General features: G+C 54.9%; 105 protein-coding genes and 8 pseudogenes (1 of these 113 only partly in view). 44 read left to right on the top strand and 69 right to left on the bottom strand.

Annotated features, from left to right (window positions below; genetic code table 11):
* The 4 genes from MELB17_RS08160 to amt all read left to right on the top strand — a co-directional run.
* A protein-coding gene (locus MELB17_RS08160) for a TRAP transporter large permease (RefSeq protein ID WP_007349709.1) crosses the window boundary here: on the top strand, positions 1–154 show its end. It extends 1,124 nt beyond the left edge of the window; only the last 154 of its 1,278 coding nucleotides appear in the window; its start codon lies beyond the left edge, outside the window; it ends in the stop codon at positions 152–154.
* A gap of 199 nt (positions 155–353) precedes the next feature.
* Entirely contained in the window at positions 354–920 is a 567-nt protein-coding gene (locus MELB17_RS08165) for a M15 family metallopeptidase (protein ID WP_264673222.1), read from the top strand.
* Between the two features lie 175 nt (positions 921–1,095).
* Positions 1,096–1,671, top strand: a complete 576-nt coding sequence (locus MELB17_RS08170) for a demethoxyubiquinone hydroxylase family protein (protein WP_007349711.1) — start codon at positions 1,096–1,098, stop codon at positions 1,669–1,671.
* Between the two features lie 293 nt (positions 1,672–1,964).
* Positions 1,965–5,366 (top strand): ammonium transporter, encoded by a 3,402-nt coding sequence (amt, locus tag MELB17_RS08175; RefSeq protein WP_007349712.1) that lies wholly within the window; start codon positions 1,965–1,967, stop codon positions 5,364–5,366.
* Positions 5,367–5,404: 38 nt separating this feature from the next.
* On the opposite strand, the gene MELB17_RS08180 is transcribed toward amt, so the two are convergent.
* The 4 genes from MELB17_RS08180 to MELB17_RS08195 all read right to left on the bottom strand — a co-directional run bounded on the left by MELB17_RS08180 (position 5,405) and on the right by MELB17_RS08195 (position 8,923).
* A complete protein-coding gene (locus MELB17_RS08180; protein WP_007349713.1) occupies positions 5,405–6,034 on the bottom strand; it encodes a nucleotidyltransferase family protein in 630 nt (209 codons plus the stop codon).
* Positions 6,018–6,980, bottom strand: a complete 963-nt coding sequence (locus MELB17_RS08185) for an XdhC family protein (RefSeq protein ID WP_007349714.1) — start codon at positions 6,978–6,980, stop codon at positions 6,018–6,020. Before MELB17_RS08185 ends, MELB17_RS08180 begins: the two co-directional genes overlap by 17 nt.
* A gap of 73 nt (positions 6,981–7,053) precedes the next feature.
* Complete coding sequence (locus MELB17_RS08190) at positions 7,054–7,719, bottom strand: DUF2238 domain-containing protein (RefSeq protein ID WP_007349715.1); 666 nt, start codon at positions 7,717–7,719, stop codon at positions 7,054–7,056.
* Positions 7,720–7,759: 40 nt separating this feature from the next.
* Positions 7,760–8,923 (bottom strand): ADP-ribosylglycohydrolase family protein, encoded by a 1,164-nt coding sequence (locus MELB17_RS08195; RefSeq protein ID WP_007349716.1) that lies wholly within the window; start codon positions 8,921–8,923, stop codon positions 7,760–7,762.
* Positions 8,924–9,076: 153 nt separating this feature from the next.
* On the opposite strand from MELB17_RS08195, the gene MELB17_RS08200 reads away from it, so the two are divergent.
* The gene (locus tag MELB17_RS08200; RefSeq protein ID WP_036184042.1) at positions 9,077–9,718 is read left to right on the top strand and encodes a DUF938 domain-containing protein; all 642 of its coding nucleotides are present in this window, start codon (positions 9,077–9,079) and stop codon (positions 9,716–9,718) included.
* Positions 9,719–10,255: 537 nt separating this feature from the next.
* Positions 10,256–10,639, top strand: coding sequence for a nucleoside diphosphate kinase regulator (gene rnk / locus MELB17_RS08205; protein WP_007349718.1), 384 nt, complete (start codon positions 10,256–10,258; stop codon positions 10,637–10,639).
* A 41-nt stretch (positions 10,640–10,680) separates the two neighbouring features.
* Here the strand turns inward: rnk and MELB17_RS08210 are convergent, their stop codons facing one another.
* Positions 10,681–11,562 (bottom strand): LysR substrate-binding domain-containing protein, encoded by an 882-nt coding sequence (locus MELB17_RS08210; protein WP_083796365.1) that lies wholly within the window; start codon positions 11,560–11,562, stop codon positions 10,681–10,683.
* 116 nt (positions 11,563–11,678) lie between these two features.
* Here MELB17_RS08210 and MELB17_RS08215 point away from each other — a divergent pair, with 116 nt between their 5' ends.
* Positions 11,679–12,761, top strand: coding sequence for a YeiH family protein (locus MELB17_RS08215; protein ID WP_007349720.1), 1,083 nt, complete (start codon positions 11,679–11,681; stop codon positions 12,759–12,761).
* A 17-nt stretch (positions 12,762–12,778) separates the two neighbouring features.
* On the opposite strand, the gene MELB17_RS08220 is transcribed toward MELB17_RS08215, so the two are convergent.
* Positions 12,779–14,401 (bottom strand): methyl-accepting chemotaxis protein, encoded by a 1,623-nt coding sequence (locus MELB17_RS08220; RefSeq protein WP_007349721.1) that lies wholly within the window; start codon positions 14,399–14,401, stop codon positions 12,779–12,781.
* Between the two features lie 273 nt (positions 14,402–14,674).
* On the opposite strand from MELB17_RS08220, the gene MELB17_RS08225 reads away from it, so the two are divergent.
* A complete protein-coding gene (locus MELB17_RS08225; RefSeq protein ID WP_007349722.1) occupies positions 14,675–15,328 on the top strand; it encodes a hypothetical protein in 654 nt (217 codons plus the stop codon).
* Positions 15,329–15,340: 12 nt separating this feature from the next.
* On the opposite strand, the gene MELB17_RS08230 is transcribed toward MELB17_RS08225, so the two are convergent.
* Positions 15,341–15,961: an L-threonylcarbamoyladenylate synthase gene (locus MELB17_RS08230; RefSeq protein WP_007349723.1), complete on the bottom strand. Its 621-nt coding sequence runs from the start codon at positions 15,959–15,961 to the stop codon at positions 15,341–15,343.
* Positions 15,958–16,308, bottom strand: coding sequence for a BolA family protein (locus MELB17_RS08235; RefSeq protein ID WP_007349724.1), 351 nt, complete (start codon positions 16,306–16,308; stop codon positions 15,958–15,960). The genes MELB17_RS08230 and MELB17_RS08235 overlap by 4 nt, the downstream gene beginning before the upstream one ends.
* Before the next feature lie 193 nt (positions 16,309–16,501).
* On the opposite strand from MELB17_RS08235, the gene MELB17_RS08245 reads away from it, so the two are divergent.
* The 3 genes from MELB17_RS08245 (at position 16,502) to MELB17_RS08255 (ending at position 20,659) form a co-directional block, all read left to right on the top strand.
* Positions 16,502–18,688, top strand: coding sequence for a DNA topoisomerase 3 (locus tag MELB17_RS08245; protein WP_007349726.1), 2,187 nt, complete (start codon positions 16,502–16,504; stop codon positions 18,686–18,688).
* A gap of 116 nt (positions 18,689–18,804) precedes the next feature.
* A complete protein-coding gene (locus MELB17_RS08250; RefSeq protein ID WP_007349727.1) occupies positions 18,805–19,029 on the top strand; it encodes a response regulator transcription factor in 225 nt (74 codons plus the stop codon).
* Positions 19,022–20,659, top strand: a complete 1,638-nt coding sequence (locus MELB17_RS08255) for a FecR domain-containing protein (RefSeq protein WP_227498840.1) — start codon at positions 19,022–19,024, stop codon at positions 20,657–20,659. Before MELB17_RS08250 ends, MELB17_RS08255 begins: the two co-directional genes overlap by 8 nt.
* 126 nt (positions 20,660–20,785) lie before the next feature.
* On the opposite strand, the gene MELB17_RS25490 is transcribed toward MELB17_RS08255, so the two are convergent.
* Together MELB17_RS25490 and MELB17_RS08265 are read right to left on the bottom strand one after the other, a co-directional pair.
* Positions 20,786–21,250, bottom strand: coding sequence for a fibronectin type III domain-containing protein (locus MELB17_RS25490; protein ID WP_007349729.1), 465 nt, complete (start codon positions 21,248–21,250; stop codon positions 20,786–20,788).
* Positions 21,251–21,396: 146 nt separating this feature from the next.
* Entirely contained in the window at positions 21,397–21,687 is a 291-nt protein-coding gene (locus tag MELB17_RS08265) for a DUF6482 family protein (RefSeq protein WP_007349730.1), read from the bottom strand.
* On the opposite strand from MELB17_RS08265, the gene MELB17_RS25495 reads away from it, so the two are divergent.
* Positions 21,686–22,240 carry a hypothetical protein gene (locus tag MELB17_RS25495; RefSeq protein ID WP_007349731.1) on the top strand — a complete coding sequence of 185 codons (555 nt, stop codon included), beginning with the start codon at positions 21,686–21,688 and terminating at the stop codon, positions 22,238–22,240. The two genes, MELB17_RS08265 and MELB17_RS25495, sit on opposite strands and share 2 nt — an antisense overlap.
* A 29-nt stretch (positions 22,241–22,269) precedes the next feature.
* On the opposite strand, the gene MELB17_RS08275 is transcribed toward MELB17_RS25495, so the two are convergent.
* From MELB17_RS08275 to pedF, 14 genes are all read right to left on the bottom strand, one after another.
* The gene (locus MELB17_RS08275; RefSeq protein WP_036184049.1) at positions 22,270–23,019 is read right to left on the bottom strand and encodes a CLCA_X family protein; all 750 of its coding nucleotides are present in this window, start codon (positions 23,017–23,019) and stop codon (positions 22,270–22,272) included.
* A 55-nt stretch (positions 23,020–23,074) separates the two neighbouring features.
* A complete protein-coding gene (locus MELB17_RS08280; RefSeq protein ID WP_036184052.1) occupies positions 23,075–24,058 on the bottom strand; it encodes an IS1595-like element ISMrsp3 family transposase in 984 nt (327 codons plus the stop codon).
* A gap of 232 nt (positions 24,059–24,290) precedes the next feature.
* Positions 24,291–26,039: an ATP-binding protein gene (locus tag MELB17_RS08285; RefSeq protein WP_007349735.1), complete on the bottom strand. Its 1,749-nt coding sequence runs from the start codon at positions 26,037–26,039 to the stop codon at positions 24,291–24,293.
* Positions 26,023–27,186, bottom strand: coding sequence for an alcohol dehydrogenase-like regulatory protein ErcA (gene ercA / locus MELB17_RS08290; protein WP_036184055.1), 1,164 nt, complete (start codon positions 27,184–27,186; stop codon positions 26,023–26,025). Before ercA ends, MELB17_RS08285 begins: the two co-directional genes overlap by 17 nt.
* A gap of 49 nt (positions 27,187–27,235) precedes the next feature.
* Positions 27,236–29,041, bottom strand: a complete 1,806-nt coding sequence (locus tag MELB17_RS08295; RefSeq protein WP_007349737.1) for a prolyl oligopeptidase family serine peptidase — start codon at positions 29,039–29,041, stop codon at positions 27,236–27,238.
* Between the two features lie 70 nt (positions 29,042–29,111).
* Positions 29,112–30,269, bottom strand: coding sequence for a pyrroloquinoline quinone biosynthesis protein PqqE (gene pqqE, locus MELB17_RS08300; RefSeq protein ID WP_007349738.1), 1,158 nt, complete (start codon positions 30,267–30,269; stop codon positions 29,112–29,114).
* On the bottom strand, positions 30,266–30,559 hold the full coding sequence (pqqD, locus tag MELB17_RS08305; RefSeq protein ID WP_007349739.1) for a pyrroloquinoline quinone biosynthesis peptide chaperone PqqD: 294 nt from the start codon (positions 30,557–30,559) through the stop codon (positions 30,266–30,268). Before pqqD ends, pqqE begins: the two co-directional genes overlap by 4 nt.
* Positions 30,559–31,314, bottom strand: coding sequence for a pyrroloquinoline-quinone synthase PqqC (gene pqqC, locus MELB17_RS08310; protein WP_007349740.1), 756 nt, complete (start codon positions 31,312–31,314; stop codon positions 30,559–30,561). Before pqqC ends, pqqD begins: the two co-directional genes overlap by 1 nt.
* Positions 31,311–32,246: a pyrroloquinoline quinone biosynthesis protein PqqB gene (gene pqqB, locus MELB17_RS08315; protein ID WP_007349741.1), complete on the bottom strand. Its 936-nt coding sequence runs from the start codon at positions 32,244–32,246 to the stop codon at positions 31,311–31,313. Before pqqB ends, pqqC begins: the two co-directional genes overlap by 4 nt.
* A 56-nt stretch (positions 32,247–32,302) precedes the next feature.
* Positions 32,303–32,374 (bottom strand): pyrroloquinoline quinone precursor peptide PqqA, encoded by a 72-nt coding sequence (gene pqqA, locus MELB17_RS23660; protein WP_007153157.1) that lies wholly within the window; start codon positions 32,372–32,374, stop codon positions 32,303–32,305.
* A 305-nt stretch (positions 32,375–32,679) separates the two neighbouring features.
* The gene (locus MELB17_RS08320; protein ID WP_007349742.1) at positions 32,680–34,200 is read right to left on the bottom strand and encodes an aldehyde dehydrogenase family protein; all 1,521 of its coding nucleotides are present in this window, start codon (positions 34,198–34,200) and stop codon (positions 32,680–32,682) included.
* Positions 34,201–34,392: 192 nt separating this feature from the next.
* A complete protein-coding gene (locus MELB17_RS08325; RefSeq protein ID WP_007349743.1) occupies positions 34,393–36,168 on the bottom strand; it encodes a PQQ-dependent methanol/ethanol family dehydrogenase in 1,776 nt (591 codons plus the stop codon).
* A gap of 209 nt (positions 36,169–36,377) precedes the next feature.
* Complete coding sequence (locus tag MELB17_RS08330; protein WP_036184158.1) at positions 36,378–37,334, bottom strand: substrate-binding periplasmic protein; 957 nt, start codon at positions 37,332–37,334, stop codon at positions 36,378–36,380.
* A 78-nt stretch (positions 37,335–37,412) separates the two neighbouring features.
* The gene (gene pedF, locus MELB17_RS08335) at positions 37,413–37,841 is read right to left on the bottom strand and encodes a cytochrome c-550 PedF (protein ID WP_007349745.1); all 429 of its coding nucleotides are present in this window, start codon (positions 37,839–37,841) and stop codon (positions 37,413–37,415) included.
* Between the two features lie 312 nt (positions 37,842–38,153).
* Here pedF and MELB17_RS08340 point away from each other — a divergent pair, with 312 nt between their 5' ends.
* The 5 genes from MELB17_RS08340 (at position 38,154) to MELB17_RS08360 (ending at position 42,858) form a co-directional block, all read left to right on the top strand.
* Entirely contained in the window at positions 38,154–39,329 is a 1,176-nt protein-coding gene (locus MELB17_RS08340; protein ID WP_007349746.1) for an ABC transporter substrate-binding protein, read from the top strand.
* Between the two features lie 42 nt (positions 39,330–39,371).
* Positions 39,372–40,346: a YVTN family beta-propeller repeat protein gene (locus MELB17_RS08345; protein ID WP_007349747.1), complete on the top strand. Its 975-nt coding sequence runs from the start codon at positions 39,372–39,374 to the stop codon at positions 40,344–40,346.
* Positions 40,343–41,068, top strand: coding sequence for an ATP-binding cassette domain-containing protein (locus MELB17_RS08350; RefSeq protein ID WP_007349748.1), 726 nt, complete (start codon positions 40,343–40,345; stop codon positions 41,066–41,068). The genes MELB17_RS08345 and MELB17_RS08350 overlap by 4 nt, the downstream gene beginning before the upstream one ends.
* Entirely contained in the window at positions 41,065–41,868 is an 804-nt protein-coding gene (locus MELB17_RS08355; protein ID WP_007349749.1) for an ABC transporter permease, read from the top strand. Before MELB17_RS08350 ends, MELB17_RS08355 begins: the two co-directional genes overlap by 4 nt.
* Positions 41,869–42,180: 312 nt before the next feature.
* Positions 42,181–42,858, top strand: a complete 678-nt coding sequence (locus MELB17_RS08360) for a response regulator (protein ID WP_036184174.1) — start codon at positions 42,181–42,183, stop codon at positions 42,856–42,858.
* Positions 42,859–42,915: 57 nt separating this feature from the next.
* Here MELB17_RS08360 and MELB17_RS08365 read toward each other — a convergent pair whose 3' ends face one another.
* From MELB17_RS08365 to MELB17_RS08375, 3 genes and pseudogenes are all read right to left on the bottom strand, one after another.
* Positions 42,916–45,117, bottom strand: a complete 2,202-nt coding sequence (locus MELB17_RS08365; RefSeq protein WP_050774917.1) for a NahK/ErcS family hybrid sensor histidine kinase/response regulator — start codon at positions 45,115–45,117, stop codon at positions 42,916–42,918.
* On the bottom strand, positions 45,101–46,264 hold the full coding sequence (gene nosP, locus MELB17_RS08370; RefSeq protein ID WP_036184177.1) for a nitric oxide-sensing protein NosP: 1,164 nt from the start codon (positions 46,262–46,264) through the stop codon (positions 45,101–45,103). The genes MELB17_RS08365 and nosP overlap by 17 nt, the downstream gene beginning before the upstream one ends.
* A 244-nt stretch (positions 46,265–46,508) precedes the next feature.
* A pseudogene (locus MELB17_RS08375) lies at positions 46,509–46,805 on the bottom strand (porin); the annotation flags it as partial.
* Positions 46,806–46,908: 103 nt separating this feature from the next.
* Here MELB17_RS08375 and MELB17_RS08380 point away from each other — a divergent pair.
* Positions 46,909–47,997 (top strand): IS630 family transposase, encoded by a 1,089-nt coding sequence (locus tag MELB17_RS08380; protein WP_036184071.1) that lies wholly within the window; start codon positions 46,909–46,911, stop codon positions 47,995–47,997.
* Here the strand turns inward: MELB17_RS08380 and MELB17_RS08385 are convergent.
* From MELB17_RS08385 to MELB17_RS26105, 5 genes and pseudogenes are all read right to left on the bottom strand, one after another.
* Entirely contained in the window at positions 47,994–48,602 is a 609-nt protein-coding gene (locus MELB17_RS08385) for an ABC transporter permease (RefSeq protein ID WP_007349755.1), read from the bottom strand. The genes MELB17_RS08380 and MELB17_RS08385 overlap by 4 nt on opposite strands.
* Before the next feature lie 172 nt (positions 48,603–48,774).
* Positions 48,775–49,716, bottom strand: coding sequence for a sugar ABC transporter substrate-binding protein (locus MELB17_RS08390; RefSeq protein ID WP_007349756.1), 942 nt, complete (start codon positions 49,714–49,716; stop codon positions 48,775–48,777).
* A 251-nt stretch (positions 49,717–49,967) separates the two neighbouring features.
* Positions 49,968–50,291: pseudogene (locus MELB17_RS26095) on the bottom strand (3-oxoadipyl-CoA thiolase); the annotation flags it as partial.
* A gap of 30 nt (positions 50,292–50,321) precedes the next feature.
* Positions 50,322–50,444: pseudogene (locus tag MELB17_RS26100) on the bottom strand (CoA-transferase); the annotation flags it as partial.
* Positions 50,427–50,832 (bottom strand): annotated as a pseudogene (locus MELB17_RS26105) (CoA transferase subunit A); the annotation flags it as partial. The pseudogenes MELB17_RS26105 and MELB17_RS26100, both read right to left, overlap by 18 nt.
* Before the next feature lie 275 nt (positions 50,833–51,107).
* Here MELB17_RS26105 and MELB17_RS08400 point away from each other — a divergent pair.
* Positions 51,108–51,899: an IclR family transcriptional regulator C-terminal domain-containing protein gene (locus MELB17_RS08400; protein ID WP_007349758.1), complete on the top strand. Its 792-nt coding sequence runs from the start codon at positions 51,108–51,110 to the stop codon at positions 51,897–51,899.
* A gap of 76 nt (positions 51,900–51,975) precedes the next feature.
* On the opposite strand, the gene MELB17_RS08405 is transcribed toward MELB17_RS08400, so the two are convergent.
* Together MELB17_RS08405 and MELB17_RS08410 are read right to left on the bottom strand one after the other, a co-directional pair.
* Positions 51,976–52,980 (bottom strand): glutathione S-transferase family protein, encoded by a 1,005-nt coding sequence (locus tag MELB17_RS08405; protein ID WP_007349759.1) that lies wholly within the window; start codon positions 52,978–52,980, stop codon positions 51,976–51,978.
* An 84-nt stretch (positions 52,981–53,064) separates the two neighbouring features.
* On the bottom strand, positions 53,065–53,970 hold the full coding sequence (locus MELB17_RS08410; protein WP_036184074.1) for a LysR family transcriptional regulator: 906 nt from the start codon (positions 53,968–53,970) through the stop codon (positions 53,065–53,067).
* Positions 53,971–54,065: 95 nt separating this feature from the next.
* On the opposite strand from MELB17_RS08410, the gene MELB17_RS25000 reads away from it, so the two are divergent.
* From MELB17_RS25000 to MELB17_RS08425, 4 genes are all read left to right on the top strand, one after another.
* Positions 54,066–54,512: a pirin family protein gene (locus MELB17_RS25000; protein WP_198136462.1), complete on the top strand. Its 447-nt coding sequence runs from the start codon at positions 54,066–54,068 to the stop codon at positions 54,510–54,512.
* The gene (locus MELB17_RS25005; protein WP_198136463.1) at positions 54,484–54,897 is read left to right on the top strand and encodes a pirin-like C-terminal cupin domain-containing protein; all 414 of its coding nucleotides are present in this window, start codon (positions 54,484–54,486) and stop codon (positions 54,895–54,897) included. The genes MELB17_RS25000 and MELB17_RS25005 overlap by 29 nt, the downstream gene beginning before the upstream one ends.
* A 61-nt stretch (positions 54,898–54,958) precedes the next feature.
* Positions 54,959–56,260 (top strand): hypothetical protein, encoded by a 1,302-nt coding sequence (locus tag MELB17_RS08420; protein ID WP_007349763.1) that lies wholly within the window; start codon positions 54,959–54,961, stop codon positions 56,258–56,260.
* 117 nt (positions 56,261–56,377) lie between these two features.
* On the top strand, positions 56,378–57,391 hold the full coding sequence (locus MELB17_RS08425) for a hypothetical protein (protein ID WP_007349764.1): 1,014 nt from the start codon (positions 56,378–56,380) through the stop codon (positions 57,389–57,391).
* A 159-nt stretch (positions 57,392–57,550) separates the two neighbouring features.
* Here the strand turns inward: MELB17_RS08425 and MELB17_RS08430 are convergent, their stop codons facing one another.
* Both MELB17_RS08430 and MELB17_RS08435 read right to left on the bottom strand, forming a co-directional pair.
* On the bottom strand, positions 57,551–58,147 hold the full coding sequence (locus MELB17_RS08430; protein ID WP_007349765.1) for a CBS domain-containing protein: 597 nt from the start codon (positions 58,145–58,147) through the stop codon (positions 57,551–57,553).
* Between the two features lie 84 nt (positions 58,148–58,231).
* Positions 58,232–58,564 carry a hypothetical protein gene (locus MELB17_RS08435; protein ID WP_036184077.1) on the bottom strand — a complete coding sequence of 111 codons (333 nt, stop codon included), beginning with the start codon at positions 58,562–58,564 and terminating at the stop codon, positions 58,232–58,234.
* 355 nt (positions 58,565–58,919) lie between these two features.
* Between MELB17_RS08435 and MELB17_RS08440 the strand changes: the two genes are divergently transcribed.
* A complete protein-coding gene (locus tag MELB17_RS08440) occupies positions 58,920–60,377 on the top strand; it encodes an IS66-like element ISMrsp4 family transposase (RefSeq protein ID WP_007349766.1) in 1,458 nt (485 codons plus the stop codon).
* Between the two features lie 271 nt (positions 60,378–60,648).
* Positions 60,649–62,766, top strand: coding sequence for a NosR/NirI family protein (locus tag MELB17_RS08445; protein ID WP_007349767.1), 2,118 nt, complete (start codon positions 60,649–60,651; stop codon positions 62,764–62,766).
* 70 nt (positions 62,767–62,836) lie between these two features.
* On the opposite strand, the gene MELB17_RS08450 is transcribed toward MELB17_RS08445, so the two are convergent.
* Complete coding sequence (locus MELB17_RS08450) at positions 62,837–63,388, bottom strand: cysteine hydrolase family protein (protein ID WP_007349768.1); 552 nt, start codon at positions 63,386–63,388, stop codon at positions 62,837–62,839.
* A 93-nt stretch (positions 63,389–63,481) separates the two neighbouring features.
* Between MELB17_RS08450 and MELB17_RS08455 the strand changes: the two genes are divergently transcribed.
* Positions 63,482–64,474, top strand: coding sequence for a GlxA family transcriptional regulator (locus MELB17_RS08455; protein WP_007349769.1), 993 nt, complete (start codon positions 63,482–63,484; stop codon positions 64,472–64,474).
* A gap of 61 nt (positions 64,475–64,535) precedes the next feature.
* On the opposite strand, the gene MELB17_RS08460 is transcribed toward MELB17_RS08455, so the two are convergent.
* The 3 genes from MELB17_RS08460 to MELB17_RS08470 are packed head-to-tail and all read right to left on the bottom strand — an operon-like array spanning position 64,536 to position 68,118.
* Positions 64,536–66,554, bottom strand: coding sequence for a TRAP transporter permease (locus tag MELB17_RS08460; RefSeq protein WP_007349770.1), 2,019 nt, complete (start codon positions 66,552–66,554; stop codon positions 64,536–64,538).
* A gap of 26 nt (positions 66,555–66,580) precedes the next feature.
* A complete protein-coding gene (locus tag MELB17_RS08465; protein WP_007349771.1) occupies positions 66,581–67,138 on the bottom strand; it encodes a DUF1850 domain-containing protein in 558 nt (185 codons plus the stop codon).
* Between the two features lie 20 nt (positions 67,139–67,158).
* Positions 67,159–68,118: a TAXI family TRAP transporter solute-binding subunit gene (locus MELB17_RS08470; RefSeq protein WP_007349772.1), complete on the bottom strand. Its 960-nt coding sequence runs from the start codon at positions 68,116–68,118 to the stop codon at positions 67,159–67,161.
* 377 nt (positions 68,119–68,495) lie between these two features.
* Here MELB17_RS08470 and MELB17_RS08475 point away from each other — a divergent pair, with 377 nt between their 5' ends.
* Positions 68,496–69,752 carry a glycerophosphodiester phosphodiesterase family protein gene (locus MELB17_RS08475; protein WP_007349774.1) on the top strand — a complete coding sequence of 419 codons (1,257 nt, stop codon included), beginning with the start codon at positions 68,496–68,498 and terminating at the stop codon, positions 69,750–69,752.
* A 629-nt stretch (positions 69,753–70,381) separates the two neighbouring features.
* Here MELB17_RS08475 and MELB17_RS08485 read toward each other — a convergent pair.
* Complete coding sequence (locus MELB17_RS08485; protein WP_007349776.1) at positions 70,382–71,344, bottom strand: ABC transporter substrate-binding protein; 963 nt, start codon at positions 71,342–71,344, stop codon at positions 70,382–70,384.
* A gap of 560 nt (positions 71,345–71,904) precedes the next feature.
* Here MELB17_RS08485 and MELB17_RS08490 point away from each other — a divergent pair.
* From MELB17_RS08490 to istB, 4 genes are all read left to right on the top strand, one after another.
* Positions 71,905–72,237 (top strand): helix-turn-helix domain-containing protein, encoded by a 333-nt coding sequence (locus tag MELB17_RS08490; protein WP_036184081.1) that lies wholly within the window; start codon positions 71,905–71,907, stop codon positions 72,235–72,237.
* Entirely contained in the window at positions 72,234–73,568 is a 1,335-nt protein-coding gene (locus MELB17_RS08495) for a HipA domain-containing protein (protein ID WP_007349778.1), read from the top strand. Before MELB17_RS08490 ends, MELB17_RS08495 begins: the two co-directional genes overlap by 4 nt.
* A 309-nt stretch (positions 73,569–73,877) precedes the next feature.
* Positions 73,878–75,398 carry an IS21 family transposase gene (gene istA, locus MELB17_RS08500; RefSeq protein WP_007349779.1) on the top strand — a complete coding sequence of 507 codons (1,521 nt, stop codon included), beginning with the start codon at positions 73,878–73,880 and terminating at the stop codon, positions 75,396–75,398.
* 11 nt (positions 75,399–75,409) lie between these two features.
* Positions 75,410–76,165, top strand: a complete 756-nt coding sequence (gene istB, locus MELB17_RS08505; protein ID WP_007349780.1) for an IS21-like element helper ATPase IstB — start codon at positions 75,410–75,412, stop codon at positions 76,163–76,165.
* Here the strand turns inward: istB and tnpA (MELB17_RS26430) are convergent.
* Positions 76,090–76,431, bottom strand: a complete 342-nt coding sequence (gene tnpA / locus MELB17_RS26430) for an IS66 family insertion sequence element accessory protein TnpA (protein ID WP_413540276.1) — start codon at positions 76,429–76,431, stop codon at positions 76,090–76,092. The genes istB and tnpA (MELB17_RS26430) overlap by 76 nt on opposite strands.
* Positions 76,432–76,537: 106 nt before the next feature.
* Between tnpA (MELB17_RS26430) and MELB17_RS08510 the strand changes: the two genes are divergently transcribed.
* Positions 76,538–76,999, top strand: coding sequence for a LysR substrate-binding domain-containing protein (locus MELB17_RS08510; protein WP_050774912.1), 462 nt, complete (start codon positions 76,538–76,540; stop codon positions 76,997–76,999).
* A gap of 521 nt (positions 77,000–77,520) precedes the next feature.
* Here MELB17_RS08510 and MELB17_RS08515 read toward each other — a convergent pair.
* The 11 genes and pseudogenes from MELB17_RS08515 to uraH all read right to left on the bottom strand — a co-directional run bounded on the left by MELB17_RS08515 (position 77,521) and on the right by uraH (position 86,080).
* Positions 77,521–78,525, bottom strand: coding sequence for an adenosine deaminase (locus MELB17_RS08515; RefSeq protein WP_036184192.1), 1,005 nt, complete (start codon positions 78,523–78,525; stop codon positions 77,521–77,523).
* Between the two features lie 75 nt (positions 78,526–78,600).
* Complete coding sequence (locus MELB17_RS08520; RefSeq protein WP_007349783.1) at positions 78,601–79,350, bottom strand: GntR family transcriptional regulator; 750 nt, start codon at positions 79,348–79,350, stop codon at positions 78,601–78,603.
* Between the two features lie 150 nt (positions 79,351–79,500).
* On the bottom strand, positions 79,501–80,019 hold the full coding sequence (locus tag MELB17_RS08525; RefSeq protein ID WP_227498841.1) for an MOFRL family protein: 519 nt from the start codon (positions 80,017–80,019) through the stop codon (positions 79,501–79,503).
* Positions 80,020–80,139: 120 nt separating this feature from the next.
* Positions 80,140–80,184 (bottom strand): annotated as a pseudogene (locus MELB17_RS26320) (hypothetical protein); the annotation flags it as partial.
* Between the two features lie 23 nt (positions 80,185–80,207).
* A pseudogene (locus MELB17_RS08530) lies at positions 80,208–80,693 on the bottom strand (thiamine pyrophosphate-binding protein); the annotation flags it as partial.
* 161 nt (positions 80,694–80,854) lie between these two features.
* Positions 80,855–81,340, bottom strand: coding sequence for an ureidoglycolate lyase (locus MELB17_RS08535; protein WP_007349786.1), 486 nt, complete (start codon positions 81,338–81,340; stop codon positions 80,855–80,857).
* A gap of 18 nt (positions 81,341–81,358) precedes the next feature.
* Positions 81,359–82,210, bottom strand: a complete 852-nt coding sequence (locus tag MELB17_RS08540) for a bifunctional allantoicase/(S)-ureidoglycine aminohydrolase (protein ID WP_007349787.1) — start codon at positions 82,208–82,210, stop codon at positions 81,359–81,361.
* Positions 82,210–83,178, bottom strand: a complete 969-nt coding sequence (gene puuE, locus MELB17_RS08545) for an allantoinase PuuE (protein WP_007349788.1) — start codon at positions 83,176–83,178, stop codon at positions 82,210–82,212. Before puuE ends, MELB17_RS08540 begins: the two co-directional genes overlap by 1 nt.
* A gap of 421 nt (positions 83,179–83,599) precedes the next feature.
* A complete protein-coding gene (locus MELB17_RS08555; RefSeq protein WP_007349790.1) occupies positions 83,600–84,349 on the bottom strand; it encodes a GntR family transcriptional regulator in 750 nt (249 codons plus the stop codon).
* Positions 84,350–84,451: 102 nt separating this feature from the next.
* Complete coding sequence (locus MELB17_RS08560; protein ID WP_007349791.1) at positions 84,452–85,672, bottom strand: urate hydroxylase PuuD; 1,221 nt, start codon at positions 85,670–85,672, stop codon at positions 84,452–84,454.
* Positions 85,673–85,726: 54 nt separating this feature from the next.
* Positions 85,727–86,080 carry a hydroxyisourate hydrolase gene (gene uraH, locus MELB17_RS08565; RefSeq protein ID WP_007349792.1) on the bottom strand — a complete coding sequence of 118 codons (354 nt, stop codon included), beginning with the start codon at positions 86,078–86,080 and terminating at the stop codon, positions 85,727–85,729.
* 160 nt (positions 86,081–86,240) lie between these two features.
* On the opposite strand from uraH, the gene uraD reads away from it, so the two are divergent.
* Positions 86,241–86,771 (top strand): 2-oxo-4-hydroxy-4-carboxy-5-ureidoimidazoline decarboxylase, encoded by a 531-nt coding sequence (uraD, locus tag MELB17_RS08570; protein ID WP_264673223.1) that lies wholly within the window; start codon positions 86,241–86,243, stop codon positions 86,769–86,771.
* A gap of 248 nt (positions 86,772–87,019) precedes the next feature.
* Here uraD and MELB17_RS08575 read toward each other — a convergent pair whose 3' ends face one another.
* From MELB17_RS08575 to MELB17_RS08590, 4 genes are all read right to left on the bottom strand, one after another.
* Entirely contained in the window at positions 87,020–87,796 is a 777-nt protein-coding gene (locus tag MELB17_RS08575; protein ID WP_007349794.1) for an outer membrane protein OmpK, read from the bottom strand.
* A 75-nt stretch (positions 87,797–87,871) separates the two neighbouring features.
* Positions 87,872–89,215, bottom strand: a complete 1,344-nt coding sequence (locus MELB17_RS08580) for an NCS2 family permease (RefSeq protein WP_036184198.1) — start codon at positions 89,213–89,215, stop codon at positions 87,872–87,874.
* 347 nt (positions 89,216–89,562) lie between these two features.
* Positions 89,563–90,864: a guanine deaminase gene (gene guaD, locus MELB17_RS08585; RefSeq protein ID WP_007349796.1), complete on the bottom strand. Its 1,302-nt coding sequence runs from the start codon at positions 90,862–90,864 to the stop codon at positions 89,563–89,565.
* A 211-nt stretch (positions 90,865–91,075) separates the two neighbouring features.
* Positions 91,076–91,762 (bottom strand): TetR/AcrR family transcriptional regulator, encoded by a 687-nt coding sequence (locus MELB17_RS08590; RefSeq protein ID WP_007349797.1) that lies wholly within the window; start codon positions 91,760–91,762, stop codon positions 91,076–91,078.
* Positions 91,763–92,178: 416 nt separating this feature from the next.
* Here MELB17_RS08590 and xdhA point away from each other — a divergent pair, with 416 nt between their 5' ends.
* The 8 genes and pseudogenes from xdhA (at position 92,179) to MELB17_RS08630 (ending at position 101,863) form a co-directional block, all read left to right on the top strand.
* On the top strand, positions 92,179–93,738 hold the full coding sequence (gene xdhA / locus MELB17_RS08595; RefSeq protein ID WP_007349798.1) for a xanthine dehydrogenase small subunit: 1,560 nt from the start codon (positions 92,179–92,181) through the stop codon (positions 93,736–93,738).
* Positions 93,731–96,121: a xanthine dehydrogenase molybdopterin binding subunit gene (gene xdhB, locus MELB17_RS08600; protein ID WP_007349799.1), complete on the top strand. Its 2,391-nt coding sequence runs from the start codon at positions 93,731–93,733 to the stop codon at positions 96,119–96,121. The genes xdhA and xdhB overlap by 8 nt, the downstream gene beginning before the upstream one ends.
* Entirely contained in the window at positions 96,106–97,020 is a 915-nt protein-coding gene (gene xdhC, locus MELB17_RS08605) for a xanthine dehydrogenase accessory protein XdhC (RefSeq protein WP_007349800.1), read from the top strand. The genes xdhB and xdhC overlap by 16 nt, the downstream gene beginning before the upstream one ends.
* A 373-nt stretch (positions 97,021–97,393) precedes the next feature.
* Positions 97,394–98,749, top strand: coding sequence for an 8-oxoguanine deaminase (locus MELB17_RS08610; RefSeq protein WP_007349801.1), 1,356 nt, complete (start codon positions 97,394–97,396; stop codon positions 98,747–98,749).
* Positions 98,750–98,852: 103 nt separating this feature from the next.
* Positions 98,853–100,184, top strand: a complete 1,332-nt coding sequence (locus MELB17_RS08615; RefSeq protein ID WP_007349802.1) for a uracil-xanthine permease family protein — start codon at positions 98,853–98,855, stop codon at positions 100,182–100,184.
* A gap of 78 nt (positions 100,185–100,262) precedes the next feature.
* Positions 100,263–100,525, top strand: a pseudogene (locus MELB17_RS08620) (heme-binding protein).
* Between the two features lie 41 nt (positions 100,526–100,566).
* Complete coding sequence (locus MELB17_RS08625) at positions 100,567–100,827, top strand: hypothetical protein (RefSeq protein ID WP_007349805.1); 261 nt, start codon at positions 100,567–100,569, stop codon at positions 100,825–100,827.
* A gap of 106 nt (positions 100,828–100,933) precedes the next feature.
* Positions 100,934–101,863, top strand: a complete 930-nt coding sequence (locus MELB17_RS08630) for a DMT family transporter (RefSeq protein ID WP_007349806.1) — start codon at positions 100,934–100,936, stop codon at positions 101,861–101,863.
* A 174-nt stretch (positions 101,864–102,037) separates the two neighbouring features.
* Here the strand turns inward: MELB17_RS08630 and MELB17_RS08635 are convergent, their stop codons facing one another.
* Positions 102,038–102,643, bottom strand: a complete 606-nt coding sequence (locus MELB17_RS08635; RefSeq protein ID WP_007349807.1) for an Arm DNA-binding domain-containing protein — start codon at positions 102,641–102,643, stop codon at positions 102,038–102,040.
* A 229-nt stretch (positions 102,644–102,872) separates the two neighbouring features.
* Here MELB17_RS08635 and tnpA (MELB17_RS26435) point away from each other — a divergent pair.
* Positions 102,873–103,007: pseudogene (gene tnpA / locus MELB17_RS26435) on the top strand (IS66 family insertion sequence element accessory protein TnpA); the annotation flags it as partial.
* Here tnpA (MELB17_RS26435) and MELB17_RS26440 read toward each other — a convergent pair.
* Positions 102,966–103,112 (bottom strand): hypothetical protein, encoded by a 147-nt coding sequence (locus MELB17_RS26440; protein ID WP_413540278.1) that lies wholly within the window; start codon positions 103,110–103,112, stop codon positions 102,966–102,968. The pseudogene tnpA (MELB17_RS26435) and the gene MELB17_RS26440 sit on opposite strands and share 42 nt — an antisense overlap.
* A 121-nt stretch (positions 103,113–103,233) precedes the next feature.
* Here MELB17_RS26440 and MELB17_RS08645 point away from each other — a divergent pair, with 121 nt between their 5' ends.
* Positions 103,234–103,596: a flagellar motor protein MotB gene (locus MELB17_RS08645; protein WP_227498850.1), complete on the top strand. Its 363-nt coding sequence runs from the start codon at positions 103,234–103,236 to the stop codon at positions 103,594–103,596.
* A 30-nt stretch (positions 103,597–103,626) separates the two neighbouring features.
* Here the strand turns inward: MELB17_RS08645 and MELB17_RS08650 are convergent, their stop codons facing one another.
* The 9 genes from MELB17_RS08650 to MELB17_RS08690 form a co-directional block, all read right to left on the bottom strand.
* On the bottom strand, positions 103,627–104,319 hold the full coding sequence (locus tag MELB17_RS08650) for a glutathione S-transferase family protein (RefSeq protein ID WP_007349810.1): 693 nt from the start codon (positions 104,317–104,319) through the stop codon (positions 103,627–103,629).
* A 361-nt stretch (positions 104,320–104,680) separates the two neighbouring features.
* The gene (locus MELB17_RS08655; RefSeq protein WP_157133265.1) at positions 104,681–105,496 is read right to left on the bottom strand and encodes a 2-keto-4-pentenoate hydratase; all 816 of its coding nucleotides are present in this window, start codon (positions 105,494–105,496) and stop codon (positions 104,681–104,683) included.
* Positions 105,445–106,875 carry a dihydropyrimidinase gene (gene hydA, locus MELB17_RS08660; RefSeq protein WP_007349812.1) on the bottom strand — a complete coding sequence of 477 codons (1,431 nt, stop codon included), beginning with the start codon at positions 106,873–106,875 and terminating at the stop codon, positions 105,445–105,447. The genes MELB17_RS08655 and hydA overlap by 52 nt, the downstream gene beginning before the upstream one ends.
* A gap of 93 nt (positions 106,876–106,968) precedes the next feature.
* Positions 106,969–107,376 (bottom strand): gamma-glutamylcyclotransferase, encoded by a 408-nt coding sequence (locus MELB17_RS08665; protein WP_007349813.1) that lies wholly within the window; start codon positions 107,374–107,376, stop codon positions 106,969–106,971.
* 77 nt (positions 107,377–107,453) lie between these two features.
* Complete coding sequence (locus MELB17_RS08670) at positions 107,454–108,824, bottom strand: cytosine permease (RefSeq protein ID WP_007349814.1); 1,371 nt, start codon at positions 108,822–108,824, stop codon at positions 107,454–107,456.
* Positions 108,825–108,897: 73 nt separating this feature from the next.
* Complete coding sequence (locus tag MELB17_RS08675) at positions 108,898–110,199, bottom strand: TRAP transporter large permease (RefSeq protein ID WP_007349815.1); 1,302 nt, start codon at positions 110,197–110,199, stop codon at positions 108,898–108,900.
* Positions 110,196–110,810, bottom strand: a complete 615-nt coding sequence (locus MELB17_RS08680; RefSeq protein WP_007349816.1) for a TRAP transporter small permease subunit — start codon at positions 110,808–110,810, stop codon at positions 110,196–110,198. Before MELB17_RS08680 ends, MELB17_RS08675 begins: the two co-directional genes overlap by 4 nt.
* 51 nt (positions 110,811–110,861) lie before the next feature.
* Positions 110,862–111,860 carry a TRAP transporter substrate-binding protein gene (locus MELB17_RS08685; protein ID WP_007349817.1) on the bottom strand — a complete coding sequence of 333 codons (999 nt, stop codon included), beginning with the start codon at positions 111,858–111,860 and terminating at the stop codon, positions 110,862–110,864.
* Between the two features lie 153 nt (positions 111,861–112,013).
* On the bottom strand, positions 112,014–112,751 hold the full coding sequence (locus MELB17_RS08690) for an aspartate/glutamate racemase family protein (RefSeq protein ID WP_007349818.1): 738 nt from the start codon (positions 112,749–112,751) through the stop codon (positions 112,014–112,016).
* A gap of 192 nt (positions 112,752–112,943) precedes the next feature.
* Between MELB17_RS08690 and MELB17_RS08695 the strand changes: the two genes are divergently transcribed.
* The gene (locus MELB17_RS08695) at positions 112,944–113,654 is read left to right on the top strand and encodes a GntR family transcriptional regulator (protein WP_007349819.1); all 711 of its coding nucleotides are present in this window, start codon (positions 112,944–112,946) and stop codon (positions 113,652–113,654) included.
* A gap of 526 nt (positions 113,655–114,180) precedes the next feature.
* Here the strand turns inward: MELB17_RS08695 and MELB17_RS08700 are convergent.
* Positions 114,181–115,269, bottom strand: coding sequence for an ADP-ribosylglycohydrolase family protein (locus MELB17_RS08700; RefSeq protein WP_007349820.1), 1,089 nt, complete (start codon positions 115,267–115,269; stop codon positions 114,181–114,183).
* Positions 115,270–115,343: the final 74 nt, after the last annotated feature.

Below are 115,343 nucleotides of genomic sequence, written 5' to 3' on the forward strand. Positions count from 1 at the left end.
CGCCTGCGTTTTCGTGGCCGCGGCCGTTAGTCGGCTTGAGATCGTCTCACTGTTCAAAACCATTTGGCCCTTTGTGCTAACGGCTATTGCGGTACTTATTCTACTAATCCTTTTTCCACCGCTAACGCTGTGGCTCCCTACCCTATTTGGATAAGACAATGCCTTTAAATACACTATTGAATGCCTTGCCACCTATACCCACTCTCCCAGCCCCGTGCTGGGAACAGCTACGCTGCGCACCTATTAGAGACAACGGTGAGCGCCTGGTACCGATGAGCCTCGCGCCGGCACCAGTCAATGTGTTTCCCGCCTACGCTCGGATGGGCATTCCTGGTGCAGTACAGGAGTGTTTTGTGCGTGAAGGTGTCTATCGGGCTTTGCTAGCCGCAGCGCGCAGCTTACCCAACGGTATCGGTATAATCGTGCTGGACGGTTGGCGCCCGTGGCAGGTACAGCAGTATTTATTCGATACCCTGCATGAAGCGATTCAGCACCAACAACCTGGCCTCAGCGAAGCAGCTCTGCTTGAACGAACAAGAGAGTTCGTCTCAGTACCAAGCCGCGATCCTTTAGCTCCCAGCCCTCACCTCACCGGCGGCGCCGTCGATGTCACGCTTTGCGATGCCGATGGTTTGCCTTTAGACATGGGCACTTTGTTTGACGAGGCACTGCCAGCCTCCCACAGCGACTATTTCGAGCACCTAAAAACACTGACGCCGCAGCAACAAAAAGCGCGAGATCATCGCCGCTTGCTTTACCACTCCATGCATCAGCACGGCTTCACCAACCTACCCAGCGAGTGGTGGCATTACGATTTCGGCGATCAACTATGGGCGTATTATGGAGCCCATGACCACGCCTGTTACGGCCCAGCCGAGCTGGACACCATTAAAAATCGCTGGAGTAAACAGCTAGGATAATTGTGTAACGAACACCAGCCTAGTGTAGTTATGAAGTGGTTCAATGATCTCGGACATCAACCAAAACGGCAATATTGCCGCCCATCGCCCAAGTATAAGCGCCTCAATCAAAGTAGAGTCATCGCCCGGCAAGCTTCGTTCGTAATCTCCTGGACATCAACAAAACGACACACTCATGCCCCCATTACTGATTGATCAGAAGCATAAGGATAATCTTGCGAGAACGGGCGTAAGCCGGCAGTTCCAGCAAGAGCTGAGGTGCAGTCACGCAGGCGAAACCGGTGCGGTGTGGATATATCGTGGCATCCTGGCCGCACGGCCGACCGGAGCTCTGCTGGAGTTTGCAAGGGAACATCTGCAAACCGAGCAGCAGCACTTGGGTATGTTCGATGACCTCAGTGTTTGTTACCGCCGCAGTTTGATGTTGCCACTGTGGCGATTGGCAGGATTTCTGACTGGATTTCTGCCTTCTTTAGTCAGCAAAAACGCTGTCTTTGCCACCATCGAAGCCGTCGAAACCTTTGTTGACTTGCATTACCAGGCCCAAATCCAATCACTCAACTCTTGCGTTCATCGCGAGGTCGAGCGGGCGATACTGGATCTGTTTGAAACCTGCCGCCTGGATGAGGTGGCACACAGAGATGACGCAGCCCAAAGGCGTACCGGGAAACCGACAGCCAGCATGAGCCTTTGGACGACCATGGTGGGCGGGGGCTCCCGAAGTGCCGTCAGTTTGGCGCGATTCCTTTAGATAAGAGGTCACCGGTTGGGGCTGGATAAACACTTCACCGAGTGCCCGGGATGAGTTGACCAGTACAATTCCGGCACTCCCCTCCCGCCTCATAGCAAAAAAGATCAGTGCTCGGCCGCTTGCGCCATAACAGGGCTCCCTCGCCATCACCGCCTCAAAAGAAGGCAAGTTTCTTTAACCCTTGTCTGTTTCAGTGAACCGAAACCTGTGTTCAAGAGACTTCTGTCGTTCAGGCTCAAATATTGCCTACTACCTTGAGGCGAACTCAAGGAGCGCAGTATGAGTAACGGGCTATGAGCGAAAAAGAAGCCATCGATGTGCTCTGGCTAATTCTGGCCGGCATTCTCGTACTTACCATGCAAGCAGGTTTTCTGTGCCTGGAGTCGGGCCTGACCCGCAGCAAAAATGCCATTAACGTAGCGCTGAAAAACGCCTTTGATCTGCTGGTGGTGATGGCGGTTTACTGGTTCATCGGCTTTAACCTGATGTTCGGGGAGCACAGTGCCTGGGCCCTGGACTGGCGCTGGGTCGCAACCGACTTCAGTCAGCTGGACTTCTGGGATGCGGGCTTTTTCTTTTTCCAGATGACCTTCTGCGCCACCGCCGCCACCATCGTGTCCGGGGCCATTGCTGAGCGCAGCCGCTTTATTACCTATGTTCTGGTCACCATTCTGATTGCCGGCGTAATCTACCCGGTAGTGGGACACTGGAGCTGGAGCGGCATATTCAATGGCAGTAATGGCTGGCTCCAGCAAAAGGGCTTTGTGGATTTTGCCGGCAGCAGTGTCGTGCATGGGGTCGGTGGCTGGGTGGCCTTGGCGGCGGTGATCGTCATCGGCCCGCGCCAGGGGCGTTTCAAAGACGGCCAGGTCCGAGAGATTTCCGGCAGTAACCTGCCCATGGCTATGCTGGGCCTGATGTTCTTTATTATCGGCTGGCTAGGCTTTAACGGTGGGAGTGTGCTGGCGTTTGATGCCCGGGTACCCGGCATCATGGTTAATACCCTGATGGCCGCGGCGACAGGCGGCATGGTCGCTTTGTTGATCAGCTATTGCTTGTCTGGCCGCCACCGGGTGACGACCATGACGATCAACGGCACCCTGGCCGGACTGGTCGCCATCACCGCTGGAGTGCACAGCGTTTCAACCCTGGCGGCCATGGTGATTGGCGCCCTGGGCTGTCTTTGCATGCTGGCAGCGGAACAGTTGTTACTCAAATTTGAACTGGATGACCCTGTTGGCGCCGTCCCGGTACATCTGGTGGCGGGTATCTGGGGAACGTTGGCGGTGGCGTTTTTTGGCCGAGCGGAACAGCTGCAAACCGGCTTATCCTTCAGCGGACAGCTCCAGGCACAGCTCTTTGGCATTGTGGCCATCGGCTTGTTCAGCTTTTCTCTGGCCCTTGTGTTTCTGTGGCTGCTCAAGCAACTGATGCCTCTCAGGGTCAGTGCAGAAGGGGAACGAGACGGGCTTAACGTATCTGAACATGGGGCCCGAACCGAGTTGGTAGACCTGTTACAGGCTATGGCTGGGCAGGAGAAAAGCGGCGACCTGCAGCATAAGGTTCACGCTGAGCCTTTCACCGAAGTCGGGCTGATCGCAGCCCAGTACAATCGGGTGATGGCCAGGCTGAACCAGGTGATCACCCGCACTCGCCTGATTGTGCGCGACATCCGCGATGGGGTGATCACCTTCAACAGCAAAGGAATTATTTCCAGTGTTAATCCCGGCGCGGAGCACCTGTTTGCGCGCTCCCGGGCGCAACTGATAGGCCAATCCACGGCATTATTGTTGCACAGAAACAATAGCGCCCTGTATACCCATGCCAACCCGGAACAGGTTTTTCCGCGCTTGGCCGCCAGCGAAAATGTCGGTCCCCATGAACTCATCGCGCGGGGGGCCGATGATCAGCCCTTCTACATTGAAGTCACTACGGCCGCCAGCCCCACCGAAGCGGGCGTACAATACAGCGCAGTTATCCGGGATATCAGTGAGCGCAAGCGCATTGAGGAGCAGTTGCACCGCCACTCGGAGCTGGCTCAGGTGACCCTTGAAGCGATTACTGAGGGCGTCATTACCTTTGATGCACAAATGCACACGGTCTATTTGAATCCCATTGCCGCCGCGCTGACCGGCTGGTCCTCCCAACAGGCGTTTGGTAAACCCGCCGAGCACATATTGTGTTTAAAGAGTATCGAAGGGGACAACATGGCGGTATTGCCCCTGTTTCAGCAACAGAAAAAGCAATGCCTGCAGTTGATTAAAAAAGGCGGCAAGTTTTCTGATATTGAACTGACTCCGGCCCCCTTGCACAACCATGCAGGTGAGCCGGTGGGGTGGGTTGTGGTGATGCAGGATGTCACAAACAGTAAACTGTTGCAGCAGCAACTGAGTTTTCAGGCGATACATGACCCCCTCACCGGGCTGATCAACCGGCGCGAGTTTGAACGTTCTCTGCAGAGCCTGATTCAGGATGTCGAGCACAATGCCAGTGAGCATCTGCTGTGTTATCTGGACTTGGACCAGTTCAAGATCGTCAACGACACCTGCGGACACCAGGCCGGTGACGAATTATTGAAACAACTGGCCAACACCCTCAAACCCCTACTGCGCCAAAGTGACATCCTGGCACGCTTGGGCGGCGACGAGTTCGGTGTATTGCTCAGTCACTGTCCTTTAAACCAGGGCCAAGAGATTGCAGAACAACTGCGCGAAGCGGTCTGTGGATTTCATTTTTCCTGGGACGGTCAAGTGTTCGCCGTGGGTGTCAGTATCGGCATAGTGCACCTAACCCAACCCTGCGGTGATCTGGGTATCATGCTGAGCAAAGCGGATACCGCCTGTTATCTGGCGAAAAACCTGGGGCGTAACCGGGTGCACCTGCACCTGCCCGACAGCAGCGAAGTCAAACTACAGACCGATCAAGTGCAGTGGGTTAACCGCATTCGACAAGCCCTCAATGAAGATCACTTCCGTCTGTTTTGCCAGCCTATCATGGCGTTGGATCAGGCGGATGCTGACCCGACCCACTATGAGATTCTGTTGCGGCTTAAGGATGCGCGGGGGCACATGGTGCCGCCCGGCGCGTTTCTGCCTTCAGCGGAGCGGTTTAACCTGATGCCACAGATAGACCTCTGGGTCATCCGTAACACCTTAGCCTGGATGGGCGGTCAGTTGCGTGGCAGTCATCTTGACCTGCACTGTGCGATCAACCTGTCCGGGGCCTCCATCGGCCATCCCGAGTGTCTGCAAACCATTCGCGAGCAGCTGACCAAACACCGGGTGCCAGCCCACCGGGTCTGTTTTGAGATCACGGAAACAACCGCCATGGCGGACCTGAAAAAGGCCCAGGATTTTATCGGCGAGCTTAGAACTCTGGGCTGCAAGTTTGCCCTGGATGATTTTGGCAGTGGCCTGTCATCCTTCGGGTATTTGAGGCATCTGTCGGTAGATTACCTCAAAATTGACGGCATTTTTATCCGTGAGTTGGCGCAGAGCCCTATCGACCGGGCGATAGTGGACTCCATCAATACCATCGGGCACATTATGGGCTTAAAGACCGTTGCCGAATTTGTGGAGGATGGCGCCACCCATGAGATATTGCACCAACTGGGAGTCGATTATGCCCAAGGCTACCATCTGGGCCGGCCACAACCGCTGGAAAGCCTGGGGAATGCGCATGTAATGCCCCGTTAAGCGTGGCGACCTAAAAACTATCTCACCGACAGGTCTCATCACAAGCCTATTTTTTGAAGGTCGCCGGGGTAATCAATATCCAGGGTCACTCCAGGATCATCAACGTCAACCCAGATGCAGTGGTGGATATGATGTTTAAACAACTCCCGCGCCCCGCCCTCTCCTTTGACCTGTCGCAACTCTGACCAAAAATTGCGGCCAAAAATAACCGGGTGCCCTACCTGGCTTTTATACCGTGGGCGGACAATGTTTTCTGCTGTCGCCAAAGCGATTAATCTCTGACATGTTGCGGGTGATAACCAAGGCATATCGCCGAGAAAAATGGCTGCCGCAAGGCCATGAGCGTTTTGAAGCATCTGAAAAGCATCGGCAAGGCTACTACCCAAGCCACAATTGGATTGAGGAGCTCTTAGGATCTGCACTTTTTGTAAGTACGTCGGAGATAACAACGCCTTCGGGTCATCTTCTGCCTTCAGTACCACATAAGTATGCGAAAAATTAGGGAGCACGGCAGACAGGGTTTGGCCTAACAAAGTCTCGCCATCCGCGAAAGGTGTCAGGCGTTTATCAGAACCAAAACGTTGTGAACGGCCTGCGGCCAGCACGATGGCAATCACATCTCCATTGGCTGCATCTACAGGCATCTCCATGTTATCTATCTCGGCCATAATAAATTCGGACAATGTCGGCCATCACGGCCAGCGCGATCTCGGCGGGTGTTTTACTGCCAATATTCAACCCTATCGGCATGTGAATACGGGATACATCCTGCTCGCTAAGACCTCCCGAGCGGCGCAGTCGCTGAGCCCGGGTTGCAGACGTTTTCTCAGAGCCCATAACCCCGATGTAGAAAGCAGGCGTTTTTACCGCATCAATCATCGCCAAGTCGTCAATGCGGGGATCATGGGATAAAGCCACAATAGCCGTGTCGGCATGACAGCCTTGCCGCGCAAGGTATACAGACGCTAACACCGGCTGAATATTCACACCTGGAACATCAAAAGTGGACAACACATCTTCCCTAGGGTCACAAACAACAACTTCAAAACCCAGTGTTTTGGCAAAATCCGCGCACGCTACCGATACCGGCGAAATACCCGCAATCACCAGTCGGCGCACCGGGCCGATTCTGACTCGCACAATGGCTCCCGACCTTTCTACTCGAGGGCCTTCACCGGTGTCCGGCAGAAGGCTGATTTCTGACGTTTCCAGGTTGATTATTCGTAGGCAGCGCTGCTGCCCTAGCAACGATTGCTGCAATTGATACAACTGTTGCTGGTGTTCTTCGGAAGGCGGAAAACGCTCAACCAGCACCTCAAGTACCCCGCCGCAAGGCAGCTTTAAACGCTCTTTGTTTGCCTCATTATAACCATAACGAATAACCTCGTTGGCAGAGGAAAACCTCCCAAATTGCAGCTGATCTAGAAAGTCTTCCTCGACACAGCCGCCAGAAAGCGACCCGACATGCCGACCATCTTGACGGGCCACCAGCAAGGCTCCTGGAGCACGAGGTGATGAGCCATAGGTCGCCAATACGGTGCACAGCCAAACAGTGCTCCCTGATTTACTCCAGTTAAAAGCATGATCAATAACGTCAAGATCAAGATACTGCATGATTACCCCCCGTTTTCCCGGTTCAACTGCGCCGTTTCGGCTTTGCTGTGCAGGTGCTTTTCAAACACGGATGCTACTCATCCCGATTGAACATGCTCGGGTTCCCTTTTACAAAATCCTGTATCCAGCGCTCCAGAAACGATTCGTTCTTGCCGGTTCTGACATACCGATAGCCCAAAATCGAGATAACCAGCGCACCCAGAGTATCTACGATCAGGTCCCACATGGTGTCGGTCAGGCCTGAGGGGTCGCCCAGCATGGGTTTTTGCATGTTCATACCAAATAAAGTGTCCATGGCAAATTCAAAGATTTCCCACAAGGCGCCGATGGCCACGGCGAACAGAAAAGCAAAAAAAGCGACAAAACCGGGGCGCATGTGCAGATTAATGTCTTCGACTTCGTTCATTACGTGCACCAGCAAAAAACCGACAATGCCCAGCAAGAAGCCGGAGCTGGTGTGCAGGGCAATATCCCACCACCAATAACGGGTGTAATAACCGCGCACCTCCCCTAAAAAAAGCGCCGCAAACACAAACAGGATGGCAAGAAGCACAAATTCAGGTGGTATGAAAACACGAAAAAAACGACTAATGAGCAGTGGCGCCAGCGTAATCAGCAAAATGCCAATGGTAAGTACCATCGCAAGCCACTGTTGCTGCCAGATGGCGACCAGTATTTCGGCTACCAGAATAATCTGGAGAAAAAATGTCAGGCGCCGGTGAATCAGTCGCTGTTGCATGCAAGGCCTTGAAGATTATGGTTTGGTAACCGCGACCAGATCAATTCTCGGCCACTAGTTGCAGAATTTCCTGATCAATTGCTTTTGCATCTACCAAGTGCGAAAACCACACTTGCTCGCTTTGGCCACGCAACAAACTCAGGAGAACGCCCAGCACAGCCCCACGATGAACATTGTCGCCACCCACGTGGGTATTGGCCAGCAATGCTTGTTGTGGTTGATCGCGGTAGCGGCATAAGAAGTACAACAACGCGGGCCAGGAATCGGAAATATAGCACGCGGGGGATAGCATGCGGCCCACCACGTCGGAATCTGGGGCCTGCTTTTCAATCGCGGCCAATAGTGCTTTGCGCGTGCGAGCCGGAACAGATTGCAGCAGTTCCTCATTGGTGGGCTGCTCACCGTCGGGCCGAAGCAACAGTTGCGCTATCAGGCTTACGTAAGCATCACAGACCAACGCCAACTCGTCGCTGGGGTGGGTTAGAAACAAATGCTCTCGACACTGCGCTTGTACTTGTTCTAATGGAAGGCCGTTTAACAGGCTTTGCAGCGCCAGCGGCGCAATTGTGACCAAGCCGCCGACAGAGGCTGTGTCGTGAGTTACCGCTCCACATTTGCGCGGTGGCAAGCCCTGAGCGTAGTTGTGAAAAAAGCCACGATGGTAAGACTCAGCGTAAGTGTCCGGATGTTGTGGCGCATCGGCTGTCATGAAGTCGATGTAGCGAGCGGCAAAATCGTCCACGCTGTATGCACTACCCTGCGTTTTACCGCCATTCTCTGAGCCACTTTCCACACCGTCTGCATCGCCACGGTTCTGTTCAGCCTCTGACAAGGTGCGCATCAGTAGTCTGGCACAGTGGGCGTTCAGGGTATTGTCGCCCGCGGCCATTCCCACATGGTAGTGCACGTTCGCGCGATCCCAGTGTTGGCGGCGGCCTTTCAGTATGACGTCGCCAACCACATCTGGCGCCGCCTTGGCCGCGGCTTTGCGGCCACCCTGAGCGGTAGAATGCAGAGACATAATAGACGACGGATGCCATTCTGGCGGCGCATCAAAAGCGCCAACGCCGTTTGGAAACGCGGCGAAAATATCGCCCACCCGGTAATACCAGTGCACAGGCATAGCTAAGGCGTCAGCCACAAATAAATTCTGAAGTGCGGCGCGAGCGCGCTCTTGCATCAGAGAAAGCTGGGGTGAGGTCATAAAATCGGGTTCCTTCAGTTAAGTGCCATTGCGGTGAAAAAGATAAGTGGCATTGTTGTAGAGTGCGCATAGTGCTTTTACGCCCTTCGCCCTGCGATGTATCTTTACACATTGGTCAAATCGTTTTATTCCCAACGCTCACAAGGACACGCCATGCATCCGGAGAAGCCATTTTCGCAAGCTTGCGAAAACAACAAGGGGCCAATACTCGACGCACTGCGACGAGTTTTCACAACGCCAACCACGGTCTTGGAAATTGGTACTGGGACAGGGCAACACGCAGTGCACTTCGCCACTAACCTGCCCCATCTTTACTGGCAAACCAGTGACCACCCCAATCATTACCAACTGTGCCAGCCCTGGCTGATCGATGCCAGGCTGCCCAATATTGGAGACCCCATTGCTTTGAATGTGAGCCAAGAGCCTTGGCCGGTGATGGAGTTCAGCGGTGTATTTTCAGCTAACACCGCCCACATCATGGCCTGGCACGAAGTAGAAGCGATGTTTGCGGGCGTGGGCAGAGGCCTGGCGGATTCAGCCGTATTGGAGAACGAAGAGCGCGGGCAATTCTGTCTTTACGGCCCGTTCAAATACAACGGCGATTTTACCAGCGCCAGCAATCAAAATTTTGACCAGCACCTTCGAAGCCACGCGGCGCACATGGGCATTCGCAATATTGAGAACCTGATCGAACTGGCACAAAACCACGGTATGGTTCTGGCGCAAGACCACACCATGCCCGCCAACAATCAGCTGCTGGTGTGGCGCACAACCACTAAACCAGAAGCACTTTAAAGCCAATCAAAATGAGCACAACGCCCCCAGAAACTCGGCTTTACTTTCCAGCCAGGTTCCACAGCGTGCTCTCCCAAGGAGACACCTATTGCGCTGAATACGAGCGTGGTTCCGCCAATCAGCAGCAACGGCGACGGCGCTCATGCTAAGCGCCAGCGCTAGAATAATGAGTTCGATCATAATGTAGACATCTGAATTATTTCGCTGTGCTTTGGAGTCGAACGATAAACTACCGATTTTTCCCGCAAAAACCAGTCATAGATTCAACAATGGAAGGCTTGTGGAAGTTGGCAAAAGGTTATAGATTGAGTGGAAGCTTTTACAGGCCAAATTCTCACTGTATTCCCGCGTAAAAGGCCCTGTTGGGAGCAATTTCCTTCTAAAGTTGAACTATTTATACTTTCGCATCTTCCGCCAGGCTGACGTGCAAAGTGACTTTTTCGCATTTCTTACTGTTCGCTGAACCCGCTCTTTTAACGCCAGGTTCGGCGTTTTATCTCTGCATTGCTTTATACTTTTTATTCTCTGGAGATTACGATGTCCGAATTGCCAGCGATTCTGGTTGCTGAAGAAGATTTTAACCGCCTGTCTAGCATGATTGAAAAACAGGGTAACTTAGAAACCGCTGCGGCGCTGGATGAAGAGCTCAGCCGTTCAACTCTAGTGCCGCTGGCAGATATACCCGACACAGTAGTTACCATGAATACAGCTGTACGTTTTCAAGACGAAGACAGCAAAAAAGAGCACCAGTTAACCCTGGTCTACCCCCACGAAATGGGCGACGGCGAAGGTAAAATATCCATTCTGGCCCCGGCTGGCTCGGCGCTGCTGGGTTTGAGCGTGGGCGAATCCATCAAATGGCCAGTACGTGGTCGCAAAAACCTGCACCTGAAGATCATTTCGGTCCAGCGCCAAAAATAAGTTTGCCCCGCGCCTTAGTAACCGGCGCCCCCACTTATCACCTAGGCTTTGTTGTGCAAAATGTCAGCAAACGCCTGGGCCGATGGCGACAAGGGACGGTCACGGAATCGTAATTCATACAGTGACCGGCTCAACTGTTCAGCGCCGGGTAGCGCCACTTCCTGTAACCGTTCTAACTCCAGCAATTCGCTGATGACCACCCTGGGCAAAAGCGCAAAACCCATACCGTTGGTAACGCAGCGAGCAATACCCTCGTTTGACGCTATCTGCAAGGTGGTTTTCGGTATAATTCCCAGACTTGCAAGTAGGCGGTCGCAAACCGAGCGCGTTCCAGACCCCTCTTCCCGTTGAACCCAGCAGCCACTGTTCAGTCGCTCCAAAACACCTTCGCCTTGTGCCCACTCAGTGCCGGCCACCAGCAATAAGCCTTCATCACGCCAATGGCGACTTTCAATCCGTGGGTCTTCCACATCCCCTTCAACGATCGCCAGGTCCAACTGACAATCCAATAGCCATTCGCTGATTACCCGGGTGTTTGCCACACGCACCTTCACTCTGATGTGCGGATACCGGCGCGCAAATTCGGCAATCGCCGCCGGCAGCCAATAACCGGCTACGGTGGTGCTAGCGCCCAGTGTCAAGTTGCCAATATGCGCACCTACCCGGGCTTCTATGTCATCCACGGCGGCTTTTTCCAACGCAAAAATACCGCGAGCGTGATCAAATACCGCGCTACCACCGGCGGTCAGCTGAACTTTCTGACTATGCTGGCTTTTGCGCGACTGAATACGGTCGACCAGCGTCAGCCCCAGCTGGCTTTCCAGCTCACGCACGCCCTGAGATACCGCAGGCTGACTAATATGCAAAACAGTAGCCGCGCCGGAAAAACTGCCTTCCTGCACCACCGTATAAAAAATCCTCATTAGATGCAGATTTAACACTATAACCTCAGCTTATAATCGTTTAATAAGAGCATATTCGATCAAGTCATAACGTGGGCGTAAGGTAGCGCCATCTCAACCCTATTCGGAGAACGCAGGTGAATACTGCAGAGCAACAAACAGCAACAGCAGACACAGCAGACACAAAAGGTACAATAACAGAACCCCCCCAAAAGCAGATTGTGCCGGGCCTTGCGCTAGTAGCTACGCTGGCTGGCGCCGCGTTTTTTCTGGCCCAACAATCTTGGTTTCAGAGTATGAGCATGGGCCCGCTTACGCTGGCTATTGTTCTCGGCATTGTGGCGGGCAATACGGTTCTGCGCAATCAACCCGCTATTCTGGCCGATGGCATATTTTTGGCAAAGGGCTTGCTGCTAAGGCTTGGCATTATTCTTTACGGCTTTGGCATCACTTTTCAGCAAATCAGCGCGGTTGGCGTTAACGGTGTGTTATTAGACGCCACAATGATTGCCTCTACCTTTGCGCTGGCGCAACTGATTGGCCGGCGCTGGATGAAGATGAAAAAAGAAACGACCATTTTAATCGGCGCAGGCGCTTCCATTTGTGGTGCGGCGGCGGTTTTGGCGACCGAGCCCGTTGTTAAAGGCAGAAGCGATCAGGTATCTGTCGCCGTCGCAACGGTGGTGATTTTTGGCACCATCAGCATGTTTCTTTACCCATTGATGTATCCGCTATTGGGTATGACAGAACACCAGTATGGTATTTACGTGGGCTCTACCATTCATGAGGTTGCGCAGGTGGTTGCTGCGGGCCAGGCAATCAGCACTGAAGCGGCTAACAGCGCCATCATTGAAAAAATGGTGCGGGTAATGATGCTGGCGCCGTTCCTGCTTATTCTGGCCAACGTACGCCGGCCAAGTCGCAGTACAAACGCCGGCGATGGCAAAGAGGAACGGCAGAAGCTAGTCATTCCCTGGTTTGCGGTTCTGTTCCTGGTGGCAGCTGCGGTTAACTCTGTGATTGCCCTGCCCACCATGGCCACCAACGCCATTCGCCATATCGACCTGTTCCTGCTATCCATAGCGATGACCGCACTGGGCTTGAGCACACAGGTATCTGCAATACGACGTGCGGGACTGCGCCCACTGATACTGGCCGGCTGTCTGTTTGCCTTTCTGACAGTTGGCGGCTATATCTTAAACCGTTTGCTGATCGGCTAAGCCATCTCTGACCGGGGCTAAATAGCCTCTGGCGCAAGCTTGAACTGGTCAATTGTCTGGCGAAGATTTTCGGCCATTACCAGCAATTCAGCCGCTATTTGCGCGGTTTGCTGGGCTTCCAATGTCGTTTGCTCGGCGGAACGACTAATTTCAATCACGTTCTGATTGATGAGATCAGACACGTTGCTTTGTTCGTTAGCTGCGCTTTCCATTCCTTGGTTCAGGCTGGTAATTTCGCGGGTAGCCTCGGCGATGATTTTCAGCTCGGCCTGTACCTTCAAAATGGCATCTACCTGCTGGCTGGCGCGGTCTGACGCACCGCGCATGGTCAACAAACAACCCGCAACTTCTTCTTTCAGGCCGTTTATCGTGCCGCGAATATCAGCCGTAGACACCTGGGTCCGCGACGCAAGAGCCCGCACTTCATCGGCAACCACAGAAAATCCACGGCCGGCTTCGCCAGCTCGCGCTGCTTCAATGGCCGCGTTCAACGCCAGCAGATTGGTTTGATCAGCGATATTGGAAATGGTCTCCAGCATCGTCGTCATTTTCGCGGTGCGCTGGTTCAAAGCTTCAATACGCTGGGCACCGTTTTGCACCTCGGCATTTAATGCCTCAATGCCGCCAACCGCACTTTGCGCAAGCTCCTCGCCCAGCCCGGCTGCTTCGGCCGTAGCCGCCGATTTTTGCGTGGTGGTAATGGCGCTTTCCCGCACCTGCAGCGCTGATGCCGCCATTTCCGTGGTCGCACTGGCCACCTGGTCGGTGTTGTCACGCTGGCTCAACACCTCCCGTTCGCTGGCGCCGGCCTTGCTGGCAATATCACGCGCGGCTTGCTCAACATGCTCGGCACTCACCATAACCTGGTTCATGCTGTCTCGTATTTTACTAATCATGCGGTTGAACGCGTTGGACACCAAGCCAATTTCATCGTTACGCACCACATCCAGCTCAAGAGTCAGATCCGAGTTACGGGATATTTCATCCATGCGGTCACGCAAACGGCGCAAGCGCGAAAACACCAAGTGCCCCAACACCCATGCAGTGATTGCAAATACCCCCAACAAGAGAACCGCCTGAGTGCCCGCACTGGTCAGCAACTGCGCCTGCAACCGTGCATCGGTCTCAGCCACGGAATATTCGATACGGATAGCACCCAGCACATCCCCTGCCTCAGCCTGGTGGCACCCCAGGCAATTCACACCCTGATAATCTGCCATCGCAATCACCGGCTCAATCAGGGTGTAAACCCGGCCGCTTTCATTGCTTGAATAATGCTCTATGCGCTCACCCGCCAGCGCTTTCTCGTCAAGCGGGCCGCGCGTTTGTTCTGCGATGTTACCGCTGCCAAAAACCCGGTTCAGGTGATCGCTGCGCACCACTCGCACGTTCAGCACGTCTTCCGGCGCCATCGTCTTCTCACGCAGAATTTCACGATTGTGCATGGTGCCCGTCACCATCATGGTGTTGAGCGCATCAAAATAAGACTTCGCCAAGCCGTCTACATATTTGTGGCTGAATTCCTCCACGTGTTCACGCTGGGACTGTGCGCTAAAAAATACGGTGAACGCGAGCACCAGTGAAAACGCCGTCGCAAGTGCTAAAAGAAGCATAAAGCGAATGGAATATTGTTTTTTCATAGTTAACCTGGCTTGTAGATGGCTTTGACGACAACGGGAATTCAAGCCGCAAAACGGGGGGCACGAATCAGGAACTTCAACCGACGCTGCTTGTTTAGGGTGACGGCCAAAAGACGGCGAACTTTACCGCAAAACTCCCTGGTGTTCATTGGATCCAAGTCAATTTAACGTGCGATCACGTCAACCGCGAGCTGGCCCGCTACTTGCTTAAGTGATTACAGTGGCTACAAACCTCGTACGCCAAACTCGACACTGCTGTTGGAGGGCATCGCCATGTCACTACTGTCTACCCTGCTTCGTGCCGGCAGCGAACTACACACGGCGCTGGAAAAACGTCCACCTGCTCGGCCAGTTGGCACTGGCAGCCGTGCTCAGGGCAAAACAGAGCCAACTGCGCAACCCGGGGCAGACCGGTTCACACCTTCCGAAAGCAAAGAAGACGACTCGACTCGCAAGGTAAGCAAGCTCGCGATTACAGATTACAAAAAAAGCGTCGGGCAAGATCTTGCCTTTATCAGAGAAACACTGCGGCACAAACTTGCCGAGTACAACATGCCCCCGGCAACGGCGGTTCACATCAAAAATGACAAGCAGGGGAACATCGCGGTAGAAGGCAAAGGCCAGAACCCGGCGTTTGCACGCATTGCCGGGGACTTGAACGTAAACACCGCGTTTCAGGATGCGTTCCGGCGCATGAGTGTGAACGAACCCACGCTGCACTTTATGGACAACGCTCTGAAATTGGGAAAGGCCTACGGCGTGAACAACTCGCTACTGAACACACTGGTCAGCGAGAACCAGCAGTTCAACGGCCTGCAAGATCTGGTACACCGTTACGACTCGCTGCGCCGCAGCGCTGGAGCCGTGTCAGTGGTCCCTGCCAACACAGCCCGGGATTACGCGTTGAGCTTCAACGCTCGGGCCTGATGTGGAATAAACTTACTCAAACGGCGACGGGTCGCCCTTGCCTACCCGTGTCACTACCGGACTGCCACTGGTAAAATTAACCACTGTGGTGGCTTCCATACCGCAGAAACCACCGTCAATAATCAAATCCAACTCGTGTTCGAGCGCATCGCGAATGTCTTCCGGATCGGTCATTGGCTCGGTTTCGCCGGGCAGTATCAGCGTGCTGCTCATGATGGGTTCGCCGAACTCCCCCAAAAGTGCATGCACAACCGCGTTGTCAGGAACACGGACGCCAATAGTGCGGCGCTTGGGGTGCAACAAACGCCGTGGCACCTCACTGGTGGCGTCCAGAATGAAGGTGTAAGCACCGGGCGTGTAGGTTTTCAGCATTCGGTAGGTGGTGTTGTCGACCTTGGCGTAAGTGCCAATGTCTGACAAATCCCTGCAAACCAAGGTGAAGTTGTGCTTGTCGTCCAGCTTGCGAATGCGTTTTATTCGATCAGAAGCAGATTTGTCACCCAAATGGCAGCCTAACGCATAGCCCGAGTCGGTCGGGTACGCAATAACGCCGCCTTTGCGAAGAATATCCACCGCCTGATTAATAAGGCGCTTTTGCGGATTATCCGGATGAATCTGAAAAAACTGACTCATGAATCAGCCCTCTTGTTGAAGCTTGCCCCAGGGTCGTTTTTTGAGCCGCCCAGGCAGTTTGGGGAATCGGGTGTAGATTGATTTTGCGCAGCCCATTCCTCAGGCGTGAAAGGATGCATAGCCAGCGCATGCACACCAGCGGCCAGCTCTGCAGCCAGCACTTGATAGATCGCCTGGTGGCGCTTCACCTTTGATTGCCCCACAAATGCCGGTGATACCAGGGTCACCTTGAAATGGGTTTCCGAATTGGGCGGCACGTTGTGCTTGTGACTTTCGTTCTCGATCATCATCACCTGGGCATCAAAAGCCTGGCGCAACTTAGCCTCGATTGTTTTCTGCACGTCCATCACTCACTCACTCTTCGTTGCTTGTATATCAACAGTCTACTATATATCAATCGCTAAACCCGACAACCTTGACAGCGTTGCGGCGAACCGCCACATTCGCAGCGAACACGGGTAGCGGGCTACTCTTAAATTCAATCTTAAATTCAATCTTAAATTCGCACTCCACGTCAGTTTTAAGCCAAACGGGAACACCATGCACCTTTATATCGCCGAAAAACCCAGCCTTGGCCGCGCCATCGCCGCTGCCCTGCCCCAGCCCCAACAAAAAGGCCAGGGCTGGATTCGCTGCGGCAGTGGCAGCAGTGCGGTTACGGTCAGCTGGTGTATCGGCCATTTGCTGGAGCCCGCCGAACCCGCCAGCTATAACCCGGCCTGGAAAAACTGGCGCGCCGACCAGCTGCCGATGTTCCCGGAACAGTGGCAGCTTACTCCGAAAACCGGCGTTGCCGCCCAGCTTAAAGTACTGCAATCGCTGATTCGCAAAGCCAGCGAAATTACCCACGCCGGCGACCCGGACCGGGAAGGCCAGTTGCTGGTAGACGAGGTGATTCGCTATGTGGGCACGGATGCACCCGTAAGGCGCCTGCTGATTAACGATTTAACCCCGGCTGCGGTAGCAAAAGCACTCAAACAGACCCGCGATAACCGTGACTTCCTTCGGCTGTCGGATTCGGCCCTGGCACGCCAGCGCGCAGACTGGCTCTACGGCTTGAACCTGACCCGTTTTTATACTCTGCTCTATCAAACAAAAGGCCAACAACAAGGCCAGCAGGGCGTTTACTCCGTTGGCCGGGTGCAAACCCCGGTACTGGGCTTGGTGGTTAAGCGCGACCAGCACATTGAACAGTTTCAGCCCCAGGACTTTTTCCCGCTGGAAGCCCGTTTTCACAGCATGGAAGAAGACTCTGACACCCGCACTTTTAGCGCGCGCTGGGTGCCAGGTGAAGATTACCAGCACCTGCTGGACAGCGAAAACCGCTTGCTGGACCGCAGCGCGGCGGAACAGGTCGCCGCCGCGGTTGAAGGGAGGCCAGGCAAAATCTGCGAATCCCGCTTTCGTGACCGCTCAGAGCCGCCACCACTGCCCCTGTCGCTTTCGGCGTTGCAAATCGAAGCCGGTCGATTGTTCCGCATGGCCGCCAAAGAAGTGCTGGATACCGCGCAAAGCCTGTACGAACGCCACCAGCTCATTACCTACCCACGGTCTGACAGCCGTTACCTACCGCTGGAACATTACAATCAACGCCAGCAGGTTATAAGCGCTGTCGGCAAGGTCGATATCGACCTTGCCGAAGCCTGCAACACAGCCGATTTGCAACGAAAAACCGCAGCCTGGAATGACAAAAAAGTGGACGCCCACCACGCCATTATTCCCACTAGCCGGAGTAGCGCGGGTGGTGCGCTATCTGGAAAAGAAGCCCAGATCTACAATTTGATCAGCCGCTACTACTTGATGCAATTTGCAGCAGATGCCATCCATCGCGAGGGCAAATTGGGAGTACGGTTAGGCGACCACCTGTTCCGCACCTCAGAAACCGCTGTTTTACAGCCCGGCTGGAAAGCGCTTGAACTTAAATTGCGCGACGCCAAAGCAAAATCAGAAAAACCCGCACTGCCTCGGCGGGGCACCGGCGATCCGGTGCTATGCGACGGCACTCAGGTGTTGCAGCAACAAACCCAGCCCGCCAAACACTTTACTGACGCGACGCTGCTAGCAGCAATGACCAACATCGCGCGCTTTGTGGACGACCCGGAACTGCGAAAAACGCTGCGCGAAACGGATGGACTGGGCACCGAAGCTACCCGCGCTGCTATTCTGGAAACCCTGTTCAAACGCGACTACCTGTTTCGCGATGGCCGCCACATCCGCGCCAGCGATAAGGGTAAAACCTTGATAAACGCGCTGCCAGACTCTGTCAGCAAACCTGACCGCACCGCCGTTTGGGAAGCCACATTGGAAGCTATTCAGCGCGGCGAAGCGCAGCCGCAACAGTTTCTGGATTCCCTGAAACAAGAAATTCAGGGATTTGTTGGTTGCCCGGCACCCCTAGCTCCTGACGCGGCCGAGGTAGCAACCAACCCGGATGCCCCGCATTGCCCCAAGTGCCGCGCCGGCATGGTTGAGCGCAAGGGCAAATTCGGTGCCTTTTACGCCTGCAGCCGCTACCCGGGTTGCAAAGGCACCCGCCCGTTGGAAGACCACAGCCCGGAAGATGGTAGCAGCCAAAAACCGGTTCCCTGCCCATTCTGTTTTTCGCCCCTGGTCAGGCGCAAAAGTAAAAAAGGTTGGTTTTGGGGCTGCAGTTCTTTCCCTGCCTGCCGTCAAACAGTGAACGATGTAAACGGACAACCCGACCTGCCGGCAAAAACGGTTATATAATGAAATGGAACCCGATGCCGGATTTTGCGACACTGATGTAGAGTTCACGAGCGTTTGAACAAATAAAGCCGGACAACCCACGCGGAACAGCCACTTACTTGTTGCAGGAGAGCCAGATGCGCATTGCGCTGCTTGAGGGTGAGCCGGAGCAATCTCAGCATTTAAAGGGCATTATTTGCGGACGCTGTCAGAGTTGCGACGCTTCTGAAACAGGTCAGGATTTTCTGGGTGCTGCACTGCACAACAATAACGATTTACTGGTGCTGAACTGTCAGATTTCGGGCATGTCCGGCCTGTCGCGTCGCAGCCAGCAAGCGCAAGTGATGGCGGCCCATGACTGATAAAACGCTGCATAGCAGTATTCTAATAGTACGTATTTTACCACTGCTCTTAGTTGCGCTACTTTCCAACACATATGTACAAGCCCACTTGCCACTTGCGATGGGCTCGGGTGTGCCCGCAAACAGCTCGGGTACGGCACTCGCTGAATGGGTTTACACCCTGCAAAAAGGCGACAGCGTTCAGCAGCTGGCCAGGCAGTTACTGGCCCCACCCCACAACGCCCAGCAACTGCTAGAACACAACAGCCTGAAAAATGCCCTGCTGCCGGTGACAGGCGAGCAGGTGCGCATCCCTATGGACTGGCTCAAACGCCAGCCCCAGCCCGCCCGCGCAACCTCTGTATCGGGCCTGGTGCAACTGCTAACCAGCAACGGCCAGCGCCGGCCACTGACCGTAAACACACTGATTCGCGCTGGTGACGAGTTACTGTCCGGTTCCGGTAGCACCACTGTCATCCTGGCCGAAGGCTCTGAAATCCGCCTGTCACCAAATTCTAGACTGGCGTTTAACCGCATGACCCAGTTTGGCAAGCCAGGCATGATTGATACCCGCTTGCGGCTGAATCGAGGCGAGGTTTTTACCAGCGTAAAGGAAGTGGTCAGCGGTGGCAGCCGTTTCGAAATCGAAACTCCCTCGGCAACGGTCGCGGTGGATGGCACTCAGTTTGCGATTCAGGCAAACGACGGGGGCACGGGCTTGCAGGTTATCAATGGCGAAGTTAATTTTGGCCAACAGGGGCGTTCCGTAGAAGTGCCCGCGGGTTATGGTGCTCACGTTGCCGCACCGCCCGGCGGCGATGTTCGCCTGCACAAACTTGCACCGCCACCCATCGTTACCAGCCTGCCGGCCATTCTGCGTAAGCTGCCCGCAGAACTACAATGGCAAAGCCTTGCGAAAACTCACAAGCTGGATATTTTTGATACTGGCAGCGGGCGATGGGTAGACAGTCGCACACTGGCTGGTGACCGTTTTGACATAAGCCGGCTGAACAATGGGCGTTATGAAATTCAGCTCGCAGCATTAGACTACCAGGGCATAAAGGGTTTGCCTGCGGTTGTGCCATTCAGCGTTGACCTTCAAGCCCGCGCCGCCAAATTGTTAGAACCTGTCGACGGCACGACCACCACCAATCAGCCCGAATTTAGCTGGGACCTAAACGGCGACAGCGAAATTGCCCAAATTCAGATCTCAGCCACGCCGCAGTTCGAAAACCTGGTAGCAACCAGCGAGTGGGGACAACAAAGCAAAGCACAGCTATCGCAACGACTGCCTCCCGGCCAGTATTACTGGCGGGTTAAAACCGAAGCCGGCGGCGACTCCACTGCCACCAGCAACGTCCACAACCTGATTATTGACGGCAGTTTGCCACCGGTGAAAATTATCTCGGTAAACTACTTGGATCAACAGGTGCGAATATTCTGGGAATCGGTGGAAACAGCCAGCAAATATCGTATGCAGCTGTCTGCAGACCCTGATTTTTATCCGATCATCAAGGAAGCAGATATACCGGGAACTACGGCAGGCTTGCGCCTGATTCCCGGAAAGCGATATTTTGTGCGCCTAAAGGCACTCTCTGACGGGCCACTGGCCAGCCGCTGGGGTCCGGCAAGGGAGATATATATCGATTAACTGTTGAGTAGGCAATAGTGCAGGAAGCGTGACCCGGGACTGGCTAAAAATCACAACAATGATCTGTCTATGCTCCGTGAATCGAGCAACAACCTTCCATTGCCTTGAATATAAGGCAGTGACCTGTTAACCGGGGATATTCTTGCTAACAACAACTGAAGGTGAGCTCAGCAGCCCATTGTCATCTCTCGCTTGAATGGTGAAATACCAGGTACCAGCAGACAGATTTTCAATGGTGTAAGACATGTCGATTAGACCCGCCGCGCCGTCAAAAACTGCTGAGCGATTGAGGTTTTCGGCGCTGGTGCCGTAACGAATTTCGTAGCTGGCCAAGTCTTGACCGCTTAAAGCATCGCCATTTACTCGTGTTGCAGGCGCCCTCCAACTCAAAGTCGCCTGATTGGCGGTCGAATTTACTGTGCTACGCGCCGTGCTATCTTCTGTAATATTTGCCGTGGCAACCACCGCACTTGGCTTCGCTACGCCAGCAGTACCCGACTCATCTCCATCACCACCACAGCCCGTCAACAAAATCAGCATTCCACCAAAAACCACGCCGAAGTAAAGTACACTGCTGATCCACTTTTCCACTTTATGCACCGCTTTGCCGTCATTCAGTTACATTATAAAAAAAGTAGTGAACCTATGATGTTAGCCAGTCCTCAAAAAACACGGCCAAATCGCCATGCTTATTGACTGTAGCCAAATTGAGCCAAAGAAGCGACAAAGGCAATTTGCTAAAACTGAACCCGCATAGGCTCGGAACTGGAGTCCGGCATACCGATCATTTCGTCAGTTCCAGTTGGCGGAATCAAGTCAAAATCCGCCACAATAAAACCACGCATTACTTCACGTGCTGCGCAAGCACCCGAAAACAACCTCACTTTACCCTGATCATTCACCAGAATGTAGCCTGAGCCCCCAATATAAAAGCGGACCATGTAATATCGACCCTCCATGGACACAATCTCTGCCAGGCTGATGGGTTCGTGCTTGCGGGATTTCAGTTCGCCAAGGGTCATGTGCATGGACGTTGTTCTCGCATTGGGTGAATTAGGATTTACGCCAGCTTGTGAATTGCAGATCATTCGGCAGGTTGATAATGGTGTTACGATGGTGATCTGGGCAGTCGGTTACGCATCCGTTTGTCGTATACATCTCGATAAAAGGGTGTGCACTATCGTTAGTTGCATTCTCAAAAATCCACTCCTGGAATGCAAAATGTTCGTGATTAATCGCCTATCCGCAATAATTCCGATGACACCCGACGCTAGATCCGATGTTTGGAAATTGAGCTGCATGCTCCTGGATGCTGGGCCTGTCGCACTATCAACCATAAATTTGCGTATTGGCATGCTGGCGACGCACGCTCCCTCAAATCCAAAAATGATTTTGGAAAACCGCCGCATGGTCACCGAAAAACTCGCTGTGCTCTGGGACACAGGGCTAGAGGTGCAAATGGCGTGGTTAGATATGCTATCCGGCGGCCACACGCCTTGGTGGACAACCAGCTTGCGCATTCTTGAACCCCTTCATAAACGTGCTATCGATAACTCAAAACGCCTTTCTTCCGAAAGCTGATGCAGGCTCAACTAGAGCGGTTACCGCTCTCATTGAGCTTGGGCCTGCTCCCGATATAACGCTCTACCCAAGGCCTGGAAGTAGTTTTCAAACGCTTCGTTGATCGCCTCTCTGTGCTGGCCCCTTGGGTACAGCCCAGTCTTTGCCTCATCCGAATAAACAGTGCCACTTACCAGAAAACGATTGCTGGGCCTGCTGTCTTCAACAAAAGCTTCAAAAGCCCGTGCGCAGAGCTCCTCCGGCCGAGCGTAATACAGCACCTTCAGTTTCTTGTCTGCTTGTTGCGAGCACTTAAACTGATCACTGGGTTCAGTGCCGCTCTCGTTCAGTAAAATGGTGCGAAAGCAGTGTTCCAACCGGTTGTTTAATGGATGTTGTTTCTGTTTTTTGCTGTCAAGCCACGCGCCAGACGCAAAGCCATGCTTAACCGGGTCGTGGAAGGCCTTGTTGCCCATATAGTGATCGAAAGCATGAAACCACTCATGGGCCAGGCTACCCGCGCCGGCATTTTTGGCCAGCGCCAGTTGTCGTGTCGCCGGAATATAGTGTGCAGCCACACCAGGGCGCCCACCAATGCCGTACTGGAGGCTAAGCGTGCTCCGTAACGAAATCAGCAGCTCTGGACTCTTGAGGATTGTCATCAAATCGCACAGCGCCTGGTAGAAGCGGACTGCCGCAAAATCACGCTCTTCTGGCGTAACCCAGCGACCCACTTCAATACTGCGAAAATCAAACTGGCGTCTGATCGTGACGAACGATGTCGCGGTGGCGGTCATCATGATTTTCACCGATTACTGTTTATTTATACGGGGTATCCCTTTAGCTCCACAGACTTCAATTTCCAGATTTTCCTCGCCGTGCCACCACCTTTTGGTAGGTGACCGGCTTTGTCACAACTGCTTGCTGGAGCAAGCGATAAAACAGTAAGCCTCTTGATTTGGATTTACGGCGATTAAACCGAAATACATATTCATCAAGATAATTATCCAACTGTCCTGGCTGGACTGCGCCATGGTGTGTGCCCATCATCCAGCGTTGCAAGAGTGATGCCACACGGTGAACGCCTGGCATTGATTCATGGGCTGGAGTGGCTGAACCAAGATGAACCGTTTGTCGGTGCTCATATCCACTCTCCGTGAGCAGGCGGTAAGCAGGTGAGCCATCGCTATGGATGAGCGATCCTGGACGAATGAAGGCTTTGATGAAGGGCATCAGGTTATCGTTGTCACCACGCTCAATCCGTTGAATCCGTATTCTTCCAAATCCCTTGGGTTGCAGTATCTCCACTGCTATGGCGACCAACACCTTGGTGGTGTTGCTTTTACGTCCCACCGCACTAATCGGGTTGGCTCGGTCGGTGAGTGCAAGATAGGTTTCATCGACCTCAACCTCTCCATGGAGCAACTCTCTGTCTGTGCGTACCATTGCTCGGCGCAGCCTGTGCAGCATGGTCCACGCTGTCTCATAGCTGCCAAGGCCAAGTACACGCTGCAACCCCAATGCGCTGACGCCATGCTTTTGGTTGGTGATGTACCAAATGGCGGCAAACCAGACGCGAAGCTCTGTGCGCGTTTTATCAAAAATGGTACCCGCTGTTACCGTTGCTTGATGTCTGCATGCTGGACAGATCAATCTGCCGCGACTGCGTCGATGAACTTGCGATATTACCCCACACTTCGGGCAAACCAGTCCGTCCGACCAGCGTAGCTGTTCCAAAAAATCCCGGCACGCTTGTTCAGAGTGGAACCAATCAAGGAATTGAACCCAGGTCGTTGGATAATCTTTTCCACCTATCGGAGCAATTGTTGGCACATCCATTGAGAGATTTTGCCATTTGTGGAGCTAAAGGGATACCCCATTTATTTATACAGTATTCTGAAGTGAAATTTCGAATGGGTCAAATCTGCAAACGAAAAACCGGTGAAGGTGGTGTTCGACCAAAGTCGCTTTCAATTACCAATTTGGTCTTGTGTACAAAACCACCCTGCCTGAATAGCAGCGGCTCGTTCATCGCATGAAGCCCGTGGCGCAAATCAGCACGGGCACTGCGTTATTGCACAGACAACAGACTCGTCAGCAATGCCCGCAAACGGTTGGGTTTTACCGGCTTGTTTAAAATCGATAACCCCTGCGCCCGCATCAGCGTGCGCAGTTCATCGCCCCGATCTGCGGTAATCAGGGCCGCTGGCACAGGCGTGCCCAATAGCTTCCGTATCGCTGAAATGGCCTGCCAGCCTGTTTTTTCATCATCCAGGTGGTAATCGGCGAGCAGTGCTGCGGGTACGTTGTTTGTCTGCCGCAGGTACTCCAAAGCCTGATGTTCGTCAGGACTGGCTATTACCAAACAGCCCCAGCACTCCAGCAACAGCTTCATACTCGCAAGTATGGCCGGCTCATTATCAATCACCATTACCAAAATGCCTGCGAAGCCGTGAACAAAGCTGGGCACAATTTCAGTGGCCGGCAACGCGGCTCGACGGGCTGATTGCATGTCCACCGGCAGCACCAGCGCGAACCGCGAACCTCTGCCCGGCCGCGAAACCACTTCTATCCGGTAGCCCAACACCGACACCATTCGCTCAACAATCGCCAGCCCCAGCCCGGCACCTTGGCGACCGCCGGTTCCTTGCGGCAACAATTGATGAAATTCGGTAAAAATATCCTTCAGCTTACTTTCGTCAATACCCACACCGGTATCCCACACTTCAATACGCAGGCTGTCGCGGCGGGCTCTCAGTGCCAGCAGAACACGGCCGCTGAGGGTGTAGCGAAAGGCGTTGCTCAGTAAATTACGAAGAATGCGGGTAAGCATACGCTGATCGGTTTTTATCAGCGCCGGAATAGTACGAACGTGGAACCGCACGCCGGCGTTGGTCGCCACCGCTTCAAATTCTTCACCCAGGCTTTCGGCCAGAGCGGCAACGTCGGTCAGTAGCAAATCCGGCGCCATGGCCTGCTGGTCCAGTTTTGAGATATCCAGCAAATCCGCCAGCAAGTCTTCGGCACCTTCAAGCGCGCGATGCACCTGGTGCACCATCCTCGCCTCTTCCGCCGGCAGCGCGCTTTCCTGCAGCGCCGATATGGTCAGGCGCGCAGCATTCAGAGGCTGCAGCAAATCGTGGCTGGCCGCTGCCAGATATTTGTCTTTGCTGCGATTCGCATCGCGCGCGGCTTGTGCTGTAATTACCAGTTCGCGCTCGACTTTTCCCCGTTCGGCAATCTGAAAATGCAGCCCAACGTTGGCGTTCTGCAGCGCCTGGGTGCGCTCTTCTACCCGGCGCTCCAAGTCTGCGTTAACCTGCACCATCTTCTGCTGCGCCTGCACCCGCTCGGTTATATCCGCCACAAACGCCTCAACCACCTCTGGCCCCAGATCTGGCCGCCTGAGCAGGGTGATGGCGACATTAACGGGCGTCGCATCTGCACGACGCAGGCGAATTTCGCGGGCGCTCAGACTGCCCCTATCGAGCAATTCCTGACGCAATGCATCGAACTCATTGGCGCTGCAAAAAAGCTGTTCCCGCAAGCGGATAACCCGGGCTTGCAGGTCTTCAGCACTGACGTAACCGCAGATTTTGGCCATGGCCGGGTTGCAGGCCAGAAAACCACCGCGTAAATCACCCTGAAAAATACCGTGGAGTGCTTTTTCAAATAGCCACTTATAGCGATTACGCTCTCGCTCTAACTCCTCCAGGCGGTCTTGCAGCGCGAGGTAGTAGTTCTTGCGCACGGACTGGCGACCCAGCCCCAACAAATCACCCACCTCATAGCCACGATCGTCATCAAAGGGCTTCTTCATACACAACCTGAACATCTCTGAGCGACGACTTGCGAGGATTGGTCAAAATACACGGGTCCTGTAATGCAAATCCAGAGAGAGACGGAATATCAGACACCCTGACCCCCAACTCTGACAACTTGGCCTCTAGCCCCACGGCGCGCTTGAGCTGAATAATGCGACTCATCAAGCGTTTCTGAATTTCGGCCTGGCTCATGCCACGAGTGTCGATATTCATGGCTTCTGCAACACGACGAAAGCGCTCTTCCGCTGAGTGGAAATTGTAAGCCACCACGTGTTCTAACAGGACGGCGTTGCATAATCCATGGGGCAAATCCAGAAAACCACCCAAGCTGTGGGACATCGCGTGAACCGCACCCAAGATGGCATTGGAAAACGCCAGACCGGCCTGCATGGACGCCAACATGATCTGCTCGCGCAAATACGCATCGGCGGTATTAGCCACCAAGGGCTCCAAATTGCGGTTAATCAGCCGGATCGCTTCCAGCGCGTTAGAATCGGTCAACGGCCCGCTGCCTGTAGACACATAGGCCTCTATGGCATGCACCAAGGCGTCAACGCCGGTGCAGGCAGTAAGATAGCTGCTCATGGTTTCGGTCACTTCGGGATCGATCAGCGAAACATCTGGCACAATCGCTTTGCTGATAATGGAAAATTTGAAGCGACGGGCAGGGTCAGAAATGATGGCAAACTGTGACACATCAGCCGAGGTTCCGGCCGTGGTCGGAATCAGTATCATCGGCGGCGGCGGGTTTACGATGGTGTCCACCCCTTCAAAATCCAAAATATTGCGGCCATCGCTGACCACAATACCGATGCCCTTGGCGCAGTCCATGGGGCTGCCGCCGCCAATGGCCACAATCACATCGCACTCGGAGGATTTGTAGAGCTCGGCGCCGGCCATAACCTCATCGACACGGGGATTCGCCGAAACACCCGTGTAAACCGTGGTACGTATGCCGGCATCGGTCAGCAAGGTAGCGATTTCGCCCACCCAGCCGGCGGCCGCGACGCCTGGGTCAGACACCAGAAACACATGTTTTGCGCCGAAATTACTGGCAAAGTTAGCGACAGACTTCCTTGATCCGGCTCCGAATACGATCTCTGGCGAGACAAATTTTCTTAAAGCGGATATGTCGTGACCCATGAACAAGCACTCGACGTTAAGTTTATTTTTGTACGTAATAGCCGAGAGTTTAACTCAAGCTTTCTATGCATTCATCGGTGTTTCGACCATGCCGTTGATAAAAGCTGCAGAGTGCCTCTAGCATGGCCGCCTGATTCGCCTGTTGTAAAAACCCGTGGCCTTCGTCCTGGAACCAGTGAAGCTCTGGTTTCTGCCCGGCTTGCTCCATGGCCGCGACCATCATGCGGGTCTGTTCGGGGACGACCACTTTGTCTTGCCCGCCCTGAAAAAAAATCACCGGCGCCGCCATTGTCGCCGCGCGTAACCGGGGCGTGCGGTCCTGCCAGCGTTGCGGATGCCGTTCGGGACATCCCAACAACCAGTCCAGATAACCGGATTCAAAGCGATGGGTCATACGCCGCAGTTGTATAGGATCGGTCACGCCGAACTGGCTGGCGCCGGCGCGGTAGCGCTGACTCAGGCTTAAAGCCATCAACGCGGTATAACCGCCAGAACTACGGCCCTGAATAAACACCTGGTTGCCATCGGCGTAGCCTGCGGCAACCAGGGCATCTGCAGCCCGCGCCATGTCTTCCACATCAATTTCGCCCCAGCGCTCCGCCAGTGAAAGCCGGAACGCCCTGCCGTAACCGCTGCTGCCACGATAGTTCACCTCCGCTACGGCAAAGCCTCGCTGGCACCAGAACTGAATCAGAGGGTTGAAGACCGGATAGGCCGCGGAGGTTGGCCCACCGTGGGCCACCAAAATCAGTGCCGGTAGCTCGTTACAGGGTGTCAGAGGCGAATATAAAAAGCCTTGGGGCGCGGTCGTTTCCTGTGCAAGGGCCGGAACTCGAAACGATACTGGCTGCGCCAGGCCGTGCCCGGGCAACGCTGGTTCGCCACCGGCCACGGCACTCGCCTCAGCACTTTGCGGGTCGATTCTAAGCACCGCATCCAGGCGGTCCGGGGAACGAGCAATGGCATAAAGAAAATCGCCACAGGTGCACAAGCTGCGAAAATCGCTGAACGCCGGCGCAATCCGTGCAGGGTTTGGATGGCTAACGCCCGATAACCACAGCTCGCCACGGCCTAGGTTATAATGAGCGCGAGCCCAACCCCCGCCCGGTAGCGGGCAGTGGTGAGCTTCACCCAGTTGCCAGGGTGCATTGGCGTGGTCACATTCGGGCACCGCGGCTTTTGTCCAGAGGCTCGCGGGGTTCCGGGTGTCGAGTTGCCAGGGTTGCCACCAGCCCTCATGGTCGGACATCACCCAAAGGTCCTGCCCCGCAAACACCGGCTGCTGAATAGACGCTGGCTGGGGAGCGGTATGCACTCGAGGATTCTCCAGTGTGCCATCAACCGTTATGTTCGCCGTCCACACACGGGTTTGCAGCCAGGGCATATCGGGCAGTTGCCAGCTCACCCAGGCAATGTGTCGGCCGTCTGCCGACAACGCGGGCGCACTGTAAAAATCTTCGCCCTGGTGCAACACCGTCAGCGTGCCATCGCGAGCCACCGCCACCAGTTGTTGGCGGCCATTCGCCACGCCCTGCCCGGTTTCGCGTACCGCCAGCACCCGTTGCCGCAATGGGTCAGCCCGCAATCCGCCATAGGCGGCGGTATCAGTCGTCAGCGCCCGGCTTTGCTCTACACCCAAGGGAATAAAGTGAATGCGTTGATCATCGCTAACGGCAAACACGCCATCCGGTGCGGCAGCCAGGGCACCACCCCCGTAGCCATTCACCCGACTGCGAAGGTTGCGCAGATTCGTACCCAACGCCAACACTAGCCCTTGGTCATTCAGGTGCCATATTCGGCTGGCGCCGGTTTCGGGTTCGTTTTGTAGCCAAAATACGCCAGCGCCTGACGCCACCAAACCGCTGCGCTGGGTATAGCCAGCACAAGCCTCGGTGGCGCTCAGTAAGCCTTTGACTGACGGCTGACTAACTGCGGAAGAACATGCGGGAGTTGCCTGCGTTGCGATAGGTCAGTTCCTCAATGCCTGCGGTGGCATGGTCGGCGGCCTGGCGTGCCGCAAGGATACGGTCGTGGTAGGCCGATTTGCTGCACACCGGGTCGGCATTATCGGCGTTACCGGTTAGCAAGAATGCTTGGCAGCGGCAGCCACCAAAATCTTTTTCTTTTTCATCACAGGACTGACACGGTTCCGGCATCCAGCCGTCACCGCGATAATGATTGAAGCCCGGGCTGTCATACCAGATGTGTTTCAAGTCGTTGTCGCGCACATTGGGAAAATCGATGGGCAACAAACGCGCGCTGTGGCAGGGCAGCGCCGCACCGTCCGGTGCCACTGTCAAAAACAGACTGCCCCAACCGTTCATACAGGCTTTCGGGCGCTCCTCGTAATAGTCGGGGGTGACAAAAATCAGCTTCATGGCCGAACCGTCGTCCAGCAGGCGAGCACGATATTGATTCACTTCACGCTCGGCCTTCTCCAGCTGTGCCCGTGACGGCATGAGCCCTTCGCGATTTTTGAATGCCCAGCCATAATACTGGCAGGTAGCCAGCTCTACGAAATCCGCCCCCAGACGCTTACACAGCGCCATAATGTCGTTCATCTGATGAATGTTGTGGCGGTGAATTACAAAATTCAGAACCATGGGATAGCCGGCTTCTTTCACCGCCCGCGCCATTGCCAGTTTTTGTTCAAACGCCTTGCGAGAACCGGCCAAAGCGTTGTTCAGCTCTGGGTCTGAGGCCTGAAAACTGACCTGAATATGGTCCAGCCCGGCGCTGGCGAACGCCTCAACTTTGGCGTTAGTCAGGCCCAGACCGGACGTAATCAGATTGCTGTAGTAGCCCAGGTGCCGAGCTTCAGCAATCAGCTCTTGAAGATCTTGACGCACCAGCGGCTCACCGCCGGAAAACCCTAGCTGGGCCGCGCCCATCTCCCGCCCCTGGCGTAGCACTTTCACCCAGTCTTCCGTGCTGAGTTCACGCTCGGTCTGTGCGAAATCCAATGGGTTTGAACAGTACGGGCACTGCAACGGGCAGCGGTAGGTCAGCTCCGCCAGCAACCATAACGGTGGCCCAATGGTGGCCGTTTTCTGGCCGTTCAGCGTCGATGAAGGCATATTCATGAAAGTTCAATCCAATGTTGCTCGCAAGCGTGTTGCAGAAACTCGTTAACATCGCCCGCCAGCGACCCGGCCTCGGGAAAGGCCTGTTCCAGCGCACTAACAATGTCCTGCACGGAGCGCTGGCCGTCCACTTCGCGCAGAATAGCGCCGGCGCTTTCGTTAAGTTTCACCATGCCCTCGGGGTAGAGCAACACATAGCCGTTCTGTACCGGCTCCCACTGAAACCGGAAGCCAAGGCGGAAACAGGGTATGCTTCCCGCTGTTTTCCCAACTGCTGCCGAGTCTGCCATCATAGCCCCCTGTGCCAGACTTGCTGATCGGTAACCGTATGGAACGGCGGCGTTTTGTGGCTGTAGGCCATGGTCAGGGCGTCCAGCAGGCTCCACAGAATATCCAGTTTGAACTGTAAAATTTCGAGGGCGCGGGCCTGCTCGGTAGCTCTGGTGAAATACTCCAGCGTAATCGCCAGGCCATGTTCCACATCGCGGCGGGCTTCTGATAGGCGCTTACGGAAGTAGCTATAGCCGGCCTCGTCAATCCACGGATAATGTTCTGGCCAGCTGTCCAGACGAGACTGGTGGATTTCTGGCGCAAACAGCTCGGTCAGCGAGGAACAAGCCGCTTCTTGCCAAGTCGCGCGGCGCGCAAAGTTCAAGTAGGCGTCCACCGCAAAACGCACGCCGGGCAGCACGTGGCGCTGGTCGATCACCTCTTCCCGAGTCAGCCCCACGGCTTCCGCCAGGCACAACCAGGCTTCAATGCCGCCCGCATCACCGTCGTGACCATCGTGGTCAAGAATGCGCTGCAACCATTGCTTGCGCACGCTGGCGTCGGGGCAATTGGCCATAATGGCCGCATCTTTACGCGGGATCATTACCTGATAATAATAGCGGTTGGCCACCCAGCCCCGGATTTGCTCAGGGCTGCACTGGCCACCATACATGGCCTGATGATACGGGTGATGAATATGATAGAGCCGGCCCTTATTGCGTAACGCCTGTTCAAAATCCGCGCGATTCAGGGTGGTGTTCACAATGGCGTTCATGGCGTCCCCGACAGATCTATGTACATTCCGTCCCAGGCCACCTCGATTCCGTGCTGCGCCAGCTGCGCTCGCTCGGCGGAGTCCTCGTTCAGAATCGGATTGGTGTTGTTGATGTGTATCAAAATCTTGCGCCTGGCCATCATAGTGTCCAGCACTTCCATCATGCCACCAGGGCCACTCTGGGCCAGATGGCCCATGTCCTGACCGGTTTTGGTACCGACTTGCTGGCGAATCATTTCGTCGTCATGCCATACCGTGCCATCGACCATCAATACATCGGCCTGACGCATCCATTGAAGTATGTGCTCGTCAGGCTTGCCCAGCCCCGGTGCGTAAAGCACGGCAGCACCCGTGCGTGTATCCTCAATAAACACGCCAATATTGTCACCGGGGTGCGGCTGGTCGCGGCGTGGCGAATACGGTGGCGCGTTGCTCAGCAACGGAATAGCGGTCAGTTTCAGATTCGGCGCACAGGGAATAACAAAGGCTTCGGCCGCGCCGTCACCAAGGGCAATTTCTTGCCAGCGTAACCCGCCGTTCCAATGTTCCAACATCGGGAACAGAGGAAAACCAGAGCTAAGGTCTTCGTGCACCTGTGCGGTACACCAGATGTCCAGCGGTAAACCTTCGCGCAGGGTCAGCAGGCCGGTTGTGTGGTCCACCTGGCTGTCGATCAAAAGGACGGCTGCAATACCGGTGTCGCGCAGCGCACGCGCCGGCTGCATGGCAGGAAACGATGCCAGCTGGGCACGAATATCGGGGGAGGCGTTAAAGAGAACCCAGCGTTCGCCGTCTTCACTAACCGCGATGGATGACTGGGTGCGTGCGTGGGCGTTAACAGTGCCTTTTCGCAAACCGTCGCAATTCGCACAATTGCAGTTCCACTGGGGGAAACCGCCGCCTGCCGCTGAACCAAGAACCTGAATATACATAAGCAGAAGCTCCGGAAGTAAAACAGCCAGCGCCGAGGCGCTGGCTACTTCAGACTTCAGCGGTTGGCGAAGTACATAGTGACTTCGAAACCGATACGCAGATCTTCATAAGCTGGCTTTGTCCACATAATGCATACCTCTTTTATAGTGATTGTTTGCGCATCAAGGGAATATCGGCGCTTTCACCTCTTCCCTGAAACCCATCGTAAAGGTAGCAGCAAATGACCAATATGGTACTTTCGCACTGTTTTTGGCGCGCCTTAAGTTGCAACTGCATTGTCCTGAAAACATAGACGCCTAAGAATGCACCGCGGCAAAAACCAAAAAAGGCCCGCGGGGGGCCAAAAAAAGAACGGCACATAACGGCCCTTCAAAAGGAAAAGCCCCGGCGAAAGCCGGGGGAAATTCGCACATCCAGCGCGCAAGCCTGTGTTTAGAAAAAGCCCAACGGATTTATGTCGTAGCTGGTCAACATGCACTTGGTCTGCTGGTAATGATCCAACGCCAATTTATGGGTTTCACGTCCGATACCGGACTTCTTATATCCACCAAAAGCGGCATGGGCGGGATACGCGTGGAAGCAGTTCATCCATACCCGGCCCGCCTTAATGTTGCGACCCATGCGGTAAGCTACGTGGGTATCGCGGGACCAGACACCTGCGCCCAAGCCAAACTCGGTATCGTTGGCGATGGCCAGCGCTTCTTCCTCGGTTTTGAAGGTGGTTACCCCCACAACCGGGCCGAAGATCTCTTCCTGGAACACCCGCATCTTGTTGTCGCCCTTAAACAGCGTGGGCTGGATGTAGAAGCCGTTAGCAAACTCACCTTCCAGATGCTCGCGGCCGCCGCCGGTGAGCACTTCAGCGCCTTCCTGCTTGCCAATCTCAAGATAAGACAGAATCTTGTCGAATTGTTCTTTGCTGGCCTGGGCGCCTACCTGCACGTCGGTATCCAACGGGTTACCGCGCTTGATTGCTTTGGTACGGGCAATCACTTTTTCCATAAACTCGTCGTACATGTCTTCCTGCACCAAGGCGCGGGACGGACAGGTACACACTTCACCCTGGTTAAAGAACGCAAGAACCAAGCCTTCAATACACTTGTCGATGAATGCAGGCTCGGCTTTCATCACATCTGCGAAATAAATGTTTGGCGATTTGCCACCCAGTTCCACGGTGGACGGAATAAGGTTTTCAGCGGCGCATTTCAAAACGTGCGTGCCTACCGGTGTAGAGCCGGTAAAGGCGATTTTAGCAATGCGCTTGCTGGTCGCCAGTGCCTGGCCGGCTTCAATACCGTAACCGTTGACCACGTTAAGCACACCCGGCGGAAGCAGGTCACCAATCAGTTCCATCAGTATCAGTATACTCGCGGGCGTTTGCTCGGCCGGTTTTAATACGGTGCAGTTGCCGGCCGCCAGGCAGGGGCCCAGCTTCCAGGCCGCCATTAGAATCGGGAAGTTCCAGGGAATGATTTGCCCCACCACACCCAAAGGCTCGTGGAAGTGATAAGCCACGGTGTTGTGGTCGATTTCACCCATATGGCCTTCCTGGGCCCGAATACAGCCGGCAAAATAGCGGAAATGGTCAGCGGCCAGTGGGATGTCAGCGTTCAGGGTTTCACGAACGGCTTTGCCGTTGTCCCAGGTTTCTGCAACCGCCAGCAATTCCAGGTTTTCTTCTATGCGGTCCGCTATTTTCAACAGGATACGGGAGCGTTCCTGCACCGACGTTTGTCCCCAAGCCGGCGCCGCTTTGTGCGCAGCATCTAGTGCCAGCTCGATGTCTTCGGCTGTGGAACGGGGAATCTCACAAATCACATTACCGGTAATCGGCGTGATATTGTCAAAATACTGCCCTTTTACCGGGGCAACCCACTCGCCGCCAATGTAGTTTTCATAACGCGCTTTGAAAGAAACGACAGAGCCTTCCTTTCCTGGTTGTGCATAGATCATGGTTTCGACCTCTTTTTGTGTTTGTTGCTCGCCAACGTGGGCTTTCGTATTCACCCACTCAATGTAGATACTAAACCTTTATCATTGAATGATGCGATAGGGGTGAAAAACTCATCCCTTAGTACTAGTCGGCGCCAGCCGGCTGATCATTAAGTCCAGCCCCCTGGCGCCTGCTTTCATCGCATTCAGGAATCACTTGCTGGCAACACGATCCTTCGGCAGTTTGAAGGTCCAGACCATCCCGCCCTGGTTGAAGTCTTTGATTACTTTAGCCACCTCACCACCCCAAAGCGGAACGGCGCCACCCCAGCCCGACGCGACCGAAACGAACTGCTCGCCGTCCATGGTCCAGGTCACCGGGGTGCCTACCACGCCTGAGCCGGTGTTGAATTTATAGAGTTCTTCGCCGGTTTTAGCATCAAATGCTTTCAGGAAGCCTTCCGGAGTGCCAGTGAACACCAGGTTGCCAGCGGTGGCCATTACCCCGCCCCACAAAGGTGCCGGGTTTTCATAACGCCACACTTCCTCGCCGGTTTTCGGATCCATAGCCCGCAAAACGCCAATGTAATCGTCATTTGTTGGTTTGATGGTAAAACCTGCGCCCAGATACGCTCCGCCTCTTTTGTAGGATACGGGCTCGTTCCAAATGTCCATAGACCACTCATTGGAGGGCACGTAGAACAGGCCTGTGTCTTGGCTGAACGCCATAGGCATCCAGTTTTTACCACCAAGGAACGATGGCTGCGCCAACACTATTTCACCTTTCATCCCCTCGGCTGACGACGGATCACCCGGGCGTCCACCTTCGGCAAAAATCGGCCGACCGGTTTTTGGGTCAAGCCCGGTTGCCCAGGTAATTTTGTCTACAAACGGAAAGCCGCGAATGAAGTCGCCATTTTCACGGTTCAAAACATAGAAAAAGCCGTTGCGGTCAGCGGTAGCCGCGGCCATCACGGTTTTACCATTTTCTTCGTAGTTGAACGAAATCAGCTCGTTAACACCGTCATAATCCCAGCCGTCGTGGGGTGTGGTCTGGAAGTGCCATTTGATACTGCCGTCGTCTGGATCAATGGCAAGGCGAGAGGCCGAGAACAGGTTGTCTCCCGGGCGCAAATGCGAATTCCAAGGTGCCGGGTTGCCAGTACCAAAAAATAACGAATCGGTATCCGGGTCGTAAGTGCCGCCCAGCCACGTGGCCGCGCCGCCGTTCTTCCACATGTCTCCAGGCCAGGTTTTACCCGCTTCGCCGCCAGAAATACCGTTTTCAATGGCCTTACCATCTTTATAAACGTAGCCCATGTGGCCTTCTACCGTGGGCCTGGTCCAAACCAGATCACCGGTTTCCGGATCGTAGGCTTCCACTTTACCCACTATGCCAAACTCACCACCAGACACCCCAGTAATCAGCTTACCTTTCACCACCAGAGGGGCTGCAGTAATGGCATAGCCGGCTTGGTAGTCTGCTACTTTTTTAATCCACACGGGTTTGCCGGTGTCTTTGTTCAGGGCCACCAGTTTGGCATCCAGGGTGCCGAAATAGACTTTGTCGCCGTACAAGGCAACGCCGCGGTTGACCACGTCGCAGCAAGGCATGATGCCATCCGGCAAGCGAGCATCGTATTGCCATATTTCTTCGCCGGTTCTTGCGTCAATGGCGTATACCCTTGAATAAGAGGCGGTTACGTACATCACGCCGTCTTTAATCATTGGCTGGGATTCCTGGCCGCGCATTTTTTCGCTGCCAAAAGAAAACGCCCACGCGGGCTGTAAATAGCGGATGTTTTCAGTGGTCAGATCTTCAATTGTGCTGAATCGTTGCCCTTGAGTACCCATGCCATAGCTGACAATGTCTTCAGGCGTGTTGGCGTCATTAAGAATGTCTTCGTCGGTTACCGCCTGGGCCCCGCAGGAAACGGCCAAAGCCAGGGCACTGACGGCAATGCGAATGCCGAATCTATTCGATCTCATGGTTGCGCTCTCCGAGTTTCTTGTTGTCGGTTTTCGGTAAGCCGGGAAGTTTTCCCGCCTCTGTACAGATTCTTAGCTTTACCGGTGCAATCAACAATCAGTCCCCAGGCGTGGTTTTCTCATCACTTGGTCGTACTACCCACAAAGAACCCACGTCAAAGGCGTGGGTTTAAACCAAAATTGCGATAGCAAGCCACACGCAACGGGCGTTAGGGTTTGCCCTCAGCCTGCGCAATCGCCTCTTCGCTTAGGAACGCCCGATAATACTGGGGCACGCTGTAGCGCAGGTTAGCGTCAGCAAACAGCCCTTCCAACCCCCCCGACTTAACGATGTTGCCAACAATCTCTTCAAGGGCATAACCCAGCTGTCGGTGTGTGCTCTTGATGGCCATCCCCACATCCCAAACTTGCTTGCCAATACCGGGAAAAGCATTACCCGCCTGCCTGAACCCACTGTTTTCAGCTTTCGACAGCTCATGATCGATTTCAGCGCGCATGCCCATAACGGCGCTGACGTCGCCATTAAGCATGGCGTTGAATGCCTCATGAACGTTGGTGTAGTGGCGCACCTGGTCGCGCAGGCGGCCGTTCAGTCCGGAGGTCAGGTAGAAGGCCGGCAAGGTGTCGATTTCTACGCCAATCGGGTGGTACTGAAACATGGCGATGGTTTCCACCGAATCCATCTTTTGCGGGTTGTAGGCGATTTGCCAGGTTTCCTGCTGATAGGGACCAAACAGCACAACCTGCTCGTTCATGTACTCGCCAGTAGAATCCTGCATATAGGCGTATTGTTTGTCGTAAGGTACCCGCATCATCACGTCTGCCAAGCGTCGCTTGGCCAAATAGTGCCCTTTCCAGACGTTGTTGCGCAGGTCGTCCCCCAGGTTTTCATCCGGCACAATCCAGTGCACTCTGAATTCCACGCCCATAGCGGCAGCAATGCGTTTGCCCAGCTCCACATCAATACCCTGGGGTTCGCTGTTCACCAGGTAAGAATAGGGTGGAAAATTCTGGTATACCCCCACTTTCAGATAACCGGACTCAATAATGATGTCGTAATTACGCTCAGCGGGCCGGTTCAGCAGCATGTCGCCATCATCCACTTCCTGAGCCATACCCGTTTGAAAAACCAACATCATTACCAGACATCGTAACAGCGCCTTCATTGATTTCTCTCCAACAGCGAAAGGCCGGCACGATGCCCAGCCCGGTAACGAACCGAAAATATCTTTGGCTAGCACCATTCACTCAGGCTTTGGCAAGGATTCAACATAAGTTCTGATAGCCCAGATCGCATTCTGATCCAACGTTTTTTTCCACGACGGCATGCCCCGGTCTGTGCCATTCTGGACCCGGCCCATATAGTACTCGTCGTCCCATTCTTCGAGTTCGCGCAAATCTGGCGTTAGGCCCCCAGACATTGCCCGAATACCGTGGCAAGCAGCGCAGTTGCCGGCGTAGGCGCTTTCGCCAATCTGAACGGCCAAGGCGCTCGCATCACCGTGGGAACCGCCCTCACGGAACGGATTTTCAAACAGAATTTCAGCGCCCAATACCGGGAGGTCGCCGGTATCTACCGCTTGCGGGGTGACATTGCCGTGCGCGATGACCAAACCCGTTGCGCCCAACAAGGCCGCCATTGCCAGTGCTTTAAATGGAAAAGAGATTGCCATGGTTGTTACCTCTGTTGATTCTCCGTGCTCTGGCTATTGGATTTGTAAGACGCCAGACACATCAGTCAGTGTAAGAAACTCGCCAGCAAATCCAAATGCCACTTTGGAGGTTTCGGCTTAGTTCCTTGGTAGTAGTACAGTCGGAGCTAAAACCAAAGCGCGAGGGGGCCAACGCAAGCCTTATCACCATGCTAAACAGGCTGCCTGTGAGCGGAATAGTCCTTTAGTACTGGCAGTTTCCTACTTTCTGAATATTCCCGGGACTTTTCCCCTTTACTAAGCTGATCACACAAGAAAAAGCCGGAGAGCCCCATGTTTCGAACTGCATCCCTGATCGCCACGTTTCTGTTTATCACACTGGCTGCAATGCCTTCCGTTGCGGCAAGCACGGTGGATGTAAAAGTCGGCTACGTGCAGTGGACACCAGACTCAGGCCCGGTGCTGTCAAACGTGCTTCCCGAGCCAGCGGATGCCGGCCTGCGCGGCGCCGAACTGGCTATGGCTGACAACAGCACCACCGGAAAATTCATCGGCCATCGCTATGAACTGACCCCCTACGTGGCTGATTCGGAACAGGCCGCCATTCTTGCGTTTGAAAATCTCCAGCAAGAAGGTGTGCAATTGTTTGTGGTCAGCGCGCCGGCCACCACACTGGCCGCCATTATGGACAAAGCCACGGCCGACACGCTGGTATTCAATGCAGGGGCTGCAGACGACGCACTGCGCACCCGCGAGTGCCACAACAACCTGCTGCACACCATCCCCAGTTACGCCATGCTCACTGATGCCCTTAGCCAGTGGCTGCAGCTACGACGCTGGAACGAGGTGTTTCTAATCACAGGCCCGACCGAAGCCGATGTGGCCTGGGCCGATGCCTTTCGCCGCTCAGCCAAGCGCTTTGGAGTGAAAATCATTGAAGACAGGCCTTGGACCTTTGATGCCGATTTGCGCCGCACGGCCTCCAAGGAGTTGCCATTATTCACTCAAGCCAAAGATTACGATGCGGTGGTGGTGGCCGACGTGCGCGGTGATTTTGGCGAGTACGTGCCGTTTAACACATGGCTGCCACGGCCGGTGGTAGGCACGCAGGGCATGTCACCCGTAGCCTGGCACCGGGTAGTAGAAAGCTGGGGCGCAGCGCAATTGCAGAGCCGTTTCAATGACTTGGCTGGCCGCGATATGAACAGCGCAGATTATGCCGCTTGGGCCGCCGTGCGCTCTATAGGCACCGCTGTCACACAGATTGGTAGCGCCGATCCCCGCAGCGTTCGCCAGCTTGTCTTCAGTGACCGTTTTCAATTGGCGGCTTTTAAGGGCCGGAAGCTGACTTATCGCCTGTGGAATGGCCAACTGCGCCAGCCTATTCCGCTGGTGCACCCAAGGGGGCTGGTGGCAACGGCACCGTTTGAAGGCTTTATTCATCCGCTTACGGAAATGGATACCCTCGGTTTTGATGAGCCGGAAAGCACGTGTCGTATTAACGGCTGATCGCCTGAGCGCTCGCCATTCAGAATAACAAGGAGCTTCTCGATGAAATTGCTGCTCAGAAAAACCGCTTTTGCCGCCCTGATCGGATTGTCCGCGCCTGCGATGGCAAGCGTGGCTTATGTGTCCAATGAAAAGGACAACACACTGTCTGTTATTGACACAGAAACAATGGAAGTTATTGAAACCATAAACGTTGGCGCGCGGCCGCGGGGCATTTTATTGTCCAAAGACTTCACCAAACTGTACATCTGTGCCAGCGACGACGATACCGTTCAGGTGCTGGACCTTGCGACCCGCAAAATCATCGACACCCTGCCCTCGGGTGAAGATCCGGAGCAGTTCGCGCTGCACCCTAACAACAAGCATCTGTATATCGCCAACGAAGACGACGCCATTGTGACCGTGGTGGACGTAACCACCAAAGTGGTTCTGGCCCAGATAGAGGTAGGCATTGAACCCGAAGGCATGGCCGTAAGCCCGGACGGAAAATGGGCGGTGAACACCTCAGAAACCACCAGCATGCTGCACTGGATCAACACCAAAACGTTTAAAATCGAGAAGAACATTGTGGTTGGCCAGCGCCCGCGCCACGTGGAATTCAGCAAAGACAGTAAGGTCGCCTGGGCCTCCGCCGAAATCGGCGGCACCGTGCACATTATTGATGTGGAAAAACTCGAGCAAATTCATGAAATGTCGTTCAAAGTGCCCGGCGTAAATCAAGACCGGGTGCAACCCGTGGGAATTGAGCTAACCTCTAATGGCAAATACGCTTTTGTCGCCCTGGGTCCCTCTAATCACGTGGCTGTGGTAGATGCCAAAACTTACGAGGTTCTGGATTATCTGCTGGTCGGCAGTCGAGTGTGGCAACTGGATTTAAACAAAGACGAAACCCAGCTTTACACCACCAACGGTGTGTCCGGCGATGTGTCGGTTATTGATCTGGAGGATATGAAAGTCATTAAATCCATCAAGGTAGGCCGCTACCCCTGGGGTGTGGTTATCGACCCGAACTCATGACACTGGCAGCGCGGAATATCGGTTTTTGCTACGGCAGCAAACCGGTACTGACCGACATCAGCTTTGCCCTCGACAGCGGGTGTTTCCACGCCCTGCTGGGCCCCAACGGAGCTGGCAAGTCGACCCTTTTTGGCTTGTTGACCCGGCTGTTGGCGTTGCAGCAGGGTGGCATCCTGTTCGCCGGACAGTCTCTGAAAAAACACCCCGCCGAGGCGATGCGCCAGATTGGCGTGGTGTTTCAGCAAAACGCGCTGGATCTCGATTTAACAGTACGCCAGAACTTGATGTATCACAGCGCGCTGCATGGGCTTTCGCGCAAACAGGCGCGGCTGCGGGGCGACCAGGAACTGGAACGCTTCGGTTTGCTGGACAGGGCCAACGATCCCGTAAGGGCACTGAATGGGGGCCATAGGCGACGGGTAGAAATTGCCCGCGCTTTGCTGCATCAACCAACACTGCTACTTTTAGATGAACCCACCGCGGGGCTGGACATCGCTAGCCGCAAGGCGCTAAACGACCACGTTCGCCAACTGTGCGCAGACGATAACCTGACGGTACTCTGGGCCACCCACCTGATTGAAGAGGTTGCCGCACAAGACCGGGTGTTGATTTTACACCAGGGAAGGCTGTTAGCAGATGGCCCCGGGCAAGAATTGTGCAGTCGGGCCGGCACCACTACCCTGGCTGAAACCTTTGAATTGCTCACCGGAGTTGGCTCATGAAACCCGCAGCCTACTGGCATTGCTTTGCCGGCATTCAAACCCGTGAATGGCTGCGCTTTTGGCAACAACGCACCCGGTTTGCCAGCGCGTTAGTTCGCCCACTGCTGTGGCTGGTGGTGTTTGCCGCCGGTTTTCGCGCAGTCCTTGGCATTTCCATTATTCCGCCCTATCAAACCTACATCACCTACGAAACCTACATTGCACCGGGGCTGTGCGGCATGATTATTCTGTTCAACAGCATGCAGGGCGCGCTATCGATGGTGTACGACCGCGAGCTGGGCAGCATGCGGGTGCTACTGATGAGCCCCCTGCCGCGGCCCTTCCTGCTGGTCACAAAACTTCTGGCCATGGGCGTGGTGTCGGTGATTCAAGTCTATATCTTTCTATTTGTCGCCTTGTTGGTGGATGTGGAACCGCCAGTGTGGGGTTACCTTGCCGTGCTGCCGGCACTGGTTTTGACGAGCTTAATGCTGGGCGCGCTGGGACTGTTGATTGCCACCTGGATCAAGCAGCTGGAAAATTTTGCCGGGGTGATGAACTTTGTCATTTTTCCGATGTTTTTTATGTCCTCCGCGCTCTATCCGCTGTGGCGAATGAACGAAGCCAGCCCCTGGCTGTATTGGGTGTGCCAGTTCAACCCGTTTACCCATGCGGTGGAAACCATTCGTTTCTCGCTGTATTTGCAGTGGAGTCCTTTAGCTTGGGGAGTCAGCGCGGGGGTTACCGTGGTACTGGTTATTTTAGCTACGGCTGGCTTTCGGCCCCAGCGAACCAAAATACTGGGCGCTAAGCCAGCCTGAATATTGAGCTGCGCCAGGGCAACAGTCGATGTTCCTGAAACAAAGACCCAATTCGAATCAGAGCGACGCGCAAAAATTGTACTTTGGTGTCTGTTTTTTGGTGCGATGGTCGCATTCAACTCAACACCGATATAACGTGTAATAGTTTTATTACAATAACAACCAGAGGTCCGCGGCCCGTACCGGCCGCCGGAAACTTGTTGCCTAGGGATCGCTATGCTTGCCAAGCCGCATGCCACACATTCGCCTGAAACCGGCTATGATGAACCCACAGCAATCCTCGATAGCGAAAGAAAACAGGTAGAGACGTTCATGGAGCCAGCCTACAAGATCCTGATTGCCGATGACCATCCATTGTTTCGCGAAGCGATTAGCAGTGTTATCGCGTCAGGTTTTGAAGGCAGCGAGATCCTCGAAACCGACGATCTGGACAGTGCGCTGATAATCGCCAAGGAAAACGACGATCTCGACCTGATTTTGCTGGATCTGAATATGCCGGGCATGCACGGTCTGAACGGGTTGATTACGCTGCGCAACGAAGCGCCCACCATTCCGGTGGTGATTGTGTCAGCCGAGGAAGAAAAGCAAGTGGTGCTGCAAGCCATCACCTACGGCGCCGTGGGCTTTATCACCAAATCTTCGCCCCGGGTCAAGATGACCGAAGCCATTCAACAAATACTCAACGGCAACGTGTATCTGCCCTCTGACATCATCCGCACCGGCAAAGAAAGCGCGGGCCGGCGCCGACGTAACGATGACAACCCGGTTTCCCCCGAACTGCTCAACTCCCTGACCCGGCGCCAGTTACTGGTGCTGGAGCGAATGTCCAAGGGTGAATCCAACAAGCAGATTGCCTACAACCTCAATATTGCCGAAACCACCGTTAAAGCTCATGTTTCGGCAATATTGCGCAAACTCAGCGTACACAACCGGGTGCAGGCTATTTTGTCCGCCAGCGATGTGGACTTCAGTCAATATTTGAAGCGCTAACCACCCGCCTTACAGAGCAGGCACCACCCCGTTTGTGTGGGGATTTCAGCGCCCCATTCACTCTGGCCCGCCAATCAGATGGTTTAGCGTGCTTCTGAGCTTCAATGGCTTGACCGGCTTGTTCATCAGCACGTAGCCCAAGTCACGGATTTGCTGCCTCAGTTCGTTGGTGTAGTTCGCAGTAATCATCACCACCGGAACGGGGTAATGCCGTCGACTATTAACGCTGGCCACAACATCCACTCCGGTTTCGTCATTATCAAGGTGATAGTCCGCCAGTATCAGGTCCACCGGGCTGGTCACCGGATCAAGCTGGCGCTCCAGATCTGCCAGTGAAATGGCGCAGGTTACCCGGCAATCCCAGCCTTCCAACAGAGTTTTCATGCCGTCGCAGATAGCGCGATCGTTATCGATGACCCAAATCCTGGCGCCCTCCATGCCATGACGGGCTGCCACGTGCTGCACTTCAGTGGTTGTACACCTAGGCTGCAATTGCCCCAAAGGTACCCGCACACTGAACACCGAACCTTTGCCTTCCACCGACGACACCGTAATGTCGTGGTCTAACATCCGCGCAATTTTATCCACAATGGCCAGGCCCAGGCCTAACCCTTTGTCGGGGCGTGATCCCTCCGGGCGAATTCGTTTGAATTCCTGGAAAATTTCGCCGAGTTTATCGTGCGGAATGCCTGGCCCAGTGTCCCAAACTTGCACCAGCACGTGCCCCGTTTGCCGCCTGCAGCCCAGCAAAATTCGGCCACTGCTGGTGTAGCGAATAGCGTTGGTCAGAAAATTTCGCAGAATGCGGGCCAATAGCTGGGAGTCGGACTCCACAATGGCCGAAGACGGCACAAAGTCCAGAACAAGATCTTCAGCAATGGCCATTTGCTGGCATTCACGGGCGATATTATTCAACAAATCACGCAGATCAAACGCGGTCACGTCTGGCTTGATGACGCCGGCATCCAGCTTGGAAATATCCACCAGAGTACCCAGCAGACTTTCCACGTCATCCAAAGAGGTGCTGACCGAGCGTACCAGGCTCTCGGCTCTCGGGCCAAACGATTGCTCTAATAAGGCACTGGTGAACAGCCTGGCGGCATTCAGGGGTTGCAGTAAATCATGGCTGACAGCGGCCAAAAATTTGGTTTTTGACAGGTTAGCCTGTTCCGCTTCCTGCTTCGCCTCGGTCAGAGCCGACGTGCGCTCCTTGATGCGGCGTTCAAGATCATCATAGGCCTGCTCTAGTGCAAGTGCCGTTTTACGACGTTCGGTAATGTCTCGAATGAGCACAAAAAAGCCGACAACATCGCCTTGTTCGTCGAAGTTCGGAACGTAAGAGCGCAGCATATGCCCCACCTGACCCTCCTCGCCGGTTTCTTCGAATTCGAAGTTAACATTATGACCAGCCAGCACCTCTAACATCTGCGGTAGCAGGCGCTGATAGAACTCGTCGGAATGCACGTGGTCAAGGCGTTTGCCCAGAGGCGACTCGCCGTTGCGGCCATACCAGGCTTCGTAAACCTGGTTACAGAACTGAATGCTCAAATCGGCGCCAACATAGGCGATCAGGGCCGGCACATGGTCAGTGACAACACGAATCCAACGCTCGCTCTCTTCAAGCGCTTTGATTCGGCGCGCCATTTCACTGTTTTTTACATCGGTGATATCGGAATAGAGCACCACCAGACCGCCCTCTCGGGTGGGTCTTTCGGTCATTTGCACCCATCGCTCATTGGACAGCAGAAACACCACGCCGTCTGAATCAGGCTCGCGATGTTCCTCCACAATCAAACCCGACGCGAACGCCAGCTCCCGAACGGCTTCGATACTGGTACCCGCAGCGGGCATGGCAACACCGGCATGGCGCCAGTAACTGCGAAAGCGGCTGTTGCTCTGAACCAGCAGATGGCGATGGTCGAACAACACAAACCCGTCAGCGATGCTCTCAATGGCATCGCTAAGACGTTGGCGGGTTGTTTCCGCTTCCTCGCGGGCACGGTTCAGCGCCTTATTGCTGTTACGGAGCTCGTCCATGGCGTCGTTCAAGGCTTCTGTGCGTTCACGCACTTGTTCCGCCAGCACCACCGAGTGCTCAAACGCAGCATAAGGTTCAGGTTTGTGGGCCGTTCCCGATTCCACCCTGACAATCAGCGCATCGCGAATTTTGCGCAGGCGCTCGTTCTCAGCTTCCAGCAGATCAATGCGTTGAATCAGCGCCGCGTTCGGGTGCGCCTGCTCGCTACAAGGAACCGGCATCAGGCTGGCCAATAACCACCCCCGTAAATGTCTGGTTGATGTGCATACCGTTAAACTGCTCGCCGTAGCTGTTAAAACCAACCACCTTGTGCTGCCGTAAAAACGCCGACACTTCTTCTGCCTTACCGGTTACTTCGGCTTCAAGGCGGCGCAGAAAGCAATCGCAGCCGATGGTAATTAATGGCGGCCCGACAATTTTTTCAGAGATTTCAAGCTGTTCACGCACGCTGTCTAGCAGCGACTGAGGCTCCATAGACGTCATCACAATCCCGGTCTCGACCGCGCAATAAAACGTCAGGCTTTTATCAGGGTTAACGCATTGAATGGAGCGCACAAAATAGTGACCGCCGACTTTCACACCCAGTGGACGCAGCGCGAATACCGTGCGGTCTAATTCGTCGGTCGATACCCCAACCGCTCGGGCGTAGGCATCTGCGGCAGGCTCGGCGTTTAGCTCATACACCGTTCTACTGTCTGAGCAGGCACGCGTGACAACCAGCTTTTCCTTCCCTTCTGTCATGTGATGGCTGGAAAATACCCGAAATTCTAAAGGCGTATTCACCAACATCACTGTGGCTGCGCCAGCGTGAAAAAGGCCGTCATGAAATACATGGGTGTTGGAGAGACGCTCGTCATCGCCGGCGGATCCACCAAATTGCGGGATGCTGCCAAGCGCTGCATTGAGCGTGGCAAGCACCAACTCTTCACGGCTTGAAAGCCCGTCTAACAGGGTGATGGCAAACGTATTGCCTTTGATGGGTGCCAGACGCGCGTTACGACAATTCGTTAGCAGGCTATTAATAACATTTTGAGCATCAAGGAGCGAAAATCGATCCATTTCACGAATCAGCGCGCAGTCGATCGAGAAGAAACGGCTATCGAAGCCAATGGCTGTAATACACCCCCGATCGTAACCACGAGTGGTAATTTCACCTGCCGACGTACAACCTGACAGGAGAATATTCGGAAACACCTTCTGCAAAGCCGGCCCAAGCCGCTCCAGGTCGTACTCTGCAGAACAAAAAAACAGAACATAGCCCAAGTGCGAGTGGCTGAGTTGACTGGCAAGACTGTTTGCTGCCAAAACCGGCTCGCGAAGGCACGTACTGGCTACACGAACAGCGGGCTGAGTGGTTACTGGCTGCATAGAGAGTAGTTCCGCAGAAAAAGACCTTCTATCACATTCTACGGACTGCAGCCTGTTCGCCAATGCAACTTCAGTGCTTTTTACGGGCGCACCAAAATTATCGTAAGCCATTGATTAGAAAACTCCTTTATCAATGTCAAACAGCAAGGTTGGTACACCCATCAGAAAACCAGCACTTTAGTTCTAGCCAGCGACGCAAGCAAGGCGGCAGAGCCATGGCTCCACCGCTTGTGGCGAAGCGTTTTTAGAAGGTGACAACCGCGCCAACGGCGATGGTGTCCGCGTCGGTGGTGGTGGCACCGGTCGTGCGATTCTGCTGTTCAAACATGTTGTATTCCGCCACCAGCTTGAAATTGCTGTTCACATCGTGGAAGAAGCCGAGGGTGGTGCTCTCGGTTTCGAAGTTCCCAATTTCGGCATCCGTCTCACCGTAAGACAACACCGCGCGGTTTGGCCCAAAGGTGTAAGAACCCTGCACCAGAAAGCCGTCGGCATCGTCTTCAGTAACCGCACCGTTGCCAATCAGTGTTGGATTATCACCCTTTGATGTAAAACCAGATGCCGCTAGTGTCCCTTAACAAAAATCCGTATAGATAATTTTTCTGTCCTGTATAATCTGACAAACAGACACAGGAGAGGTGCTCATGGCGCGGATAGCTAGACCCCTTGAAGTAAGTGACTCTGAGCGAGAGGAGTTGGAGTCGTGGTTGCGGCGACAACGCATGCCGGAGGCTGAACAGTTGCGAGCGCGCATCATTCTGCTAAGTACTGAAGGCCTTCCAGGCAGGGTGGTCGGTGACCGCGTTGGGGTGACCTCCGAAACGGTGAGTAAGTGGCGAAACCGTTTTAAGGCGCGCCGGGTTGCAGGCCTGACTGATGCGCCCAGAACCGGTCGGCCTCGAACCATAAATGATCAAAAGGTTACTGATTTAATTAATAAAACGCTCAGGGAAAAGCCAAAAAATGCCACCCACTGGTCGACGAAGCTGATGGCAAAAGAGGCCGGATTGAGCGCTATGTCGGTGAGTCGAATCTGGAGGGCTTTTGGTTTGAAGCCGCATCGCCATGATACGTTCAAGCTGTCTACCGATCCCCATTTTGTAGCCAAGGTTCACGATATCGTTGGCTTGTACATGAACCCACCAACGAAGGCGTTGGTGCTGTGTGTTGATGAGAAAAGTCAGATACAAGCTATCAATCGAACTCAGCCAGCGCTGCCCCTGTCCTTCGGGCACACAGAAACCAGAACACATGATTACGTCCGACATGGCACCACGACGCTGTTCGCGGCACTTGATATAGCGACCGGGGAAGTGATTGGCAGACTTCATCGCCGACACCGTGCAACGGAATTCCTGGCCTTTTTAAAAGAGATTGATCGCGCCGTCCCACACGATTTGGACGTTCATCTAGTCATGGACAATTACGGGACACACAAAACGGCAAAGGTGCGCGCCTGGTTTGCCGCAAGGCCGCGCTATCACGTGCATTTCACGCCGACTTCAGCATCCTGGATCAATCAAGTCGAGCGGTTCTTTGGGCTGATTTCAGAGCGCTGGATTAAACGAAATTCACATCGCAGCACACGTGAGCTTGAGAGCTCGATCAAAGACTATCTGAAGATTTACAATGACGACCCGAAACCCTTTGAATGGCATAAATCTGCCGACCAGATTATTGAGTCAATCGCCAGATTATCAGACAAACTCAATAAACAAACGGACTTCTGTTAAGGGACACTAGTGAAGGACATGGCGGCCTGGATGATGATTGCCAGCGCCGCAAAGATGATGATGGGAACGGCAATACCAAGCACGTAACCCTGCCCAAACTCACCGAACCATGTTGCACCCGGATTGGCGATATCAACATTTTGACCACCGCTGTAAATCAGCACCAAGCCCTGAATCGCCGAGAGCATCGCCAACGTGACAATGAGCGAATTGAGTCGCATAAACCCCACCAAAAAGCCGTTAACGGCGCCCAACAGCAGAGTGGCTGCAAACATCACCAAAATAGCTTCGGTCGGACCAATTTTATCGTGGAGATCCACCACCAGGACGGTGGAGAAAGACAGCATCGACCCTACCGAGAGATCGAGATTCCCACCGATGATCACCACGGTGACACCCACTGCAATTATCCCGATGATCGACGCCTGCCTGATCACCGTCATGATATTCCCCTGCGAAAAGAACTGATCAGAAAACAGGGATAATACAAACATACCGATCAGGAAGAACATCAGGATCCCCTGAGCTGAGAGAAAGCCCAGAAGATCAGCTTTGCTTTTCTCGCCAAGGATAGAACCTTGCTTGATGTGCTCTGCAACAGCCATAACGTTTACCTGCGTAGGCGCAAACTTGTCCCGACAATGATGAACTTTTCGTCCAGTGACCCGACCTTTACTATCTTGCTTTTAATGAAGGTCTATTCATCAATCACGGAGTGTCTATCGCGAAAAGCTCCCATATGACACCAAGAGACGTCATATGGGAGGCCTCACGTCCTTAAAACACCGGCTTGTCAAACTCAGATAGATTTGCAGCCGTGATCTTTGGTGTCTCAAAGAAGTTCAGCTTTGGAACGTCCTTTCCTTGCAGGATATCTAGTGCAGTCTGGAGAGCCGCTTCGGCATCATCGACAGGTGATTGGTATATAGATCCATAATATTCGCCTCGGCTAATGGCTTCATAACCAACCGCGAAGTTGGTGGCACCAATGAAGGCGATGCCTCCAGATCTGTTGGCACTTTTGGCCGCGTTCAGGGCACCAACGCCCATGTTATCGTCGCCGGAATAGACACCGTCAATGACATCGTACTTGGTGAGAAAGTTCTCCATGACCCGCTGGGCTTTCTCACGATTCCAGTCTGCAGGCTGGGTTTCGAGAATCTCTACACCGGGGCAAGCCTCCGCAAGCCGATCTTCAAAGCCCTGAGAGCGTTCCATCGCAGTTGTATAGCCAGGCTGGCCGGCAACCTGCACTATTTGACCCTTACCATTAAGGGCTTCGCACATCATTTCGGCGGAGGAAATACCTTGTTGAACATTATCAGGACCTGAGAAAGCGGCGATGTATTCCAGGCCGGCCTCTGAAATCTGCGAGTTCGTCACCACCACAGGGATGCCAGCTGCATGCGCCTGACGAAGAACGGGAATGACTGCCTGGCCGTTGGTTGGCCAAATAATGATGGCATCGACCCGCTGTTGAATCAGGTTACGAACCTGGCCTATCTGGCGAGCAACATCACCGCCAGCGTCGAGCACGACGATATCGACTCCCGCATTTTTTTCAGCGGCATTTTTGAAAGCGCTTTGATAGGTGGTCTGATAACTGTCAACGCCAACGTTGTTCTGTGTAATGCCGATTCTGTACGAATCGCTTGCATGAACACTTCCACCAAGAACCAACATTGCAATACTAAGGGTTGCTGCTTTTGTTTTTAACATATCGATCTCCAAGCTTTTTGTAGTAGTTATTGCTTTTTTAGTGTTTATTACTTTTTATAATGCTTAATACTTTTTGTAGTGTTCAATTAACTTCAGCTCCGCTTAACCTTACTTTTCCGAACTTCTGTCCGCAATGTGCATTTAACTCAGAAATGTCCAAATTGGTTTTTCCTCACCACAACTCTGACAAAGCACTATATCGCCAGATCTGATCACCTGGATGCTTGCTTCATTAAGAGCAAGCTAACGGGTCAGACTCGCTCGATCACCGTCGCAATCCCCTGCCCTACACCGATACACATAGTGCATAACGCATATTGCTTTTGCTGCTTGTGCAGCTCATGGGCGGCAGTAAGCAGCAAGCGCGCACCGGTCATACCCAGAGGGTGGCCAAGTGCAATTCCGCCACCATTTACATTGACCCGCGGGTCATCGTCAGCAATGCCAAGTTCACGCATGCAAGCGAGGGCCTGGGATGCAAAAGCTTCGTTGAGTTCAATGATGTCAATATCATCCATCGACAAACCAAGACGGGTAAGCAATTTGTGAGTCGCTGGCACAGGGCCAAAACCCAGAGTGGTGACAAAATCAACGTCCTTGACGAACGTGCGCTTGGAGTCCTTTAAGGTCACAAAGACCTCACTGGCATTGGTCGCGATTTCCGGTGCGCCGCCCCCACCAGGCAAACGCACCTTGGGTGATACGTAATCTCCGATAATGTCTTGCACCAGGACGTTGCCCTGTCGATCAGCCTTTTGGGCGTGCACAATTGACACATCCGGACGCACCGAAGGCACGGCTGCGTGGCTGTGTTCAAGAATCTCTATCTTGCGAGGCCAGCCATTTGCTACAGCGTCACGCAGTCGATGCAGTGAGCCAACACCCGGATTACCGCCCCACGAAAAAATCACCTTACTGGCGCAACCAGCACCGATCAGCTGATCATAAATCAGATCTGAGGTCATGCGGATCAGGGTAAGATCGCGCCTTCCCTGACGAATTATTTCGTGGCCCGCGGTAAAAGGGGATCAGTTGAGTAAAACCCTTCATGGCCAAAGCAGTGCCGTCTTTAACGTAGATCGATACAGCATCATGCAGACTAAGGAACTCGGCCATAATAAAATAACTCTTGACTTATTCTTGTTCGTATAGCGAATATATATTTTCTATACGAACAAATTAGCCAACTATTGCGATCCCGTCAAACTATAAAAATGCGTGCGGACCTTCAAGTGCACGAGGAATTTGATATTTTCAGCTAGATATCAAAATCTTATTTAAAATCAGGAAAATTTAGATGATAAATAAAAGTTGAACATATATCCGCCACGCGAACTTTTCGGTAGATTTGGATAACGTTTAACTATCTTTTATCAAGGATGCGGATTCTTATGGATGCTCTGGAGCAACAAAATACTCTAAGCCCCGACGATCGGGATTTTGTAACAGCACTGGCAAGTGGCCTCGACGTCATTCTGGCTTTTGACGCTGCCAACCCGTGCATGACATTGAGTGAGGTGGCGGCACGAACTGACATGAATCGCGCCCGGGCCAGGCGCTTTTTACTGACGCTGCATGCGCTCGGTTATGTGCGCAAACAAAAACGTTATTTCGAGTTAGCGCCTAAAGCGCTGCAGCTCGGTTATTCTTTTCTTTCCGCGAACAACTACCATGCGGTCATCCAGCAATTCCTTGAAGATATAACCCTTGAGTGCGGCGAATCCTCATCGCTGGGCGTTCTGGATGGCGACGAGGTGGCCTACGTGGCTCGCTCTGCCGCCAAGCATCGCTTAATGTCGATTTCGCTTTCCGTAGGCACCCGATTACCCGCAGCCTACACGTCAATGGGCCGAATGCTGCTAGCACATTTGCCAGAAGACGAGCTCAAAAACTATCTCGACAGAGTGAAGCTTGAGCGCCATACCGAAAAATCCATCGACGATCGAGCCCAACTACACGACTGTATTCTCAAGGTACGCGCGCAGGGCTACTGTATCGTCGACCAAGAGTTGGATTCGGGGTTACGCTCCCTGGCGGTACCCGCTTTCGATGCCAAAAATAAACTTTTGGGCGCCATTAACATAAGTACCAACGCATCACGTATCAGCCTCGATACGTTGCACAATACCTTCCTGCCACTATTGCAGGACAAGGCTCGGCTGATCCGTGCCAATGTCAGCTAACTCGCCACGCTTATCTAAATATTCATGCCATAACTCTTAGGCCATTATTTCAGGCCTCAGGATTTTAAACATATTCTCAGGCATTCGTAACAACCGCATGACCCGTCAATCGCTCCCGGTCATGGGGTTGTTCGAAGCTGAAAACCGGCCCTTTCGGCACAATGCGAGTGGGATTAATGGTGGTATGACTGCAGTAGTAGTGGCGCTTGATGTGTTCGAAGTCCACGGTCTTTTTCATGCCTGGCCACTGGTAAAGTTCGCGCATATAGTTCGCTAGATTGGGGTAATCCTCTATGCGTCTTATGTTGCATTTGAAGTGACCGTAATAAACCGCGTCAAAGCGAATCAAAGTAGCAAACAAACGAATATCCGCTTCAGTGAGCCACTCTCCGGCGAGGTAGCGCTGCTCCGAGAGGCGCACCTCCATTCGATCAAGTGCCTCGAACAGAGCAGCCACGTGCGTGTCGTAAACCGCTTGTTCAGTGGCGAAGCCTGCCTTATAGACGCCATTATTGATGTGTTCGTAGACATCATCGTTGATCGCGTCGATGATCCCGCGCATGGATTCAGGATAGAAATCGAGACGATTGCCGGTGAGCTCGTCAAACGCGGAGTTGAATATCCGTACCAAATCCGCAGACTCGTTATTAATAAGCCGGCTCTGTTGTTTGTCCCATAGCGCAGGCACAGTGACCCGACCGGTATAGTCCGGGTCAGTCATTGTGTAGAGTTGGTGGTGGAAATCCACGCCGCTGACGGCATCTCCGCTCGAGCCTTCCTCTACGTGGTAAGACCATCCCTGGTCAAGCATCAGCGGACTGGTGTACGACACCGAAACAAGATCGTTCAGGCCTTTAAGCTGTCGCAGCATCAGAACTCGATGCGCCCATGGGCAAGCGAGGGATACATACAGATGATACCGATCTCGATCCGCGGGAAGCCCTCGCTGTCCGTCGGGGCCCGACCTGCCGTCAGGTGTTATCCAATGGCGAAGCTTTGAGGATTCACGAACAAACTCGCCTCCTTCCTTTTTGGTGTCATATCCCTGGTCGTGCCATTCGCCTTCAATCAATAGGCCCATAAGTATCTCCGGTAATTAGCTGATAAATTCGGCCGAAAGCATAAACGGTTTATCTCGACCATTCCGTTCAAGTTTTTCAACTCTTTAATCGCGATAATCGAATGGTTTGAGACTGAGCACAGCTTCTTTGAGCCACCTCGCAACGCTCTTTATAGCCGGGCCCGCTCCATCCCGATCTTTGAATATCAACTGCATGGGAACCAACCGCGAGCCTACATCACCCAACGGTAGAGGTTTCAGCCTGCCACTTTCGAATGCCTCGCGGAGCCGGATCTCCGGAAACCAGGCAAAACCCAGCCCACGTTCGAGCATGTCCTGAGAGGTGGATAAGTGGCTGACCGTCCAGCGCTGTTCAGCCTCGAGCCATCCGGCATCCGTCGACTTATGAAGCGCCGAGTCACGCACCACAAGCTGGCGATGCTGTTCTAAATCACGCAGATCGAGCGGGCGCTCCAAAAGGTGCAGGGGATGATTCGGGTGCGCTACGGCAATGAAACGCAAGGTAATCAGTGGCTCACCGAGAAAACCGCGGGCGGCAATGCTCGATACAACAAGGTCGGCGCGGCCATCCTGGAGTATCTCCACACCCCCATTGAGAACCGTTTCATACAACTTCACACGCACGAACGGATACTCCTCGGAGAAGCCCTCCATCGCGCGAGCTAGAACATCAACAGGAAATATTTGGTCAACCGCCAAAGTAACTTCTGATTCCAATCCCCCTGCCACGCTCTCTGCAACCGCCTCTAGCGCTTCAGCGTTCTCGATCAGCTGCCTTGCGCGGCGCAACAACATCTCCCCTGCCTCGGTCAAACGCACTTGTCTACCAACAGGCTCAAGCAAAGTAACACCCAGCTGGGACTCTAATTTGTGTACAGCATGGTGGAGCGTCGAGGCGCTCTTATGAATCGCCACAGCGGCCCGGGCAAAGCCTCCATGATCGACGACTGCCGCCAGCATCCGCCATTGCACTAAGGTTACACGTGACATTTCGTTTTACTCGAATGATAAGACGAAAATTATGCGATTAACGTTCGAAAAACTAATTGTATAGTAAATGAACTCATCAGGACTACGGGATTTTTATGACAACGCGCACCATCCAACGCAAAACAAAAAGTCAGCCCAGCCAAGATGGCGACGGCGTCAAGATTTCGCGAATTAATGACTTCAAAGGCGGACTTGACCCATTTCTGATGCTCGACGAACTCCGGTCAGAATGTCCCGACGATTACATTGGCGGCTTCCCTTCCCATCCACACCGGGGCATTCAAACATTGACCTATGTGCTCCAAGGGGGACTCACCCACAAGGATCATTTGGAGCACACCAGCACCATCGGTGTGGGAGACGCCCAGTGGATGCATACCGGCCACGGGATGATCCATTCCGAAATGCCTCTAACCGATGTTCATGGACTGCATGCTTTCCATGCTTTGGCTAAACCTGCCGGCCCGCGACAAGCTCAGCGACGCCACATACAGAGATGTAAAAGCGGTCGAAATGCCGCGCATCAAAGCCTCTGGAAGTGAACTGATCGCCTTGGGCGGTGACTGGCGGCTTGAGGGTCAAAACATCAGCGGCCCCCTTGAGAATTTGGCGGGCCAGGGAGCCGTGGCGCATTTATGTTTCGAACCAGGGTCGCTCACTCTCGAGCATTCGGCACCAACGCTGCTGATCTATGTATTCGAGGGACAACTCGAAGTCAGCGGCCAGGAACTCAAACAGGGCGAACTGGGATGCCTGGGCCCGGGCAGCGAAATACACCTGAGCGGTGATGCCAAATCGCAAGCATTGATTTTAGCGGGCGTTGCACATCGCGAACCCATCGCTCACTACGGCCCCTTTGTAATGAATACCCAAGAGGAAATCGAACAAGCGCTGCGTGACTATCGAAATGGAACCCTGGCGCTATAAAAGACTCGCGAAAGCGGGGTAATACTCACTCCAAATAAAAACCACGTTAGAGAGTAAACAAATGACTTACAACAAAAAGCAACGTAACTGCATGAGTGATCAGCGAACAAACCTGATGCCCATCCGCGGCCTCACCTATGTCAGCCTTATGGCGTTGGCATTACCCGTATTGGCGCAAGATAATCTGCCCGCTGGCATTAACAGCGGCAGTGACACCAACAGAATGACCTCCATCGAAAACCGCTTAAACACAATAGAAGAAAAAGTACCTTTGCGGTTGAGTTTGGGCGTTGAAACGCTGTACATCCTCGCCGACCACGATGAAAGCAGTCGTGAAAAAACAGGCAATTTTTTTGCAGACAAAATTGAAATTATTGCCAGTGGTGAATTCGATAACGGGCTCTATTACAGCTCTCGTTGGGACTACCAGATAACTCAACAAGGCTTCTTTCCGGCTTATACATACCTGGGTTACGACCTTTCCGATAAATGGACGGTACAGGGTGGTGTTCTGAACCAACCTCTCGGCGCTGGTGTTGACGGTTCATACTACGACAACAGCTTTCTCAGCGATGTTCCATTATGGCTGGGCCTGGCAAACAACCCTGACATGGGCGTAAAAACCATCTTTGAAGACGACAGTCTTGAGCTGGTTTTCAGTTTTATGAAAAACACGGAAGCGTTGAGCTCCAACCCGAACGCCCGTTTTCGCCCAGATGTGGTCAGCCAAGGTGCAATCAATCCTCGCGGATTTAGCGGTGATACCTTCTTTGCAAACGTTGAACCGATAAACACGTTTGGCGGTGGGGGTGCTTACACATTTAACCTGAACAACAGGTCAGATTTACAACTCGGGATCAACGGACAGGCGGGCGACTATTACAACACAGCGACTAAATCAGACGGTGGCGACCACTGGGCTGCCGCTGCCTTCGCCAATTACAGTAACGGCGGGTTCGGGGGCACCCTTCAAGCCTTGACGTATAAGCACAACATTGAGGAAGACCGAACTGCCCCGGGCCAAACTCGAGATTCCATCGCCCTGTCGACCGGTGCACTTATTCCGGCCAATGGAACGGTCTACTCGTCACGGCTTTCATACACCATGCCTGCCGACCTCGGGATTTATAAAAGCGTCCAGTTCTACCACGACTATGATTACCTTAACAGCGGCAGTAACGACAAATTTACGGCGTTGGACACCCAGTTCAATATCGTTGGCGTGCGGCTCACAACCGGCAGTTTCTATACATGGATCAGTATTCTAACCTCGAAAAATGCCAACTTTGCAAACGGAGGACCAGCACGAAACGATGATAGCTGGAGCACACAGTTCAACATCGTGAACTCACTCTATTTCTGAGCCGTTAGAGGTAAGGTCCCGCTCACTGACTTCAACACAGTTTGCGGGACTACCTACGCTTATCGAGTTAACAAGGTTGGCCCGATATTTTCACTAAATCGGTCTCAAGGCAGTCTTATGAGCATTATCTGTTCTGTTCTTCAACGCAAGATGCATGAACACACCAACCTGGCCGTTATGACATTGATTGCGACATTGGGTGTGACATTGAAAGCCATCCAATGGAAGCGGTTACGGGACCTGGCGTTACTCGGCACCTGTTTTCTTGTTTTAACCGCGTGCTCTTCCGTGCCTAACCGTTCGAGCGCAGACCTTGGCATTGGCGACGCTGTAAAAACAGTTCCAATTGAACCTGGCACCGCCAACAACGATCACCCCGTTAAAATCTCACCCCAAGTTTTGGCCAGCTTGCTGAATGATTTAACAATGAAACCGTCGCCTGAATCAGATGATTTTTTTGGATTATCCAGACAACCCCTCAACCAATCAGTCTTTAAAAGCGATCAGTCTCGGCGCATAGCAATGGCGCTAAGCCGCAACCTCGCAGCCGCTGCTCCCGATGAAGACATCGCCGTCCGTGCTGAACAGCAACGCACCGATCGCTACGTAGGTTTGAAAGATGCTGACATAACCGCCTTCCGCGTTTTTTTTGTCGACGGTAAGCTTAACCTGATCTTCGGGACTTTGGCTAAAGACCCTCGCACAGATGCGAGCGGCGTAGCACCGCCTCCTATTGATGCACCTAAGCGCAGACTGAACCGAACGGCCAACATTATTACAGAGATCGGTTCGCGAACTAAACCAGGTGAAGGCCCTGCAATACTGCTGCCAAATGTTAATGCGAGTCCAGGCGGAGCCAATCGCGTTGACTGGCTGAAGTTCAGCAAACTGACTGGCTCAAGTAATAGCTCTACCAAAACAGTGTCTCAAACAGCACCGCGGAACATACATGAGAAAATCGATTCAACCGATGACCTTCTAATGCCAACAGGAGGCAAGGATCTCGCAGAAAAACTGAAAGTAATAAAACAGCTTCGTAACCAAGGGTTGATAAGCGACGAACTCTATCAGGAGAAATTGCGGAGCTTGGTCGATCGTTATCTCGAAACACCGCCTTATGCTAAAGATTGAGACGTGCATCAAAATGAAAATTTGCGGAGGGGTCTTTTGAATAGAAAAATCTGTCGCGGTTTTTAACATCACTCCAAACGTAAAAAAGGCAGACCAGTAAGTGACTGGCCTGCCTTTTTTAAGATGGCCGGCGCATCAGGCGCACCGCCATGGGACGTTTTACCCCAAGGTTTGCCGAACAGCATGAACGATGTCAGAGAATGACTCAGGACGAGGTGTGGTGTTCACCGAAACACCAAGGCGCCGGCTGAGCTCGTCAGCAGACAAAAGCCCGCGGACAACTTTATCCTCTTCACCGGCAACCGTTTCTATTACCAGAAGATAGTCCGAATGCAACTCCCTGAAAGTGGACAGCAAGTCATCAACGGTCAGGTTTTGCAGTTTGTTGAAACCAATCGTTGGCAGGCTCCAAACCGGCCGCATAACATCCTGTGCCACCAGGTCAGCGATGGAGCTTCCACGCTGGCTGGCAAGGCTCATGGGTAAGGAACCGATCAGATCTTTCATGTGCAGCATTCCGATCACATCATCCTTGCGATTAATAACCACGCACAAGGTTTCTCCGGAAAGCTCCAGCTTTTTCCCGATCGCGTGGATATCCTCTGATGAGCGGACGGTTAGCGGGTTTTGCCTGTTAAAGTCTTTCAGTAGTTCGGTTGCAAGATCGTCGTGGGTAAGGGCATTTTGCGCCCGAGACGCAAGCCGGTAACGGGCACTGACCGGTTGTTCAGCCATAACATGCAGTTGATTGCTCATGGTAATTCCTCATTACTAAAGATCATTCCGTCAGACACAACCTGCCCAGATATAGGCAAGTAAAATCCGGGTGTTCGCAAATGTCTAAAGCAGTGAGGGGGGCGCCTGTGACTGGCCGGGGTAACTGAGAAGTCGTGAAGGAGGTCTTTCAAAGGCCAAAAGGTGCAGGGCATGGGAAGTGAGCGCCAGAGACGGAAAGCCGATAGTAGAAGGCTGCGGTATCGCATCCCCGGGAGAAGACGCCCCCTCGGTTGATCCCGCCGTGCCCTGCCAGTCGCCCAACGCAACGGCGGTTGCAACCGGTTTGCCCTGTTCTGGAAGAGCGACGGATACCAATGTCCAGACAACAAAAATCAATCCAAGCAATGCGACAAAATTGCCTGTCAAACTGACTTTTTGTTCGGGGCGACTGGTCATCATTTCACCGTTAACTGCCTAACCAATGTCTGGGTTAATGTCTATAATAACGCCAACTCCAAGTAACAATACAAGCTGGCTAATGTAAAAGCACGCGTAACTATTCAGCTCAAATTTTCTAAAAAAGTTCTTGACAGGGTTTTGACTTCAATTCCGAGAACTTTGGCCGCACTCAGTGCGAGGCCATAAAGTCGTGCGCAGAACCTCCACCATCCTCTCGGTGCAGTCTTGTGCTGTCGCTCATCCCCGGGGCGCAGTGGCCTTGAAAAAGTCGCTCAAATCCGCGCTCAGGACGAAAAATTCGACCTAAGAAAGTCGTGCGATAATAATGAATCACTCGACGGTACTCAGACCCATGAAGATCAGCAACATCGATGTCGACGCCGCGCTGGCGAACGTCAGACACCAACTCCAAGCAGACACAACCGTCGCGCCTTCCATGCGGACGGCCATCGAGTTGCTGATTGTGCTGGTCCAGATACTGAGTGGGCGGATTAACACCCACAGTGCCAACAGCAGCACGCCGCCGTCCCAGGATCCGAACCGCCCCAGACAGAACCGTTTGAAGAGCGGGCGCAAGCCGGGCGGGCAGCCCGGCCGCATTGGCAAGACGCTGCAACCGGTGGTAGATCCGGATGCCATCCAGCGGGTGAAAGTGGATCGACGCACCTTACCCAAAGGCGGCGCATTTCGGGTTGTGGGCGTCGAGAAACGTCAGGTCATTGACCTGGACATCCGCCGTTTTGTCACCGAGTACCAGGCCGAGATCCTGGAAAATGCCCAGGGGCAACGTTTTGTGGCGCCTTTTCCGGTCGGTGTAGAACGCTCGGTTCAGTACGGCCCGCAGCTGAAGGCCCACGCGGTCTATCTGTCGCAATACCAGCTCCTGCCCTATGATCGCATCCGCGAGTACTTCGAAGACCAGGTCGGCATCCCACTGAGTGTCGGCTCACTGTTCAACTTCAATCAGGACGCTTTCAATAAGGCCGCTGAATTTGAGCCGTGGGTCAAGGATCGCCTGGCCGAGGCGTCGGTGGTTCACGCCGATGAAACAGGCGTGAACATCGGTGGTCAACGTCACTGGCTGCACGGCGCATCGAATGACCGACTGACCTGGCTTGCGCCCCATGCACAACGAGGCCAGAAAGCGATGAATGCGATCGGCATCCTGCCGCGCTTCAACGGTGTGCTCTGTCATGATCACTGGAAGCCGTATTACCGTTATTCATGCTTGCACTCTCTGTGCAATGCGCACCACCTGCGAGAACTTCAGCGCGCCTGGGAGCAGGATAAACAGGTGTGGGCTCAACGGATGCAAACTCTACTGAACATCATGACCGACAGCGTCGACGACGCCGGCGGCTGCCTGCCACCGGACAAAGCGCAGCGGTGGCGCAAGGTGTACCGACGCTGCCTGGCAAAAGCGCAAAAAGAGTGCCCGCCACCGGATGAAAGCCTGCGCCAAGGCAAGCCCGGGCGGCTCAAACGCACGCGGGCACGCAACCTGCTGGAGCGGTTGATCGCCTACGAATCGGATGTGCTACGCTTCCTCGACAATCCAGAGGTACCGTTTACCAACAACCAAGGTGAGCGGGACATCCGTATGTTCAAAGTGCAGCAGAAAATATCGGGTTGTTTTCGATCCTTTGAAGGAGCCGAGATCTTCTGTCGCGTGCGCAGTTATCTGTCGACGGCGCGTAAGCAGAACGTGTCTGCCTCGAAAGCCCTGATGCATTTGTTCGAGGGGAGTATGCCGCCGTTCATGGCGGTGGGTGCGGGTAATGATACGACCGTTTTAAATCAAACCAGCTGAATAGTTACAAGCACGCAATCTATTAAGCCGGCATTGACACCCACGGCTTTCGGATTCTCAACCAGTTTCGCGGCGCGTCAACCAGACTAGGTCTGCGGTGCTGGGGATAGCATTAGCCAAAAGACACTCGGCTGGACTAATCAGCAGCTCTTTTCTAAAAAAAACAAAAGTAGTCGTAAAGTAGCAGACGGCTGACTCTGAGGTCGCATTGAACCAATGCCCAAATCCAATAACATGGGACATATTACTAGAAAAATAACAGGGGTAACCCATGGTCGGGCGCATCACGCTCCTTATGATTTGCTTCTTTGCCTGTTTTTCCGCAGCTCAGGCCGAACTCTCCGAAGACAAAAAGGCGCTGATACAGGAATTGTTTCCGTCGGCAACGGTTATTGAAGAGAAGTTAGCAGACTTTCCCGTTTACCCCGTTTATCAGCTGCAAGAGCTACTGGGCTATGCTTATGAGTCGATTGATTTAAGCAGGCTTCAGGGCTTCGCCGGCCAGCCGATCAGCATGCTGATCGGCATGGACACCCGTGGCCGCTTTACCGGCGTGAAAGTGCTGAATCATCACGAACCGGTGTTCTTGCACGGCTTGGGAGAAGAGCCGCTGTTCGACTTTGTTAATCAATACAAAGGGCAATCACTGCGGGAACAAATCATTATAAACACGTCCAATACCGGCCGCCCGAGGCGAACCAGTGATGGCAATACGGTGTATTTTGACGGTGTCAGCAAAGCCACTGTCTCTGTTCTTATTATTAATGACACTTTACTGTCATCGGCTTTAAAAGTGGCCCGCAACAAACTGGCGGGTTTTGTGCAGACCGCACAAACACGGGCAAAACCAGACTTTTTTGAAAGGCTCAGCTGGCAACAGCTGCTCGAGCGGGGCTACATTGGCCATTGGAAGCTAAGCCGTGATGCCATTGAATCTGAGTTTGGCCGCCCACTTACGGACTATCCCCAGGGTTTTGAAGGGACTGACAACAGCCCCTTCACCGAACTGTTCTTCGGCTATATCAACGCCCCTATGGTAGGCCGCAACCTGTTGGGAGACCAAGGCTATCAAAAGCTAATGGCTTATATAGCCCCGGGCGCGCAAGTAATGCTGGTGCTGTCCGGCGGAGCCTTTCCCCACGTATCCGAAAGCTTTATACCCGGCAGCAATCCAGAGCGGCTTAGCCTGAGTCAGAATGGGCTGGCCGTGGAAGTGCGCGACTTGAACCTATCCGGCCAGGGCCTGGAGTTGCAGGCCGCCGGCATGCCCGATCTGGCAGCCCACAATTTCTTCCGCATAGGCGGAAGCGCTGGCTTTAGTCCCGGTGCCGATGTCACGTTGAATTTTCACATCGAACTTGCCCGTAACCATCTGGTGCGAGATAGCATCATTATGGACGTGCCTGTTCGCTTCAACGCGGATTTGTTTGAAACGGTAGAACCCGCTCCGTCGTTTATGGATGAACGCGAGCCTATATGGATTGGCCTGTGGAAGCAGCGCTGGTGGCAAATCGCCATTTTGTTAACGGCACTCACAGTATTGACTGTTTTTTTCTCTCGTCAAAAAACATTAAGCCGACAGCCAAAACTAGTACATCGGTTTCGCTGGGGGTTTCTGTTTTTTACCCTGTTTTACATTGGCTTTTTCGCTCAGGGCCAGCTGTCGGTGGTTAATATCTACACGCTTTTCCTGGCGATCTGGGATGGTTTTTCTCTCAATGTGTTTCTACTCGATCCCATTATTTTCATTCTATGGGTGTATACCTTTATCAGCCTGTTCATTTGGGGCCGCGGCCTGTTCTGTGGGTGGCTGTGTCCGTTTGGTGCACTTCAGGAGATGGCCGCCTGGCTGGGCGAAAAGCTTCGCCTGCGCCAGATCAAAGTGCCAGAGCAATGGCATCGTCGCCTGATTTTGATCAAGTACCCTATTCTGATCGGCTTGCTGGGCACGGCTTTTTACTCTCTTACGCTGGCGGAAAAGCTGGTCGAAGTGGAACCCTTCAAAACCAGCATCACCTTGCTTTTTGTACGTCATTGGCCGTTTGTGGTTTACGCCGTCGGGCTGCTGGTGATCGGGATGTTTATCAACAAATTCTATTGCCGCTACCTGTGCCCGTTGGGCGCCGGATTGGCGATCATCGGCCGGCTAAGGCTTTTCAGCTGGCTGGACCGGGTGGAGTTGTGCGGCACCCCTTGCCAGCATTGCAAGAACGCCTGCGGCATTAACGCCATTCGCAAAGACGGAAGAATTGATTACGACGAATGCATTCAGTGCCTGGAATGCGTAGTGATACTCAACGACGAAGAACAGTGCGTAGACAAACGCCTGCAGAATAAAAAAAGCCAGCGTCAGGCCCACATACTGGCCACCGACGCTGGCAATCCTTAACAGGCCGGGAAGGCCTGAACGCTATGAAGAAACGTCACAGCCTTGTGATGGGCCACGGATACAGCTCACATTATGCCCGTGTCAAAAAAGCATCTGTGGCAATAACCTCAGCGTAAGCAAATGCCAAGCCGGCCATAAACGCTGCGTGCACATGCGCCGCCGGCACTTTAACGCCATTGAACTCGGCGTCTAGCGTTGCACATGCGTCGTGCAAAACAACGTTGGCGTAGCCCAAGTCGCCGGCAGCACGGGTGATGGCGTCGATGCAAATGTGACTCATCGCACCCACAATCACCAAATGGGTAATCTGCTCGCGCTGCAGCAGAGCTTGCAGCTCGGTGCCTTTGAAGCTGTTTACTTCGTGCTTCAGAACCTGGAACTCACCGTTTGCCGGTGCCAGGCTGGCGCGAATGTTGGCGCCGTCAGTGCCCGGCACAAAGAACGGAGCGTCGCTGGAGGCAAATTCATGGCGAACGTGAATCACGGGTTGCTGGCGCTCGCGGAAATCAGCGAGCACCTTTTCAACGTTTTTGGCAGCAGTTTCAACGCCGTTCAGCGTCCACTTGCCATCAGGAAAGTAGTCATTCTGCATATCGACGATAATCAGGGCGGTCTTGGTCATGTGTCTCTCCAGTTAAATTGATACTGCTTATACTAACGTGCTCTGTTATCCTACGCGGGTGGCAATACTGACAATAAAAAGGCAAAAACTGACATGTTGCAAACCGTCAATGTTGCAATTCTGGTTGTGCCTGGCACCGCACTTTCAGCCGTTTACGGGCTGATAGACCTGTTTCAAAGTGCCAATCGCATTCTTGGTGAATTTCAAAGCACCCCTGACATTACCTTCAGCGTCAGCCGTTGGCAGTTGGATGAGGAACAGGTTATTTCGATGGATCCCGGGGCCGTGCCCCCTGCCCTGGTCATTGTTCCGCCAATACTCGACGGCCAAGCTTATCTTGATCCGCAACCCATCATCGGCGCCCAATTAGCTACTTGGCACAAACAGGGTGTAGTCATCAGCTCGGCCTGCGCGGGTGCTTTTTTTCTGGCGCAAGCAGGCCTGCTGGAGGGGCGTCGCGCCACCACGCACTGGCAGTTGGAAAGCGCTTTCCGCTGTGCATATCCAACCATCGAGCTGGACACCGATGCATTGCTTATAACAGATCCAGACCTGGTAACCGCCGGCGGGGTAATGTCCTGGATGGACCTTGGGCTGCACCTGATCGGGCGCTATGTGACGCCAACGGTGGTGCAGGCATTGGGCCGATTTTTACTGGTCGATACCGGTGCGCGCCAGCAAAGCTACTACCGCAGTTTCATACCCGTGCTGGACCACAACGACCGGGCGATCCTTCACGTGCAGCACCATATTCACCGGGCCTATGACCAGCCATTAAATATTGCGCAGATGGCGGCGATGGCCGCGCTTACGGAGCGAACGTTCATCCGTCGTTTTATAAAAGCCACACAGCTACGACCGGCGGAATACCTGCAGCAACAACGGGTTCATAAAGCACGGGAAAAACTGGAAAACACCGCAACAACCATCGAGCGGATAGCTTGGCAAGTTGGCTACGAGGATATAAGTGCGTTTCGCCGAATGTTCCAGAAAAAAACCGGGCTGACACCGAGCCAGTACAGAGAACGCTTCGCTCGCAACCAAAAAGAAATTTCCGGCAGAAAACACAAAAGCCCAGACCGGTAAATTGCGGGTCTGGGCTTTTCAAGCCATAAATCTATCTTACACACTCATCGCCTAGTAGCGATTAACCACTTACTGCTGTTGCGGTTGCTTCGCGCTTGCTCGCCAGCCAGTTAGCAGAAATGACAAACATCATCACCACCATACCGGCAATTTCAGTCATCAGATTGGGGTAAAACACGCCAAAAATTGCCGCAGTAATAGCCAGGCGAGGCAGCCACGACATTCTGGTAAACAAATACCCTTCCAAGGCTGCAGCAAAGGCCCCTAATGCCAGAATGGCAATGACTGCGTTCCAAGCCACCAAAAGCACGGGACCGCCCATGATGATTTCTGGATTAAAGACCATAAACAGCGGAATCAAGTAGAGCCCTTTGGCAAACTTCCACGCCTGGAAGCTCGTTTCCATCGGTTTACTGCCCGCAATGGCCGCCCCGGCAAATCCTGCCAAGGCTATTGGCGGCGTTACGTTGGAGTCTTGGGAGTACCAGAACACCACCAAGTGCGCGACCAGAAGCGGCACACCAAACTCAGCCGTCAATGCAGGCCCAACAAGCACAATCAATACGATATAGCTGGCGGTAACAGGCAGCCCCATACCAAGAACCAGGCTGGCCAACAACACCATCACCAACGCTAAGACAAGGTTACCGCCAGAGAAGGCCAGCATCATGGCGGAGAATTTCAGACCTAAGCCGGTCAAACCCACCACCCCGACGATAATCCCAGCGACCGCGCACGCCATAGACACCGCCACCGCATTGCGCGCACCTAGCTCCAAGCCTTCTACAAGCTTGGCCAGGCCGGCACGCATAATATCTTTGACGGCTGTAACAGTCACCGGTTGCCCCTGCCGGGGCGCCAGGACAAAAAACCACACTGAGTAGCGCAACACGGCTACCGCCGCTATTGTCACCACCGCGTAGAAACCCACCCGCATCGGCGACATACTCATCGCCAGCAGCCAAACCAGCATGGCTAACGGAAGCAGGAAGTGCCAGCCATCTTTCATTACCTGACGCATTTGCGGCAGTTCTTCTTTGGGCAGCCCCTGCATACCCTGCTTGAGGGCAATGATGTGCACAAACAGATAAACCGTAGCGAAATACATAATCGCGGGCAGGATACTGACCTTAACGATCTCCAAGTACGGCGTATTGGTGTACTCAGCAATCAAAAAGGCACCTGCACCCATCAACGGTGGCATAATCTGCCCGCCAGTAGAGGCTGCGGCTTCGATACCGCCCGCCTGTTTGGCCGAATAACCCAGCTTCTTCATTAACGGAATGGTAAAGGCGCCCGTGGTGACCACGTTGGCAATGGCGCTACCGGAAATAGACCCCATGCCAGCCGAAGCCAGCACCGCTGCCTTGGCGGGCCCGCCGCGCTGGCGACCGGTGGCTGCATAGGCCATATCAATAAAGAATTTACCGGCACCGGTGCATTCCAGGAAGGCTCCGAACAGTACAAAAATAAAGATATAGGTTGCCGCCACGCCCAGCGGCAAGCCAAAAATTCCCTCTTGCCCAAGATAGAGCTGGCCGGCAACACGATCAATGTTATAGCCCCGGTGTTCCAAAATACCCGGCATCCATTCGCCCAACCACGGCAGCTCGCCTCGCGGGCCGGCAAACGCGTACACAATTGCCAACAGGCCAATCACGGTCATACCAAAACCCACTGCACGGCGACTGGCTTCTAAAACGGTCACTGTGGCGATACAGCCGACCAGAATATCGGTGCTATTCCAAAAACCCGCACGGCTGAAAATCTCGTCCAAATTGAGTACTAAATAGCCGCCCGTCAGCACTGCACCGGCTAAAAATATCACGTCCAGGCCCCATCCCATTACCCCGCGTTTACGGGTTGGACCGAAGGCTGGAAACATTAAAAACGCCAGCACCATGATGAGCGCCAGGTGAATGCTGCGCTGATAAAAAAGCCCTAAAGGCTGAATACCCGCGGAATAGAGTTGAAACAGGGAAAGACCCACCGCCACAATGGTGATGGCCCACAACACCGTGCGGGGTTGAATCACATTCCCCCTCGGCATTGTGATCGGCGGTTGCTTGGATTCGTTCATGAAGTCCTCGTCAGACGTTGTCTGGCTTACTTATAATTCACGCTGGGCGGTGCGGGTTTGATAAGTTGAACAGTAACGCGTTGTCCCGAAGCATGGTCGCTCAGACTCACTTCCCGACGGTGATCGCCTACCAGCCATACCACGCGGTGATTTACCGCATCAGCGCCCACACGCAAAACGTATCGATTATTGACCACTGGTTCGTCAATTTCATTGATCCAGTAGCCGCCTTCTCCGTCAGAGACTTGCTCACCTCGCCCTACCGTATGGCCTAAACCCGCCGCAAAATCGGGCTGATGACTTCGTTCTAATTGCATCACACCGGCAACGTTTCGATAACAGTCCAGCACGGCAAATTTTTTCACCGAGTGGTTCCACTCAATGCACCAGCGCATTCCCGGTAGAACAGCGATATCGACCAGCATTTTGCCTTGCTCAGTAACAACTTGAAGGCGGTCAGACGAAATCGCCGGAGCGGGAGATGCCCCGGCTCCGGCGAGCGGCAAACACATCAGCAGCAGAGCAGTCTGCAAACGCTTGGCGAACGCAAAGCGTGACAGAACAGTGCCGCATTGCCTTTCCATAGCTAGTTAACCCTTCACAGTTAAGGGCGCAGACGATCCGGGATAACAGCGCCAACTTCTTCGAAGTAACGAAGCGCACCCGGGTGCAGAGGCACCGGCGTGGAGTCCATAGTGAACTTCACGGTGGTGTCGTTCGCCGCGGGGTGAACGGCAATCAGCTCATCCGTATTTTCAAACAGCAATCGCGTCAGCTTATAGGCTAACTCTTCGTCCATATCAGCATTAACAACGAGCACATTGGGAATGCCGATGGTCTGAACTGCTTCATCCATACCGTCATACATGCCTGCTGCCAGCTCAAACGGAGCAAAAACCGCTACTTCTTTCTGTGCATTGGCGACTTCTTCACTGGAGAGGCTAATCAGGCGGATATCACGTGTTGCGGCAAGGTTGAGAATTGAACTGGTCGGTGGGCCTACACTCCAGAAACCGGCGTCGATATCGCCATCACGAATCGCATCAGCAGTTTCATTGAAATTCAGACGCTGCGGCTCGAAATCGCTGTAGCTAATGCCATTAGCTTCCAATAATGCCCGCACGTTGAGCTCTGTACCGCTGCCCGGTGCGCCCACTGACACCCTCTTACCTTTCAGATCCACAATAGACTTAATATCCGATTCCGCCAGAGTCACCAGCTGCACGGCATTGGGGTAAACCGAGGCCAGAGCGCGAATATTTTTGATCTGGCGGTCTTCAAAATTATCAGTGCCGGTATACGCTTGATAGACCGTGTCTGCCAGTGCAAGCGCAAGATCCGCATCGCCGCGCATGATCAGACCCATATTTTCAACCGAGGCGCCGGTTACTTCAGCAGTCGCCTTGGCGCCTTCAATATGATTATTGATCATTTCGGCGAAGCCACCGCCGATAGGATAGTAAACGCCCCCGGTGCCGCCGGTAGCGATCGAGAGTTGTTGTGCGCTCAAGGGGAGCGCAACAGCCAGCATAGATACCGCAACTGCATATTTTAAAATTCGCATGAACGTTTCCTCCGCCCTATTGGACTTATATTTATGATTGACGAAAAAGGAGGTGTTAAATCCTCGGCTTCTATTTGCCATTAATGAGTACGTAGAAGCAACGATTGAGAAATTAGCACGTCTTGGGTGCTGATGTCTCGTAACAAAAGATCGCCCTGTCACTCAAAAGACCAGAAACTCATGACCAAGATGGTGCCTGGGGCTTCGAACCAAAAGCGCTCCAGATCCGGCTGACTGCCATGGCATTAGGCCCGGCTTCTTTAACCTCCAGGGTCTTGAACCACTGCACCTTGTGACCCAGGTTGATGGCCACTACACTAACTCCAGATAAGGAAAGACCTGGATGCTATACAACGAAACAACAAAAGGACCTTGTCATGAAACTCGCGTTTACCTTGCCCCTGATCATCGGCTCGCTGGCGGTGTTATCCGGCTGCACCACCACCGGCATCAACGCTAATACCAATCAAGCGGCACCCGTCGAAAGCGGCCAAACGTTGGTTCAGCTTGGCCCCCGGCCTTACTTTCTGATCAACGATATGGATGCCGGCGAACTGAAAAACACGCTGCAAGCGTGTGCTTCGAAGCTGTCGGCACCGTCGGATTTCTCTATTGCCCATCGCGGCGCGCCCCTGCAATTTCCTGAACATACCCGCCAATCCTATGTAGCAGCCGCCAGAATGGGGGCCGGAATTGTCGAGTGTGACGTCGCATTTACCAAAGACCGGGAATTGGTCTGTCGTCATGCCCAGAATGATTTGCACACCACCACCAACATCGTGGCCGTGCCGGAGCTAAACGCCAAATGCACCCAGCCCTTTGTGCCCGCCGATCCGGCCACCGACAGACCGGCCCAGGCTGAATGTCGCACCAGCGACATTACACTGGCTGAGTTTAAATCACTCAGGGGGAAAATGGATGCCTTTGACCCTGAAGCCACCACGCCCGAGGCGTACCTTGGCGGTACCGCCGATTGGCGTACGGACCTGTATTCAACTCGAGGCACTCTGTTGAGTCATCGCGAAAGTATCGAATTGTTCAAGGAGCTCGGCGTCAAGTTCACTCCCGAACTGAAAACACCGGTAGTGGATATGCCTTATAGCGGGGGCTATTCGCAACAAGACTATGCCCGCCAGATGATCAATGAATACATCGAGGCGGGGGTCAGCCCTGAGGATGTATGGCCACAGTCCTTCCTGCTGGATGACGTTATCTTCTGGGTCAATCAAATGCCCGAGTTTGGTCGCCAGGCCGTATTTTTGGATGAGAAACCGAACGAGCCGAATAACGTCTCCATGGTGTACATGGAAAATCTGGTCCAGCAAGGGGTTCCCATTCTGGCACCCGCGCTCTGGAAAATGCTGACTCTGGACGACAAACAAAAGATTGTACCGTCCGAGTACGCGATCAACGCCAAAGCTGCAGGTCTTGACCTGATTGCCTGGACAGTGGAACGCAGCGGGCCGCTCAATAACGGCGGTGGCTGGTACCATCAGAGCATCACCGATGCCATTAACAATGATGGCGACACCTTCACAGTGATTGATGTGCTGGCTCAGGATGTGGGTGTCATCGGGATTTTCTCGGATTGGCCTGCAACCACGACTTACTACGCTAACTGCATGGGGCTTTAGGCGCGATTCACACACCAAAAGCATAAGGAAGTTTTGAAAGACGTAAGCGGACTACCCCGTGCCTCCAGCAATTGATGTTGTTATATAGCAGCAACCATCGTAATAAAACCTGCTGCCAGAACTGGAATAACCACGGTAATCACGCCTATGTCTTTATAGGCCTCTCGGTGAGTCAGTTTGGTTATCGTGAGCATAGCCACCAGAACGATAGCCAGAGGGATGATAGACAGCGGCCATCAAACCATAGTGTGCGCCCGCAAAAAAGTCCGTACCCAGAGCAGCCGACAAGATCACGTTCTGAACCGAGGGTGTACCAGGCAAGGCCGTCAGGATGAAAGTTCCACTGCCCAGAGCAATTGCGCCCAGTAGAAGGCGCTTAGGTATATTTGCTTCTCTTAATAGCCGCAGACCCAACGGATAAATAGCAAAAATCACAACGAACACCACAACACCGCCATAGGTCAATAAAGCGCAAGCGAATGTCACAATCCAGAGCGTTCTGTGGGAACCAAACTTGTTAGATAAGGTTAGGGCAAGGCTGGTAGCTGCGTGGCTCTCGCCCTTTGGCCTAAGCTGATGGTGGTTGGTCTCGGTCTTCTATAAAGTCCTCTGTGTCACCTTCGTCGGAATTAAAGAACGTTGGCCAGTCGCTTGGTGGCTGCGTCATTCAGCCAGCTGGACCACTCGTCGCTGTTGTTGCTCAGAAAGTAAACCGCAGCTTCTTCGGCGGAGGCGTCATTCTCATCCATCCAGGCCAGCAGAGCACTCATGGTGCTGGTCTTGAAGGTCATCTTGCTCAGCATCTCAACTATTTCCGGCTCGCGCTCGCCGAAGCTGGTGGTGACCACGGTCAGGATAGTGGCCGCAGGGAAATCGGAAACGCCGGGGTTGTCGACCTCCTGGGTCTGATTACGGGTATGAACGTCTGCCTTGTACTCACCCAGACTTACACGCGTCATGTCGTACTTGCCAAGTGGCACAGTCGGACCCCAGTAGTAACCGAACCAGGACTCTTCGCTTTGGACAGCGGATGCCATGGAGGTCGCCAGGGTTTCACCAGAACCGTGGTCGAATACCTCGATACCTGAGGCTTTCAGATCCAGAGCGCGGACCAGGTTGTCACTTTGGATACGGCAGCCCCAACCGCTCGGGCAGTTGTTAAAGCGGCTGTCTACCAGTTCCGGATTCGCCATAATGCCTTCAATGGTTTTCAATTCCGGGTGTTTTTCGGCCAGATACGTAGGAATCCACCAGCCTTCGATACCACCCGGGTCCAGTACTTCGGCCACGCGTTTGATCTTGCCTTGCTCTTCCAGTTGCAGGAGCGCCTCGCTGACAGCGTTCAGCCACAGCTCGGTTACAATATCCGGTTTGCCGTTTTCGGCGACCGATGTGACGGCAGGAACTGTGTCAGAAGGAATCACCGATACGTCACAGCCGTAACCCTGTTCCATAATGAATTCGGCGACGCGTGTTACGACGGTACTCGAGGCCCAGTTCATTTTGGTGATGGATACTTCACCGCATTCGGCGGCAGCGAGCGAGGGTGCAGACAGGGCGCACAAAAGCGCCACGGGCGTTAATTTTCGCATGGTTGGTACTCCATTTTGGATTTGAACAGACGCGGCGCTGGGGCTGCTGAGGAGGTCTGGAAGACCTCCCGAGAGGTGAATACGCGCTGTTGGTGCGTGTTAACGGGAAAAGATAAGCGTTGAAATCTCAGTTACTACCTACACTAACGGTAACGATTTGAGCAGGAGTTACAAGCAATTCATGATAAATGTCGCTGAAAAGTCCATATCAGGGCCGTATTTCTTGCCGAATTGGGCGGTCGTTGCAGCTTGACGCGTCAGTCTTTTGAGCGTCTAACCACCGACCTATCGGGTCACACGGAACCCACAACCATGAAAATTCTTAAGACCAAAACCGCCCTCAATCCGCGCCGGATGCGCATGTTCATGCCTGATAAGGGGTGCCAACTGCGCTCGCGCTGCTGGCCATCGAATTCAAGTGTCGGAATCGAATCGGTCAAATCGATTTTGTATATTTTGGTTTGTTTGTTGCCTAAAACGAATGGAACCCATCGAATTTTTGGCTTAAGTTGCCAGGCTGCGCTATATTCTATGCATACGCATCGAATATAGGTTTTGTGATGAAAATAACCGTGTCTAGCGTTAAGCAGGCTGGGATGCTTGTCCGGGCAGTGCGAAAAAGCCAGTCCCTGAGGCAAGATGACCTGGCAGGAAGTGCCGGTGTCGGTCACGTCTTCGTGCGTGATGCTGAGCGAGGTAAGGAGACCATCGAATTCGGTCGTTTTTTGCGTTTGCTCGACGAATTGGGAATCTGCGTGACGTTCGACATACCCGAGTCGGCTTTGCCGCAATACGAACAACTGAAAGCAACGGGAATGAAGCCACTCCCACCTCGCGAAAGAAAACAAAAAGCTAAGGATTCAAGCCCAATCTCATCGGGCCATAAAACATGAGAAGTCTGGTGATTTATCACAACGGAACAACGGTAGGCGTCCTGTCTGAGCAAGAAAACATCTGGGAATTTTCATACGCTGACGACTGGTTGTCATTCGTGGATGGGTTCGATCTGTCTCCAGCACTATCTCGAGATGAAAAAACCATCAAAGATGGCTCATCAACGCGCCCCGTCCAGTGGTACTTTGACAATCTTCTGCCAGAAGAGGCTTTACGCCAGGTCGTTGCAAAAGAAGCCGGGCTGAAGTGGGAAGATTCCTTTGGTCTTTTGGAATACTACGGCGCCGAGTCTGCCGGCGCTCTGGTTTTACTCGAACACGGATATTCGTTAGATCTTCCAACTGGGCGGAGAAGACTGACCAACGAACAGCTGAGTCAACGAATCAGGAACCTTCCCAGATCTTCTCTACAAAAAGACTCTCCAAAGCGGATGTCACTGGCCGGAGCTCAACATAAGATGCTGATCGTTCTGGGCGGAGAGGAAATCTATGAGCCGGAAGCGGGCACGCCGTCCACACATATTCTGAAGCCCAATCATCCGGGGCCAGACTATCCAGCCTCAGTAATGAATGAGTATTTTATTATGCGGCTTGCTCGGGAAATGAAGCTGAATGTCCCTGATGTCAGCATGCGTTATGTGCCCGAACCTGTGTACATCATTGAGCGGTTTGATCGGTGGTCCGATGCGGCGGGTGTGGTTCATCGCATTCACGTGATCGACACTTGCCAGCTCCTAAACAGAGGCAGGGCCTTCAAATACTCCGGCGCAAACACGGAGTCCCTCAATAAAGCCATTTTGAAATGCCGAGGCAAAGCTGTTGCCCGTTTGGAATTATTCCGTTGGTTGATTTTTAATGTTCTGACGGGCAACGGTGACAATCATCTGAAAAACATATCGTTCATTGTTGATCCGAAGGGCATTCGTGTGGCCCCCGCTTATGATCTTTTGGCGACAGCTGTTTACGAGACGAAAGCCCTTGCATCACAAAACGCACGATGGCCGTCATCAGAACTGGCGCTTCAAATCAGTGACGGCTCCAAAAGCTTTGGCGCAGTCACTTTCAAAGATCTGGTAAAGGCCGGTATGGCACTGGGGTTGGCGAAGGGTACAGTGTCGCGGGAAATTACCCGTCAACTTGACACAATCCTTCCAACTGCCCACAACCTTTATAAAAGGATTTGTGAGGAACATGGGAAATTGGTTGAAAAGTCGCCAGATCCGGCTGAGGCCAAAAAGAACTGGGGCATCGAGCAGAAGCTAATTCTATCTATCCTGCATATCATCCTAAATGACATGGAACACAGTCTTCGCGCCAGTATTGACGTCTAAGCCCCTAAAATAAGCAAGGAGAGATGGGGTCGGTTGGTCGGTCGTAACGTTTGACTGCCCCCCGGAGCCGTTCTAGAGGCTCTAGTTCGTGCGGGAGTGGTTCATGCGTATTCCAGACCAAGGTTGCCACTGATTCCAGACGAAGCCTGCCACCCATTCCACGCGAAAGCTGCCACTGATTCCACGGCAAAGCTGCCACCCCGGCAGGTTGCCTGACTCACCCCATCAAACCGTCCGACGCGGGATAACTTAACGGTACTCTGAGTCTTTTCATCCGGAGAAGACCAGGTGCCAGCAAAGAGGTTGTCCATGCGTAAGATCAAAGAAGTCCTCCGCCTCAAATGGGAGCGAGGGCTGAGCAACCGACAGATTGCGGCGGCCTGCGGCGTCAGCCGCCCAACGGTCAGCGAGTACCTTCGGCGTTTAGCCGAAGCCGGTCTGAACTGGCCATTGCCGGAGAATCTGGATGAAGCTCACCTGGAGCAACGGTTGTTCCCGCCCCCTCCAGACTTGCCGGCCGAGGTTCGAGGCCTACCGGACTGGCATCAGATCCACGAGGAACTGAAGGGTAAATACGTCACTCTGTTCCTGCTCTGGCAGGAGTACCGGGAGGCAAACCCAGAGGGGTATCAGTACAGCTGGTTCTGCGAGCACTACCGGGCCTGGCAGGGCAAGCTGGATCTGGTGATGCGCCAGAATCACCGGGCCGGGGAGAAGCTCTTTGTGGATTATGCCGGCCAGACCGTGCCCGTCATTGACCGCACCACCGGAGAGGTCCACGAGGCGCAGATCTTTGTGGCGGTTATGGGCGCTTCCAATTACACCTACGCCGAAGCCACCTGGAGCCAGAAGCTGCCAGACTGGATGGGCTCCCACATCCGAACCTTCGAATTCCTCATGGGAGTGCCTGAACTGGTGGTTCCGGATAACTTGAAGTCCGGTGTAACAAAAGCTCACCGCTACGAGCCAGACCTCAACCCGACCTACCAGGACATGGCCGCCCATTACGGCGTAGCCGTGGTCCCTACGAGGGTTCGAAAGCCCCGTGACAAAGCCAAGGTGGAAGGCGGTGTGTTGATCGTCGAACGCTGGATCCTGGCGGCGCTGCGCCACCGTCAGCACTTCTCGCTCGGGCAACTCAATGCCACCCTCCGTGAGCTGCTGGAAAAGCTCAATCGCCGCCCCTTCCGAAAGCTGCCCGGCTGTCGGCGCGACCACTTCGAACAGTTGGACAAACCCGCCCTACAACCCCTGCCAGCTGAGCGTTATGTCTACGCGGAATGGAAGAAGGCCCGAGTGAATATCGACTACCACATAGCCGTTGACGGGCACTACTACTCGGTGCCCTACACCCTCATCAAGAAGGAAGTGGAGGTCCGAATCACCCACAACATCATCGAGTGTTTTTACCGGGGCAACCGGATCGCCAGCCACCGCCGCTCGGACCAAAAGGGACGGCATACCACCATCGCTGCCCATATGCCCGAATCCCATCGGCAGGCGGGTGAGTGGTCGCCGGAACGGCTGAGAACCTGGGCGGCCAAGACGGGTCCCGCCACAGAGAAACTCATCCGTACCGCCCTGGGTGCCCGCAAACACCCACAGCAGGCCTACCGCTCCTGCCTGGGCATTCTCCGGCTGGGCAAGAGTTACGGCGAAGCACGACTGGAAGCCGCCTGCCGGCGGGCCCTGATGCTGGGTAGCTGTCGTTACAAAAGCATCGAATCCATCCTCAAGCATCGCCTGGACCAGCAGCCCCTGGAAGAGCAACAGGACCTGGCCTTACCCGATACCCATGACAACATCCGCGGCCCGGCCTACTACCACTGAGGGAACCTGACATGCTGACACATCCGACTCTGGACAAACTCCATGCCCTCAAATTGACCGGCATGGCGTCCGCACTGGCTGATCAGTCGGCCACGCCTGACATCACGGAACTGAGCTTCGAGGAGCGCCTTGGACTGCTGGTCGATCGGGAGATGACCGAACGAGATAACCGACGCCTGACCAGCCGGCTGCGCCGGGCTGGACTGCGACACACCGCCGTTCTCGAAGACCTGGATTACCGGAACTCACGGGGTCTGGATAAGGGGCTGATCCAATCCCTGGCAAGCTGCCAGTGGGTGAAGGAACACCTGAATGTGCTCATCACCGGCCCCACCGGTGTTGGCAAAACCTGGCTGGCCTGTGCCCTGGCACATAAGGCCTGTCGGGGAGGCTACACCGCACAGTACGTTCGCCTGACTCGGCTGCTACGAGAACTGACCATCACCAAAGGAGATGGTCAGTATCCCAAGCTCTTGGCCAACCTCGCCAAAGTGGATGTGCTGATCCTGGATGACTGGGGGCTTATGAAACTGAGTGCAGAGAACCGAAGAGACTTGCTGGAAGTGCTGGAAGACCGTTACGGCCGTCGCTCCACCATCGCCACCAGCCAACTCCCTATCGAGGAATGGCACGACGCTATCGGTGACGCCACTCTGGCGGATGCTATTCTGGATCGGCTGGTTCACAACGCCTACAAGATCAATCTCAGGGGTGAATCCATGCGAAAACGACAAGCAAAGTTGACGGGCACCACAGCTTCGGAGTAACAATGAAACCCCCGCGTCGCGTCTCTCCGATGGGTGGCAACCTTCAGCGGTTTACGCAAGCCAGGAGCAGAAACGACCCGAGTGAACCCGGTGGCCGCTTGCTCCTGCTGCAGACAGTCTTCAGTCGGAGCCAGCTTCCGGCGCCGGTAAACGAATTGATGGTAAACCAATGACTGCTGCTTGCAGTAAGCGCTGCCGGACACGCCGGAGACTTCCCAGTCAGCAATATGCTGCTGCCAGACGTGTGCTCGTTCGGTTGGGGTCATGCTGAGTCCTCATGGAATAGGTGAGGAAGTCAGTGTGTGCAATCGGCGAGCCGAGATGTAGGTGCCGATTTATTGGCGCTTACCTATCAATAAACTGGAGTGGAAGGTGAACCTCCCACTCAGGAATTCGGCCTTTCACCCCCTGGAGAAAGTAGTATTTGAGTTTGTCGTTTCGACCGATCATCCTTTGGCTAAGCTACCAACGCCCCTGCCGGCGAGTGCAATACATGACTACCCGACGGTAATAGTGGCTGACAGTTCAATGCATTTGCTTGTCCGCTCATCCGGTCTGCTGGACGGTCGCAGCCGCATTATCGTGCCTACGATCGAGCATAAGGTAGAGGCGCAGTGCAAAGGGCTTGGTGTCGGATATCTGCCGCGGCACCGGATTACACGGGAGCTGGCAGAAGGGCATCTTATACTTCTGACACTGGATGTGCCACGCCCTCCCGTCGAGATCTCGTCTGCCTGGCCTCGCGCTAACCCGGGTAGGGGGTTCAAATGGTTTGTCGACCACCTTAAGCTCATGCAGTTCGACTCTGACAACGGCCTTGTCGCTCAAAAATGAGTACATTCAAAGGCTACTGATGCGGATAGGCCATGTGCCTTGCGTCAGGAGGCTTACAGCAATCGCCCGGTGAGGTGCATATTCTGACCCATTCCGATCACCCGTTCTGAATCATTCCGATCAGCCATTCTGGTTTTATCCGATCATTTTTCTGAATTTCCAGAGTCAGTGATCGGAACCCAGAATCGATGACCCCTGATTGCCAGAATTCTGCCTATCGTGTTGATTCAAAAAGGCATCTGACCCCGAGCTAATGAGTGCGGTCGAACTCGAACTCCTTGCAACGGATATATAGAGGATCGGCAACGATTCTGACGAAATCTTCCAAAAAAAATTCATTAACCATCTATTTTAAAAGACTTAAAATGCAAGCGTTATACTTTTTTACGTTAAAACCGCCTAGGCGGCCACCCAGGGAGCTAATCGCCAACGTTTGGGAATGGGTTTCGCCGCGCGCCGGCAAGCAGACGGTGGTTACTGCCGCCCGCCCTTTCGTCGTGCGGTTTCGAGGAGACCGTGAATCAATCCGGTCGCGCAACAGCGTCGATGCACTCTAGCCACGCCTTCTTTTGGTCCTCCGGGAGAAACGAGGCGGTAATAGAGTTTCGGGCCAGCGCACGGATGTCGTCATAATCCAGTGACAACGCCTCAGCCACGGCACGGTAATTGGCGCCCACGTACCCTCCGAAATAGGCTGGGTCATCGGAGTTGATGGTGATCACCAGCCCCATGTCCATCAGGCGCTTCAGATTATGAGACTCCATCCTGTCAAAGACCGCGAGTTTGGTGTTGGAAAGCGGACAGACGGTAAGCGGAATTTTTTCCGATGCCAAACGGCGGCACAGGTCCAAATCTTCTTCACAGCGCACACCGTGATCGATACGCACCACCTTGAGATCATCAAGGGCCTGGCGGATGTACTCCGGAGGTCCCTCCTCGCCGGCGTGTGCGACGGTCAGAAACCCTTCAGACCGAGCCCGTGCGAACACACGAGAGAATTTCTCCGGGGGCTGCCCGTGTTCGGATGAGTCAAGGCCCACGGCGGCGATCTCCCCGCGGTACGGCAGAGCCTCATCCAACGTCTTTTCGGCATCGGCTTCGCTGAGGTGGCGAAGAAAACTCAGAATCAGCCTTGAGCTGATGCCCAGGTCGCGTTCGCCGTCCTTGAGAGCGCGACTGATACCATCCATCACCGTCGCGAACGGCACACCGCGGTCGGTGTGCGTTTGCGGATCGAAGAAAATCTCACAATGCACGACACCATCGGCATGGACGCGTTCGAGATAAGCGCGGGTGAGTTGGTAAAAGTCGTCGGCGTCGAGAAGCACGCCGGCGCCCTTGAAGTAGATATCGAGAAAATCCTGCAACTGGGTAAAACTATACGCCTCCTGCAGCGCCGCCTCGGAATCGTAGGGGAGCTCTATTCCATGTTTCTCCGCCAGAGCCAGCAACATCCCCGGCTCCAGCGAGCCCTCGATATGCAAGTGCAATTCGGCTTTGGGCAGTGCGCGAATATACGCTGCCATTGGGGTTTCAGTACCTATGATTTCGCTCAATGCTTGCCCTTCCGTTGCAGGTTGATAAACAAGTGTCTCGTCTTGTTAATTCGTTGATTTACCAAGTGATGCCGCGCCCGTTCGCCCCAGAATCGACATCAGGTCGATGCGGGCATCCCGGGCTCCCAGATCCATCAAGCCTTCCAGCGCCTGTAGGTGGTCGGCAACGGACCGGCGGGCTGCCTCGGACTCACCGGCACGCAGGTGCGCCAGCAATTTCGCGTGGTCGCCTTCCAAGTAGCACGAAGCGAGGCCATCTCGCTTGTAAAGGGCGATGACGATGGACGTTCGCAGGATCAAGTCGGTGAGCATCTTGCCCAACACCCTGTTCGGAGACAGCTCTGCCAGAGCGTGATGAAGGGCAAGCGAGTGCTCGATGCGTACGGGCTCCTCCCGGCTCGCATGGGCCTGCCTTTCCATCTCGACAACTTTCTCCAGGGTCTCTAGCTGGGCGGTTTTCAGGTGGCCCGCGAGCAGGGCTACAACCTCACCTTCCACCAGACGCCGAGCGGCGAACGTTTCGCGTGTTTCCTCGATGCTCGGAGCCCGCACCCGCGCCACCTGATTAGGCGTCTGAGTGACCACGTATTCGGCATCCAACCGGGTAAGTGCCTTGCGCACCACCGAGCGGCTGACTCCGAAGATCTCACCCAGAGTCACCTCCGGCAGCCGGGTGCCCGGAGGCAGGCTCTGGGTAAGCACTGCCTTGCGAACTTTGTCGACAATCTGCTGATCGCTAGCACGCCCTCCCACTTTGAATTTGGTCAAAACCTCCTGCTGCAAGACGCTACTCATCTTATGTTTTCTCCCACTGAACCTTTTGCCTCGATCGGACGCTATGCGGATCTATAGGGCATCGCTTGCACGGCACAACCCCATTGCCGCCACTCATTGTATACACTTTATCATCGTATACAATTCGGATAGGAAGGTTAAATTTCTGGTTCATGCGGACCTCGGTTGTACCAGGATGGCACGAAAATCATTGACGTTTGTACAGGTGGGGCCTGTGACGATCAAGCCATCCAACGCGGCGAAGAAGCTGTAGGCATCATTGTTCGCCAGATACGTTGAGGGATCGAAGCCTTGCATCTGCATGCGCGCCCAGTCATCAGGACCGAACAACGCGCCGGCATTGTCTTCGGAGCGGTCAATTCCATCGGTGTCAATTGCCAGGGCATGAATACCGGGTGCACCAGCCAGGGTTGAGAACAGTCCCAGCAGGTAGTCGACATTACGCCCTCCCCGACCGCTACCGCGCACCATCACACTGGTCTCGCCACCAGACAGAATGAGCAACGGCCGACTGATTTCGTTTTGGGCGGCTATCGCCAGCAATGCGTGGCCACGCTCCAGTTCGCAGGCTTCTTCCTCTAGGTCATCGCCCAACAGTTGAACATTTAACCCAGCGGTTTCCGCCTCGGCCCTAGCGGCGTTTAACGCATCCCCCGCCCTGGCTAACACAGACGATATGTCTCGAACAAAGGCGGCAGAACCCAGCTTCGGCGCCGTATCATCAGTGTGCAGATGGCTCCGCACGCAATCCGGAATTTCGATTGCATAACGTTCAAGAATCGCCAGCGCATCAGCCGGGGTCGTGGCTTCCGGCAGAGTTGGGCCCGATGCGATCGGGGACGGATCATCCCCTACGCGGGCAACGGCTCATAGGTGTCCGGGTCGAATTCGATCTCGGTCATCTGCACGTCAATCGACAGATCGATCAGCACCGGGCCGGGACGTGAACTGCGCATTAACTGGAACGCGTGCTGGAAAGCGCGCGGTACCTGAGCCGGCTCAAGAACCGTTGTCGCCCATTTGGTGACGGGACCGGCGATGGCCTTGATATCGACGGTCTGGAAGTCTTCCTTGTGCAGCTTGGCACGCGGGGCCTGGCCGGTGATGCACAGAATCGGAAAAGAACCCCCCAAGGCCGAATACAGTCCCGTGATCATGTCGGTGCCCGCCGGCCCCGAGATGCCAATGCATACCCCGATATTGCCTGCTTTGGTTCGGGTATAGCCCTCAGCCATGTGGAACGCCCCCTCCACGTGGCGAGCCAGCATATAGACGACGACGCCGACTTTGCACATCGCGGCGTAGAATGGATTAATGGCGGCACCGGATACTCCGAACGTCATGCCGATGCCTTCTTTCTACATAACCTGAACAGCGGCTTCTGCTGCGGTCATAAGTGTCATGCGAAGTCCTCAGATAGATGTTGTTTTTGTCGTTGGCAACGGTCTCGTCACTATTTCCGGAACTGGCTACCCCATAATCTCTCAGCCAAAAAAGCTAAATATCATAGAGTTACTCGCACTTTGAGGGGATGCTCGTCACAGTTGCTACCCGCACCACCACGGTCGACCACAAGAAACTCTCCCTGAGACTCAAGTACCGACTGAACAGCGTGCCAGGTGCCTGCGTGATAGTTCACGCCCTGGCGACCATCGGTAACAAAGGCCCTTACCGCAGCAGGGGCAACAGCCTCTGCCGGTGGCGCCACCACAATCAGGAAGCGCTCGCCATGCAGCGGCATGAAGGCCTGGCTGCCTTGGGGATGGCGCTCAAGACTGTCGAGTTCCAGCGGTAGTTCCACGGGCTCGCTGACGAAAATGCTGATCAGCGCCTTCGCCTCATCTCCAAGGGTTTCGACCCTGGCCAGATCATGGTAACGACGGGTCCGCCCCCCATTAATGGGAAAAGAGTCCGCAACGCGACTGTCAATGACATCGCCGAAGGCTGCGAACGCCTCCGGGGTCAGCGGCTGCGCCTTGAGTTCTAACATGGTGCTACCTCGCCTTGGTTATCGGTGGCCGAAGCCACCCAGCTTCATATGACGATTCACGTCCTTGTAAAGGAGGTAGCGGAAAGGTCCTGGCCCCCCGGCATAGCATGCCTGCGGGCAGAAGGCCCGGAGCCACATGAAGTCGCCGGCCTCAACCTCTACCCAGTCCTTGTTAAGTAGATAGACCGCCTTGCCTTGAAGAACATAGAGCCCATGTTCCATGACATGGGTTTCGGCGAAGGGAATCACCCCGCCAGGCTGAAAGGTGACAATATTGACGTGCATGTCGTGGCGAATGTCTTTGGGATCGACGAAGCGCGTCGTCGTCCAGCAGCCTTCGGTATCGGGCATTTCGGTCGGTTCGATATCATTCTCGTTGGTGACAAACGCCGCGGGCGAGTCGATGCCATCGATGTGCTCATAGGCCTTGCGCACCCAATGGAATCGAACAGGGGCGGCGGTATTGTTGCGAACCTTCCAAGTGCTGCCTGCCGGAATGAAGGCATAACCGCCCTCTCGCATGAAATGCTGCTCGCCCTGCAGTGTTAATGAGAGCTCGCCTTCCACAACAAAGAGAACACCTTCCGCCACAGGGTCCAGCTCCGGGCAATCACTGCCGCCGCCCGGTAAGACTTCCATGATGTATTGGGAAAAGGTCTCAGCGAAGCCGGACAGCGGGCGCGCCAAAACCCAAAGGCGGGTGTTCTCCCAAAACGGCAGGTTGCTGGTCACGATGTCGCGCATCACACCTTTAGGGATAACCGCATAGGCCTCAGTGAAGACGGCGCGGTCCGACAACAACTGTGTCTGCGGTGGATGCCCACCCTTAGGCGCGTAATACGTCTTTGGGGTCGAATTACTGTTGGCCATTATTTTGGTCCTTGGATATCAGAAGCTGTTGGTCCTTGGGTGTCCGGGTGGTGCTCAATCCAGTGACGTGCAATATCAATCCGACGAGTCACCCAGACTCGATCATGACGTTCTATATGGTCGAGGAAACGCTGCAAGCCTCGAAAACGGCCCGGACGGCCGATCAATCGGCAATGCAAGCCCACGGAAAGCATCTTCGGGGTGTCATGCCCTTCGGCGTAGAGGACGTCGAAGGCATCCCGCAAGTATGTGAAGAAGTCCTCACCGGTGTTGAACCCCTGGGGCGTTGCGAAGCGCATGTCATTGGTATCCAGAGTATAAGGCACGACCAGATGATCATGCTGTTCACCGGCGCTGTCGCGCTCGCGGCTCCAGAACGGCAGGTCATCGCCGTAGTAATCGCTGTCGTAGAGGAAATCGCCCTGGTCGAGCAACAAACGCCGGGTGTTTGGGCTGTCGCGCCCGGTGTACCAACCCAGCGGATTCTCGCCGTAGATGTCCTGAAAAACCTTGATCGCGTGGCACAAATGCTCTCGTTCGACACTCTCTGGCACATCCTGATAGTGAATCCAGCGCCAGCCGTGACAGGCAACTTCGTGCCCCATGGCCTTGAAGGCATGAGCCACTTCCGGATTACGCTGCAGCGCCATGGCGACGCCGAATACCGTCAGCGGCAAGCCACGTTTCTCGAATTCCTTGAGCACCCGCCAGACCCCGACGCGGGAGCCATACTCGTAAATGGATTCCATACTCATATGACGATTGGCATACGCCTCGGCACCGACGATCTCGGAAAGAAAACGCTCGGAATGACTGTCGCCGTGCAGCACACAGTTCTCGCTTCCCTCCTCGTAGTTTAGAACGAACTGTACGGCGATCCGGGCCTGGCCCGGCCAGTTAGCCTCGGGGGGTTGGCGGCCGTAGCCGATCAAATCGCGAGGGTAATGATCATTCGTAGTTAAAGTCACTGCACCTTATCCTTTCTTTCCTTGCTGCCCGGAAAGCATATTTGGCACTTACTATCGGGCTACATGTTTTGTACACAATAATAAACTATAATGTATCCATTTACTTTGCAATAGCCCTCCAACAATCTTTGGGGATTCTGCAATTACAAAAAACGAAAGCCCCGCAAAACATGCTCCCCGCGATTTCGATACGGGCAGGCGCTGCGCAACCCCAAGTGCTTATGGAGTCCCGGCACGAACAGTAAACTAACGTGTACAATTGAACAGACAGCGGGCCAAGTCGCTCAAGCCAAGCCAGCCCGAGCGACTGGTCAGCCCGGCCAAATGGCCACTGTAGAAAGAAAGGCACTCATGTTTTCGTGAACTTGCCCCCAAGCCGATGACTCAGGAAGTGCTCTGGTGCAGCAACCGCAACAGGCGTTTAGCTACCGAAGATGCGGTACAGATCGGGTACTTCAGCTGCTTCTTCGACGATCAAAAGCGAAGCTTCGATAGCTTTGAGGTGGCGATCCATAAAGTCACGCGCCTGTCCGCCATCCCCTTGTTCGAGAAGTTGAATCAGTTCGCCGTGGTCGTGGGTCTCGCAGCCTAAATGCCCCGAATTACCGTAAACCGCGAGTATCAGGGAGGATCGCGAACAAAGTCCCGCCACAAACTCAGCAAGAGTGTCGTTGCCAGAGAGTTGAGCCAGTCGTTCGTGGAAAGCGGCGGAAATCTTAATGGCCGTGCTCTGTTCGCCGGATCGCAACGCGTCTCTCTCCTGCCGTGCCAGATTACGCAGCTCCCGGATGTTATCCTCGGTGATGCGCTTCGCCACTTCCGCCATCAGGCCGCATTCGACCATTTGCCGGGCTGCAAAAACGTCCTTAGCTTCATCAGCCGTAGGCCTTGTCACGCTGGCGCCGCGCTGCGGGGTCAGTGTGACCAATTGCTCCAGGGCCAACCGCTGCAAGATCTTGCGGATGCCGGTACGGCTGACACCAAAGACCTCGGAGAGCGCATCCTCGCGCAACCGCGCGCCAGGTTTCAGGCGGTGCTCAATAACAGCATCACTGATTGAACGGTAGATTGCATCATGGCGCTCTGTTCCATTATCGGTATTACGCTGGCGCTGCGCTCGTGAGCCTGCCTCTCTTCCGATCGACTTGCGCTCTGACACTGGCTGACTCATACACGATCCTGCTGGTTGTTACGAATTACCCTCTCTCTATTGTATACGAAATTAAATGACAGAGTGACCGAGATCAATAATGAGTGGCGGCAGCGCCCTGTATCAGTCCTTCCAAGCCGCGATAATGTCGCGCTCTTCCTCCGTCACGTTGGTGGTATTTCCCAAAGGCATATAGCGGCTGGACACAACCTCCTGAATCTTGTCCTTGTAGCGCAGGATCTGCTCCAAGTTATCAAGCATGATGCCCGCCGGTGGTGCCGAGAATCCCGGACTCGTCGGATCCCATGAGTGGCAGGCGACACAGTGCTTATCAATAAGCGCATATACTTTCTCTGTGGTTTGGCTCGCTTGTGCAGCACCGCTACTGACACTGCTACTGGCGGTGGCCATCCTGTCTGCGGGCGCCGCCATCCAGAAAGCTAGGAAAATCAACGCCACTCCCACTGCAGGATAAGCCGGGCGCGTCTTACCTGCGTGCATCAGTACGAAAAACTGGCGGATAACGGCACCGGCCAGGATGAATAGCGACATGATGATCCATGACTGGGGATGGGTGTAGGCAAAAGCGTAATGGTTGCTGACCATCAGCAGCACCACCGGAAGCGTGAAATAGGTATTGTGCACCGAGCGCTGCTTGCCCCGCTTGCCGTCGAGGGGGTCGGGGGCATCGCCTGCCTTCATTGCATTGACCATGCGGCGCTGGCCGGGAATGATCCAGAAGAATACGTTTGCGGACATGGCCGTCGCCATGACTGCACCGGTCAGCAGGAACGCGGCACGACCGGCAAAGAGCTGCGAACTGAGATAGGCCACCGCCACCATCAGGACCGCTACCGCAATGCTCAGGATGCCATCTCGCTCCATGTTGGGACTGATGCGCTTGCACAACTCATTATAGACAACCCAGCCCGACAGCAGGAACAGCAGCGCCAAACCGTTGGCCTGCCAATCCGACATGTTTGCCGCCCACTCCCAGCTACTATTGGGGTTTATTAGATAAAAACTCGGGTTGAACATGTACAAAATGACGAACAACGCAAAGCCGGACAGCCAAGTGGTATAAGCCTTCCAGAAAGACCAATGTAAGTCGTCAGGGAGCGCGGCGGGGCTGGTGGCATATTTCTGGTTGTGATAGAAGCCGCCACCATGTACTGCCCACATTTCACCGAAAACCCCTTTCTTTCGACAGTCCTCACCCTTGGGTGTTTTCAGACCATTGTCCAGCATCACGAAGTAGATTGACTCTCCAATCCAGGCGATGGCCGCGATCACATGCAGCCAACGCAGCATGAAATTGAGGAAATCCAGAATATAGGCATGCATAAGTCTGCTCTCTTCCTGTGCAATTATTGTTAGGGAACCAGCGGTGTGGGCTGATCAGCTACCGCGGTAGGTGGAATAGCTGTAGAGCGAAAGCAGCAGAGGTACGTGATAGTGCTGGGAGCCATCGGCGACGCCAAAGCGTAGTGGGATAACGTCTAGAAAAAGAGGCTCGGCGACGTCACCACCCTGGCGCCGGAGGTAATCCCCCGCGTGAAAGACCAACTCAAACTCACCGGCGGTAAACGCGTCACCCTCAAGAATGGGTGCATCGCACCGTCCATCGTTATTGGTGATAACGTCTTTTAAATGCACCCGAGTCTCACCTTCCAGACGGTAGACTTCGATGCGAATACCCTCCCCGGGGCGACCGCGGGAAGTATCCAAAACATGGGTGGTCAGGCGTCCCATAACGCTCTCCTGTATTAGTGATGGCCGTTATTCGGTTAAAAGCACAACTCGACGTTGTCGACTTTACTAAAAAAGATTACACTTTGCATCTCATATTGTATACATTTAAGTTATACCATTGTTTCTTTTATGAACATTCACATTGCACGGAAATTTTCTCATCATGAGCAAAAACACCTTGGCCCCGCAGCCCAGCCAGCTAAAACGCGACGATTTCGTTACTCGCTTCGCCGACATCTACGAACACTCCCCCTGGATTGCCGAACTGGCCTGGGAGCGCGGAATAGGGGGTGAGCAGGACTCGCCCCAGGGCCTTGCGGAGGCCATGGCCAGAATACTCGAGGAAGCCAGCACCGACCGCCAACTGGAGGTCATTCGGGCTCACCCGGATCTTGCGGGCAAGGCAGCCATCGCTGGCACACTGACTGACGATTCCACCCGCGAACAAGCGGGCGTAGGCCTTGACCAATGCACGCCTGACGAAATGGCGCGTTTCGAGCGTCTCAATGACGCCTACAGGCATCGTTTCGGCTTTCCCTTCGTGATGGCCGTCAGCGGCAGCAACCGCTACGCGATCCTGAATGCTTTCGAAAAGCGTCTGGAGAACAGTCTTGAGAAAGAACGCCGCACTGCCATTGGGCAGATCAATCGCATCGCCCTATTCCGACTTAAGGCTCGTGCTGCGTCCTGAGAATGCCGGTCATCGCCCGAGAGCTCCGATCTGCATCGCATAACCATCGTGCTCGGGCGAGCATTTTCACTGGGTTGAAGATGAACATATAAAAGTATTGCAGCAACGACCAGACGATATTTTGGCGGCGCCCGCCTGGTAGGTGGTGCTCGGCTACTGAATGGTCAAAGCTGAAGGAAGGGTTACACAATCGGGAGTCGGATATTGACGGGAGCCGGTTGTTTGAAAATGTCCGACTCGCGGAACGATCAGAAGTGGTATTTTACCAAGGCGCTGACAGAGCTCTGGGTATCCATGAGGTTGTCGCCCAGACCGAACTTGTTGTTCCAGTACTGGTACTCCACGCCAGCGTATAGAACACCCGGTTCGCCCCAGAAGTTGCTCACGTCCAGCTTGATCTGCGGCACGAACTGGAATTCTGACTCGTGATCAGACTCGGCGGTGGACCAGTCAATATAGCCGTCGATCAGGAAGAGGGCTGAGCCCACGTTGAAAGGCGCTCCCCAGGTGACTGTCAACTGGAGGTCGTTGCTGATCTGCTCGTTGTCCACGTAGTTGAACGAGGTGTTGAAGTAAAGGAAGCCTGGCACATCCCACGCAAGACCGAAACCGCCCATGTAGTTGTTGATCGGGTTACTACCGTCGTCACCAAACTCGTACTGGGCGGCCAGGAACACGTCCTTGACCGGCCCGAAGCTCAAATCAGATCCGGTCAGCCAGTTGCCGCTCAAGTTAGGGGCGAATTCGCCATAGAGGTTATCGGTTCCCTCTTCATTGCCCTGGCCCTGGTCCCGGTCAATGAAGAAGAAGGTGCTGCCCCAGTTGTGAGCGGTGGCGTTCTCGAAGGTGAAGAAGGTAGCTTCAAACTCCTTGCCGCCGTTACCGCCGGCGTCGAATTCAACGCCCTGGTACTGGTTGCTCTGCAGGATGGAAATACTGGTACCTCCGAAAAACTTCTCGGCATGGGCTGCCGGGGGGAACGCCACAGCAACACCGATCGCAATCAGGCTTTTTTGAATTAACATTATGAGTATCCTAATTTTTGTGGTTGTTTGAGTGGAACTGGCGCAACGTTATGCCGCGCGGCGGCGGCCCGGGTGTCACAGAAAAGCGAAATAGGCAATGGAGGCGACGCAGATCACATAGAGGCTGATCGATACCTTCTCGTGCTGACCGGTCAGCAGCTTCAGCACTGCGTATGTCAGAAAGCCCAGGGCGATGCCGTCTGCGATGGAGAAGGTCAGCGGGATCATCACTACCATGATGATTGCCGGGATCGTATCGGTAAGGTCTTCCCAATCGATATGCACGAGACCGCTCATCATCAGCATCGCCACATAGATCAGCGCACCTGCGGTGGCATAGGCGGGGACCATGCTCGCGAGTGGTGCGAAAAACAACGCCATGAGAAACAGGACGCCGACCGTCACCGCCGTGAGGCCAGTGCGACCACCTGCGGCAACACCGGAGGCACTTTCCACATAGCTGGTCACCGGTGGGCAGCCGACAAGCGCACCCGCGACACTGGACGTACTGTCAGCCTTTAGAGCTCGGGACAGGTTCTGGATCTTGCCGTCTTCATCTACCAGATGGGCACGGTGCGCTACGCCCATCAGGGTGCCAGCCGTGTCGAACAGATTCACGAAAAGAAATGCCAGAACGACGCTGATCATCGTCACGTTAAACGCTCCGGCAATATCCAGCGCCAACCAAGTAGGTGCAAGGCTTGGTGGCATTGAGACCACCCCCGAATACGTCACCAGCCCTAAAGCCCAACCAATCGCCGTGACCGTAAGCATGCTGATCAGGATCGCACCGAACACTTTATGGTGGCTGAGTACCGCAATCATCAAGAAGCAAAAGGCCGCCAACAGTGCCGGAGGCTCACCAAGCGAGCCCAGGGTGACTAATGTCGCCGGGCTGGCGACGATAATCCCGGCAGATTTCAAACCGATCAGCCCGAGAAACAGCCCCACCCCGGCACCCATGGCAAAGCGAAGACTCATAGGGATGCTGTTTAGCAACCATTCCCGGATGCGCGACAGGCTCATAATCATGAACAGAATTCCGGAGATGAAAACTGCCCCGAGGGCAACCTCCCAGGCGTAACCCATTTCACCAACGACCGTAAAGGTGAAAAAGGCATTGAGCCCCATGCCCGGGGCCAGACCCACCGGCCAATTGGCGTAAAAGCCCATGAGCAGGCAACCGAATGCTGCACCGATACAGGTCGCGACGAACGCGGCTCCGTGATCAATGCCCGCAATTGCCATGATATTGGGGTTTACGAAGATGATGTAGGCCATGGTAACGAACGTTGTGAAACCTGCGACCAATTCCGTCTTGACGCTGGTATTGTGCTCGTTGAGTTTGAATATCCGGTCGAGCCAAGTTTTATTTTCTGATTGTCGAAGCGAACGCCGTTCTTGCTTTATGGTTTCCACAAGGTGTTCCTCATCATTATTGTTGTCGATCACCCAGAGTGCCTATAGCAAGTGCCAATAGCCTCTTGAGGAAGGTGGCTGGCTCACCCTGCTAACGGATTGTTGACCGATAGGTTAGGAAAGCCCAGTTCGATTATGCTTTTGTATACAATAATTGCAACGGTAATATCCGACAAAACTCACAATATTAAAAACTAAAAAAAGTTATCGGCCCGCGATGCGGAAGTAAAGGCAGATATTTCTATTTTGGATTGTACACAGTGAGTAAACGAAAGAATGGGTTGACCGCGCATAGCTTTTCGGACAACACAGCAATGTATTGGGCCGACATGCCGCCGGCACACATTTCACCGTTGATGTACCGACACCCCTGCACTAAACGTTTCCATTACTACCCGGTCGTCACCTAGTATGATCAAAGCAAAAAGGCGTTCCCTCAGGGTTTTTGCTTGGCTCAGGCGGTGGCGCAGCAAAGGAGTGGCATGGTAGTCGAGCACGACAAAGTCGGCCTCTTTGCCCGGCTTCAGATTGCCGATCTTGTCATCCAGGTAGAGCGAGCGAGCGCCGCCGAGGGTGGCAAGATACAGAGCCTTGAATGGATCGAGCTTCTGACCCTGAAGCTGTAACACCTTATATGCCTCGTTGAGGCTTTGCAGCTGTGAAAAACTGGTGCCAGCCCCAACATCGGTCCCCAAACCCACCAGGACGCCGTGCTCTTCCAGCCTGGCCAAGTCAAGCAGGCCGCTGCCAAGAAAAAGATTTGAGGTTGGGCAGAAGGCAACCGCCGAGCCGGTCTCGGCGAGGCGCTGACACTCGTCATCCCGCAGATGGACACCATGTGCGAACACCGAACGGGCGCCAATCAGGCCGTGGTGATCGTATACATCCAGGTAGCCATTCCGATCGGGGAAGAGTTCCTTTACCCATTCGATTTCCTGCAGATTCTCGGAAATGTGGGTGTGCATGTAGAGGTCGGGGTATTCCTTGAACAATCTGCCGGCCAAGGCCAACTGCTCCGGCGTACTCGTCGGCGCAAAACGTGGCGTGACCGCGTAGTGCAGACGGCCTTTGCCGTGCCAGCGCTCGATTAATTCCTTGCTGTCCAAATAGCCCGACTCCGGGGTGTCGGTCAGGCAAACCGGCGCATTCCGGTCCATCAGCACCTTGCCGGCGATCATCCGCAGGTTGAGAGTTGCAGCCCGCGCAAAGAACGCCTCCACCGACTGCTTGTGCACGGTGCCAAAGACCAGTGCAGTGGTGGTGCCGTTGCGCAGTAACTCACCGAGAAACAGCTCAGCCTGAGCACGAGCGTAATCAGGGTCAACAAACCGGGCTTCACTAGGAAATACGTATGTTTCCAGCCAATCGAGCAATTGCGCGCCATAGGAGCCAATGATACCAACCTGCGGCAAATGGATATGGGTATCGATAAAGCCGGGGGTAATCAGCGCATTCGGATAGGTAGCCACTTTCACGTTTTTGGGCAATGCCGGCAACATGTGTTCAGCGTCGCCGAGTTCGACAACCACGCCATCCTCAACAACCAACAGGCCGTCTTCGAAATATTGGTGGGACGCATCGACGTCCACCTCACGCGGATCATCAGTACAGTGAAGGATGGCGGCACGGTAGGCTTTGCGTTGGGTCATAGTCACTCTCATTGAAAATCTGATTTGTCACGGCGATTTGGGCGCCGAGTACAAGCGAGAAATTTAAAGAGAGTTTACTTGGGGGTCAATAAAAACTTGACCACTAAGTCAGCAAATTCCAATTCGACAGAACATCCGTACACAACGGCGGCAAAGCAGGTCAGAATGCCTCAGCTCGCTTCGGGTCGAGCGCAGCAGCCCCATCGCGGCATTACGGTAATTCCAGACCGCAGCCACGCAGAATCACGGTCGTCAGAAAATCCGCGGCATGGTCGAAATCTTTTTGCACATACGCCTCCTTGTCCTCAATTATGAGGATCTGGGCCTGAAAATCGGCGTAGTGCTGTGTTGATGACCAGATAAGCAAAATGAGCTGTACGGGATCAACTCGCTCCATGCGACCCTCATCTATCCATTGCTGAATCACCTCAGAGCGCCCCCTTACCCACTCGCGCATACCGATGCATAGGTGATTCTTGAGAAGCGGTGCGCCCTGAATGATTTCCATCGCGAATAAACGCGATGCCAGGGGATGAGTACGCGACATTTCTACCTTGGCACGGATGAAATTGGCTAACGCCAGTGCCGGGTCGTCCTCCGGCTTTATTTCCGAAAGCACCGCATTCCAGCGGTCCATAATGTCATCGAACAGAGCGTAATAAATGCGTTGTTTATTGCTGAAGTAATAGAGCACGTTGGACTTTGGCAAGTCCGCCCGTTCGGCAATGCCCTGGACTGTCGTTCCGCGAAATCCGTGCAGCGCAAACTCCTCTTCTGCGGCCGCGAGAATGAGCTCCCGGTTACGCTCTCGAATTCGGCCGGTACGCTTTGTTTGAGTTGTGCTCGGCGAGGACGGGCGACCGGCCTGACTGTCTTTGGATTTAATCTGGTTGGTCATTGGGTAGAGACTAGTAGTAGATGAGGGAATCAACGAACTGACAATAGCCGAACTCTCCTCTGTAATCAAAACCAGATCGACACCAAAGCGCTGGCCAGAAGATCCGAAGCCGTCGCCAACCAGTTTTCCAGTGTGTCTTGCGTCTCATCCGCATCAAGTACTTTTCTATAGACCCCTAACTTATCGCTTTTCAGTTGAAACCTGATAATTGCCACTAAAAACTAGACTATTTGGTCAGGTAAATGTAAAACAGAATTTGGGCCCAAGAGACATTTGGCATCCGTGAGGCGGAATGGCCTGTGCGATTGCGGGAATTGACTAGGGTATGCGCGGCTCATTAGCAGATCTCAGCGTCAGCAAAGTCGAGCTGATGCCAAAGTTTGAGTGGCGCGAGTTTAAAACAGCGGGGAAAATCTGTGATCAAATTCTATCTGAACGGCAAACCCCAAAAGTTGACCAAAGCCGACCCGAATATGAGCGTTTTAGACTGGCTGCGTACCGAAAAGCGGCTAACGGGCACCAAGGAAGGTTGTGCCTCCGGCGATTGCGGCGCCTGTACCGTTACCATTGGCTCGCCAGACGCAGCCCAGTCCGGCCAGCTCCGTTACGATAGCGTCAACAGCTGTATCGCCCTGGTCGGAAGCCTGCATGGCAAACATCTGATAACCGTCGATGCACTACGGGACGAACCCGCCCACCCGGTACAGAAGGAAATGGTCGAATGCCATGGCGCCCAGTGCGGATTCTGCACACCCGGGATCATCATGTCGCTGTTCGCCCTGCACACGGAAAGCGCGGCTACCGGCTCAGCGCCCAACGATGAGGCCGTGCTTGAATCCCTGTCGGGAAACCTATGCCGCTGCACCGGATACCGGCCGATTATCGACGCCGGACGCAAGGCCTGTGTCCAGACCTGGGAAGGCAATTCAGGCGGCACCGTCCTCAACCGGGGCGCCGCCCTCAGTGGTCCGATTGCCGCCGATTCAGCCAACGCCGCGCCAGGACTAAGTGGCCCGGCCTGGCTGCAATCACCGGACATGATCGCCGACCTGCTGAAAATCCAGAAAAGCGAAGCCAACCTCCGGAGTCACCAGGGATACCGCTACAACACCCCGACAACACTCGCCTCCCTGCGTGAACTGCGTGTGCAATTTCCGGAGGCACGATTGCTTGCCGGCGGTACCGACCTGGCCCTGGAAATTACCCAGCAGCTGAAAGACCTTCCGCATCTGATCGCCCTCGGCGGCATCGAAGAACTCCAGGCAATACACGAAGATGATGACGGCATTTACCTGGGCGCGGCGGTGACCTATCGAGCCCTGTTCCATAAGCTGGCCGAACGCTGGCCTCACTTCGGGCCCATGCTGGAGCGACTCGGGTCCCGCCAGATCCGCAATGTCGGCACCATTGGCGGTAACGTTGGCAACGCCTCTCCCATCGGTGACATGCCGCCGGCCCTGATCGCCCTGGGGGCGGAACTAGAGCTGGACAGCTCCGACGGCGTTCGGCGTATACCACTGGAAACGTTTTTCCACGGCTACAAGCAGACCGACCTGCGCGCCAATGAATTTATCCGTGGAGTCTGGATTCCCGCTTCGGCGACAGACGAGCAGTTGCTCATCTACAAAATCTCCAAACGCATGGACGATGACATCTCCGCCGTATTGGGCGCTTTCTGGCTTAAACGCGACGGCGAGCACATTGTAGATTGCCGTATTGCCTTCGGTGGCATGGCCGCAACGTCCAAACGCGCTCTGGGAGCCGAAGCCGCATTGCGCAGGCAGCCCTGGAATAGTGCTTCGGTCAGCGCGGCGATTGCCGCCCTGGAAGCCGAATTCCAGCCCATGACAGACGTGCGGGGTTCAGCCGCCTATCGTTTGCAGGTCGCCGGCAACCTGTTACGCCGTGCCTTGCTTGAAACCTCACAAAGTACTTCTGAAACCCGCCAGCCCCTGATGGTGACCGACTATGCGTAAATTGCCCTCCAATATTCCACGAACTCAGGAAGCCGCCCGTGGGCTGGCCGGAACCCAGGCGTTCCACGATAGCGCCTGGAAACACGTCCGTGGCCAGGCCCGCTATATCGACGACATTCCCGAACCCGAAGGGCTACTGCATGCGGCGGTGGGTCAGAGTTCCGAAGCCCACGCCCGCATCACGGCGATGGATCTAAGCGCGGTGAAAGCCTATCCGGGAGTCGTCGCCGTGCTCACAGTCGAAGACGTTCCCGGCCACACCGATATCGGCCCCGTGTTCCCGGGTGACCCGGTTCTGACGTCTGATCTCGTCGAGTACGTTGGCCAACCCCTATTCGCGGTTGCCGCCACCACGCACCGGGCAGCACGCCAGGCGGCGCGCCTGGCTAAGGTCAGTTATGAACGCCTGGAAGCGGTACTCACCGCTGAAGCGGCCCTGGAGAAACAGCTGTTTGTTCGCCCCGATCATACCCAGCAGCGTGGAGATCCAGACGCGGCGCTGGCAGACGCACCCCATAGGCTGCAAGCGCAAATGCATGTGGGTGGCCAGGAGCACTTTTACCTGGAAGGCCAGGCCTGTCTGGTCGAGCCCACTGAAGACGCGGGTGTTTTCGTACACACATCAAGCCAGCATCCCTCGGAAATCCAGAAATTGGTCGCGGAAGTGCTCAACCTGCCGATCCATGAGATTCAGGTGGAAGTGCGCCGTATGGGGGGTGGCTTTGGCGGCAAGGAAACCCAGGCGGCGCCTCTGGCCTGCATCTCCGCGCTACTGGCTCGTCATACCGGTCGCGCGGTCAAGTATCGCATGGCGCGACTGGATGACATGGTCCAGACCGGCAAGCGCCACGATTTCTACAACACCTACGATATCGGTTTTGACGACGACGGCATTTTGCGAGGCGCTGACCTGATGGTGGCTGGGCGCTGTGGCTTTTCGCCGGACTTGTCCGACGCCATCGTCGACCGCGCAATGTTCCACGCCGACAACGGCTACAGCCTGGGCGAGGCCCGCGTGGTCGGGCATCGCTGCAAAACCCATACGGTATCCAACACCGCTTTTCGCGGCTTTGGCGGTCCTCAGGGCATGATGATCATCGAGCGGGCCATGGATGACATTGCACGGCATCTCGGGCAAGACCCGCTGGATATTCGCAAACGCAACATTTACGGCCCCGGCCGTGATGTGACTCATTATGGCCAGACCATCGAACAACACGTGTTGCCGGAGCTCATCGAGCAGCTCGAAACCAGCTCCGATTACCGCCAGCGTCGTGACGAAATCACCGCGTTCAACCGCCAGAATACGGTCATCAAGCGAGGCCTGTCCCTGACGCCGGTCAAGTTCGGGATTTCATTCACCGCCAAACACCTTAACCAGGCCGGCGCCCTAGTGCACGTTTACACCGATGGCAGCATTCACCTCAACCACGGCGGCACCGAAATGGGCCAGGGCCTGTACATCAAAGTAGCCCAGGTAGTCGCAGCGGCCTTCCAAGTGGACCTTGAGCGAGTAAAAGTCTCCGCAACCCGCACCGACAAAGTCCCCAATACATCGCCCACCGCCGCCTCGTCCGGTACGGACCTGAACGGCATGGCAGCACTCGACGCCTGTGAAACAATAAAACAGCGACTGGTGAATTATGCCGTGGAAACATACGGTGTAAACGCAGACGCAGTGGCATTTGCGAATAATCAGGTCCAGGTCGGCGAGCAACGGTTCGATTGGGCCGAGTTCGTGCAACAAGCCTACATTGCGCGGGTATCCCTGTCCTCCTCAGGCTTTTACAGTACACCGAAGATCCACTATGACCGGGCGACGGGGCAAGGGCGTCCCTTTCTCTATTTCGCCAATGGCGCTGCCTGTTCAGAGGTGGTGGTCGACACATTGACGGGTGAATACAAAGTGATGCGCGTTGATATACTCCACGATGTCGGCCAGTCCCTGAATCCGGCCATTGACATCGGCCAGATTGAAGGTGGTTTCATTCAGGGCATGGGCTGGCTCACCACAGAGGAGTTGGTGTTCAGCGAGGACGGCCGGTTGCTCTCTAACGGCCCGGCCACCTATAAGATCCCTGCGGTATCAGACACGCCACCGGATTTCCGCGTCGCCCTCCTGGCCCAGAGCCCGAACCGCGAAGCCACAGTGTTCCGTTCCAAAGCCGTGGGCGAACCGCCGCTGATGCTGGCGATCTCGGTTTGGTGTGCGCTGCGCGATGCCGTCGCCAGCCTGTCGGACTATCGTTACAGCCCGCCACTGGATACGCCCGCCACCCCGGAAAGGGTTCTCGCCGTGGTTACCGCGACCCAGCGCTGGGTCGATGGCAATGCAACGGCAGGCCTTAACGACGAAGGAGCGCCCTCATGCACCCACGCCTGAACTGGTACCAGGCAATCGCTGACTGCGAGCGACGCGGCGAACCTTATGTTCTAGTCACCGTATTGGGGGTAACCGGATCGGTGCCCCGGGAGCCCGCCAGCAAGATGGTAATCACTGGCGAGCACAGTTACGACACCATCGGCGGGGGCCATCTGGAATATCGCATTATCGCCCGCGCCCGGGAACACCTGGCCCGCGGGGATTACAGCTACGAGCTGGCACATTTTCCCCTCGGCGCCAGCCTCGGCCAATGCTGTGGTGGTAGCGTCGCGGTGCTGTTGGAAACCCAGACCAGTAGCAACGCGCACCTGGTTGTCTTCGGCGCTGGCCATGTCGGTCAAGCACTGATGACCATCGTCGGGCAGTTGCCCTGGAGGGTGACGTGGGTTGACTCCCGAGCCGATAGTTTCCCACCGCAGACTCCCGACAATGTTTCAATTCACCATACCGATGATCCGGTCGGGGATGCGCATGCACTGTGCGCCGACGCTCATGTGCTGATCCTGACCCATAACCATCAGTTGGATTACGATCTTTGCCGAACATTACTGGAGCAAAATAACGCCCTAACCATTGGTTTGATCGGCTCGCAAACCAAAGCCGAACGCTTTCGCCAGCGTCTGAGCCACCGAGGGTTCACTCCGGACAGTATCGAACGTATCCGCTGCCCCGTGGGGCGAAGCGATGTCCCGGGGAAACGCCCCATGGAGGTAGCTGTTTCAATATCCGCCGAGCTACTCAACCTGGCCGCCACGGACACCACAGCGAAATCGTCCCACCGGGGCCTGTCGTGGCGCGCACTCAAAGATCTGTCGAAAGAAGGAAAACCAACTCCCAGTCACATCGCAACCCCCGCTGATGTCCTGCCTCCCGAGACTCTGCCCGACAGCGAAAGCTGATCGGCTCTGGGATTCCTTGTCCGGGCCCAGCCCGGACTTTTTCCCTTTCCTCACCAACAATACCTTCCGCTCAGTTTATACCCCCGCTTGCATTGCAGACGCACGTCCACCTCCGCATACGAGATTATTCTCTGCCGCCTGGTAGTCTGACTGCGACGCGAAAACTCACCACTGCTTGAAGTCCCGGCGGATCAGGAATACCAGAGACAGACCAACATTTCCGGAAGGCAATTGTGCTGTCAACCACTGTTCCGTCTGGCTGGTTCGTTAACTTTCTGGCGACGATCAACGCTTGACAGGAACTACACAATCTGCCAAATATCATATACATTTATTGTATACATTAAATTTCTCATTTAAACAGGTGACAAGTATGCCCGAGACAAGCACCATTCTTTGGATCCGAAATCCGTTGGCATGCGCCGACGCCAACGCCGCCGGCGGTGTTGTGATAGCGGGTTCGCGAATTGTCGAAAAAGTGCCAGCCGGAGGCCAACCCAAGCAAGCGGTAAGCACAACCTTTGATGCATCGCAGCATGTCTTGCTGCCGGGGCTTATCAATACCCACCACCATTTCTACCAGACTCTGACCCGCGCCTATTCCCCTGCTCTCAACAAGGAACTGTTCCCTTGGCTTACAACTCTGTATGACGTTTGGGCAAACATTGATCAAGAACAAATGGAGATCGCCAGCGAACTGGCAATGGTCGAGTTGCTGATGTCGGGTTGTACCACAGTGGCCGACCATCACTATGTCTTTTCCGGTGCGTTGTTGGACGCTATCGACTGCCAGGTCGAAACCGCCCGACGCCTCGGGGTGCGTGCCGCACTTACTCGCGGGTCAATGAGCGTCGGCCGCGATGACGGCGGCCTGCCACCCCAGTCGGTGGTACAGGACGAGCAGACCATCATCGATGACAGTCAGCGTCTGATCGACCGCTACCACCAACCCGAGGACGGCGCCATGACTACCATTGCCCTGGCGCCCTGCTCACCCTTTTCGGTCAGCCGTGAACTGATGCGCGAGAGCGCGCGACTCGCCGAAACCAACGGGGTCCGCCTGCACACCCACCTGGCCGAAACCGAAGACGAAACAGCCTACTGTCAGAAGCTTTTCGGTATGCGCCCACTGGATTATATTGAAGAGTGCGGCTGGCTCAGTAATCGAACCTGGCTGGCCCATGGCATTCATTTCAACGACGATGAAATCCGCCGGCTGGGCCTGGCCGGGACCGGCATCGCTCATTGTCCATCCTCGAACATGGTGCTCGGCTCGGGGCTGTGCCGGACGCTTGAACTCGAAGCTGCCGGCGCGCCAGTCGGGCTTGGTGTCGATGGCTCAGCATCCAATGACCATTCCAATCTTGCCGAGGAGATGCGCCAGGCGTTGCTATTGGGGCGGCTCCAGTACTCGCCCAGCGAGGTGACTCACCATGCCGTGATTCGTTGGGCGACGCAGGGCTCTGCCCGATGTCTGGGCCGAGATGATATCGGTGGACTGGAACCAGGCCAGCAGGCTGACCTGGCGCTGTTCAAACTCGATGAACTCCGCTTTTCCGGCGCCGAAAATCCGCTGGCCGCGCTGCTGTTGTGCGGGGCTCATCGAGCGGACCGGGTCATGGTGGCGGGGCGCTGGAGAGTTACCGATGGCCTGCCCTGTGAGATCGATCTTGGCGCACTGATGGCGCGTCACGATCAGGCCGCCAAGCGACTAAGGAAAGCTCTATAACCACGGACTACAACGGCGACGCAAATCCGTAGGAACACTCAACAACAACGTTCAACGACAACGTTCAACGACAACGCTCAACAACAATAATCAGGAGAGCCTTATGACAACAAACGCATCGGAACAGCTGCAAGACAGCCCCCACGATGTCAATTCAATGCCCCCATTGGGTCGTGCAATACCCTTGGGTATCCAGCACGTGTTGGCGATGTTCGTCGGCAACGTGACTGTGCCCATTATCATCGCCGGCGCTGCTGATTTACCGGCGGACCAGACCGCCTTCATGGTCCAGGCAGCAATGTTCGTGGCAGGCGTTGCCACACTGTTGCAGTCATTGGGTTTCGGGCCAATCGGCGCACGCCTGCCGATCGTCATGGGTACCAGTTTCGGCTTTGTGCCAGTGCTCATTCCCATCGCCATTGGCCTGGGCGTGCCGGCCGCCCTGGGAGCCGCGTTGTGCGGTGGTGTGGCCATGGCACTGGTAGGGCTGTTCCTGCCACGGTTCCGTTTTCTGTTCCCCCCCGTTGTGACCGGCACCTTCGTCATTATGCTCGGCATTCTCTTGATGCCGGTCGGACTAGCCTATGCCGGCGGGGGATTCGGCGCGGCGGACTTCGGCGCTGCGCATCATACCGGGTTGGCTGCGCTGGTGTTGTTCGTGACGATTGGACTGCACCAGTTTGCGCGCGGCATTTGGTGTGAAGTCGCACCTCTTGTTGGCCTGATTATCGGATACGTTGTGGCGACCGCCTTCGGCTTAGTTGATTTCTCCAAGGTCGGCAGCGCCGACTGGTTCACCCTCCCCACGCCGTTAGCGATAGGCCTTGAGTTTCATCTCGCCGCCATTATCCCGGTGGTACTGCTGTCGCTAGTTACCGTTGCCGAATCCATCGGTGATATCGTCGGCACCACCGCCGGAGGCCTGAATCGCGAGCCGACCAAAAAAGAGCTCTCCGGCGGCGTCATGGCCGACGGTATCGCCAGCGTTTTCGCCGCTGTCTTTAATGCCTTTCCCCAGATCAGCTTCAGCCAAAACGTCGGCATGGTAGCGCTGACCGGTGTCGTCAGCCGCTATGTGGTCGCCATCGGGGGCGGTTTCCTCGTGATCGCCGGCCTTCTGCCCAAGCTGGGCAACATCATTTCGAGTATTCCCAACGCTGTGCTCGGCGGTGCCGTGCTGCTCATGTTTGGCATGATCGCCAGTGCCGGCATCAAGATGCTCAGCGCTGTGTCGTTCGACAAGCGCAACATGGTGATTATCGGCGCCTCGCTGACCATCGCCGTAGGCTTGCCAGCGCAACAAGGTCTCTATGCCGAGCTGTCGGCAAATCTGCAGGCGATGCTGGAATCGGGCCTGATTCCAGGCGCCATCACAGCCATCCTGCTGAACTTGATCCTCCCCCATGGCGAACGGCCGCTAGCCGAAAACCTATAAGACCAGGAACTATTTCACGCATATCAAACAAATTTTTACACGTTCATTTTAAAGCTGACCACTATAAAAACAAAACCCATGCTCGATGCCGGCCAGCAGGAAGCGGATGCCAACGCTTGGCCGGTGACCATTGCAATAGCAGACGACGGTGTTCATCTGTTGGGACTGCGCCGGCTGTACTCCGCCGCCCGTTCACTGCAAGCGTTGCCACACAGCAGGCACGTAGCGGCGGCGTGCCGGTCATCGTCGACGGCCAGGTAACCGGTAACATGGGGGCCTCCGGCGTCACGCCCGAGCAAGATGTGCAAATTGCCAAGACGGGAGTTGCCGCCATTGTCTAACACAGCGCTGTAAGACGCTGATTAAACTTCCTGGAGGACCCATGAGTATTGGTCTAAAGCTGATCATTGGTATGGGGACAACACTGATTATCAGCACCCTACTCATGGTTGACCTTAATATTTTCCGGATGCGCGGTCTGCTGGACCGCTACTTGCTCAATTCGGCACTTCCCGCGAGCCGCGAGACGATCACAAACGCTGTTGAGCGCGACCTCCAGGCCCTGATTACAGCGTCGAAGCTGATCGCCAATACCGTTACCTTAAAGATTGGCTTGCGGCAGGTGAGCCCGTATAGGGCCTGACGCCAGCGACGCGATACCTGGAAGCAGTGCGAGCCAGTCAGGAGGCGGAGACCTTTGAAGCCCAGATGAAAGCCTTTCGACTTGATCGTTAGGAAATAGGCAGGACATGACGAAACTTGTAACAAACGTACACGTACCTGCCCATAAAAGAACTTGGCTGGCCCCATTGCTATATCTTCTGTCCGGCGGGGCGCTGCTAGGCCTGTCAACCAATCTGGCAAAACTGGCGGGCGAGGCACACCTGTCGCCGCTAGCGTTTCTATGCTGGTCAATCACCGGCGCGGCGCTTGTCCTTATGGTTGTGGCGGCGCAGCGTCGTGAGCTGCCACCGGTCAACACTCGCACGCTAGAATACTATGCAGTGTCTGCGCTGGTGGGGGTTGCAGGCTCCAATCTGATCTTGTTTTCGGCCGTCCAGCATGTCGGCGCCAGCTTTGTCGCTCTGACCATTTCATTACCGCCGCTGCTGACCTATCTGGGAGCGCTGGCCTTTCGGATGGAGCGATTCCAGAGGCTCCGCGCGGCCGGTGTTGCGGCGGCGCTGGCGGGAGCCGGTACCCTCGCGGCGCGTAAGCTCTCCGCGCCCGATGCCGATGCCGATGGATTCTGGATTCTCCTTGCCCTTGCAGGGCCGTGCCTCCTGGCCATCGGTAATCTATACCGCACGCTGCGCTGGCCCGACGGCGTATCGGCCGCTGCGCTGGCGCCAGGAATGCTTATCGCCGCTGCGGTCATGCTGCTGGGGGCCGGATTTTTGCCCGGTTTCTCACTTGCCGTTCCAATGGACAGCCTGCCGCTCGTCCTGATCATCGTGCAGGCGGCGGTCTTCGCAGGGATGTTCCTGCTACTGTTTATGCTGCAGAAAACAGGTGGTCCGGTTCTGCTGAGCCAGCTGGGCTCGGTTGGCGCCCTTGTTGGCGTACCCGTCGCGATATTTCTGCAGGGCGAGACACCACCCGAGGGCCTGTTTCTGGGCGCTACCCTGATTGCCGCTGGCATTGCCCTGCTCACGCTAGGCAAGGCCAAGTCTGAATAAGTCACCCACAGTTGAGGGGGCTTATTCAATGCTGGAAGAACAAGGCAGGAGTCTGCGCGGTAGAAACGTCGTTATGGCATAATGGGCCCACCTTCTCCAGCCACGGAACAGACGTTATGGGAACGAGTTTTCGACCTTATTCGCCAAGTCAGGAGTTGCTGCTGCCTCTCAGTCTTAACGAATGTGAACCTTTTGCAGTTTGAGTGGTTTGATATTCCGATACGGATTATCAAATTCGAAGCGCTCCGACGCTTCGGTCATGATCATTCGAAGAATGGTCAAATGACTGTTGATGGTTTTAGGCGCCATAAGCCCACTGGCTCCCCTGCCCCTGCGTTTGGCCATTTTTGTGCGCGCGGCGAGAATGTCTGCTTTAGTGATCTCCGCCATTCGAGTGTTTTTGAAGGCCGGCTTTAAGGAGCTGTCCAAAATAGACACCACATTTCGAGTGTGGGATGAGCGCCACTGAATTTTGGACTCTTGGAACCATTGGTCTGCGAAGTCTAAAAACAATGGCGTAACGATCTCTCCCTCTGTAGCCCGCTGATTTGCAGCAACGGACTCAGACAATTTTTTAAGATTGCTGCTCCCTGGGAAAAACGCTGCATAGTCAAAATCATTTAACAACATCTCGGCGTCCATACGCTGCACCAGCATTTGCAGTTGCTTCCGATTTTTAGCCGTGTCCGCTAGCAGGGTTTGCTCTCGAAACCGCAGACCTTGATGTTGGAAGTCGATAAACAGCTTATTGGTATCCTTGCGGACTCTTACCTTAGCCATAACAAACACCCCCCGCTTGCCATCGAAATTGCGAGGTTGCCCTGAGCATTGCTCAACATGTCCTCTTCAATAATCTCCCAGATGTAAAGAATCTTCCTGACACCAAACGGCCGGACAGTCCAAAGCGATCCAACCTCTGGTGCAGCGTAAGCGCCAATAAATCAGCACCTACATTCCGGCTCGCCGATTGCACACACTGACTTCCTCACCCATTCCATGAGGAATCAGCATGACACCAACCGAACGAGCACACGTCTGGCAGCATCATATTACTGACTGGCAAGCCACCGGCGTGTCCGGCAGCGCTTACTGCAAGCAACAGTCACTGATCTATCATCAATTCGTTTACTGGCGCCGGAAGCTGGCTCCGACTGAAGCGCTGTCTGGGTTGTTTGGCGAAGTCACTTTGTTGCTTTTTAATCCAGGAGATACGACTGGTAACCGCCACGCGAATAGCCGTATCGGTCATTTTTTCGGATGCCAACACACGTACCCGACGATCTGGCGGCAGTACACTGATATGTAGATTTTTATCGGCTTTCGATTGAGCAGCAGCTCAATCGTTCCAATCTGAATATTGGGCATCAGCGATAGGCAAAGCAGGCGGGCACACCCTGACGTTGCTCGCTGATGCACTGAAAAGCTTTCCGGATCACCTGATCAGTATTCAGGGGCACAGCGACAGCCGCTCCATTGCTCCTGCCTTGCAGAGTTTGTATCCAACCAACTGGGAGTTATCGGCGTCACGGGCTGCGTCAGCGGTGCGGGTGTTGAGAGAGGCCGGTATCGACCCCAGCCGGATGCAGGCAGTGGGTTTTGCAGATGCCCGACCGCTGGTTAAAGAAATCGATACCGTCAGTCGTCGGAAAAACCGACGTATTGAGGTGCTGTTGTATCCGTCCCAGTTCAAGATAAAAGCCTACCGACCGGGCGGCCGTGAGCCGGCCCGGTAGTGGTTTCCTCCGGAGCTGCCGGACGGTTGATTAATAGTTCGACGGAAACAGTGCACGCAGCGTCTCTTCGTCCCGCTCTTTCTTGAACGGGTGGTCGGTGCCGACCAGACGTGCGCGACTCACCGCCGGCCTGTCTTCGATAAGCTCGAACCAACGCTTGATATTGGGAAATGCCGCCAGTGGATTATCATCGCCTGAAAACACACGTTCCGCCATGTTGATCCAGCCCCAGGCAGACATGTCAGCGATAGAATAGTCATTGCCAACGATGTATTCCCGGCCGTTCAGGTGATCTTCCAGTACCTGGTAGTGACGTTCGGCTTCCCGACGATAGCGGTTGATAACGTAAGGTAGTTTTTCCGGAGCCGCGAGTTGAAAGTGCACCGCCTGACCGGAGAAGGGACCAAGGCCCGTGCCGATGAAAGAAAGCCAAGACAACAGTTCCCCGCGATCTTCTGGCACGCTATTAAAGCGCCCGGTTTTCTCGGCGAGATACAGTAGAATGGCGGTGGAATCGAAAACCCGCACGGCGTTTCCACCCGGGCCGTCGGTATCCACAATTGCGGGCACCTTGCCATTGGGGTTGATGGCGCGGAACTCGGGGATGTGTTGCTCGCCCTTGCTGGTGTCGGTAGGTACTACCTCGTAATCCAGACCGGCTTCTTCCAAGAAGAGCGCGATCTTGGCCGGATTGGGGGTCGGATGGAAATAAAAACGGATCATATAAGAAAGCTCCAGCTCTGGCTGGCTGAATTTTTTGCGACCAGAGTCTATTGTTGATTTAAGTTTTTGATCACTCGTTCTAAAGTAAGTTAGGTAACTCTTTAAAACAAGGGCGCAAATCATCGAGGTGAGGATGCGCAGCCGTGGTATGGCCAAGACAATTTGATAAGACGGACGCCCTCGCCCGGGCGATACAGTGATGTTGGTCCCGCGACTATGAGTCCATGCCCGTTCGAGATCTCGCCGGCAAAGTGGGCATCAACGGTGCCAGCCTCTACAACACTTTTGAGGACAAACGCTTGTTGTACCTTAACGCTCTTGACCACTATCTAAAAATAGCGTCTCTCAACCCACTCCGCTTTCAGTCGAGGATCAACTCCACCTCGCCTATCGCCTCGAACACCAATCGAGCACTATGGCCGCGTTGCATTTCCAGCACACCATTAAACGTGCCGGTGGTGATCACTTCACCTGCATGAAACCCCACACCACTGGCGGCAATACGGGTATTGATCATCTGCATCAATAGTAGCGCGGGATCGCCGCCGGGGTGATCGCCACGGCCCGACAAGGCGACGTCGCCATTTAGCGACAAGCGATAGACGGCGTCCTTCATTTGCCGCAAGTTTCCGCCATCGACGCTGCTGCCTAACACGAAGCCGCCATGACTTAATCCATCGGCGAGTTGCCACAATGGAGGCACCTCGGGCCAGCTTTCAAAACGGCTATCGACCACCTCGATCGCCGCGTGCAGGCTGGCAACTTGAGCGGCTACCTCCTCCAATGTATAGGGTGCTTCCCGTGCAGGTAAGTCGCCACCCAGCACTACGGCCAGCTCCGGTTCGAGAAACACCCTATGGTAGTTGTTCCGCGCTAGCCGCGCTGGCGAATGGTGACTCTGCTCACTAAACAACCGCGAGAAGCGTGACACTTCGCCTTTAATGATGCCACCGAGTTTCCAACCTGAGGGCGTACCTGAATGCGCCGATACTCGCTCCTGAATGTCATAGGCGTCCTGCGCTTCGGTCAGTGGAATATCCTCGGGCAGCGGAATCTGCGTGTGCCGCTCGTAGGCCTCGACTAAGCGCTGAGCGCCGGCGGTTATAATCTCGTCATGCGTCATACTCAGAACCCCTTGGCGTTGCCCCGTGGACGCGCTGGCTGGGGTTTGTCGCACTTGAGAAATTCACCATAACCGGCCTCGCCCTCGGGCTTGCCGGCCCGAGATACTACCCGGCCGCGACATAGGGTAAGCATTGGGCGGCCGGTCAGCTCAAGCCCCTCGTAAGGGGTATAGTCCACGGCATGATGCAGATCGGCGTTGCGTATAGTGCTTTTCGCCGTCGCGTCCCACACTGTCAGATCGGCGTCGCTGCCGATCGCAATGGTGCCCTTGCGTGGATAAAGCCCGTAGATTTTCGCGGGGTTGGTCGCGGTCAGCGCCACGAAGCGGGTGACGTCGATACGCTCTTTAACCACCCCTTCAGAAAACAGGATCAACAGGCGTGTCTCGAGACCGGGAATGCCGTTTGGGATGTGTTCAAAATGGGCCTGTTCACCATTTAGCTTCTTACCCCTAGGATCCTCGAAGCGAAACGGCGCATGATCCGATGAAAACACCTGGAAAACTCCAGATTCGAGCCCTTGCCAGACCGCTTCTTGGGCTGCCGGGTCCCGGGGTGGCGGGCTGCATACATACTTGGCACCTTCGAACCCGTCGCGATCCAGATCCTTAGCCGTGAGCATCAAATACTGCGGACAGGTCTCACCATAGACGCGTAACCCCCGGCTCTGTGCCCAGCGAATCTGCTCAATGGTCTCGGTGCCGGAAACGTGCACGATCAGTATCGGCACATCGACCAGCTCTGCCAGTGATATCGCGCGGTGGGATGCCTCACGCTCGCCAATGCTCGAATGTGCCACGCTATGATAATAAGGCTCGGTGTTACCGCTCTCAGTGAGAATCTCGGTCAAGTAGGCGATGCAGTCAGCGTTTTCCGCATGGATCATAACCATGGCGCCTTCGCGACGCGCCAACGCCAGAACTTTGAGAATCTCTCGATCGTTGAGCTTGAGGTCATCGTAGGTCATGTAGATCTTGAAAGAGCTATAGCCCTCCTTGATCAGCGCCGGTAGCTCGTCTTTCAACACAGTTTCGGTAGGATCGCTGACGATCATGTGAAAAGCGTAGTCGATGAAAGCCTGGCCGTCGCTGCGCCGGTGATAATCTTCCACCGCTGCACGTAGACTCTGTCCTTTCTGTTGGGCGGCAAAGGGCATCACTGTGGTGGTGCCCCCGCAAGCCGCCGAACGCGTACCGGTGTAAAAGCCGTCGGCCATTACCGCGCCGTCGCCGAGCGGTTGATCAAGATGGCAATGCGCGTCGATGCCGCCGGGCAATACCCATAATCCTTCAGCATCGATGACCTTAGTGGCCGTGCCCAGCTGATGACCGAGTGCTACAATGCGCCCCGCCCTGATGCCGATATCGGCGCAGTAACAGTCTGCAGCGGTAACAATTCGGCCGTTTTTAATCAATGTGTCGAAGTTTTGCATGACGTTGCTGCCTTTGTTTTCGTTGTGAATGCTGGCTTGGCGGTACGTGCTATCCCGCCAAAAATTACCATCGATAGGGACTCAGCCTCTCTTTCAGAGCTTCGGCTGCAGACTTTCGCAATAGGCAAGCCAACCGCCACTTACCGTGATATCCACTACCGCCGGCAGGCTGATTGCCGACTCTATTAGGCACATGCTTAAAGACCCCGATCCGTCCTCCAGCTCGATGACCGTGAGCTCTAGCTCCCCAGGCTCACTCGGCAACAGGCGATCTCGCAGCTGCGCGTAAGAGACGTCATAAAGTTCACCGGGTATTTTTGCGCCGCCATCTCGCACCGGAAAAAGCCCGGGGAATTCGTCCCGAACGGAATAAAATCGGTAGTTAGCCGCCGTTTTAACCTTGCCTAGAAACGTAGCGCCTTCCAGCGCAAAATTTGTGGAGCCACCAGACATCGCCTGGCCATTCACAAACATGCGTAACTTCAATTCATTTTCTTTCATCGCTTCATCGCTTCATCCATTCATCCATTCATTCGATCCGAAAAGTCTTTTCTAAACGCCTGCATTAGGACTGTATTTCATTTCGACGAAACGTTCGCCCGACCGATGTCCTGAAAGCGCCCATCAAGCCCGGCCTTCTTTACGATCAGAAAGAACGCCAGGGTAAAGGGAAAGCCCACTAGCCAGGAATAATCGAGAAACAGGAAGGACACCACCGCTCCGGCTACGAGAGACGACATACCTGCTGGACTGAATCCACTTGCATAGCGATAAGTGTTTTTATCGTAAAGCTTTACCACGTCGAGTTGTGTTTTGCGCAGGATGAAATAGTCCGCCAGCATGATGGCGGTTGCCGGTCCCAAAAAACTCGCATAGAAGTTCTGGAACTTGAAGAAGTAATCGCTGGAGAACAAATACCAGGGTGCTGTTACCACCGATAGCGCGGCGACCAAAATGATGCCGCCGTGCCAGGAAATCTTGAAGATGTCCTGGAAGGCCAATGCTGGCGGTAGAATATTGAGCGTTAGGTTGGAGGTAATCTGCGCCAGGATGATGAACACCAAAAGCACGATGCCAAACGCCGGATTAGGGGCCAGTTCGACAAGGCCAGCGATAGGATCGGTGCTACCGGTTGCTAGGCCAATCAGCATGCCGGACAGGATCATAAACAGCCATGGCGGGATGACGCCAAAGAAGTTGGCAATTGCGCTTACACGCAGAATAGAACGCCCCCGCGGATCGACTTGGCGGGTCAAGTCGGAGCTGTTGAGAATGACGGTCGTCCAGTTGGCGAAGGCAGCCATCATGCCGGCGATCCACAATAGCCCCCAGGAACCGGGTACTTCCGAAGCAACGGAAAAATTGATATTACCTTTGGCGAATACTACATAGAAAAAATACAACAACATGGCGAAGATGATCAGCGACATCGTGCCATTGAAGCGCGTGATCGTACCCACGCCGCGATAGGCCAGCAAACTCTGCAGAATTAATAAAAAGAAGAAATAGACCCAGACATTGCCGAGCCCAAATAGGCTGGTCGTGACCTGCTGCAAGGCCAGAGCGCCAATCCAGGTACCGATACCGTTCCAGGCGATGGCCGGTATGCATCTTAAAATGGCGACGATCTTGGTGCCTTGAGTGCCGAATGCCGTCCGCCCCTGAACGATGAACGGAATGCCGTAACGCATGCCAGCATGACCTTGTAGCGTCATCAACAGGGCGACCAATACACTGGCGACCACCCCCGCCACAATTACCTGAATGAAATTCAGAGCTCCCACCGGGTGCAGCAAGTACAACCCGATCACCATGATCTGGACGATGATGCCTGAAGACCAGAATACCAGGGCATAACTGCCTTGGGTCATCGGGCGATGCGCCTCCTCCACCGGCTGAAGGCCATCCCGCGACGCCGAGGCGCTGTGTGTATTGTCTGTGTTGTCCATGCTGCGATCCTCTTATTGTGGCTGTTGGAGGCGGCTGCGCCTTGGTGCAATCGCCCGGGAGCCCTCCGGCGACCTAGCCCATGGCATTAGGGAGCCACAACACCAGCCCCGGCCAGATAATGATCAGCAGCACGAATAGCAGCATGATGACGAGGAACGGCAGACTGCCGAGCATCACATCAGTGATCGAGCCCTTGCCGCGTACCCCCTGCACCACGTAGAGGTTCATGCCGATCGGTGGAGTGATCAGCGAGATCTCCATCATTATTACCAGGAAGATGCCAAACCACACCGGGTCGTAGCCAAACTCCACCACCATCGGCACGACGATGGGCACGGTGGCGATCATCATCGACAGCGTTTCGAGAAAGCAGCCCAGCACCAGGTAGAACACCACCAGCACCAGAATTAGCCCAAGCGGCGTGAGGCCCAGGTCGGCGACCCAGTTGGTCAGAGTGAAGGGAATGCCCAGAATGCCGACGATGTAGTTCATGAAGAAGGCGGCAACGATGATCAGCAGGATCATCGCCGTGGTCCGTGCCATCGACAGGAAGCACTCGTGCAGCATGCGAACCGTCAGCTTGCGATAGATTGCTGCAAGCACCAATGCCGCAACCACGCCCAGCGCCGCCGCCTCGGTGGGCGTGGCCCAGCCGCTGTAGATGCTGCCGATGACGATCGCGAAGACGAACGCTGGCGGGAGCAGGTCGGCCAGTGAACGTAGCCGCTGGCGAAGCGGCACGGGCGGCTCCGCGTCGCCGGCCACGCCAGGGCGTAACAGACTGAAGGCCATGATCGCGAGCATGAAGCACCCAGCGAGCACCAGCCCAGGCAGGATACCGGCGATGAACAGCTTGCCGATGGAAGTGTTGGTGATGGCACCGTAGATGATCATATTGATGCTGGGTGGAATCAGGATGCCCAGGGTGGCACCAGCGGCCAGGGTCCCCAATGCCAGGCGCTCGTTGTAGCCGCGGTCGGAGAGGGCCGGCAGTGCGACGGTGCCGATGGTCGCGGCAGTGGCCACCGACGACCCCGACATCGCGGCGAACACAGTTGATGCGCCGATGTTGGTATGCAACAGCCCGCCGGGCATACGACTCAGCCATACCGACAGCGCGCTATACATGCGCTCGGTGACGCCACTGCGCAGCAACAACTCGCCAAGCAGGATAAAAAGGGGGATCGCCGTGAGTAGGAAGTTGTTTAGCGTGCCCCACAGCGTATCGCCAAACGAATACAACAGTGGCAGCCCTAGATACATCAGCGTGCCGATGGCCGAGACGCTAAAGATCGCCACCGCGACGTGGACGCCGATCGCCATCATGCCGAGCAGGATGATGAAACCGATCAACACCTCGAAGGGACTAATCATTCATGATGGCTCCTTTGTGGCGCCTGCACCGTGCCGGAGACATAGTCGTGGCGCGCCTCGTCAAGTTCGTCGTCCGGCGAACGGGCATCGAACTCGCGGTTGAGGCGGCTGATGTCGCCGGTCACCAGCAGGAAGACGGCCCTGAGCGCCAGTAAGGCAGCGAGCAGGGAGAATACCGTGAGCCCCGCGACCCACAGCGACTGCGGAATCCAAAGCGGCGTCTGCAATGGCGTACTGGCATGGCTTTGGAATTCTAGGGTGACCAACAGCGTGTCGACGGCGCGCCACAGCATGAAGGCTGCGAAGGTGGCCAATAACAGCGCCGCCGTGGCATTCAGCGGCGCACGCAGGACGCCGGGGAGATTGGCGAGCAACACGTCCACGCGGGTGTGCGAACGCCGCAGCAAGGCATAGGCGAAGCTGAACGACACGCCGATGGCCATCACATAGCCGCCGATCTCGTCGACCCCCTGCAAGGAAAAATTAAAGAACTTGCGTGCGATGACCTCGAAGGTAATCAATACTGACAGGCACAACCCCCCATAACCGGCGGCGAGCGCCGCACCATGGGCCAGGCCGTTGGCGGCGCGATAGACGTCATTTGTTTTCATGGTAGACCTCTCAGTACGGGGCGAGAGGCAAGCGCCTCAGGCCCCTCTCGGTTACTGGATGGTATAGCCCGTCGCGTCGCCGACTGTGTCGTTCCATACCTGGGTGCACTCGGGGTAGATCTGGTTGCAGTTCTCGCCCCATACCGGCAGTACGGTCTTCTCGGTGATCTCGCGCACCTGCTGCGAAGACGACGCGCCGATATCCACCAGGGTCATGTCGTACTCGGTATGGCGTTCGCAGCCATCCTGGCCGGTACTGCAGGCGATCGCATCGTCATTGACGTTATAGGCGATGTCCCACATCTGCTGCTCCATCTCCTTGAACGCTGCCGTCAGCATTTCTTGCTGGGTAGCATCGAGGCGGTTCCATGCACCCAGGTTCATGAAGTGACCCTGCACCGAGAATGACAGCGGCAGCGGCACCAAGTGGGTGGTGACCTCGGGCCACTTGCCGCTGTTGGCTGCGGTGGGTGCGGTCACGCCGCAGTCGACCACGCCACGCTGCAACGCCAGGTAGACCTCGCTGAATTGTAGGGTCACCGGCGTCGCCCCCAGGCCTTCGACCAGCCGCGACATTGACGGTGTGAACACGCGCACCTTCTTGCCGGCCAGGTCGTCCACCCCATCGATCTCGCCATTGCAGAACAGCATCTGCGGGCCGAATGGCCACAGTGTCATCAGCTTGGCATTGAAGCGTTCCTGAAGTCGCGCGTCCATCTTCTCGCGAATGGCCTCGACGACATTACGTTGCTCATCAAGGTCCTGCGCCACACCGGCCAGGTCGACGCCTTCGAAGAATGGGTCATCACGCGAGGCCATGCCGATCTGCACCGACATCACGTCGAAGGCGCCGGTACGGATCATGCGAAGCGCGTCTGCGGCCTTGAGGCCGATGGCATCCATGGTGTTGTAGGTCACGTTGAGGTCGTCGCGTTCATTGAGCTTGCTGAAGAAGGGGCGCTCGACCTGTTCGACGTGGATTTTGTTGCCCGAGAAGTTACCCACTACCCGTAGCTGGGTTTCAGCCTGGACCAGGCCTCCCAGCGCCATTCCACAGGCGCACGCTGTTAGCAAGGAAACTCGCTTGATTGTGGTTGTATGCATACTACACCTCTATACTCGTTGGGTTGTTGTTAAGATATCGGGAGTGAATCCCACCACACCGAGGAGCCCTAGTAAGGGCTCTTGCTATTAAGGTCGGACTCAGGTCCTCAAACGCCGGTCCTCAAATAGGCCTCCCCAGCCCTGGATGCGGGCCGGGTCGATGTTTGCCATCTGCAGGGTCTTCCAAACGGTCACGCTGACCGAGTCATAAATCGGGATACCGAGCTCGCGCTCCAGCTCGGCGACGATGCCCGCCCCGCGCAGGTTGGTGCACAGGATGGTGATCGCGTCGGGCCGCGACTTGGCGACCTCGCGCACCATGTTGGCCAGGGTGGCTTCGTCATACTCGGAGAAGGAGAAGTTGCCGCGGTCGTTCAGGTGGCGCTCGGCGACCACCTCGTGCCCAGCCTGACGGTAGTTCGTCACGATGGCTGCTTGGATATCGTCCAGATAGGGCGTCACCAGCCCCAGGCGACCGACCTCGGTGCGCTCCAATACCTCGTTCAGCGCCAGTACGCTGGTGGTGGCCGGCACCCCGGTGACCTCCTCAATCGTGGCACACAGCCGGCGGTCGGCTTCGAAGCCAAGCCAGCTTGAGGAGGTACCGTTCCAGGCAATCACGTTCATCCGAGCATCGTTCAGCAGCTGCGCCGCCTCCAGCAGTGGCGCCGGATCGAACTGTGCCAGGGCGTCTTCACTCATGGAAATCTCCTTGACGGTGAAGCGCTGGAAGTGGGCCGTGACCTGCGGTAGCAGACCATGCAGTAAAGCGCCGGTATAGGGTTCCAACACGGTATTGGAGGAAGGCGTCAGCATGCCGATGAGGGTCCGCTCCATGAGGTTAATCCTTTGTTGTCGTTATGGTCTGCGAGGAAATATTTTTATATTTGGAATTTGGAATTTGGAATTTGGAATTTGGAATTTGTATGATGACTCGAGTATTACACAGAGTTAGAATACTGCAAGCATGTATTTTCACACGATCGAACCGGCATACGCCGCGCCAGCCAACAAGAGGTAAACCTCACCATGGTCGAGACTTCCCTATTCACTCGCGAAGATAAGTGGCGCGACGCTTCCCCCCGGCCCACGCCATTGCGGCGGCGCTCACTGTACGAGGCCGTGACCGAGCGGCTGCGCGAGATGGTGCTGGAGGGCGAGCTGGAACCCGGTAGCCGAATCTCTGAAAAGGAGTTGTGCGAAGCCTTCGAGGTTTCGCCAACCCCCCTCCGCCAGGCACTCAAGGTACTGGTCAGTGAGGGGTTAGTAGAAATGCTTCCCAATCGCGGCGCTAAGGTCACCGAAGTCGACGTCCAGGAAGTGGCCGATCTGTTCGATGTGATGACGGTGCTGGAGGGTCTCTCGGGCACCCTGCTGGCCTCCCGGGCGAGCGATGCTGAGATCGCCGAGATCCGCGGCCTCCATGAGTGCATGATGGAGCAGTTTCGCAATAACCAGCGCAGGGAGTACTTCCAACTCAACCAGGCTATCCACCGACGCCTTTCCGAGATCGCCGGCAACCGCGTGCTGCTCGAACTCGAGACCTCGCTGACGCTCAAGATCACCCGAGCCCGCTACGCCGCAAACATGCAGATGGGGCGCTGGGAGGAGTCCGCCAGGGAGCATGAATACTTTGTCGAGGCACTCGAGAGGCGCGATGCCCAAGGGTTGTCCGCCGCCATGAGCCTGCACATGCGCAAGACCGGAAACGCCGTCATCCGACGCCTGAAGCAAGACTGATCTCTCGTCCCCCCCCTCTGTCAGCCTAGTTGTGTGTGCCACAGCAATACGGCTCGGTTTTACAGGAGTTTACCGGGCTGCATGAGAAGCTATTGAAGTGATGGAGGAACCGAACGCCGGAGTCTGCCTGCTGGGACTAGCTCCAAACCACCCTGAACGGCATTGGCTGAAGACCGTTGCCGTAAGCATCGGGGGAAAGGCTCACTCAGGTGGTGTGTCAGGCAAGAGCCGAGAAGGCGCGAGCTTGGTTCAGGCATTTGAACGGAACTGTGGAAGCTTAATACCGTGATGTTAAGGGAGGGCGTCAGAAGAAAAGCGAGATGCAGAGTACCGATGCACGGATTGAGGACGGATGGCCTTGTAATAGTGTTGATGGATCTGTAATGGATGCGGAGCGAAGGAGGCGAGTTGCTTCAGTGGATCCATGGGCCAACTTTTTTGGAAGGATGAACCAGTGACATCCGAACCTGTGGGCGCGCCACTTATTAGTCTTCCACGCCTCCGATGTGCTTGCCAACGGCCATCATCAGCCGCCTCCACTGATCCGTTGCGCCAATTCCAGGATCTCGTCCCGGCGATTCAATCTGTTGATGAAACGCTCGGGAATTTTATCGATACCGACGCTTGCGCCGACAAGCGCTCCGGTGAGCATCGCCCGTGCCATGTTCTGACCACCGCCGTTAATTGCGTGCAATACCGCGCTTTCGAAATCCTGTTCGAAACGCGCGGCGAGGTAGTAGGCTGCCGGCAGCTGGTGATAGATCGCGCAAGGCATCCCGTAGACGATCGATACTTTCGAAGCGGGTTCGATCGTTACGCCTGGATCGTGTGCTGCGCATGCCATGTAACCCGGGCTCAGAAGCGCGTCGGGCGATGCAAACACACCGTCGAGTGACGCCTCGATATCGCCTGGCTGTGGAGGTTGCAGGTCGTCACGCACGATGGTGTGAAACGGCAGGTCGCCGGCTTTGACCTGCCGCATCAACGTGCCGGAGATGTCGGCATCGAGTCGGCGACCTTGTAGTAGCTGCGCAAGGACGGCGCAGAACGCGACGGTCATCGACTGCACAATGTCGTCGGACTGCGTCAGTGCCGTGTTCGATACGACGGCTTTGGCCATGCGTCGAGGCTGGCGCGCATAGCGAATAGCGAGCGGTAGCACGCGCTCGAGCGCTTCGGTGTTGTCGGCCCGCCCGGCGACGTCGCCCCAGGATCGACCATCGCGGACTCGGGCGTTCCAGGCGTCACGGATCGACTGACTTGTGTAACCACCGGGTCCTGAGACGGGTGTGCCGTCGAGCTTGGGGAACAGCTCCTCATCAAGTCGTCTGCAGAAATCTGCTTCGTCGTAGCCGTCGCAGTCGATGAGCGAGTGGGCCATCAGCAGCATCAGGATGCCTTGCTGTGACGAGTCGCCGGCTTCCGACCCTGCGTGATAGCGCCCTGGCTGCGGATCGGCGTAATCGTCGATCCATTCGCCGTAGTCACGGACCTGTTCTTCGAGATCGTAATACCAGTGTGGGCCGAGACCAAGTGCATCGCCGACGAGTGCGCCAACGAAGGCGCCGGCTGCTCGCTGTTCGAACGATAGGTCAGTGGCGGGTTTAGGGTGCATGAGGGTCTACTCTTTCTTCAGTTTGTTTCGGGATGTTACGCCTGGCGTAGGGTAGCCTGCAAGAAACGGACTTT

Origin of the sequence: Marinobacter sp. ELB17, from assembly GCF_000169375.1 — a bacterium.
Classification (GTDB): domain Bacteria; phylum Pseudomonadota; class Gammaproteobacteria; order Pseudomonadales; family Oleiphilaceae; genus Marinobacter.

Coding starts and splice junctions, on each gene's coding strand:
- MELB17_RS08200 (WP_036184042.1), top strand. CDS start 9,077: ATGCATCCGGAGAAGCCATTTTCGCAAGCTTGCGAAAACAACAAGGGG.
- xdhB (WP_007349799.1), top strand. CDS start 93,731: ATGCGTAAATTGCCCTCCAATATTCCACGAACTCAGGAAGCCGCCCGT.
- rnk (WP_007349718.1), top strand. CDS start 10,256: ATGTCCGAATTGCCAGCGATTCTGGTTGCTGAAGAAGATTTTAACCGC.
- MELB17_RS08560 (WP_007349791.1), bottom strand. CDS start 85,672: ATGCATGCCTATATTCTGGATTTCCTCAATTTCATGCTGCGTTGGCTG.
- MELB17_RS08170 (WP_007349711.1), top strand. CDS start 1,096: ATGCCCCCATTACTGATTGATCAGAAGCATAAGGATAATCTTGCGAGA.
- uraH (WP_007349792.1), bottom strand. CDS start 86,080: ATGGGACGCCTGACCACCCATGTTTTGGATACTTCCCGCGGTCGCCCC.
- MELB17_RS08700 (WP_007349820.1), bottom strand. CDS start 115,269: ATGCACCCTAAACCCGCCACTGACCTATCGTTCGAACAGCGAGCAGCC.
- MELB17_RS08280 (WP_036184052.1), bottom strand. CDS start 24,058: ATGGATGTGCCAACAATTGCTCCGATAGGTGGAAAAGATTATCCAACG.
- MELB17_RS08470 (WP_007349772.1), bottom strand. CDS start 68,118: ATGCGAATTTTAAAATATGCAGTTGCGGTATCTATGCTGGCTGTTGCG.
- MELB17_RS08180 (WP_007349713.1), bottom strand. CDS start 6,034: ATGGCCGAGATAGATAACATGGAGATGCCTGTAGATGCAGCCAATGGA.
- MELB17_RS08430 (WP_007349765.1), bottom strand. CDS start 58,147: ATGAGCAATCAACTGCATGTTATGGCTGAACAACCGGTCAGTGCCCGT.
- MELB17_RS08540 (WP_007349787.1), bottom strand. CDS start 82,210: ATGGCCAACAGTAATTCGACCCCAAAGACGTATTACGCGCCTAAGGGT.
- amt (WP_007349712.1), top strand. CDS start 1,965: ATGAGCGAAAAAGAAGCCATCGATGTGCTCTGGCTAATTCTGGCCGGC.
- MELB17_RS08685 (WP_007349817.1), bottom strand. CDS start 111,860: ATGGCGCTGGGAGGCCTGGTCCAGGCTGAAACCCAGCTACGGGTAGTG.
- pedF (WP_007349745.1), bottom strand. CDS start 37,841: ATGGCAATCTCTTTTCCATTTAAAGCACTGGCAATGGCGGCCTTGTTG.
- MELB17_RS08610 (WP_007349801.1), top strand. CDS start 97,394: ATGCCCGAGACAAGCACCATTCTTTGGATCCGAAATCCGTTGGCATGC.
- ercA (WP_036184055.1), bottom strand. CDS start 27,186: ATGGGTCACGACATATCCGCTTTAAGAAAATTTGTCTCGCCAGAGATC.
- MELB17_RS08330 (WP_036184158.1), bottom strand. CDS start 37,334: ATGAAGGCGCTGTTACGATGTCTGGTAATGATGTTGGTTTTTCAAACG.
- MELB17_RS08690 (WP_007349818.1), bottom strand. CDS start 112,751: ATGGAGCGGACCCTCATCGGCATGCTGACGCCTTCCTCCAATACCGTG.
- MELB17_RS08360 (WP_036184174.1), top strand. CDS start 42,181: ATGGAGCCAGCCTACAAGATCCTGATTGCCGATGACCATCCATTGTTT.
- hydA (WP_007349812.1), bottom strand. CDS start 106,875: ATGCAAAACTTCGACACATTGATTAAAAACGGCCGAATTGTTACCGCT.
- MELB17_RS08390 (WP_007349756.1), bottom strand. CDS start 49,716: ATGTTAAAAACAAAAGCAGCAACCCTTAGTATTGCAATGTTGGTTCTT.
- MELB17_RS08235 (WP_007349724.1), bottom strand. CDS start 16,308: ATGGACGTGCAGAAAACAATCGAGGCTAAGTTGCGCCAGGCTTTTGAT.
- MELB17_RS08455 (WP_007349769.1), top strand. CDS start 63,482: ATGTTGCAAACCGTCAATGTTGCAATTCTGGTTGTGCCTGGCACCGCA.
- MELB17_RS25000 (WP_198136462.1), top strand. CDS start 54,066: ATGACAACGCGCACCATCCAACGCAAAACAAAAAGTCAGCCCAGCCAA.
- MELB17_RS08625 (WP_007349805.1), top strand. CDS start 100,567: ATGAGTATTGGTCTAAAGCTGATCATTGGTATGGGGACAACACTGATT.
- MELB17_RS08680 (WP_007349816.1), bottom strand. CDS start 110,810: ATGAAAACAAATGACGTCTATCGCGCCGCCAACGGCCTGGCCCATGGT.
- MELB17_RS08400 (WP_007349758.1), top strand. CDS start 51,108: ATGGATGCTCTGGAGCAACAAAATACTCTAAGCCCCGACGATCGGGAT.
- istB (WP_007349780.1), top strand. CDS start 75,410: ATGCTGACACATCCGACTCTGGACAAACTCCATGCCCTCAAATTGACC.
- MELB17_RS08515 (WP_036184192.1), bottom strand. CDS start 78,525: ATGGCAGCGTATATTCGCGCACTGCCCAAAGCCGAATTGCACTTGCAT.
- MELB17_RS08670 (WP_007349814.1), bottom strand. CDS start 108,824: ATGGACAACACAGACAATACACACAGCGCCTCGGCGTCGCGGGATGGC.
- MELB17_RS08590 (WP_007349797.1), bottom strand. CDS start 91,762: ATGACCAACCAGATTAAATCCAAAGACAGTCAGGCCGGTCGCCCGTCC.
- MELB17_RS25495 (WP_007349731.1), top strand. CDS start 21,686: ATGGACGTTGTTCTCGCATTGGGTGAATTAGGATTTACGCCAGCTTGT.
- MELB17_RS08490 (WP_036184081.1), top strand. CDS start 71,905: ATGAAAATAACCGTGTCTAGCGTTAAGCAGGCTGGGATGCTTGTCCGG.
- MELB17_RS08440 (WP_007349766.1), top strand. CDS start 58,920: ATGAAGATCAGCAACATCGATGTCGACGCCGCGCTGGCGAACGTCAGA.
- MELB17_RS08575 (WP_007349794.1), bottom strand. CDS start 87,796: ATGTTAATTCAAAAAAGCCTGATTGCGATCGGTGTTGCTGTGGCGTTC.
- nosP (WP_036184177.1), bottom strand. CDS start 46,264: ATGCAGCCAGTAACCACTCAGCCCGCTGTTCGTGTAGCCAGTACGTGC.
- MELB17_RS08445 (WP_007349767.1), top strand. CDS start 60,649: ATGGTCGGGCGCATCACGCTCCTTATGATTTGCTTCTTTGCCTGTTTT.
- MELB17_RS08275 (WP_036184049.1), bottom strand. CDS start 23,019: ATGATGACCGCCACCGCGACATCGTTCGTCACGATCAGACGCCAGTTT.
- MELB17_RS08665 (WP_007349813.1), bottom strand. CDS start 107,376: ATGAAAGAAAATGAATTGAAGTTACGCATGTTTGTGAATGGCCAGGCG.
- MELB17_RS25005 (WP_198136463.1), top strand. CDS start 54,484: ATGCCGCGCATCAAAGCCTCTGGAAGTGAACTGATCGCCTTGGGCGGT.
- MELB17_RS08285 (WP_007349735.1), bottom strand. CDS start 26,039: ATGAAGAAGCCCTTTGATGACGATCGTGGCTATGAGGTGGGTGATTTG.
- MELB17_RS08650 (WP_007349810.1), bottom strand. CDS start 104,319: ATGATCCGTTTTTATTTCCATCCGACCCCCAATCCGGCCAAGATCGCG.
- MELB17_RS08350 (WP_007349748.1), top strand. CDS start 40,343: ATGACACTGGCAGCGCGGAATATCGGTTTTTGCTACGGCAGCAAACCG.
- pqqB (WP_007349741.1), bottom strand. CDS start 32,246: ATGTATATTCAGGTTCTTGGTTCAGCGGCAGGCGGCGGTTTCCCCCAG.
- MELB17_RS08255 (WP_227498840.1), top strand. CDS start 19,022: ATGACTGATAAAACGCTGCATAGCAGTATTCTAATAGTACGTATTTTA.
- MELB17_RS08420 (WP_007349763.1), top strand. CDS start 54,959: ATGACTTACAACAAAAAGCAACGTAACTGCATGAGTGATCAGCGAACA.
- MELB17_RS08210 (WP_083796365.1), bottom strand. CDS start 11,562: ATGAGGATTTTTTATACGGTGGTGCAGGAAGGCAGTTTTTCCGGCGCG.
- MELB17_RS08405 (WP_007349759.1), bottom strand. CDS start 52,980: ATGGGCCTATTGATTGAAGGCGAATGGCACGACCAGGGATATGACACC.
- xdhC (WP_007349800.1), top strand. CDS start 96,106: ATGCACCCACGCCTGAACTGGTACCAGGCAATCGCTGACTGCGAGCGA.
- MELB17_RS08465 (WP_007349771.1), bottom strand. CDS start 67,138: ATGGAAAGGCAATGCGGCACTGTTCTGTCACGCTTTGCGTTCGCCAAG.
- MELB17_RS26440 (WP_413540278.1), bottom strand. CDS start 103,112: ATGACCGATACGGCTATTCGCGTGGCGGTTACCAGTCGTATCTCCTGG.
- MELB17_RS08245 (WP_007349726.1), top strand. CDS start 16,502: ATGCACCTTTATATCGCCGAAAAACCCAGCCTTGGCCGCGCCATCGCC.
- MELB17_RS08250 (WP_007349727.1), top strand. CDS start 18,805: ATGCGCATTGCGCTGCTTGAGGGTGAGCCGGAGCAATCTCAGCATTTA.
- MELB17_RS08675 (WP_007349815.1), bottom strand. CDS start 110,199: ATGATTAGTCCCTTCGAGGTGTTGATCGGTTTCATCATCCTGCTCGGC.
- MELB17_RS08325 (WP_007349743.1), bottom strand. CDS start 36,168: ATGAGATCGAATAGATTCGGCATTCGCATTGCCGTCAGTGCCCTGGCT.
- MELB17_RS08635 (WP_007349807.1), bottom strand. CDS start 102,643: ATGGCTAAGGTAAGAGTCCGCAAGGATACCAATAAGCTGTTTATCGAC.
- MELB17_RS08615 (WP_007349802.1), top strand. CDS start 98,853: ATGACAACAAACGCATCGGAACAGCTGCAAGACAGCCCCCACGATGTC.
- MELB17_RS08365 (WP_050774917.1), bottom strand. CDS start 45,117: ATGCCGGTTCCTTGTAGCGAGCAGGCGCACCCGAACGCGGCGCTGATT.
- MELB17_RS08425 (WP_007349764.1), top strand. CDS start 56,378: ATGAGCATTATCTGTTCTGTTCTTCAACGCAAGATGCATGAACACACC.
- MELB17_RS08485 (WP_007349776.1), bottom strand. CDS start 71,344: ATGCGAAAATTAACGCCCGTGGCGCTTTTGTGCGCCCTGTCTGCACCC.
- pqqC (WP_007349740.1), bottom strand. CDS start 31,314: ATGAACGCCATTGTGAACACCACCCTGAATCGCGCGGATTTTGAACAG.
- guaD (WP_007349796.1), bottom strand. CDS start 90,864: ATGACCCAACGCAAAGCCTACCGTGCCGCCATCCTTCACTGTACTGAT.
- MELB17_RS08475 (WP_007349774.1), top strand. CDS start 68,496: ATGAAACTCGCGTTTACCTTGCCCCTGATCATCGGCTCGCTGGCGGTG.
- MELB17_RS08435 (WP_036184077.1), bottom strand. CDS start 58,564: ATGACCAGTCGCCCCGAACAAAAAGTCAGTTTGACAGGCAATTTTGTC.
- MELB17_RS08190 (WP_007349715.1), bottom strand. CDS start 7,719: ATGCAACAGCGACTGATTCACCGGCGCCTGACATTTTTTCTCCAGATT.
- MELB17_RS08535 (WP_007349786.1), bottom strand. CDS start 81,340: ATGTTAGAACTCAAGGCGCAGCCGCTGACCCCGGAGGCGTTCGCAGCC.
- MELB17_RS08220 (WP_007349721.1), bottom strand. CDS start 14,401: ATGAAAAAACAATATTCCATTCGCTTTATGCTTCTTTTAGCACTTGCG.
- MELB17_RS08345 (WP_007349747.1), top strand. CDS start 39,372: ATGAAATTGCTGCTCAGAAAAACCGCTTTTGCCGCCCTGATCGGATTG.
- MELB17_RS08380 (WP_036184071.1), top strand. CDS start 46,909: ATGGCGCGGATAGCTAGACCCCTTGAAGTAAGTGACTCTGAGCGAGAG.
- MELB17_RS08185 (WP_007349714.1), bottom strand. CDS start 6,980: ATGCAGTATCTTGATCTTGACGTTATTGATCATGCTTTTAACTGGAGT.
- MELB17_RS08450 (WP_007349768.1), bottom strand. CDS start 63,388: ATGACCAAGACCGCCCTGATTATCGTCGATATGCAGAATGACTACTTT.
- MELB17_RS08385 (WP_007349755.1), bottom strand. CDS start 48,602: ATGGCTGTTGCAGAGCACATCAAGCAAGGTTCTATCCTTGGCGAGAAA.
- MELB17_RS08460 (WP_007349770.1), bottom strand. CDS start 66,554: ATGAACGAATCCAAGCAACCGCCGATCACAATGCCGAGGGGGAATGTG.
- MELB17_RS08340 (WP_007349746.1), top strand. CDS start 38,154: ATGTTTCGAACTGCATCCCTGATCGCCACGTTTCTGTTTATCACACTG.
- istA (WP_007349779.1), top strand. CDS start 73,878: ATGCGTAAGATCAAAGAAGTCCTCCGCCTCAAATGGGAGCGAGGGCTG.
- MELB17_RS08320 (WP_007349742.1), bottom strand. CDS start 34,200: ATGATCTATGCACAACCAGGAAAGGAAGGCTCTGTCGTTTCTTTCAAA.
- MELB17_RS08520 (WP_007349783.1), bottom strand. CDS start 79,350: ATGAGTAGCGTCTTGCAGCAGGAGGTTTTGACCAAATTCAAAGTGGGA.
- MELB17_RS08555 (WP_007349790.1), bottom strand. CDS start 84,349: ATGAGTCAGCCAGTGTCAGAGCGCAAGTCGATCGGAAGAGAGGCAGGC.
- MELB17_RS08630 (WP_007349806.1), top strand. CDS start 100,934: ATGACGAAACTTGTAACAAACGTACACGTACCTGCCCATAAAAGAACT.
- pqqD (WP_007349739.1), bottom strand. CDS start 30,559: ATGGCAGACTCGGCAGCAGTTGGGAAAACAGCGGGAAGCATACCCTGT.
- MELB17_RS08195 (WP_007349716.1), bottom strand. CDS start 8,923: ATGACCTCACCCCAGCTTTCTCTGATGCAAGAGCGCGCTCGCGCCGCA.
- MELB17_RS08230 (WP_007349723.1), bottom strand. CDS start 15,961: ATGAGTCAGTTTTTTCAGATTCATCCGGATAATCCGCAAAAGCGCCTT.
- MELB17_RS08355 (WP_007349749.1), top strand. CDS start 41,065: ATGAAACCCGCAGCCTACTGGCATTGCTTTGCCGGCATTCAAACCCGT.
- tnpA (WP_413540276.1), bottom strand. CDS start 76,431: ATGACCCCAACCGAACGAGCACACGTCTGGCAGCAGCATATTGCTGAC.
- MELB17_RS08225 (WP_007349722.1), top strand. CDS start 14,675: ATGTCACTACTGTCTACCCTGCTTCGTGCCGGCAGCGAACTACACACG.
- MELB17_RS08695 (WP_007349819.1), top strand. CDS start 112,944: ATGGTCGAGACTTCCCTATTCACTCGCGAAGATAAGTGGCGCGACGCT.
- MELB17_RS08265 (WP_007349730.1), bottom strand. CDS start 21,687: ATGCACATGACCCTTGGCGAACTGAAATCCCGCAAGCACGAACCCATC.
- MELB17_RS08410 (WP_036184074.1), bottom strand. CDS start 53,970: ATGTCACGTGTAACCTTAGTGCAATGGCGGATGCTGGCGGCAGTCGTC.
- MELB17_RS08495 (WP_007349778.1), top strand. CDS start 72,234: ATGAGAAGTCTGGTGATTTATCACAACGGAACAACGGTAGGCGTCCTG.
- pqqE (WP_007349738.1), bottom strand. CDS start 30,269: ATGAATATGCCTTCATCGACGCTGAACGGCCAGAAAACGGCCACCATT.